Here is a 115,343-nt window from a genome sequence, read left to right as displayed (position 1 = left end):
CTTGCGTTCATGGGCGTGCTCTTCAATTTGCTTTTTGGCTCTTTAAGCGGCTATGCCTTCGCTAAGCTTCATTTCCGCGGAAGAGATGTGATGTTCAAAATTTTGCTCGCTGCCATGATGATACCTGGTGTTGTGACGATGATCCCGCAATTTTTCGTGCTGAAGCACATTCCTTTCATGGGAGGAAATGATTGGCTGGGCGGTGGCGGCAACGGCTTGCTCAATTCATTTTGGGCGATTATTCTGCCGGGTGCGTCGGGTTCCTTTGCAGTATTTTTTATGCGGCAATTTTTCGTATCTTTACCTAGTGACTTGCAGGAAGTGGCTCGCATTGAAGGCAGCGGGGAGCTTCGTATCTTCTGGAACATTTATATTCCGCTCGCGAAGCCGGCGCTGGCTACACTCGGCATATTTACCTTTCAAGCAGGCTGGAACAGCTTTCTTGGCCCGCTCATTATGCTTAATGACCCTGCCAAGAAAACGATTCAGCTAGGCCTAGCTGCTTTTACTTATAACAAACAGGTCGATTTCGGCCCGTTGATGGCAGGTGCTTTAATTGCGGTAGTGCCGATACTGATCTTGTTCTTGCTGCTGCAGAAGTATTTTGTGCAAGGAATCGCTTTTACAGGAACGAAAGGATAGTACGCAAGTCAGACAGATAGGTGAAGCGAATTGACAATTCGATTAAAAATGATCATAGCCCTGATGATTGTTGGGATAGGCATCATCGTGGCTGCTAGCTGGGGAGTGGAGACAATGGACAAAAACAATAAAATGACGGATGTGCAAGTGAGCACAAAGAGAGAAACCTGGGAGCAGCGTGCGGATCTGGCGCAAGCCGGGCTGCTTAAGCAATATTGGAACGGAAAGATGAACTTATTCGATAATTTGTCGCCTTGCAACGATCTATGCAATGAGAAATTCCATTATTGGTGGCAAGCGCATGGTGTAGATACGCTGGTGGACGCTTATGCAAGAACCGGCGATGCGGAGTATAAGGGCTACCTCGCGAACATGTATCAGGGTATATTGGATCGCAATGGCGGCGTATGGCCGAATGATTTTTACGATGATATGGAATGGTTGGCTTTAGCTTGGCTCCGCGCTTATAACGCTACAAGCGAAGAGAAATACAAGGAAGCCGCGCTTGAGCTTTGGGAAGATATTAAGACGGGCTGGAACGAAGAGCAAGGAGGAGGCATTGCATGGCGCAAGCCGCAGCTTGATTATAAGAATACGCCGGCGAATGCTCCAGCCGTTATTCTAGCTGCTAGATTGTATAAGCAGTTCGGCAAGTCCGATGATCTAGCTTGGGCGAAAAAGATTTATGATTGGCAGAAGGTAAGTCTCGTTGATCCAGATACGGGCTTTGTTTGGGATGGGAAAAACCGCGAGGGAGACGGCAAGATTGATAAGAGCTGGGAATTCTCCTATTGCCAAGGTGTGTATATCGGAGCAGGGGTTGCGTTGTATCAGGCGACTGGGGACAAGAGCTATCTGGCGGATGCGGCTCGGACTGCGCAAGCATCAAAGCTCAAACTGACAAGTCCGGCAACAGGCATGCTGCCAAGTGAAAGCAATGGAGACGGCGGCTTGTTCAAAGGGATTTATGTCCGTTATTTGGCGGAGCTCGTTCTTGCGGACCCTGGTCAGAAGGAGTCGCTTGAGCTTCTTATAACGAATGCGGACAGTCTCTGGAAGTACGGGAGAGATGAGCAGCGTGTCGTGTTCAGTAAATCATGGGCGGCAACACCTGAGCCTGCTGAGGATTTGAGCGTGAATCTGAGCGGCGTTATGCTGCTGGAGCGCATGGCCGTGCTGGAGAAGCAAGGTTTGCTGAAACAGAATTATTGAAGAGCAGGGGCAGCCGAGAATCTGCCCTTTTATTTAAAGAATTTATAAGGTTTTTGGGTTGGAGGCAAAGCCAAGTAGAAATGAGGAATCAAGAATGGCAAGTTGTATAGCGTACAACAATTTATCCTTTTTTTACGTGATTGAACGTCTTTTGGTCGAAAATGCTGTATTTTTTGCAACATTTGAGCGAAAAAAGTGGATTAGCATGCGTAATGTTGTTCAAAGTACAACAACACGGATGAGCAAGCGGATGTTTAATTTAGGCTTAACTTGCCTTGCTTCAACTGTTAAAAACACTTTTATTCAAGAACCGCTAAAGTTGTTTATTTTTTAACACAGAGGAGGCGAGGGATAAATGAATGCAGCAGCGGTGGCAGAACAACTGCAAACGACTTTGCACAAGCTGTATTGGAATCCGGATACACAGATTATGAATCAATGGGATGACAGTTTAACTGTCAAACGGCCTGACGAAAATTACTATTATTGGTGGCAAGCGCATGCTGCGGATGTCATCCTTGACGGCTATGCGCGAACTGGTAATGTCGCATATTTAAATCGTTTAGAGCAGCTGTACCACGGTATTCTGCGCTCCAATGGAGGAACGTTTCGCCATCAATATTATGATGACATGCAGTGGATGGCGCTGGCTTGGCTAAGGGCTTACGACATGACAGGTACTCAGATGTACCGGGAAAGCGTTGCCGACTTGTGGGAAGACATCCGAGGCGGATGGAATGAGCATATGGGTGGCGGGATTGCTTGGCGAAAAAATCAGCCGGATTACAAAAACACGCCAGCTAATGCTCCAGCCGTTATTTTAGCAGTGCGATTGTTTCAACGATTTGGCGATGAAGCGGATTTGGCTTGGGCGCAAAAAATCTATGATTGGAACAGAAGGACGTTAACCGATCCTGTGGATGGATTCGTATTCGATGGTATCAATCGACTCGCCGACGAGAAGATAGATAGGGACTGGCAGTTTACTTATTGTCAGGGCGTCTTCATCGGGGCTGGCATCGAATTATACATCTGCACAGGGGATTCAGTTTATCTGGAAGATGCCTGCCGCACGGCAGCTGCGGTGAAGAACCGCTTATGCGATAGTGCTACAGGGATGCTGCCCGATGAAGGAATCAACGATACAGGTTTATTCAAAGGGATACTGATCAGGTATTTGCTGAATTTGACGGAGATTTACCCCGAATTTGAGCTGCCGGCTAAGCTTATTGAGCATAATGCAATCACGCTTATGGAGAAAGGCATAGACAACATCGGACGTGTCGGCACAGATTGGACAATGCCTCCTGAAGGCTCCATTCAGTTAAGTGTGATGCTAAGCGGCATTATGTTACTGGAGGCGTATGCATCACTTCAAATGAAGTAGCGACTAATTGGCGCTGAAAGGAGGTGAATTCGACAGAAATGAAAGCGCATTCATATTAAGACTTTATACTGAAAAGGAGTTGTTTTATGTGATCATGCAAAGAAGATCAACTGTCAAATGGTTAGGTATGAGTTTAGTAATGGCGCTCTTCCTTTCCGTTTGGGGAGGTGCAAATCGTGCTTCTGCTTTCACAGCTTCGAATGCGGATGCAGCAATGAATTCATTAGTTAACGTGTTCTATGATGCTAACGCCAAATACTTCTACACGAATAGCGACCATCTCATACATGCCGCTCATGCTTTTGGACCCGACGGAGGACTGTACACCGATTTCTGGTGGGAGGCTCAGATGTGGGAAACGGTCATGGATGCTTATCAGCGGACGGGAAACAGCACTTACCGCACAATGATCGATGATATTTATACCGGATTCAATGCAAAATATACAAACATGATTGATAACCAATTCAATGATGACCTTGGCTGGTGGGCGCTTGCTTGTCTGCGTGCCTACGAAATTACCGGTACGCAAGAATATTTGAACCGAGGATCCTTTCTTTTCGATCAAGTCTATGCTTACTGGGATACGACTTATTACGGAGGAGGCATCTGGTGGAGAAAGGATGCAACGAACCCGGCGACCAGCAGCAATGCTCAGAAAAATATGGCTACCAATGCGCCCATGGTGATGACGGCTATTAAATTAAAAAATGCCTATAATAACAACGCTTACCTAACGAAAGCCCAGCAAATGTACACTTGGATCAAAACGAAACTGGTTAGTGGCAGCAAAGTTAATGATCATATGGAAGGCACTGGAGCGGGTATCGTCAAGGATTGGGATTTCACCTACAACTACGGAACTTTCCTTGGGGCGGCGACCGCTTTATATGGAGCTACTGGTACGAGCAGCTATTTAACGGATGCGAATAATGCAGCTGGATATGTGATAGACAAAATGACTTCGGCTACTACCTTGATGTACGAAGGGGAGAATGACGCTCCTGGATTTAAAATGATCTTTGCCCGCAATCTGAATCAGCTTCGCGTACAAGCCAGCCAATCGCAATATCTAACCTTTTTACAGCAAAATGCTACGCAAGCATGGAACCATAGAAGAACTTCGGACGGCATCATCGGAAGTGATTGGACGGCCCCTACCGGTTCTGCCTATGTCCAAAGCTTAACTGCAGCTGCGGGCGCATCTATTCTTCAGTTCGTTCCTTCGGATAATTATACGGGCAATATTGCGGGGAACGGTCTTTATGAAGCGGAAAATGCCCGGCGCACCTTAGTCGGCGGTGTTGGCATGATCAACGAAAGCACACAGACTGGTTTTAATGGCCGAGGCTATGTCGCAGGCTGGAATACCAACGGAACATCGCTTGATTTCTATGTGAATCAGAATAATGCGGGAACGAAGACGATTACATTCCGTTATGCAGCAGGCGTCGGCAATGCGAGCCGATACGTTAAAGTAAATGGTGTAGACGTCGCTGCCAATTTGAGCTTTTCTGGAACTTCCGGCTGGAGCAGCTGGAACACCGTTTCTATGACCATATCCCTTCAGGCAGGATCGAATACGATACAGCTTGGCTATGACACCTCGAAAGGAAACAATAACTGGCTGAATGTGGACCAATTATATGGCTTGTAAAAACCAAATTTATTTGATAATGGAGGTTTTTTATGGGGAAATTGGCTCGGAAAAATATTCGTTTTATCGTGCAATTCCTGCTCTCCTTCCTGCTTGCATTGCCTATTGTGCTGTCCGGCAGCCTCGCTCCTCAAACGGCTTCTGCCTTAAATAATGGCTTATCGCCGACTCCGCCAATGGGTTGGAATAGCTGGAACTTCTATGCTTGTAACGTGGATGAAGTGAAAATTAAACAGGCAGCCGATACAATGGTAAGCAGCGGCATGCAGGCAGCCGGATACAAGTATATTGTGATCGATGATTGCTGGCAAACAGGTCGAACCAGCGATGGTACTATTATGGCCGATCCGGTCAAATTCCCAAGCGGAATGGCATCACTTGCGAGCTATGTGCATAGCAAAGGCTTAAAATTCGGTCTCTATACGGATGCTGGATTCACCACTTGTGCCGGAAGACCAGGGATGTATTCGCATGAGGTGCAGGATGCGAATACATTTGCTTCCTGGGGGGTTGATTACGTCAAGATCGACTGGTGCGATAATGGGGGCATGGATCCACAAACCAGGTATACGATCATCCGGGATGCTCTCGCTAACTCGGGAAGGCCGATCCTATTCAGCATTTGCAATTGGGGCATCAACAAACCATGGGTGTGGGGTGCGGCCACGGGCAATATGTGGAGGACAACGGACGATATCTTCGACTACTGGGACCGAGTAACTTGGATCATTGATCAGAACGCTCCGCTTGCCAGTTTTGCGGGGCCTACCAAAGGCTGGAATGACGCAGACATGCTCATGGTCGGCAATTATGGAACTGGCGCCGTCTTCGGCGGAGGCATGACGGATACGGAATACCGTTCGCATTTCTCGATGTGGACGATTATGGCTTCGCCATTGATTGCGGGCAATAATTTGAGCACGATGAGTCAATTCACGAAAGATACCCTGATGAATTCTGAAGTCATTGCTATAAATCAGGATGCGCTTGGCAGCCAAGGTATATTAGTAAGCGATCTCGGAGGATTGCAGGTATACTCCAAAAAACTGCAGGCTGCTGGAACGCGTGCGGTTGTGTTGTTAAATCGTACAGGCGCTGCTGCGAACATGACAGTTAATTTCTCGAGTCTTGGCCTGAATGCTGCAGCTAATGTTAGGGATTTATGGTCCAAGACTGAGCAGGGCTCGTTCAACAATAGCTACACTGTGAATGTACCTTCACATGGGACCGTTATGGTGAAATTGACGGGATCAGAATCAACGAGTGGTTACTTTGTCTCGGGAAAAACGTATCGCATCATCCCCAAATCGACAGGCCTGTCCATTGCGGTTGAAGCAGCTTCCTTAAACAATGGAGCAAAAATATTCCAATGGGATTACGGCACAGCGCAAAATGACCAATGGGTGATTACATCGACAACTGCAGGCTTTAATAAAATTATCAACGTGAAGAGCGGTAAAACTATCGCTGTCAAAAACGCCTCCTTGGCGGACGGCGAAGACGTGATCCAATGGGATTTCGGCTCGACCTTCAATGATCAGTGGGAAATTCAAGCTGTAGGCGGCGGCTATTTCAAAATTATTAACAGGCTATCCGGCAAGTCACTAAATGTAGCGAATAACTCGCTCATCGCTGGCGGCAAAATGATTCAATGGCCGTATTCCGCCGCGGATAATATGACGTTCCAGTTGATTCCGTTGAACTAATCAAGTATTTTTCTGACATGCCTCAAACAAACGCCAAACAAACACCAAATAGGCCAAAGAACCTTCCCGCAATGGGAAGGTTCTTAGTAAAGTTGTACAACGTACAACTCTACACGAATAAACAACCGAATGCATAGCAATAGCAGTTACGACCTGGTGTAACTAAATCTAAAATAAGCTCCAATCAAATTCCTGCGACAGCGTTCCCAGAAGGTGAACACCAGCTGTGCTGTTGCCTTTGTGGTTCAACGCGGGGCCAACCAAGCCGATACCATATCGTCCCGGCACCATCGTCAAAATGCTGCCAGACACCCCACTTTTGGCGGGCAGCCCAACGTTCATGGCAAATTCACCGGAGGCATTATACATACCACAGGTAAACATGAACGTCTTAGCGATCTGCACGAATCGCCGCGGGATAAGGCGTTGATTACGAATTGGATCTACGCCATTATGCGCTAGTACGAGGGCCATTCTAGCCAAGTCGGTACAACTCACCTCGACGGAACAATGGCTGAAATAGACGTAGAGGACATCTTCAACCTCGCGATCCAAGACACCGTTGTCTTTGAGGAAGTAAGCTAACGAACGATTCCGGTGTGCAGTATCCGACTCAGATCGGAACACACTTTGATTGATTTCAAGTGAAGGATTATGAGCGATGTCGCGGAAAAAATGGAGAATCCGTTCGACTTGCTCTTTAGAATTACTACCCGCAATCAAGGATGATATCGCAATGGCCCCAGCATTGATAAGAGGGTTAAATGGAATGCCGGGCTCGACGAGCTCGAGCTTCAGCATTGAGTTGAAATCGTCTCCGGTAGGCTCCATGCCCACCTTGGAGAAAACAATTTCTTCACCGTTATCCATCAACGCCAAAATGAGCGTAAATACTTTCGAAATACTTTGTAAAGTAAAACGGAAATCAGATTCGCCGGCAACAGAGATATTTCCATCGGCATCCATAATACAGATACCTAAAACATCGGCTGGTGCGTTAGCTAGTTCAGGAATGTAGGAAGCAACATGTCCGTCTGATGTATGTGCCTTACTTTCCGTAACCCACTGGGGCAAGTTTTCCTTGAGATGCTTCCATGTTTCTGCGTGTTGTGTATGACTCATTCAGAAGTCATCCCTTCCTCATTCACTTAAGCTTTCCAAGCTTGCGGGTGGTTATCGCTGATAAGCTCCGTTGCGCTTGCATTCGCAATAACCTGTTGTGGGTTTTTGCAACCTGGAATGACCGTTGTAACGGCATCATGCTTCAAACACCAAGCTAATGCCCATTTCGCCATATCCATTCCTTCAGGAACTTCTTCTTTTTGGATGCGCTGCACGTCCTCAAGCTTCTGTTTCACACTCTCGGCATCATGACGATGGCGAACGTCTGTGTTGCTGAACACCGCACCAGGCTTATACTTACCGCTCAAATAACCGCTAGCCAAAGGGACACGTGCCAGAACGCCAAGATCTTGATTCACACAGGAAGGGAAAACAAGCTCTTCTGGAGCTCGATCCAAGCGATTGTACACGACTTGAATGGCTTTGGAATTGATCTTGCTGGACGCTTCTGTTTGATGAATATTCGCATTACTACCAATGGATGTTCCCAAATGGCGGATTTTCCCAGCTTGAATTTGTTTGTCCAAAGTCGTCCAAAGTTCATCATTATCAAATAAATCATCAGGCCCTGAATGGAATTGATATAAGTCAATATAGTCCGTTTGCAATGCTTTCAGAGAATCGTCCAGTTGTTTGACAACGCCTTCGGAACTGAAATCATCTGTTCGGGTGAACAGATCGTGGAAATGGTGGCCAAATTTCGTAGCCACGATCCAATTATCGCGATTGCGGCGAGATAAGTAATTACCGATAAGAGATTCGGATAGATGGTCACCATAGCATTCTGCTGTATCGATCAGATTTATACCAAGTTCAGCTGCTTGATCGAGAATAGCATCTGCTTCAGCTTGCGTGTAGGTAAGTCCCCACTCTCCGCCGAACTGCCAAGTCCCAACACCAACGATGGAAACTTTCAAATCCGTTTTACCAAGTCTGCGATATTTCATGGCGAGCACTCTCCTTTTTAAGGTATCCAAGTTTATTAAACGCTATAGCTTGCTCCGTGTCAAAAAGAAAAAGGCTCATTCCTCTCCATGAAGAGAAAAGAGCCTTTTTCTATTAAGCGAGTCCTGGTGAAAATTCATTTTCGTTTTCTTTTTTGTCATCTGATTTCTTAGATTTACGGTCAGATACTTTAATGTTACCGATAAACAATGTCAGAACAGCCCCAAGTAAAACGAATACTAAGCCTACAATAAACACTTGGTGAAGTGAGGTAACCAAGGCATTTTTTAGAATTGGCAGCATGTGGTCCACGAATTCTTTTGGCATTTTGGCCAAAGTCTCAGGACTTAGCAAGGAAGAATATAAGGCTTGTGGGTTGGTATGAATCATATCCGTCATTTGTGTAGCCAGCCCGCCTGCTTCTGCGGGAAGCTGATTGACAACAGGAGTTAAATCTTGCTCTAGCAGCACAGTTGACTTGTGATTCATAATAGCTCCGAGAATCGTCATTCCGAATGTACCGCCAATTTGACGGAAGAATTGACTGGAAGACGTAACGACACCAAGCTCGGATTTCGGGAAGCTCTCTTGTAAAGCAAGTGTTAGGATTGGCATAACGAGACCCATTCCCAGACCAAGAATCAACATATAACTTGAAGCAATCAACTTCGTCGTGTTGATGCCCATGGTCCCAAGGAAATAGAAGCCGATAGCCATAATGATCATACCGCCAAGCATTTGTTTACGAACGCCGATTTTTTGAATGAATTGACCGGAAACAACGCTGGCAGCAATCATCGTAATCATGAGCGGCGTCATCACTGTTCCTGATGCTGATGCACTGATACCGACGATGCCTTGCATGAAGAGAGGGACGAACATAATAGCTCCGAACATACCGACAGCCATAAGGAAACCTACACCATTAATTGTTGTAAATGTTCTATTTTTAAATAACCGTACAGGAAGGATCGGCTCTTCTGCTTTACTTTCAATAAATACGAAGGAAACCAAGGATACAATAGCCAATGCAAAAAGCCCAATGATTTGCCAAGAGAACCAAGCAAAATCTTTACCGCCAAACGTTAATGCAAGCAGTAAACTAACGACCCCGACAATCATGGTAACAATACCCGGAATATCAAATTTTACTTTGCCGTTTGCTTTATGTTTTGGTAAGGCAATTGCAATTAAGACAACAGCAAGAATACCGACAGGAAGGTTGATGTAGAATACCCAGCGCCAGTCCAATGCGTCAACGATCCATCCACCGATTTGGGGGCCAATAACAGATGATAAACCGAAGATCGCACCGAATACGCCCTGCCATTTGGCACGTTGTTTACCGGTAAATAAATCCCCGATAATAATCATCGCCATGGGCATCATAATACCGCCGCCAAGACCTTGCAAACCGCGGAACAGAATCAGTTCGGTCATGTTCTGAGACATCCCACATAAGGCGGAAGCCGCGATAAAGATGACTAAACCTGTTACGTAGATGACACGACGACCAATTAAATCGGCAAGTTTACCTGCAATAGGAACGACAACCGTTGATGTCAACATGTAGGCAGTAGTCAACCAAGCCATGAGGCCAAGACCGCCGAATTCACCAACGATACGCGGCATTGCAGTTCCGACAATTGTACCGTCCAATGCGCCAAATAGCATAGCAATGATAAGACCGGTAAGCAGGAGACCTCGATTTTTGAGTTCTGGTCCTTCTGCTTCTATGGATTTCTCTGAAGCTGTTTTTTGTATGTTTTCCACTTATACCACTCCTTGAATAAGATGAAATTAATAAAAGTTTGTAAGTTTTTCAAATGCACTCACAAGAATGCGCATTTCTTCCGGGGGGAGCTGTGACAGTCCACGTGCAATCACTTCTTTCTGAACTTCTTCCGCTTGTTTGAGAATTGCCTTTCCGGCTTCGGTTATTTCAACCAGCACAATTCGTCGATCTGTCTCATGGTGTTTACGAATAACATGCCCACTTTGGACAAGTCGATCAATCATAACGGTGATCGCACTCGGTTTAACACCAAGTTTCTCAGCGAGATGAGTTTGTTTTGGCGCGCCTTCTTTAGCAATCATGAATAACATGAATAATTGTGGCCTGGTTAACTCCGAATTTAACTGGGAAAGTACGGTGTGGCCAATTTTCCGATGTGCCGTTTCAAAAGTTGTGCGGAAACGATCCGTATAAGCAATCAGTTCATCCTCCATGACGAAATCCTCCTTACCACTTTATTAAAGTATTAAATCATTAAATAATAAAATGTTTATATGAATTAATGTTTAAATTGTTTAAGTGAAATATACGCCGATAAAGATTCGAAGTCAATAGGAAAATTCAGTACTCGAGGCTAGTTAACTTGCATATCAGGCATATCTTGCATATAATAACTGGTACATATATGCGAAAATGCTTTGACGGAGAAGAGTATGCAGTGCTTCTTGACAGGGAGGGAAAGCCGATGATTGAGAGCTATCCCCGAGAATCAGGCTGCTGAAGTTCGCTCCCGAGCAGTCCTTTGAACGGAAGCTTAACCAATGGCTTCTAAATAGAGGGAACCGGACACATCGTCCGTTATCTGAAATGAAGTGAGAATCGTTTATTTGGCTTATTTGCCACTGAACGAATCTAATTAGGGTGGTACCACGGCTTTTCGTCCCTTGTGAGGGAGCGGAAAGTCTTTTTTGTGTTTTTATTTAGGGTGATTCAGGGGCCTAATTCAGGAGGGATTTCGAATGAAAGAGCGGTTAGAAGCTTTGAAGCAGGAAGCGCTGCAGGAGCTAAGCGGCGTACAAAGTCAGCAGGAGTTGAACGATCTACGTATTAAGTATTTGGGTAAAAAAGGACCATTAACCGAGGTATTGCGCGGTATGGGTGCATTAAGTGCAGAAGAAAGACCCGTTATCGGTCAAGTAGCGAACGACGTTCGTGCAGCCATCGAAACTGTTATTGAAGAAAAGCAATCGGCGTACCAACAACAAGAAACCGAAAACCGTTTGCGTGCGGAAATGATTGATGTAACACTGCCAGGTCGTCCATCGCAGCAAGGTGCTGTACATCCTTTAAGCAAAGTTATTCAAGAAATTGAAGACATCTTTATAGGGATGGGCTACACAGTCGCTGAAGGTCCAGAGGTAGAGCAGGACTACTACAATTTTGAGGCACTTAATCTGCCGAAGGATCACCCAGCTCGCGATATGCAGGACTCGTTCTATATCACGGATGAAATTCTAATGCGTACACAAACCTCCCCAGTTCAAGTTAGAACGATGGAGAAACGCAAAGGGGAAGTTCCGATCAAAATCATTTGTCCGGGCAAAGTATACCGCCGTGATGATGATGATGCGACACATTCCCATATGTTTACTCAAATCGAAGGCCTGGTCATCGACCGTAACGTTCGTATGAGTGATTTAAAAGGAACTTTGCTTCAATTCGTGCAAGAAATGTACGGCAAAGAAACGAGAATTCGCTTGCGTCCAAGCTTCTTCCCTTTCACAGAGCCGAGCGTTGAAGTGGATGTGAGTTGTGCAATGTGTGGCGGCGTTGGCTGCCGTACTTGTAAGCAAACGGGCTGGTTAGAAATCCTCGGAGCGGGCATGGTACATCCGCGCGTTCTGGAGATGGGTGGATATGACCCGAAAGAATATACAGGTTTTGCATTTGGAATGGGCGTTGAGCGCATTGCGATGCTGAAATACGGGATTGAAGATATCCGTCATTTTTACACGAACGATTTGCGGTTCTTAAAGCAATTCTTACATTTGTAAGCACCAGGAAAAGGAGGGGTTAAGCATGAAAGTTTCTTATCAATGGTTATCGGAATATGTAGATGTATCAGGCTTCACAGCCGAGGAATTAGCAGAAAAACTGACCCGAAGCGGCATCGAAGTGGATATCGTGGAAGATCGCAATAAGGGTGTATCGAACGTAGTCGTTGGATTTGTAAAATCACGCGAAAAACACCCAGACGCAGATAAATTAAGTGTATGTATCATTGATGCCGGACAAGGCGAAGACTTGCAAATCGTTTGCGGGGCGAAAAATATAGATGCGGGACAAAAGGTGCCTGTCGCTATGATTGGAGCCGTGCTTCCCGGCGGATTGCAAATCAAGCGAGCTAAGCTGCGCGGTGTAGAGTCACAAGGAATGATTTGTTCAGCCAAAGAACTTGGTCTGAACGATAAGCTGCTGCCGAAGGAAATACAAGAAGGCATCCTAGTATTGCCTGAAGATACCGAGATCGGCAGCTCAATTCTTGATGTCCTTGCTATTAACGACAAGGTATTAGAGCTTGACCTGACACCAAACCGCTCCGATTGCTTGAGCATGCTCGGAGCTGCTTATGAGATCGCAGCGATCCTGGGACGCGGCGTCAAACTGCCTGATGCGGAAGCTGCGCGTGGGGCGGCTGGAACAGCCGCAGTGAAAGCTGCTGATCGCATCAGTGTGAAGATCACAGCGACGGAGCAGTGCACGCACTACGCGGCTCGCCTTATCGAAGGCGTGCGCGTCGGCACTTCTCCGCTGTGGATGCAGAACCGTTTGATGGCGGCTGGTATCCGCCCGATCAACAACATTGTAGACATCACCAATTTTGTGATGCTTGAATACGGCCAACCGCTTCACGCTTTCGATGCTGATCAGCTGAACAATGGTCACATCGACGTACGCCTCGCTGAGGCCGGCGAGAAGCTCGTCACGCTCGACGATGTGGAGCGTACGCTAGAGCCGCACATGCTGCTCATCACGGACGGCACGAAGCCGGTAGGGATTGCCGGTGTTATGGGCGGCGCTAACTCCGAAGTGACCGAAGGCACCACACGAATTCTGCTCGAATCCGCCAAGTTCGCTGGCAGCTCTGTGCGCCGCACATCGCGCCAGCTAGGCCTTCGCTCTGAAGCGAGTCTTCGCTTCGAGAAAGAGGTGAACCCGGAAGCGGTGCTTCCGGCATTGAACCGTGCTGCTGCGTTAATGGCTCAGTACGCTGCAGGTCAAGTCTCTGACGGTATCGTAGAAGCCGTAGCAGGCACACACAAGCCGGTCAGCATTGAGCTTGCTGCTGACCGTGTGAATAATTATCTCGGCACTGAACTTTCTTTGGCCGAGATGGGTCAAATCATAGAGCGCCTGCACTTCACATTCGAGCAGGCAGGCGAAGGCAAGCTGCTCGTGCATGTGCCAAGCCGCCGCGGAGACATCACACGGGATGTCGATTTGATCGAAGAAGTAGCTCGCCTTTTCGGCTACGATAACATCCCGACAACCTTAATGACCGGTGTGACGACGCCCGGCTCCTTGACCAAAGAGCAGTCGATCCGTCGTATCACTCGGAATCTTTTGACTCAAAGCGGACTGCATGAAGTCATCACTTACTCCTTCACGCAGCCGGATCAAACCGTTTCTCTGCCGGGTCTATACCCCGCGGCGAAGCCCATCTCGCTCGCTATGCCAATGAGCGAGGATCGCAGCCAACTACGTACTAGCTTGCTGCCGCATCTGCTAGACGTTGTTAGCTACAATCGTAACCGTACGATGGATGACGTAGCTATTTTCGAAATCGGCAAAGTATTCATCACAGATGAGTCTCTACTTACAGCCTTGCCGCAAGAGAAGCTTCTCCTTTCCATCGTATTGACAGGCAAACGCCGACAAGCACATTGGGCACAGAAGTCCGAAGCTGTCGACTTTTATGATATCAAAGGTATTTTTGACCGTCTTGTAAATTACCTAGGCGTTAAAGGGCTCACCTATAAATCTGCATCACCAGATGGTTTCCATCCGGGCCGAACAGCGGAGCTCCTCTTAAACACAGCTGAAGGTGAGCAAGTCATAGGTCGAATCGGCCAACTGCATCCTACCGTCCAACAGCAGCGTGACCTTGATGACACTTACGTGCTAGAGGTTGAACTTTCTCCAATCTTGGAAGCTGCTGGAGATGCAATCGTATATAAATTGCTGCCGCGTTATCCATCCATTGGGCGTGATCTTGCTGTAGTAGTGAACACTAGTGTACCAGTAGGTCATATGGAGCAAACCATCGCCGAAGTTGCCGGAGACTTGTTGGAATCTATTCAAGTATTCGATATCTATACAGGAGAACGTTTAGGCGCAAATCGCAAAAGCGTAGCCATTGCTCTAGTATACCGTCACGCAGAAAGAACACTGTTGGATGAAGAAGTAACAGAGCTCCATGCCAAAGTTGTGCAAACCCTTGAACAACAATATGAGGCAGAGTTAAGAAAATAGTGTAACTTTCATTTAAGTTGCAGGAAAACAGGCTGGTCTTATCGAAATTACACTCGATAGGGCCAGCCTTTCATCTAAGGGAGGATATAAAAAAGTGAACGCTGAAGATAAAACGAGGATTACCGTTGATATATATGGACACCAATACAAATTAAAAGCAAGCACCAGCACCAATTACATGAAGCGAGTAGCTGAATACGTGAACGAACAAATGTTTCGGATTGCAAAAGGCTATCCGCGGCTAGATTCACAGAAAATCGCCGTTCTAGCTGCCGTAAACATGGCTGATGAATGCTTCCGTATGAACGAAATCATGGAAGAACTAAGCAAAGCACAAAAGGACCAAGAAGCGACCAAAGCCTCCTATGACAAATTAATCGTTAAATTTAACGAATTGAAACAAGAATACGAGCAACAACAGACATCCATAAGTGAACAAAATGCTAAGCTAGTTCAAGGGAACCAAACGCAAGAGCAATTGAAACATGAAGTGCAGAAAGCAAAACAAGAACAAGAACAACTGAGGCAACAACTGCAACAAGCTAAACAGCAGCAAGAACAATCCAAACAACAACAACAAGAGCAAGCTAAACAACAGCAAGAACAAGCTAAACTGCAGCAAGAACAAATCAAGCAACAACTAGAACAAATCAAACAACAGCTAGAGCAGGAAAAACGTCAACAAATACAAGTAAGACAACAGCTGGATCAAGAAAAACAACAACACCAACAAACAAAGCATCAATTCGAACAAGAGAAACAACAAAAGGCACACCAGCTGCAAAAGCTGAACGAACAACACAAAGTCGAAAAACTGACCCTCTCAGAAATCCACCAACAAGACAAAGAAATGTTAAATCAGCAATATCAAAAAGACAAAGAAGCACTCATGCAGCAGCATCTGCAAGATAAAGAAATCATAAGCATACAACATCAAGAAGAGATCTCCAAGCTTTCTAATCAGTATCAGATGGAAAAGGAAACACTCGTTAATCAACATCATGAGGAACTAGAAAACACCACTACTCTACACCAAACAGAACTAGAAACTATTACAACCCAACATCAAATGGAACTTGAATCCATTACAACTCAACATCAAACGGAACTTGAAACTATCACCAACCAACTTCAAGGGCGAATAGATACAATTTCGAGCCAGCTTCAAGAAAGAATAAATACAATTTCAAACCAACATAAAGAGAAAATAAATATAATTACAAATCAACATCAAGAAGAAATAGAAACACTCACAACGGCGCACCAAGAGGAAATAGAAACACTCACCGCCCTTTATCAGGATGAGGCTGATGCTAAGGTTCTACGTTTTGAGCAAGATAAAGGTAATCTAGTTGGAGAATTCCAAGAGCGACAAACAAACATTATTCAACAGCTCGAGGACCAAAAATCAACCATTATAACACAATATCAAGCTCAAATTGACGCCTTACTAGAGCAGCAGCAATTAGAGCGAATCTCCCTTACTCAACATTTTGAAGAAGAAAAAGAACGAATTTTAGCCCAAGCCCGTAGAGAAAAAGAAGAGTTAATGCACCAAAGCTTGAACGATGAAGCGCAACAAAAAGAACTTCAAACCATCAAAGAAGAGTATAGAGAACTGCGCGAGGAATACGCTAAACTGCAGAATGAATACAATGAGTGGATCGAACTTGTAGAAACCGACAGTCCTGGCAGGTAATCCACAGTGACACTAAATACATTAGACTATGTCATGTTGTCGATAGTGGCTTTAGGTCTGCTGCTTGGTTACTTCAGAGGATTTATTGCCCAGATTGTTTCACTCTCAGGTTTTGTTCTCGCCTACCTCGTTGCATTTTATTTTTACAGGGATTTTGCCCCTCTGCTTCGAAACGCAGTTTCACTGCCTACCTATCAAAATTACCAAAAATACGAATTTATCGTAAAAGGCCTAAATCTGGATACCTACATCCTAAACGCTTTAGCCTTTGCTATATTGTTTTTTGGCGTAAAATTCGCACTAGTCATCGTAGGCAGAGCACTTAATATTTTAGCAAAAACCCCTGGCCTGAACTTCATCAACCGTTGGAGCGGCGCATTGTTGGGCTTAGCAGAAGCACTTTTGATCATCATTATAGCCGTCAATGTTATCACCATCATGCCCTCAGATGGACTTCAAAAGCTGCTCTCAAGCTCAACCATAGCTCCGTATTTAATTAACGAATTACCCAATATAGCAGGAAAACTCCAAGAACTCTGGAAACAAGGAATCCCCCTATAGAAGCTGCCTGCTTTTCTAAAATAGAAAGGGCAGCTTTTATAAGTTACACCACGCAGCCAAGTACCTGTATCAGTACGAGCAGCAGCACCAGCACTCCCCGACTTACATCCACTACACATATGTTTTCTGTAGTATCTACAACCACAACAACAGCCACAGCCACCACAGCCACACCCACAACAACAGCCACAGCCACCACAGCCACACCCACAGCCACAGCCACAGCCACACCCAAACCCAAACCCAAACCCAAACCCAAACCCAAACCCAAAGCCAAAGCCAAAGCCAAAGCCAAAGCCAAACCCAAACCCACTTCCTCAGCCACAGCCAAACCCAAACCCACTTCCTCAGCCACAGCCACAACCACAACCACAACCACACAGCCACAGCCACAGCCACAGCACACCCACACCCGTACCCACAACTCCAGCTCCAGCTCCAGCTCCAGTCCCACTATAGGCCGAAAGCCAAAGCTACTACTCCTAACGAGTCTCGCAATTTGCGAGATGGCAAGAACTTTAACCCTATATTTTCGAAAAATACCTTTACTTGAACCGATATCTCCAGATATTGTGTTTTCTGTGGTATATGCAATCATTAAGAACACGAAGACTTAAAACATTCTATATCCCTGAACAAGACGAGACCGGAAATACTGCAATCAAATTATTAATTAGTTGATGATTGATTGATTGATTGATTGATTGATTGATTGATATTTTCATTGTAGATACTACAGAAAATGAATTTTCAAGATAGTAATCTCGGAAAAATAAATTTCTTTACATGCAAACAAATGTTCTATATAATACAATTATAGGAAATTATTTTAGGAATGCATTATTATCGAGAGGGGTCAAATCATGGATACATATTTATTTGAATCGCTGGATGACACTCTCAAGACAGAGGAAGATTGTGTAAGATTTTTGACGAAAAGACGGTGGGCAGGTGGGTTTAGCTGCCCGAGTTGCGATAATCGTTTATTTTATTTAGTAAGGACTCGTAATTTATTGGAGTGTAAAGAATGCCGCACGCAAATTTCATTAACTGCTGGAACGGTTATGCATAAATCTAAGCTTCCCTTGATAGTTTGGTTCAAAGCTATACGAGCATTGATCCAGGATCGCCAAACTTATTCAATTCCAGCATTCGCAAACTTACTTGAAGTGAATTATCGAACTGCTAAGTTGATGCTGGAGAAGCTACAGCAAGCTTTATATAAGCAATACTCACGTATGGGTTCAGGTGCGGATAGGATGCATAAACAAAGAGTAGAATCCAGCCAAAATAAAAGAAAGCAAACAACTGTCACCTCTCGAAAGGTCAACACCAACTTCTGTACATATATGTTCACTAATTCCAAGAGCATTAAGTATGTTGAGGATGTTTTGTTTAGAAAGTGGATGGATGCATTCTTATCCGTTTATTTGTATCCTCTCTATTTAAGGTATTGTCAAGTGCTTTGACGTAACGTTATTGTCTCTTATGAAATGAGAAATCAGATGAAGGTAATACTATTATGCAAATACAAAAAAAGCCTTACCGCTGTCTTGCCGCGATAAGGACTTATAAACTGATGACTTAGACTATTCAACAACCAATGTTGTTTTCATATTAGCGTGACCACTGCCACACATGATGGAACAGTTAATTGGGAAAGAACCTGCTTTATCTGGCGTAAAGGTAACTGTTTTGTTGCTGTTATCGAGATTTATTTTGAATTCTTTAATGGATGCACCATGAACGCCTTGAGCATTATCAAGTGTAATAGTAACGGGCTCACCTTTTTTGACGCGATATTCGGTTTGGTCAAATTTGAAGTTAGAAGCTTTCAATACAACTTGCTGTCCGGCAGCTTGTGTTGTGGCGGCGGGAGATGTAGTTGATTGTGCTGATTTCGTATCGTTGTTTCCACAAGCGGCTATCGCAATGACTAGGACTATTCCCATTAAAAGAACGAGTAATTTCTTCATGTATACCCCTCCAAAATTGTATTGGTTTCCTTCATCATTGTACACGACCTCTTCCAAAAAAACAGTGACAAACTCGTGAAAGAAATGTGTAAAAGAAAAGATCGGTCCGGCGAGTGAATACGCGGCAGACCGATCTTTTTTGGGCTTTAGCATGGGTATCAGTTATCGAAACTGATAGATGTTATCGACGATCTTCTCTTCCTGAGATCCCTTGTTCGAAGGGAGTTTTCACAGGAATGAATAGGTCGATGATTCCGATGACTAAAGCAGCTAAAACGGCACCTATTATACTCGTAGATACGTTACTCACGACAAACTGGGCGGCCCAAATGACAAGCGCGCTCACCAGAAAGCCTACGATACCCCTGCCAAAGGGAGTGATTTGTTTGCCGAAGATCCCTTCAATGATCCAAGCAGCAACAGCAATGACCAAAGCTAGAAAAAACGCGCTCCAGAAACCGCCGACTTTAAACCCTGGAACTAACCAGCTGACAAACATTAAAACCAAAGCAGAAACAATAAACCTTACCAGATGTCCGAGAAGATGCATCTCGTGAACCTCCTTCTTTTTGTAATGAGAAAAAGTTCTCATGACAAGAAGTGATTTTTTGCAAACAATGCTTGGTGTGTCTAGTCTTGCAATTCCTTTTGGCAGGAAGATAGGTGCACAGCTTAGTGTATCCAATTTGAGTGAATATTATGGTAGGCAGCATCTTCCATATAACGATTGTCTCCGTAGCTAATCAAGCTTGTTTTGGTTTATAATATAGGGTAGAGAAAAGAGGTTGGGATAGTTGAATAAGAAAATAATTAAAACATTAGATTATCAGAAGATTTTACATAAACTTGCTCATCATGCATCTACTTCGCTTGGTAAGGATGCCGTGGAAAAGCTTGAACCTAAGGGTGATTTTGAACTCGTCAAGCTTCGGCTGCAAGCAACTGATGAGGCTGTTAATGTAGAGCGATTGAAGGGAAATGCCCCTTTTGGTGGGATTCGTGATATTAGATCTTCATTACATCGGGTTAGAATTGGCGGGATGTTAAACCCTTCAGAACTGCTCGATATTTCTACGACTATGTTCGGTACACGCAGGTTAAAGCGATTTGTTCTCGCGGTTCATGAAGAATACGCGATTCCGATGCTCAAAGGGCAGGTAGAGTTACTCACAGAAAATAAATCTTTAGAAGATAAAATTAACAGCTGTATCGATGAGAATGCTGTTGTTGTTGACGGTGCGAGCCCTGAACTGGCTCGTGTGAGAAGCGAATTACGCACAGGTGAAGGAAGAGTCCGCGAGAAATTAGAGCAGATGCTTCGCAACTCATCTGTTCAGAAAATGTTACAGGACGTATTGATCACTATTCGTAACGACCGTTTTGTAATCCCGGTTAAATCGGAGTACCGATCCAGCTTTGGCGGGATGATTCATGATCAGTCAGCATCGGGTGCGACGCTATACATTGAACCAGATGCTATTGTTCAATTAAATAATAAAATTCGTGAATTAAAGTTTAAGGAAGAAGTTGAGATTGAGAAGATTTTACGAGCACTCTCAGAGCTCGTTGCTGAACAAGTGGATTTGCTTGTGCTGGATGTAGATCAATTGGCTGAGCTTGATTTTACTTTTGCAAAAGCTGGTCTGGCTAGGGAACTGAAAGCTACAATGCCTAGATTAAATGATCGCGGCTTCATTAAAATAAAGCGTGGCCGGCATCCGCTTATCGCGGCTGATTCCGTTGTGCCGCTTGATTTGGAGTTGGGCAATGACTTCTCACAAATCATCGTGACTGGGCCTAATACAGGAGGTAAAACAGTCTCCCTCAAAACAGTGGGACTCCTTAGCTTAATGGCGATGTCAGGCTTGTTTGTTCCTGCTGAGGAAGGAAGCCAGTTATGTGTATTCGATGCGATTTATGCGGATATTGGTGATGAGCAGAGCATTGAGCAGAATTTAAGCACGTTTTCGAGTCATATGACGAATATCATAAGCATATTAAGGGATATGACACCAAAGAGCTTGGTTTTGCTGGATGAACTTGGCGCAGGTACAGATCCTGCTGAAGGTTCAGCTTTAGCGATCTCCATTTTGGATTATATTCATCAAATCGGCTGCCGAATTATTGCAACGACACACTATTCCGAGCTAAAGGCTTATGCCTATCAAAAGCAAGGCACCATTAACGCAAGCATGGAATTTGATATACAAACGCTTAGTCCAACTTATCGCTTGCTTGTTGGTGTTCCTGGTCGAAGTAATGCGTTTGCGATTGCAGAGCGTCTAGGCTTATCAAAACGTATTATTGAGCATGCACGTACGCAAGTGGGCGAGGAAGATAAGCGCGTCGAATCAATGATCGCGTCGCTTGAGGAGAACCGTCTGATTGCGGAAGCTGAGCGCCAAAGCGCTGAGAGGATGAGACGAGAGGCGGAAGAGATGCGCCTAACGTTAGAAGCTCAGCAGGCCAAGTTCGATGAGCAACGCGATAAGCTGCTCGAGAAGGCCGAACGCGATGCGCGTGAGGCTGTCGCCAAGGCGCGCCGCGAGGCCGATGAAATCATCGCCGATCTGCGGCGCATGGCTCAGGAGGAGGCCGGTGGCGTCAAGGATCACCGGCTGGTAGAAGCGAAGCGCCGCCTCGACCAGGCGGCGCCGGAACTGCGCGAGAAGCAGGTTCGCGCGGCGAAGAAGCGACCTGAGAGAATCGAGGCTGGGGATGAAGTGCGTGTCGTGACCCTAGGTCAGAAGGGTCACGTCGTAGAAATTGTTAGCGCCACAGAAGCAACGGTGCAGTTGGGCATTATGAAAATGAAGGTCGAGTTGTCGAATCTCGAAAAGGTCGGCAGCACAACTCAGAAAAAGCCAGCACATCAAGTGGCTACAACCGTCAAACGAACACGAGATGATAACATTCGGATGGAACTGGATATGCGCGGTCTCAACATGGAGGAAGCCTTGATCGAGGCAGATCGATTCCTAGATGAATCTTTCTTGGGCAATTTGGGTCAAGTGTACTTGATTCATGGCAAAGGAACGGGTGTGCTGCGTACTGGCATGCAGGAATATTTGCGTCGTCATAAACATGTGAAGAGCTACCGTATGGGGAATTACAACGAAGGCGGAGCAGGAGTTACGATCGTCGAATTGAAATAACTTTTAAATTTTTTCATCTTTTTGAAACTCATTCTTTGGGACTGCGTATGTAATATGTGTAAGCACCGGTGATTAAAAATAAGTATTCGCAATACCCAAATTTTAAAATACATGTTTATAAACCTTAGGAGGAATTCAAAAATGGGAATTTTTAAAAGACTTCGTGATATGACAATGGCTTCAATCAATGACTTGTTGGACAAAGCAGAAGATCCTGTAAAAATGTTAAATCAGTTTCTTCGTGACATGGAAGAAGACATCATGGAGGCTGAGGCTGCAGTAGCTAAGCAGATCGCAATTGAGAAGAAATTCAAGCTTCAGTTTGAAGAATCCGAAGAGATGGTCACTAAACGTACTGAGCAAGCTATGAAGGCCCTTGAATCAGGCAATGAAGACCTGGCTCGCCGTGCTCTAGAAGACAAGAAAGAGCACCAAGGACGTTACGATGAATTGAAACGCCAATATGATCTTGCGAAAACGAATGCTGATCAGCTTCGTAGTCAATTGACGGAAATGAAAGACGAGTTCAACAAAATGAAGAACAAGAAAGATTTGTTGATTGCTCGTGCTGAAACGGCAAAAGCTCAAAAACAAATCAATCAAGCGATGTCTGGTTTTGGTACGGACAATGCAGCTAAAGGTTTTGACCGTATGAGCGAGAAAGTGCTTCAAATGGAAGCTGAAGCGCAAGCTAGCGGTGAAATTCGTGCAAAAAACCGCAGCTTAGATGATGAGCTTGACGGGCTTGGCGGAAGCAGCAGCGGAATTGATGACGAATTGGCAGCTATGAAAGCAAAGCTTGCTGAAAAAAAACAATCCTAATGCTATACTAATAGTACCTGCGAGAGACTGAGTCAAACTCAGTCTCTTCTATCTTTCGTGAAGGAAGGCAGGAGACGATATGAACGAAGAGGTGGATGTATTGCTAAGTAACCCGTATTTATCGACGCTTGCCTTTTTTGCAGTTGCTGTAGTAGCGCTTGTTGTATTTTTAACGATTTTCGAAATGGTCACCAAATATGATGACTGGGCTGAGATCAAAAAAGGCAACTTATCTGTAGCGATGGCTACAGGTGGGAAGATTTTTGGGATTTGTAATCTGTTCCGTTTCGCTATCCTAAACAATGATACGATGATGCATTCCCTCATCTGGGCAGGGTACGGATTCTTGCTTCTAATGGTTGCCTACTTCATTTTTGAATTCTTAACGCCTTATTTCAAAATTGATGAAGAAATCAAAAAGGATAATCGCGCTGTAGGTTTCTTGTCCTTGACGCTGTCTGTCTCCCTTTCCTACGTGGTCGGAGCTTGTGTAACTTAGAATCATACATAATCTTGGAGGCATGAACAATGAAATACCTGTGGGGCACTTTGTTTGCCATTGCATTTGTATTTATGGCGGCAGGGGTTTATTATTTATTGAAATATGCATGAATGCATTAGGTTGGAGGATTATGTAATGAGTGCCAATGAAGAAATCGTTTGTCCATGGTGCCAAACGGAAATCGTTTGGGATCCAGAAATTGGACCAGAGGACGAATGTCCACACTGTTTTAACGAACTGAATGATTATAGAACCATTGATCTAAAGGTGAAGCAAACAGGTCAACCGCTTCGCTTTGATGAACAAGAATATGCCGATTCGGATGAAGATTTGTCATTGGCCTGGGATGATTCGGATGAACCTCTCGATAAATACGGAGAAAAAGTTCAGCATATTACGGATGAACAAGAAGAGGCACCCGAGTGTTCAAGCTGCCATGAACTGATGTTGTTTGCTGGTACCGAGGTTACGAGTGGTTCCTCATTCACGCCAGTTATTCCCAAAACGTTAGGAAGTGCTTTCTTAACAGGTCCCTTTACTTCGAATATCTTTGTGTGCCCGTCTTGCTTTAAGGTTGAGAAAATCTTATCTGATACAGATCGACTGCTCATGGTTGAACGTATTAAATCGGAGTAGTTATGGAACCGAGTCCTTTATGGATTCGGTTTTTTTATATGTCCAGCCTCATATTTTCACTCAATTGGGGAAGCTTAACAAGAGCTATTTCGATCTATGGGGAAAGGTGAGGAGGAATATGCAAAAGGATCAGAGTAAGCATTTTGTTGGGCCAAGTAAGGCAATAGATGGCACTAGAAGTAATTATTTTGAAGAACGTGGAAGTGGAGCCGCCCAAGTTAAGGGTACACAGAAGAAAGGCCGGTTAGATGCGCAAGCGATTCTTTTGCTCATTGTTCACACGCTATTTGGCAGTGCAAATGCTTTGTCGGGAACTTTCGTTGGTGTCTATTTGTGGAAGGCCAAAAATGACTACGCTTTAATCGGTTGGTTTACGTTGACAACGCATTTGACAATGGCGCTGACTTTCTGGTTAGCAGGGAAATGGGTAAAGGAACACAATAAAATGAACTGTTTACGGCTTGGCGTAGCGGTTTCCGCGGGCTTTTATATGCTGGTATTGTGGCTTGGAGCAAGCAGCTTTCACTATTTCGTTTGGTTAGGTATGGTCCAGGGGATTTCAGCTGGCTTATTCTGGGTTGCCTTTAATGTGGTCTATTTTGAAGTGACGGACCCCGATAATCGTGATCGGTTCAATGGCTGGGTGGGGCTATTGGGTTCTGGCTCAGGAATAATAGCACCATGGATCTCTGGTTTACTCATTGTGAGTTTGGGCGATGGTCCTGGGTATCGGTTAATTTTTTCCATCTCGTTAGGTATCTTTGTGCTAGGCGTGATCATTAGTTTCTTTTTGAAAAAGCGGAAGGTACAGGGTACCTACGAATGGTTGTTTCCCTTACGTTGTTTAAGGCAAGCTGAAACACCTTGGAAGCGCGTTTGCTTAGCGTTGGTATTTCAAGGAGTTAGAGAGGGTGTCTTTGGTTTCATGATTGCACTTCTCGTTTACATATCCACATCAAGTGAAGCGAGGTTAGGGAGTTTCGTATTGATTACATCTTCGGTATCCTTAGTGAGTTTCTGGGTGGCGGGACGGTTTGTTAAGCCGCATTTTCGTAAGATCAGTATGCTGATTGGCGCTGCTATGATCGTAGCCGTAATTATTCCTTTTTTCTGGAAAATGGGGTATAGCACATTACTTATTTTCGGCATAGGAGCTTCGCTCTTCTTTCCGATGTATTCGGTGCCTATGGTGTCGGCTGTATTCGATCTCATTGGTTCAAATGAAGCCAGCGCTAAGCAGCGGGAGGAGTATGTTGTACTTCGTGAGCTTTCACTCAATGTGGGGCGTATATGCGGTGTGTTAGTATTCATCTGTGTCATTTCATGGAGTACGGCGCCACTTGTTATAAACGTACTGTTATTAATCATTGGCAGTTCACCATTGGTTAGCTGGTACTTTATGAAGAAGCAGTTAACTGTAATTAGAACTTGACATCTTTCGTGCTTCCCGATAAAAATGTGGGTATAGATTGTTTTAATGGGAAGAGGTGGGGTACCCTTGACACATAAAAAAATGGTGAATAGCATTACAGAACTGATTGGTGATACACCAGCTGTGCGGATTAACCGTTTGGTAGGTCCGAATGATGCTGAGCTCTACGTAAAGCTTGAATACTTCAATCCAAGCGGCAGTGTGAAAGACCGCGCTGCATTTAATTTAATCGAGCAGGCGGAGAAAGATGGGCTGCTGCGTCCTGGTGCTACGATTATCGAGCCGACAAGCGGTAATACAGGCATTGGACTTGCCATGAATGCGGCAGCCAGAGGCTACAAAGCCATTCTGATCATGCCCGACAACATGACCAAAGAACGCATTAATCTGCTCAAGGCCTATGGCGCAGAGGTCGTACTCACTCCCGCCGCGCTGCGGATGCCGGGTGCGATTGAGAAAGCGAAGGAGCTGCGTGATCAGATACCTGGCAGCTATATCCCACAGCAGTTCGAGAATCCAGCGAATCCGAGTATTCATCGCACGACAACGGCTCCGGAAATTCTGGAGCAAATGGACGGACGTCTGGATGCATTCGTTGCAACATCAGGCACTGGCGGAACGATTACTGGAACAGGCGAGGTGCTCCGAGAGAAGCTGCCGGATATCCAGATCTATGTGGTGGAACCGAAGGGTTCACCGGTTCTGTCTGGAGGAAGTCCGGGTCCGCATAAACTCGTCGGTACGAGTCCAGGTTTCGTACCCGCTATTTTGAACACAAGCATATACGATCAGATCGTTCAGGTGACGGACGAAGATGCGATCCGAACCATGAAAGAGCTGGCCAGCATGGAAGGTATTCTTGTGGGACCCTCAGCCGGAGCCTCGGTGTGGACAGGTATGCAGGTTGCCCATAAGCTAGGCGCGGGCAAGAGAGTGCTTTGTATTGCTCCGGATACGGGCGAAAGATATTTGAGTATGGATATTTTTGATTAAATACATGAATAAGCTTTGCAAATATAAAGCGGCCCAACGGATCAAAATGATTCGGATGGGCCGTTCTACATTATTACTTAACAAAAAAGATGATGAAAGAACATTGAATAAAAATTCATAATTGAGTATAATTATGAGTATAAGTATAAGAAAGTTAGGGATGAAAGGTGGAAATACTGTGAAACTAGCCTATATTAACGCACTTCCTGAAAAAGATCAATTCCAGGAATTTATTCAGACATATACAGAAGAATGCATAACATTTGGTGCCCAAGCGATCGTGAATTGGAACGATTTCCAATCGGATCACGTTATCTCGGTTTATGATGAGAATAAACTAGTCGGAATCGGTTGTATGGCGGGAGAATGTCATGTTCATGTACGTCCTACGTATGAGCATCGTGAAATTGAATCCATGATGAACAAATTGCTGCAAGCAGAATCGAAGGTTAGTTTGGTTCAAGCTCAATCCTGATAATTACTGGTAATCAGAGGCTATTCGGAGTCCCGGGTGGCCTTTTTGCAATCTGTAGGGTGGAAATTTCGGTTATACAAAAATATTCCGCTCTAAAACAAGCTCAGTAATTGAATTAGGACAGTAATTCATTGTAAGATTAAAGGATGAACGAATCAGATTTCAGAAAGGTAGGTTTAACCATGGATGCTTTGAAGCTTAAAATTCTCGAACTACTGAAGGAAGATGCCCGCAGGAGTGCGGACTTGATCGCCACTATGCTAGGAACGGCGGAGGCCGAGGTGGCGCGAGCGATAAGCGAGATGGAAGCGGATAAGGTCATCGTCAAATACGCGACAGTAGTTAACTGGAGTAAAGTGGATGACGAAAAGGTTACCGCCCTAATTGAAGTGCAAATTACGCCGGAACGCGGGCACGGGTTTGATGCGATCGCGGAACGGATCTATTTATATCCAGAAGTCAAATCGGTTTATCTCATGTCTGGCGCTTATGATTTGCTTGTGGAAATTGAGGGCAGTTCTCTCAAACAAGTCGCTTCTTTCGTGTCTAACAAGCTCTCGCCGATAGATCGCGTACTTTCAACTAAGACGAATTTTATATTAAAAAAATACAAACAAGACGGCATTATATTCGAGGATCAGGAAGATGATCACCGAATGCTCGTTTCGCCGTAAAGAAGAGGGAACGCCATGATCAAAGATGAGATAACGATCCAGCAGAATAAGGTAAAATCGATGAGGGACTACCTCGCTCCTGCCGTACGTGAAATGAAACCTTCAGGTATACGGAAGTTTTTTGATTTGGTGAGTAACAGCAAGGAAGATATTATTTCTCTTGGTGTAGGGGAACCGGATTTCTCGACACCATGGCATGTTCGTGAAGCTGCTGTGCATTCCTTGGAACGCGGTAAAACGAAATACACCCCAAACTCTGGTATTCCTGAGCTTCGTGAAGCGATTGCCGATTACCTTCATACGTCTTTTAAAGTGAAATATGAGCCGTCGAATGAAGTCCTGGTTACGGTTGGAGGAAGTGAAGCGATCGATTTAGCTCTCCGAGCTTTGATAACGCCGGGCGACGAGATTCTTATACCTGAGCCTTGTTATATTTCGTATTCCCCTATCACAAGTATAAGCGGCGGTGTAGCTGTTGGGATTGAGACCTTCGCAAAGGACCAGTTCAAGTTGACTGAGAAAGCTCTTCGCGACGCGATTACGCCACGCTCCAAAATATTAATTCTCTGCTATCCTAGCAATCCGACAGGCGGTATTATGACCTATGAGGATTGGCTTCCGATTGCCAAAGTCATCGAAGAGAATGATCTTATTGTCATTTCCGATGAAATATATGCAGAGCTGACTTATGGTCAGAAGCACGTGAGCTTCGCGGCTATTCCTGGCATGAAAGACCGGACAATCTTGGTTAGCGGGTTCTCCAAAGCTTTTGCCATGACAGGCTGGCGGATGGGATATGCTTGCGGTCACCATGAACTTATTTCGGCGATGACCAAAATTCATCAATATACGGTGATGTGCGCACCGGTCATGGGCCAAGTTGCTGCTCACGAGGCTTTGACGAATGGTATGGAAGAGAAAGATCGGATGATCGAGTCCTATAACCAGCGCAGACGTTTGATCGTAAAAGGGTTCCGAGATATTGGTCTTGAATGTCATGAGCCGCAAGGCGCATTCTATGCATTTCCAAGTATTGTCGCTACAGGATTAACTTCAGAGGAGTTTGCGCAGCGGTTATTATTTGAGTCAAAAGTTGCTGCTGTGCCTGGTGATGTGTTTGGTTTAGGTGGAGAAGGCTTCTTACGCTGCTCGTATGCCTATAGTGTTTCGCAGCTAAATGAAGCATTGGAGAGAATTGGCAATTTTATGAGAAAATTGTAAGTGCTAACGTAAATAAATATGTTCATTATTGATGAAAACTGGTATTCTTGTAGTAAGGAGGGATGAGCATGGCTTTTATGGAATATCAACTATCAACCTATCAAAAACATTTTCAAATTCGTGAACAGGATTTCGGACAACGTTGGTTAACCAAGCGTGCGAAGAAGAAAAACTCCCTTACCTTATTAGAAGAAGAGATTCATTCTCTGCGACGAAGGTTAGAACAGATGGTTTTTGATGGGGAAGAAATGACATCTGATTCCGTCGTTGAATTGAGCACAATACTAGACCAAAAAATAAATGAATATATGCATAATGGGAAAAAAAGTCGGTGAAAACCGACTTTTCTCACGACTATCGATGGATTCAGATAACAAACGGAGGTACGCTCACAACATGAAAGTGAAATGGCTGTTGGTTATGATGGTGGGGCTTATGGTGATGCTTACGGGTTGCGGCGGGCCGAAGCCGGATGTATCTATTTTTATTATGGGCTCGAATGGTTTTCCAAGTGAAGCGGGGGACAAGCTGGAGAATTCTTTGAAATCCAAGGTGGGCGAGGTTCCTACAGTCAAAGTGAATACATCACCTATATTCTCGTTGGAAAAAATGATTGTGGAGCTAGCTGCCGGGGGCAATGGCATCTTCATTCTTGGCGAAGATCAATTCAAATCACTAAGTAATCAAGCGGGTTTCGTTTCTTTGGATGATACCATCAAACCTGAAGATTATCCGGATGGCGTTATTCAAATTGCTGAAGAGGGTAAGCCTGCTGAAAAGCATCTATATGGTATTCCTCTTGCAGGAAACAAATGGATGAAAGAGCAAGGTTTTGAAGGAAAAGGCTTGGTGGCTTTTATTCCTCAAAATGCTCCAAAGATGAATGAGTCGTTGCAAGTGCTCAAAATAATTGCACAAAAGTAACAAGAAGTCTATAATCGACAAATAGATTGATAGTAAAACATGCAGCCATAGGTGCTGGTAAGCTCACTTACGAAGAGATTGCCACTTAAAAGGGAAGCCGGTTAAAGTCCGGCGCGGTCCCGCCACTGTAATCCTGGCATGAACTGCCGGGAGAGTCAGGATACCTGCCCATGGTGCCGTTTACGACATCCTTCGAGGAAAAGGATCGCGTTAAATCAGGAAGCTACCCTAGATATTGCTGAGCGCCGCGATTTATCGTCCCTTTTGTTCCTTCGAGAACAAAGGGGCTTTTTTGTTAGGGTCAATCGACATAAATTGTTTAGAGAGAGGGTTTGCCAGATGAAAAAGAATTCAGTAAAAAAAGCACTTATTCTTACAGTAGCGTTAACAACAGCAATGAGTCTAGCAGCTTGCGGTAAAAAGGAAACGGAAATCACTAATCCGTCTAAGCTTGGCGGGGAAGGGACCAAAGCTCCTGCTGCAACGACGGCACCATCATCCGCAGCCAAAAAGACGGTCTATCCATTGAAAATAAAAGATGCTACGGGCAAAGAGTTTACATTTGATAAAGCGCCTGAGCGTATTGCATCGGTGTCCCCGGCAGAGACTGAAGCCCTTTTTGCAATAGGGCTGGAAGCTAATATTGTTGGTGTATCTGATTATGATGATTATCCAGAAGCGGCGAAAACGAAGCCGAAACTTGGCAGCATAACGAAGCCTAATCAAGAAGCCGTGATCGCTTCTAACGCAAATGTTGTGTTTACGGGGGTTTCGATGAAACCCGATACAGTAGAAAAGCTGCGTGCTTTGAATATCAACGTGTTTAAAGTGGAGCCGAAAACATTGGATGATGCCATTGCGAATATTCAAACGTACGGAATCATTACGGATCATCAGGAGCAAGCGGAAAAAGTGGTTGCCAAGATGAAAGCGGACCGTCAAAAGGTTGTTAATGCAGTGAAAGACGTGAAGCAAGAGAACAAGAAAAAGGTATACATTGAATTTGCCCCGGGATGGACAGTGGGCAGTGGCGAGTTTATGGATGAATTGATCAAGATTTCTGGCGGTGTTAACGTTGCAGGAGACAAAAATGGCTGGTATGAAATCAGTGAAGAAAAAATCATTCAACAAAATCCAGGTGTAATTCTGTTCGCCAATGGGGTTGTCGATAGTAAGAGCAAGAAACCACTTGATGAAATTATCCGATCTAGAAGTGGTTGGGATACCATTGATGCCGTGAAGAACAAGCAGGTGGTCGGCCTCGACCAGAACATGCTCAGCCGTCCGGGTCCAAGACTGACCGATGGATTACTTGAAATGGCGAAAGGCATTTATCCCGAACTGGTGAAATAAAATGAAAAGAAAATTAATGCTGTGGGGAGGAGTAGGGGTTATACTCCTTCTTCTTTCTATTGTGGCGAGCTTGTCGCTAGGTGCTGCTAATCTACCGGTTCTGCAAATTGCCAGTATTCTCGCCAAGCATATCCCTTGGCTGGGAGATCACATCGATGCCACCTGGCCGCAGTCGTCGGAACAAATCATCAATAAAGTACGATTTCCCCGTGTATTACTGGGGATTCTTGTAGGGGCCTCACTCTCAATCGCAGGGGCAGCTTTTCAAGGTGTGCTGCGCAATCCACTTGCGGATCCTTATGCACTCGGTGTATCCTCGGGGGCTTCTGTAGGAGCCGCATTTTTAATCTATTTTGGATTGCAAGTGGCGTGGTTTGGGCAATGGTCGATACCTATTGTTGCCTTCGTAACGGGACTTATTTCTTTATTTCTGGTTCTTAAGCTTGCTCAGATCGAAGGGAAGCTGAAGATGGAGACGCTTATTTTATCAGGCGTGGTCATGCAGGCTTTTCTAGGGGCAATCGTATCCTTCATGGTATCTATTTCCAACCAAGTTATTAATGAAATTATTTTCTGGCTAATGGGCAGCTTGGCCATGCGAGGTTGGTCGTATACGTATATCATTTCGCCTTATTTAATTATTGGTTTTGTCGTGCTGCTTAGCTATGCAAGGTCGTTAAATTTACTGGCTTTGGGTGAGCGGCAGGCGTCACATCTCGGTGTGAATGTAGAGCGTACGAAGTTGATCGTGCTTATTGTAGCTACATTTCTTACTGCTGCTGCGGTATCGGTTGCTGGTGTAATCGGCTTTGTTGGGCTCATCGTGCCACATTTAGTACGACTATTGGTTGGTCCGGATTATCGATTGATTATTCCATTGTCCGCAATTGGCGGCGGTATTTATGTCCTCTGGGCAGATACACTTGCCCGTACCCTGCTAAGTCCAACCGAAATTCCACTTGGGGTCATCACGGCATTTCTGGGCGCGCCATTTTTTGCTTATTTGCTCCACAAGGATAAGAAAACGTTAAGAGGTTGATCAAGATGATTAAAGTGGAGCACCTTTCCCAAAGCTTTAGGGAACAACAAGTGCTGGAGAACGTCAGCTTTGAGATCAAGCAGGGTGAGTTTTTTGGGATTATTGGGCCAAACGGCAGCGGTAAGTCGACGCTTCTCCGTCTCATATCAGGGATCGATCCTGTTAAAAACGGAAGTGTTGACTTGGATGGCCGGTTAGTATCCTCCTATTCACGGAAAGAGCTGGCTAGATGGCTTGCTGTCCTCCAGCAGGATGCTCTGCCTCCAGTTGGCTTTACGGTCCGTGAAGTGGTGGAAATGGGGCGGTATCCTTTTCAAAATTGGCTTGGCGAGGAGTCGGCTGATGCGGAAGGTTTAATTGAGGGGATTGTCCGGAAGCTGCATTTGGAACCGCTGATTGATCGAACAATCGAGCGTCTCAGCGGTGGTGAACGACAGCGTGTTGCGCTTGCTAAAGTGATGGCGCAGCAGCCGCGACTGCTTATGCTGGATGAACCAACAACGTTCTTGGATATCGGATATCAAGTACAGATGATGGATTACATCAAGGAATGGCAGCAGGAATCCGAGTTGACGGTTGTAGCTGTCCTACATGACTTGAACTTGGCTGCGCAGTACTGCACGCGATTAATGGTTGTACACAATGGTGAGCTTGCAGCGATAGGAACACCCGATGAAATCATTACTAGCGGATTAATCAGCGAAGTGTATGGAACAGAACCGATTGTCCTGCAGCACCCCGTTAACGATGCGCCGCAAATTTTATTACAGCCAGGAAAATAGATGAGCTATCGGAGGATACAATCATGAATAAGATGCAAGCGATTATAGATAGCATTAAGCCTATTCATCAAGATGTGGTGAACCAAGCGAATGAGCATTTGAATCAATTGACGAAACCGCAGGGAAGCCTCGGGAAACTGGAAGATATTGCGCGTCAGGTTGCCGGAATTACAGGCGATGTGATGCCGATTTTTGAGAAAAAAGCGGTTATCGTAATGGCCGGAGATCACGGTGTATGTGAAGAAGGGATTAGTGCATACCCGGCGGAAGTAACGCCTCAAATGGTACTTAATTTTCTTTACGGCGGGGCTGCTGTCAACGTACTTGCTAGGCATGCCGGCGCTGAAGTCGTCTGTGTCGATATGGGGGTCAATGCTGACCTAGAGCATCCTGATCTCGTTTCTCGCAAAGTAAGAAAAGGAACGCGAAATATGGCGCGTGAAGCGGCATTAACGTTGGATGAGACTGTGTTGGCGATACAAGCCGGAGTAGAAGTTGTGGACGAGTTGGTGGAAAAGGGCTTTCGTCTCTTTGCTATGGGAGAGATGGGGATTGGCAATACAACGGCCAGCGCCGCGATCCTGTGCGCTTTGACGGGCTTAGATGCCAGAGTGGCTGTTGGCCGAGGAACGGGCATTGATAATAGCAAATGGCTGCATAAAGTGTCTGTTGTGAATAAGGCGCTGGATGTGAATGGACTTCGTGTGAGTGAAGATGGAAGATCAAGCGCAGAGTATGCGCTCGATGTGTTGACGAAGGTCGGCGGATTGGAAATCGCCGGACTTGTTGGCGTGATTCTTGGCGCAGCGAAGAATCGCTGCCCAGTGGTCGTCGACGGCTTCATCTCGTCGGCAGCGGCTCTTGTGGCGAGCCGATTAGCCCCGCTAAGCGCGTCCTACATGCTCGCCTCGCACTTATCGCAGGAGCAGGGGCATGCGAAGCTGCTCGAAGCGGTTGGCCTCGCAGCGATGCTGCAGATGGATATGCGCCTGGGCGAAGGTACAGGCGCGGTGCTTGCCTTTAACTTGATCGATGCCGCAGGCAAGATCATGAAGGAAATGGCGACATTCGAAAGCGCAGGCGTGTCGCGGGGGTAGACGAATGGCGGCATGCCGGTTAATGGCAAGCTTACGCAGTAAGCATTGATAAGGAGGCGAAGGCGCCATGGCGGTTTTGGTTACGGGCGGCGCGCGCAGCGGCAAGAGCTCTTTCGCGGAGAAGCTCGCCATGCATGGCAGCGAGCGAGGGGTTTATATTGCGACTTCCCACATCTACGATGAGGAAATGAAGGAGCGGGTTGAGCTGCACCAGCAGATAAGGCTTGACTCGGGGTATCCATGGGATACCCGGGAGGAGCCTTTCCATCTGCGCGAGCTGCTGCTTCACCTGCAGGAGAGCGGGGAAGATGCCGTGGTCTTGGTCGACTGTTTGACACTTTGGCTCTCCAACTGGTTGCTCCATCATGAGGGAGAGGCAGATGCTTCTACTCAGGTAATGAAACGCATAGATGAGCTTGTAGAAGCAGTGTCCTCCTACAGTGGACATCTCATCTTGGTTACGAATGAAGTGGGTGACGGCATTGTGCCGGAATATCCGCTTGGCCGCCGTTTTCGTGACCTGGCAGGACGAATGAATCAACGCTTAGCTGAGGTATGTGAGCAGGTATTTCTTGTCACGGTTGGCATACCCATGGAGCTAAAAAGCAGAGCTTATCGATTGGAATAATCGACTGGAATAATAAGTCTTTAAGTATAGAACGGTGATCACTATGTGGATATATTCTTGGCAGGAAATCGTTAGTATGACGGCTGCTGCCATTGTGCTGGACTGGCTGATTGGTGATCCGAAGTGGCCGACACATCCGGTTATTCTCATCGGACGCTTCATTCGCTGGGTAGAAGGCAAGTTACATAAAGGAAATGAGACGTCAGTTAATTCGTCTGGATGGCTGCGAGCTAAGGGTGTACTGCTTACAGTTTCTACTGTAATGCTTAGCTTCAGCGTGATGCTGCTGCTCATCCTTGCTGCTCGGTCGGTACATGAGTGGCTCGGATACTTGGTCTCTACGTGGTTTATTTCCACAACGATTGCTATTAAAGGACTAAAAGATGCCGCTTATCTTGTCTACAATCCGCTGCGTACAGGGAATCTTGCAGATGCTCGCAAGTACACGGGCTACATCGTAGGCCGCGATACAGATGAGCTCGGCGAGGAAGAACTGACGCGCGCGGTCGTGGAAACCGTAGCGGAGAACATCGTCGACGCGGTCATCGCGCCCTTGTTCTATGCGCTGATCGGCGGAGCACCGCTCGCGATGCTGTACCGGGCATCGAATACACTGGATTCGATGGTCGGCTACCGAAATGACAGATACCGTCATTTCGGCTGGGCGTCGGCCCGCTGGGACGACGTTATGAACTGGATCCCGGCTCGGCTGACCGGCCTCCTGTTGATCCTCGTCGCCCTGCTGCAGCCGGGCCTCTCGGCGAAGCGCGCAGCGGCAGCGATTCGCCGCTTCGCGCACCTGCACCCCAGCCCGAATAGCGGAATTCCGGAGTCGGCGGTAGCCGGGGCACTCGGAATTGAGCTGGGCGGGCTGAACGTCTATGGCGGCGCTGCGAGTGAGCGCGCCCGCCTGGGCTGGCCGCTGCGTCTACGGACGCAGCAGGATATCGTCTACGCCGTGAGGATGCTTTACGGCGTCAGCTTTGTAGTGATGGGAGGATTGCTGTGCATACTACTCGTTCTGTTTTACTAGATTGGCTGCGTGCTTGCATAGCAGCCTTTCAGTTTTTAACCCGTTTGCCCATTCCTGTGCAAATTGACTATACAGACCGAGTATTCCAAAGAAGCGTGATATTCTATCCGCTAGCGGGTTTTGTCATCGGTCTTCTTTTACTCCTTGCAGGCAATGGGTTAAGTTTCGTCCTGCCTGCGATGCCAGCAGCTGTTCTGCTGCTTGGGTTCTGGGTCGTCTTAACAGGGGGCCTGCATCTAGATGGGCTAATGGATACCGCTGATGGTATTCTTAGCCACAGACCCCGTGAGCAAATGCTAGAAATCATGAAAGACAGCCGCGTAGGCGCCATGGGTGTCATCGTATGTCTTCTCCATCTGCTTCTCAAATTTTCGCTACTGTACACCCTGCTTGATACTGGCGGAATGGGCGGTGTTTGCATCTTACTTGCCATCGTTCCCATCTGGAGTCGTTGGTTTATGGTTGCAGCTATACATGGCTGGCCCTATGCCCGGCGAGACTCAGGATTAGGGAGTTTTTTTCGCGGAGTTACCAAATGGCATGTGACTATGTCTAGCTTAGTAGCCCTCTTTGCAACTACGCTTTTAGTCGTAATACTTTCCACATGGCTAGCTGATTCTAGCGTTACATCTTTCTCCTTCACCAAAGGTTTAACTATTATTTTTAGCTTTGCTATAGGCACAATCTTAACAGGATGGATTTTGGCCACGTATATAAGCCGTAAATTAGGCGGTTTAACCGGAGATACATACGGTGCCTTGAACGAACTTCTCGAAACACTACTTTTGTTGGGCACTACCATTTTCGCAACTTCCCACATGTAGGTTTACAACGTTGAAGAAGCGATATGCAATTGGGATAATGTCTATTCGAACTGTGTTCATGAAAACGGTTAGTTCAAGGTGCATCAATGATTTTACTTCAAATGTTTATATTTCAGAGAAAGGAGTGAATATCATGCTAGAACGCTATGGGCATGGAGGCGACCTCTGGACGGCAGAAGAAGCCTTTGGCCGTCCGAAGGAGCAATTCTTGGATTTCAGCTCGAATATGAATCCGTTAGGTCCTCCTTCGGTCGTGAAGCATATTCTCAGAGACGGGTGGCGCGATATGGTCAAATATCCCGACCCCGCCGTGCGTGAGCTGAGAAATAAGCTATCCTTGAAATATGATATCGGAGTGGAAAGCATTCTGGTTGGCAACGGGGCAGCGGAGCTGATTGATCTGACAGCGCGAGTGTTAAAGCCCTCTGTGACCGGATTAGCGAGGCCTTCTTTTAGTGAATATGAGGAGGCGGTTCATAAATCAGGTGGCGGTATTTACAACATCCCTCTATCGCCATCGTACGATTTTGAAATGCAGAAGCATGATATTGAAGCCGCTTATTCGGAGGTGGACTTGTTCTTTCTAGGTCATCCGAATAATCCGACAGGGAAGCGGGTTCCTCGTCAGGTGATGGACATTCTTATCCAGGATAACAGAAGATTAGTGCTCGATGAGGCATTCATGGATTTTGTACCGAATGAGCAGGAACACTCTTTGCTCAAACTTGCTTCCACCAGTCAGCAGCTTGTCGTCATCCGCTCGATGACGAAATTTTATTCTATCCCGGGTATACGCTTAGGCTTTATGGTGGCTCACCCCGATAGGATTCGGCAAATTCAACATCTTCAGGTGCAGTGGAGCGTAAACTATTTAGCTCAGTGCATCGGATCAGCCGTGCTTGATGATGAGCACTTTGAGCAGTCCAGCCGGCAGTGGCTGGAGGAAGAGAAGCCATGGCTCACCCAACAGCTCGAGCAATTAGGTCTTGAGGTCGTACCTAGTGATGTGAATTTTTTGCTTTTTTCATTTCCTGAGCGGATGGGTATCGATGTGAAGATGGCCCAGAAGCATTTGGGGCATCAAGGGATTTTGATCCGAGATGCTTCCCTTTTTGAAGGCCTCAATAAACGCTATTGCCGGGTTGCAATTCGTCTTCGCGAAGACAATGAACGGTTAATAGCTGGGTTAAGTCACATGATGGCCGATTTCATGCAGAACCGGGGGCAAGCTGATGACGAATAAGACGATGCAAGCTGCAACACTGATGGTCCAGGGCACTGCTTCCGACGTGGGGAAAAGCATTCTAACGGCTGCACTATGCCGCATTCTCGTTCAAGACGGCTGGCAAACGGCGCCATTTAAGTCGCAAAATATGTCCCTTAATTCTTATGTTACTTTTGATGGTAAAGAGATTGGTCGAGCACAAGGTGTGCAGGCGGATGCCTGCCGTATTTTAGCCACAACAGATATGAATCCGATTCTGCTAAAGCCGAAGCAAGACATGGTTGCTCAGGTTGTTGTACATGGGAAGCCATACTCGGATTTAGATGCAAGGACGTATAGAGAGACCTATTTGCCGCAGGCTGAAGTGATTGTGAAGGAAGCATTAAGTCGGCTGCGCAGTCAATATGATGTCGTGGTGCTAGAGGGGGCGGGAAGTCCGGCTGAGGTTAATTTGAAGGACCGCGATATTGTAAATATGCGGCTTGCAGGTTGGGCAGAGGCTCCTGTGCTTCTCGTTGCTGATATTGATCGTGGAGGCGTCTTTGCTTCAATCGTAGGCACTTTGGAAATCTTGACACCTGTGGAAAGGGATCGGGTTAAAGGTTTTATTATTAATAAGTTTCGTGGAGATGTTAGTCTTCTGAAACCGGGCTTGGATTGGCTGGAAGAGAGGACGGGGAAACCTGTTCTTGGGGTCATTCCTTATCTGCCGCAGTTAGGCATTGAGGATGAGGACTCAGCTTCACTAGATTCCAAACGCATGCAGAGTAAACGGAATGAGAGCTCTCAAGAGAAACAGGCTGATCAGCTGGATATCGCGGTCATTCGCTTGCCACGCCTCTCTAATTTTACGGATTTCGATCCTCTGCAAGAGGAGAAAGATGTCCATTTCCGCTATATTACACACCTTTCCGAGTGGGGGGAACCGGATGTCGTATTGTTACCAGGCAGCAAGAATACGATGGACGATTTACGGCATTTGAACGAATCTGGTCTGGCAGAACGAGTGAAGGTTTTCGCGCAAAACGAGAATGGTTGGGTCGCAGGTATTTGTGCAGGCTATCAGATGCTGGGCGCCAAGCTGCTTGATCCAAACGGCTACGAATCCGATCATCCTGAGCTAGAGGGACTAGGGCTTTTACCAACGGAGACGGTATTTACTTCCGAAAAACGAACCGTTCAAGTTCAGGGAAGCAGTACTCTTTTTGCTGAAAATGGCACTGAGATTGTTATTGATGGCTATGAAATCCACATGGGGCGTACGCGTTATTTGCAAGAAATGGTAACCCCATTCCAGATTAAGTCTCTCAGCTCTGACAACGATCTGCACGGAGACGGAGCAGCTGCGGATCATGGGCGTGTTTGGGGGACGTATTTACACGGGATATTGCATAATGATGACTTCCGCAGAGCCTGGTTAAATCGTATTCGCAATCATAAAGGATTATCCCGAATTGAGGGTGGCCTTCGGTTCAAAGAACGCAGAGAAGCTGCTTTTGATAGGCTGGCTGACCATGTAAGAAGTCACTTGGATATGCAGCGTGTTTATGAGATGATGGAATTATCAAAGCCTTGGAATAGGGAGGATGTTTGAAAATGAAAATTTATACTCGAACTGGTGATGCGGGGCAGACAGGCGTAATCGGTGGCCGTGTGGATAAAGACGATGATCGTGTTGAGGCTTACGGCACAACAGATGAACTGAATTGTTATGTGGGTCAAGCGATGAGTTTTATGGATCCTAAGAAGTATCCTGATTTACTCCCGGATTTGCTGCAGGTGCAACATGAATTGTTTGATTGCGGTTCAGACCTTGCTCTCTTGAAGCAAGAGCTGCGTCCATATAAAGTAACAGCCGAAATGGTCGATATGCTGGAGACTTGGATTGATAAATACGATGCGGAAACTCCGGATATTACACGATTCATTTTGCCGGGCGGCGGTACCGTTTCATCCACACTTCATGTTTGCCGTACCGTATGCCGTAGAGCTGAACGCCGGGTGGTAACGCTAGCTAGAACACAGGAAATCAATCCGGAAGTCCGCAGATACTTGAACCGGCTTTCCGATTTATTCTTCACCATTGCCCGCACTGCGAATCACCGTGAAGGGATTACGGATGTGGAATATGTGCGAAGCGCTGAGGTGTTTAGACGTAAATCATGAGTTATTATGAACCGTTAGTATATATCGTACCGCCGGAGGAAGAGGGCTTCATTCTAAAGACGGTGCTGCAAAAAAGATTGATGGTCTCTCGCAAATTGCTATCCCGCATTAAGTTGACCGAGCAGGGCATAACGGTGAATGGGGTTAGACAATACATCAATATTAAAGTAAAGGCTGGCGATCGTGTAGAGATTCGTATGGAAGAAGAGCAATCCGAGGATATCTTGCCTCAGGATCTTCCTCTGCACATTCTGCATGAAGATGAGCATCTGTTGATACTAGCCAAAGATGCCGGTATCATCGTACATCCGACGCATGGACATTATTTGAACACGATCGCCAATGGCGTTGTGTATCACTGGCAGCAAGCGGGCATTACGTGCCGTTTCCGCCCTGTGCATAGGCTTGACCAAGAAACGTCAGGTGTATTGGCTATAGCAAAGACGCCCTATGTGCACCAGCAAATATCGGAGCAGATGATTCAACATCAGGTGAAAAAAGAGTACCTAGCCTTTGTGTGGGGCGTCGTCACAGCGAAAAGCGGAACGATCAATGAACCCATTGATCGGGATCCTGAACAGCCGCATGTTCGTATCGTTACCGCTGACGGCTATTCGGCCGTAACTCATTATGAGGTCGTGGAACAATTTGCGCATGCCGCTTTAGTTCGGATCTGGCTTGAAACCGGACGAACACATCAAATTCGCGTGCACATGCGCCATTTGGGACATCCGCTGCTCGGAGATAAGATGTATACACTTCCAGAGTTTGAGCAGAGTTTATCAGCAGTTGAAGCAAGTAGAAGACTGGGTCGTCAGGCTCTTCATGCTTATAAACTGGGATTTGTCCATCCGGGAACAAGGGAATGGACGGAGTTTCATGCTCCTCTGCCTGCGGATTTAACTATTTTGCAATCATGGCTGCACGAAAGTAACTAAATAAACAGAAACCATCCTTTTGCAGGATGGTTTTTCTTTGTTATAACTTGACTTTCCGTATCAATTACCTCAGAATTTTAAGTAGTTCGTTTCATTTCAACTTAGACTTAAAGGAGCTTTAAACATCATGGGAGTAAAAGTATTTTGTTACGATAAATGCGGGACATGCCGTAGTGCCTTAAAGTGGCTGAAAGAGCATCATGTAGATATTACAGAAAATGTCCCTTTATTCGAAACGCCGCCCTCTGCCAAGGAATTGGCTAAGCTGCTTCGTGATAGCGGTCTGGAAATCAAAAAGTTTTTTAATACTTCCGGAGAAGTATATAAAGAGATGAGTCTGAAAGACAAACTGCCCAGCATGTCGCAAGAACAAATGCTCGAATTGCTCGCTTCGAACGGCAGGTTGATTAAGCGTCCGATCGTAACCGATGGTCATAAAGTAACAGTCGGCTTCAAGGAAGCAGAGTATGACGAAGTATGGGCGAAGGGGTGATTTTAAGTTGGAAGAGAAGAAGAATCCAGCAGGTAAAAAGTCACCACTAGCCATTGGTGGTTTCATAGCTGTTCTATTATCCCAAGGGAAGCTGCTCTTAGGCTTACTAAAGTTTGGTAAAGTTGGCGGAGCCATCATCTCGATGTTCATTACCATTTGGGCCTATGCCTATCTCGCTCCGCTGCCCTTTGCAATAGGCATTGTTCTGATGATTCTCATACATGAACTCGGTCATGTTTTCGCTGCCAAGCTAAAGGGGCTTCCCGTTTCAGCGCCCGTATTTATTCCTTTTCTTGGAGCACTGATTACAATGAAAAAGAATCCTACCGATGCTGCAACAGAAGCGTTTATTGGCATAGGGGGACCTATTCTTGGGACCATTGGTGGTGTTGCCGCTTTTGGTTTGGGTGTATACATCGATTCTCCTGTCATTGTTTCGGTTGCCTACGCCGCATTCTATTTAAATTTAATTAATTTACTCCCAATTCATCCTTTAGATGGTGGGCGTATTTCTACAGCAGTAACTCGTTGGTTATGGATTCTTGGTTTAATCGGCGGTTTGGTATTTATTTACTATATCAATAGTCGTGTAAGTCAATTTATTTTCTTTATCATATGGGCCATGTTTGCTTGGGATTTGTACAAAAAATACGTGAAATACAGAAATCGAGAAGAGCTTCTTTCGGTGTCCACTCGTTTCGATTTTAGAGCTGATCATCTGCTCCAGCAGGGATATATCATTCCAGGTGAAAATCACACACGAGATCTAGAATTTACGACTTACTCGGATTTACAAGGCCCTGGAGAGAGTAGACAAACCATTGTGTTGTACTGGCAAGGGATCGGGTTCGAGGGTCATGCTTTATTGCCTCAGCAATCCATCATCAAAAGAGTTCAGTTAACCAAAGTGGAACGAATGCAGAAAGAGAATGGTTTTTATTTAGGGCTGCAAGTAAAAGTGGACTATACACCTCTAGGGATACAGGAGCTTTACTATGAAGTCCCTGCGAAAACACGATGGAAATTCGGAATCGCTTATCTGGCGCTCGTTTTGTTTTTGCTTTATATGATAAGACTTGTTCATCAAGTTGGCATTATCGGCTAATGTTTTTCAGTTCTCGCCCTATTAATTAATGATATGAAGTGAATTCATCATAAAGAGGATATCAACCATGAAAATTACAGGCTCAAAGAGACTTAGTCAACTAGGATCGGCTATCTTTTCAGAAGTAGCAGATTGGAAGAGAGAGGTTATGAACCAAGGGGTAGACGTCATAGATTTAGGAATAGGAAGTCCTGATCTACCTCCTTCTGATCGAATTATTGAAGCGATTACAGAAGCCGTTCGTAACCCAGTGCATTACGGTTATCCAACCTCTGAAGGAAGTTTGGCGTTTCGAGAAGCAGTAGCCAGATGGTACAGCTATCGATTCGGTGTGGAGCTGAGTCCGGAAAGTGAAATATTGACTCTGATGGGCTCACAAGATGGTCTTGCTCACTTAGCGCTTTCACTCTGTGATCCTGGGGATATTGCCATTGTCCCTGATCCAGGTTACCCCATATATTCGGCAAGTCTCGTGCTAGCGGGAGTCGCACCTTACTTGCTGCCGCTGCGCGCAGAACACAACTTTTTACCCCAATTAGAGGACATTCCAGTAGACGTGGCTGCTAAGGCGAAATTCATCCTGCTTAACTATCCAAGCAATCCATTGTCTGCTGTTGCAGATCGCGCTTTCTTTGAGCATTTGATTACCTATGCCAAGAAGCATGACTTGCTTGTCGTACACGATCTTGCCTACTCCGAAATGGCTTTTGACGGCTATCGGCCTATCAGCATTTTGGAGATAGAAGGCGCTAAGGAGGTTGCTGTCGAGTTTCATTCACTGTCAAAAAGTTTTAATATGGCAGGTTGTCGAATTGCTTTCCTAACTGGAAACACAGGCGCCGTGAATGCTCTTAAAACGCTGAAATCCAATATCGATTACGGTGTGTTCAGTGCCATTCAAGCGGCTGGAATTGCAGCATTAGAGGAAGACATGGCGCATAATCACTCCGTTGCCCATGTGTATGAAAGAAGACGAAATGTTTTTATCTCGGCGCTAGCGGAAGCGGGTTGGATCATACCACCACCCAAGGCAACAATGTTTATATGGGCTCCAATTCCAAAAGGATGGACATCTCGACAAATTTCCCGGGAAATGTTATATCATGCCGGTGTTGTCGTTATTCCTGGAGACGCTTTCGGGGCCGAGGGAGAAGGCTTTGTACGAATTGCATTGGTACAAGAAGAGGGTCGATTACTTGAGGCGGCAAAGCGCATAGGAGATTGGCTTCGTACATTAGAATGAAAATTAGAGATTTTGGTAAAAATAGGAGAATGAGAGACATATAGATGTTTAAGTATTGAAATAAAACTTATTAGTTGAAAGGGGTAAGCATATGGATGCCATTTCCTCATTATCTGAGCTTTTAGCTGAGCAGAAGCCTTCATCGTTCGTAGAAATTCCCGGAATTTTGGGGCAAACTTTTGGGCAAGCAACAATTGCTGCTACACTGCCCATGAGCAAACTATTTTCAATCTATGAAGTTGATTTAGAAGTTCAACGTGCGATTATTCCGCGTAATCTTTCTAAGCTCATTGATTACGTTAATTTGTATTTAGAAGATCGCCAGCCTATTTATTTCCCGGGAATCATTTTCTCGGCAAGAGGTGCAGGTCATTATGACGAAGAGGGGCAAGCACTTCGCTTGCAGCCGATTGAGAAATTGTATGTCGTGGATGGTCAGCATCGTTTGGCCGCTTTCCAACGCATTATGGAGACGTTGCAAAGTCAAATGGCACGTGCCAAGGATCGTCGTGAGTACGACAAGATGGAAGAGATCACGGAGAAGCTGCGCCGTTTGTACGCGTTCCCTATCTCAACGATGACCTATTTGGACATTAATGCTCGTCAAGAGCGTCAGTTATTCTCCGACATTAACAAGCTTCCGCGCAAGCTTGGCGGCAACCTGGCGGTACTTCGCGATCAGCGCAGATTCTATCACGTTGCTGCATCGGAGCTTGCAGCCAAAGCACCAGCCATGCAGAAGCTGACTGTAGATATGTTCTCTGAACGCGGGAAGTCACCTGAGTATTTGTTCTCCTATCACTTGCTAATCGAAATATTGATTGCTTTGTTCGAAGGCAGAATGAAATCAGCAGCGCGTAATAATGGTTATCAATATGAGGATAAAGAACTGCAAGATCTTGTTTCCTTGGCGGGTACCTATTTCAATGGCTTGCTGAATTACTTGCCAGAACCAGCTAAGGGTGAAATCGTATGGTCTGAGAACATCCAAATTGCATTAGCCATGTTTATGCATGAAGAAGCTACGAAACCAGGTAAATTTAATCGCTATGCACTTGAGCACGTATTGAAAATACTTCCTCATGTGAATTGGAACAACATTTATGCGGGAGAAGAGAAGGATCGGTTGCCGAGACGGACTCGCATTATGAAAGCCTACAACTATATCAAAAACTTTTATCAAGATCAGAATGCATTTCTTATCAGCGATGCCGATTCTTACAATTCCAAGGAGGACGTGAGCTAATGGAAGGATTACGCCTTAAGATGACCATTCATCCTTTTTGCGATAAGTTCGGACTTTCAACTGTAGCTTTACGCGTTCAGGATTTGCTGAATTATACGATGATTGACCCTATGGTGCAGCGTAAGCTGAGCAACATGCAAAGACGTAAAATCTCCACCTATTTGCAGGAGCGTGAGCTCGATCATGTGTTCTTCGGACCTGTTACGCTGTCCTTGCGTGAAGTGAATCAACTGTCCAAAGGCGAGAAGGAATTCCTTCTCAAGCATGGTTCCAAGCTGTCTATTTTGGACGGTCAGCATCGTATTCTAGCGCTAGGCTATGTGAATGATCAAATGCAAAAAGAAGTTAGACGTTACGAGAAGAAATTAGTGGTGTTAAAGATCAAGCAACGGAAGTTTCCAGAAGATGCTGAAATTAGGCAAGAGGTTGAGGAGACTGAAGGTACGATTAATCAGCTTGAGGGAAGACGACTGGATTTGATGGAAACACAGCTTGCTGTGCAAATTTATATTGGCTTAACAGAGGAAGAAGAGCAGCAGTTGTTCGGCGATATTAACTCTAAAGTCCAGCTGGTGAGCAAAGAACTTGGTCATTCCTTCGATTCCATCGATCCGTTAAATCTGGTTATTCAACAGGTTGTCGATCATAATGTGTATCTCAAAGCAGCCGGTGTTGAGCGTCGCAACAACTTGACTTCGTTCAATCGTAACTTTACGTGTTTCAGCTGGTTATATGCGACGGCGACGATGCTTTTTTCTGGCAGAATGCAGCCATCCTATGAGCTTCAGCGCAAAATTCGCCACGATCCATCGACGTATGTAGAAATATTGCACCAATTTTTTAATACGATCCTGCCGATGATGCCAGAGCAACCAGGCTTGGCGCAGTATACATCGGCCAATCGTGTGATTCAAGAAAGTATTGCGCTGTATGCCAATCGCTTCTTATTCCCGAACGGAGAATACAACGAAGAATGGACGAATTCTTTACAGCTTCTGGAAGGCTTCGATTGGTCGCACGACAATGAGGAATTAATCTACGTATTTGGCGCGTTGGATAACGGTAAGATCAATCTTATCCACGAGAAATCGCTGAAAAAGCATATGAAGCTTGTTCAATTCTTCCTTGAAGGCACGGATAGCGGAAGTGCGGATGAGGATGATGTAGCTTCGTCTGCTTCATAAAAACAAGGAAAAGACAAATGAGAGATTTTGCTCATTTGTCTTTTTTTTGTAATATGTTTTGGGTTGGAGCGAACTTTAACGAGAAGAAGTGACTGCGATTATGGTAAATCTGCAATTATACATGCTTTTTTTCTTTGAATAGCTCCTATTCGTAAAAGCCTGCAAACGTGCAGGCTTTTACAGTCTTTTTTTAATTTTCAGGATAGAAAAGCTAAAAATTCCTGCATAATAGCAGGCGTTTCCTCTATTCAAACGATTTTAACAAAATACCTGCACTTTCGCAGTTATTGTGGACTTTGAGCGAATAATCGTTCTCCACGTACGTTAGTGAAGCCCTAAGGGGATGCAGCTGCAAAACGCTAAAGTCTTCTTGTACACCGGAGAGCAGCGAGTAGTCCCTTGCAAAGAAACTCGCCAAGTAACAGTTGTGTCGTGTAATTACTGCCTAATTCATTTAAATAACACGACTTCAACAGCGCTTGGAACCCACATCCATCTCTCACTATGCACAAAAGAATGGGTTACACCAAGGACCTGAGGCAGAGGCAGAGTTTTTTTTGTACAGGAATTAAACCTTTTTTGATGTAAACTACCCATTTTTTGCCAAATTATTGTATTTTTTCGACATTAGTGGTGATAGTAGCTTGCAGTTGATCTACTTCAGAAAGCATAGAAACGGCTAGGATAAACATCGCATGCGACCAAGTTAAAGGAACGACCCATGCGGTTTCACCGGACACTTTGTCGATCTGTTCAGGTAATAAGCCCATTTCCGTACGGTGGTCTACGGCCCATTGCAGCAGCGTTCTAGCTTCGTCGTACTGTCCACGAGCTATGCGGTAATGGCTCAGCCAAAGTGTGGTCAGAATCCAAGGATTCCCACCGATGTAGTGATCATTCTCGTAGCGTTTGATACCACCCACGCCTGGCACCGTCAGCGCAAGTTCAATTGCTTCGGCTGTTTGTACCATTTTTGGGTCGTTGATAGAGACAGCACCAAACGGAACGGAAATACCAAGCAAAGAGATATCGAGGATGGAGTCGTGTTCGAGCATAAAGGATGGGTATCCCTTCGCATTCACAGCGATGGAAGTTGATACACCGCTCGCGTTGGCTTCGCGGTAATCTTGCTCGCTAACCGCGAGCTTCAGTCCGCGATGGAAGGAGCCGCGGTCTTCGTTCCAGCAGCGTTCGCTGATCGCGTGCTGAATCCCTTCAGCGGCCTTCGTCCACGCGGCCGCTTCGGTTTCAAAGCCACGCAGCTGCGCGAACGCGGCTGCTGCGGTTAACCCGCCGTACACGGCCGCTGCCGAGTACGTGTGCTCCGCCAAGCGCTCCTCCCAGAGGTCGCGGCTTGGCGCAGGCAAACCGGTTTCCTCGTCGAGGAAGCTGACGAGGAAACCGGCTCCCTTCGCCACGGCGGGCCATACCCGCTCGGCGAAGGCCGGATCTTGGATGTGGCTGTAATGCTGCCACATCCCCCACAGGATCGACGCGCCCTCGTCGATCTGGAGTCCCCATGACGGCGCAAGGCGCCCGTCATGGTAGTGCCTTTGCTGCCAGGACCCGTCGGCGTCCTGGGCAGTTAGCGTCCACTCGTAGAAGCGAGTGGACAGGTCCGTCAGCCCGACACGGTCGAAGGCTGTCGTAATGAAGGCGGCGTCGCGGCCCCAGCAGTACGCATAGCCGCCGCAGCGGGTGAAGCCTTCGTCGAACTCAGGCGCGGCCACAACACTGCCGCTGCTTTCGTCGGACATCAGCTTCATTGTGAGCAGCGAGCGCTCATAGAGCTCGCGAATGGCATCTGATGCCTTAGGAGCTGGCACGGTATTCGCCAAAAATTGCTGCCAGTAGGAAACCGTCAGCTCATACCAATGCGAAGCAGGCATACTTTTGGCTTTAATCAGCACGTCTGCTGCTTCTTGACGCGTTGAGCCTGCAGCTATATACACAGGGAGTTCGGCGGTTTCACCAGGCTGAACATCATTGAATCGCCAGCTTAAGGCCCCATCTGGCGTCATGTCAATTTGGTTTCCGTTGAGTATTCCCATTTGCGCGGAAGACCAAGCATGACCTGCTTGATAACCTGTGCAAACGTTTGAACTGGAAAGCGAAAAAATATAAGCATGCCGCATATGGGTCAATGCATCTATGGATTCATCGAATTGGGTTGTATGGTAGTACGAAGTTTCCATCGAGCGGAATGACGAGTAGTACAAGAATTGGAAGGAGACTGGCTCTGTTCCATGGTTTGTCAGGCGATAGTGACGAACATAAATATCCTCTTGGGGTACGGCGTAGTCTAAGGATTCAACAGCAATAGGAAGCTGTGTGGACTTTGATTTCACACGGAAAATATTGGTTCTATCCACATACCCAGCGGCATGCTGCCAGCCGTCTTCGCTGCTGTCAAACCAGCTCGTTTCGTTACTCATCCCGTCTATGAACAAGCCGGTACGAATTTCATCAACATGTTGAGGGTAATCAATGTGGGGCCACCATAAGCGAAACAAGCGACCAGTTCGGCCAAGAGAAGCTAGAAATCTTGAGTTTCCAGCGATGGCGTCGATTAAATAAGGTTTTTTGTCTTGATTCATGTCGAGCAACTCCTTAATTGTGTATGGAAAGAAGTGAGGATTCCCGAGCCATTAATCGATGTGGAATGATAATGTGGTTATGGTGAATCGTCTCTCCTTTTACTGCTTTAATTAACGTTTGCGAAGCCGTATATCCGAGTTGATAGATACCGATATCAATGGAGCTAATCGGTGGTGAAGACAGCTCTGACATGGAAATGTTGTTGAAACCAACCAAGCTAAGATCGTTTGGGACTTTAAAACCAAGCTCGGTTAACCCGCGAAGTACACCGAAAGCAACGATATCATCGATGACGACAAGAGCTGTTGGACGTTCCGGCAGACTCATAAAAAAAGACATCGCTCGATATCCGCTCTCTTGAAGAAACTCGCCTTCGACAATCCATTCGGATTGTATCTCTAGGCCTGCTTCTCTCATAGCTTGTACATATCCTTCCATACGATCCTTCGAAACAATAAGATTCGGAGGACCGCTTACGAAGCCAACGCGTTTATGACCTTGGGCAATGAGGTGACGTGTAGCATCATAGGCAGCAAGCACATTATTATTATCGACAGAAAGCACATCTGGATAGTCTTCGCTTCGACCAACAAGAACGAACGGAAATTTCATTTCTTGTAAGAAGGAGATAACGGGATCTGATTTACGGGAATACAGCAAAATGATGCCGTCAACTCTACGTCCTTTAACAAGTCTAGTGACAGCTTCGACTTCCTCACTCTCCGTTGTGCCTGTGGTCATCATTAAATCATAGCCGCTGCGAGTGGATTGTGTAACGACGCCGCGAATGATTTCTGAAAAGAATAGATTCAAGAAGAGTTCTTCCGCGGATCGAGGCAGGAGAATTCCAATGGTCTGTGTCGTTTTGGACACAAGGCTCTTCGCCATCACATTGGGATGATAGCCCATTTCGGACATAATATCCTTTACTTTACGAATGGTCGCTGGACTGATACGCGGATGTCCTGATATAACGCGGGATACAGTGGACGGTGAGACTCCCGCTTTTTTGGCTACGTCAATAATCGTAACGGACATCTTACGGCAACCTCCTAGGTAGATATATGGCTTATGTTAACTGATACGAACTTTGAAGTAAATATACTTTGCACAAGTTGCACAAGAATAAATCAATCGTACCGTCCAATTTACGAAATAAGTTTGCAAATGCGCATTGATTTATAATAGAAGTAAGGATGTAATCCTGTGAAAAAGTAAGGATTAGTGTGAAATTACGTGCTTTTATTGATAATATAGCCTATATTCCTTGAATTTGAATAGTGCAAACGTTTTCTTGAATAAAAATTTTCAGATATAATAACTCCATGAATGAAGCGCTTACACATGCTTTAGGCTTGTGATTAACGTGAAAGTGACATCGAAAATCCAACGATGATTGAGTTGTCACGATTTCTATTGAAAGTTGTACAAACGTTTGCACAAGTGGTGTAAAGCGGGAATTACGTGGAATCAACATATTGAAGGGGGCATTTTTATTATGAAGAAAGTTTCATCTTTACTTGTGGCATCATCCTTAGTAGCAGCACTGACGGGGTGTGGGTCCAACTCTAACACCGATAATACTGCTGCATCAGCGGCACCTGAGGCAACGAAAGCAGCGACAGCAACAGCAGCAGCTGCAACACCGGCGGCATCAGAAGACATCAAGCCGGAAGCTGGCGCAACATTACTCGTCTGGGAAGCCAAAGAATGGCGTCCATTCATGGATGAAATCATTAAGCAATTCACAGCTAAATACAACATTCAAGTCAAAATGGATGAGGTAGGCGCAGGTGATCAAGTTAACAAGTTAACGAATGACGGTCCTGCTGGAATCGGGGCGGACGTTGTTGTATTCCCGCACGATAACCTTGGTAAAGCAGTAGCTGCTGGTCTTGTTCTTCCGAACGACTTCTATGGCGATGTAACAACGAAAGAAAACTCGGATGTTGCCATTCAAGGTACCACATTCGGAGGGAAGCTTTATGGCTACCCACGTTCCGTTGAAACCTACGCAATGTTCTATAACAAAGACCTGATTCCACAAGCTCCTAAGACCATGGATGAAGTAAAAACATTTGCAAAAACATTTAATGATCCGGCTAAAAATAAGTATGCCTACATGTGGGATATCGGAAACTTCTACTTCAGTTATCCGTTTCTGTCTGCTCAAGGCGGTTATGTATTCGGGAAAAACGGTACTGACAAAAACGACATCGGCTTAGCAAACGAAGGCGCGGTTAAAGGAGCGGCTTACTTCGCTTCGGTGAAGAAAGATGTTCTACCATTGAAATCCGGTGACGTGAACTACGACATCAAAAAAGGATTATTCACTGGCGGTACGCTTGCCATGAACGTTGACGGTCCATGGGCGATTGGTGATATCAAGAAATCCGGTATTAAGTTTGGCGTAGCACCACTCCCTGCTATTGATGGTAAACCAGCTGTATCCTTCGCGGGAATTAAAGCATGGTATGTGAACTCTTACTCCAAATATCCTAACGCTGCTCGTTTATTCGCAAGATTCGCTTCAGATCAGAAAGCACAGTTATTAGAGTATAAAACAGTCGGATCCTTGCCGGCTAATAAAGCAGTAGCAGAAGATCCAAGCGTTAAGGGTGATGAGATCGTGTCCGCTTTCTTGCAGCAGTTCAAAACATCTCAAGCTATGCCTTCCATCGCTGAAATGGGGAACGTATGGACACCGATCGGCGGCGCACTCGGGGAAATTTGGAATGACAGTAAAGATCCAAAAGCAACGTTGGAAAATGCAGTGAAACAAATTAAAGACGCATCTGGCGCTAAGTAAGCGTAAGTGTAAGTTTCGATAAAGGAAACTCTAATTTCACCCGTCGAACCGTTCGGCGGGTGATTTCTAACATTGTAGGAGAAAGGGGAGGATTCAATTATGCGCAAACACAGTCGTATAGCTGCCGTTTTATCCCTCCTAATCATGGGGACAGGACAGCTTTACAACCGACAGTACATCAAGGGAATACTATTCCTTGTGATAGAAGCAATAGGGATGTCCTATTTTTTAAAGAATCTCGCTCATGCGCTTTGGGGGATTTTCACATTAGGGGACGCAGCAACACGCCAAGTGGTCGTTGATAAAATAACGAAAAACGTAGCAGGAGATCACTCGATTTTCTTGTTAATTGAGGGCTTGATTACGATCATGTTCTTACTCATCTTTCTATTTATTTATGTCATCGTATGGAAAGATGCTTATCGCACAGGGAAGCTTAGAGATCAAGGAAAGCCTGCAGCGACCTTTGGTGAGAGCGTTAGACATGCCCTAAACTTCAAATTTGCACAGATCTTATTAACGATTCCTGGCATTGGTATTTTGTTTTTGACGATTATGCCGATTATTTTTATGATTATGATTGCGTTTACGAACTTTTCCGCTCCCGAACACATTCCTCCTGCAAAGCTGGTAGACTGGGTTGGGTTTAAAACCTTTACCGACTTGCTAACGCTCAAAACATGGAGTCACACCTTTTTCGGCGTACTGACTTGGACAGTGATATGGGCGATATTGGCGACAGTCACCACTTATTTTGGCGGGCTGCTCGTGGCTTTGCTCATCCAACAAACAGGCATTAAATTTAAAACCTTTTGGCGTACCATCTTCATCCTTCCTTATGCCATTCCTCAAATCATTTCACTCTTGGTGATGAGAAATTTATTTAACGGGCAATTCGGTCCCATTAATCAGTATTTAGCGGTATTCGGCTTAGGCAAGGTACCTTGGCTGACAGACCCCTTTTGGGCAAAAGTAACGGTTATCATTGTTAATATGTGGGTAGGTATTCCCGTTTCGATGGTACTTATCATGGGGATTTTGACAACGATTCCAAGGGATATGTATGAAGCCGCAGAGGTGGATGGCGCGTCGACATTTCAAAAGTTTCGCATCATTACCATACCGATGGTTTTATTCTCGACAGCACCTATTCTCATTACGCAATTCGCGGGGAATATCAATAATTTCAACGTTATTTTCCTATTAACCAACGGCGACCCTGTTAAAGGTGATTATCAATATGCGGGAGCAACGGATTTGCTAGTAACATGGTTGTATAAGTTGACGCTTAACAATAATAAGTACAACATGGCATCGGCCATTGGGATTATTATTTTTGTTATTATCGCGACCTTCTCGATATGGAATTACCGCAGAACCCGAGCTTTCAAAGAGGAGGATATGATCCAATGAGTATCAATAAAATAAGAGGCTCTTTTGTACGCTTGTTAATCAGTTATGTGCTTCTAGTGATTATTGCAGTTTGCTGTCTTTATCCAGCTCTCTGGGTCATTCTTTCTTCATTAAAGCCGGGCAGCTCTTTATATAGCCCTTCCATCATTCCTGATAAAATTACATTTGTACATTATACGGAACTATTCAAATCGAAAAGTGTTCTGTTTGGTCAATGGTATTGGAATACATTCAAAATTGCGATTTTCAGCATGATTTTCGGTACACTGCTTACGACGCTTAGTGGGTATGCCCTATCGCGTTTCCGTTTTCGCAGCAGAAAAAATATTTTGACCACTCTCCTGATTCTTGGGATGTTCCCTGGTTTTATGAGTATGATTGCGATCTTTATTTTGTTATTCCAGTTAGGTTTGTTAGATACGCATGCCGCTATGATTTTGGTATATACCGCAGGGGCGCCTGTAGCAGGAACTTTTGTGGTTAAAGGATTTTTCGATACGATTCCAAGAAGCTTGGAAGAAGCTGCACGGATCGACGGGGCAAGTAACCTTACGATTTTTAGTCGGATCATTATTCCATTGTCTCGTCCGATGCTAACTTATATCTCGTTGACAACATTCTATGGGGCATGGGTTGACTTCATTTTCGCCCGATTAGTGCTTCGCTCGAAAGAAAAGTGGACGGTGGCTGTTGGCTTGTGGGATATGGTTGCGAATTTCCAAAATAGTAACTTTACCATGTTCGCAGCTGCCTCGGTGCTTATCGCAGTTCCGATTACCTGTTTGTTTATTTACCTACAGCGATTCCTCGTTGAAGGTCTTACTGCTGGGGCTAGCAAGGGTTAGTTCTATGGAGAATATAGTAGTTTCAAAATAGTACTGGGGCCTCCGTTAGGGGGCCAACTTTATATTTAAAAGGAATGATAGTATGAGTCATTTAATAAAGATAGCTTGGCTGCTGATGGCCATGCTTCTATTCGCGGTTGGGTGCAGCAAGGATGTGGCTCCTGCAGTTAATGGAACGTCTCCGGAGAGCCCAATAAGTACAGCGCGTAACAGTTCCGGCGTAAAAACGGCCAAATCCATTGACGAACAACCAGGCAACATTTATTACGAAATCTTTGTGCGTTCATATGCAGACTCTAATGGCGACGGTATCGGTGACTTAAATGGGGTGACTTCTAAGCTTGATTACTTGAAGGACCTAGGGATTGGCGGTATCTGGCTAATGCCGATTAATCCCTCACCTAGCTACCACGGTTATGATGTGACCGATTATTATGGCATTAATTCGCAATATGGCACGTTGGAAGATATGAAGAAGCTGCTGGACGAAGCGCATAAGCGCAAAATAAAGGTCATCATGGATCTTGTTGTGAATCATACCAGCTCTAAGCACCCGTGGTTTATTTCCTCAGCAGAGGGAGTTGGCAGTCCTTATCGTAACTGGTATACGTGGGCGGGAGCGGATGATAAGATGCCAGGTGATGGAGCCGCCGGAGCTAAACCATGGCATTCCTTGAATGGGTCGAATTATCTCGGTATATTTTGGGATGGGATGCCGGATTTGAATTTCGACAATCTTGATGTCCGGAAGGAAATGGTGAAAGTAGGCCAGTTTTGGTTGAAGCAGGGGATGGATGGTTTCCGATTAGATGCGGCTAAGCACATTTACGGTGATTTCAATTCAACGCAATCCACTCCAGAGACCGTTAAGAAGAACCAAGCGTGGTGGCAGGAATTCCGTGCTGGGATGAATGAAGTCAATAAAGATGCTTATATCATCGGAGAAGTATGGGATAGTCCTGTCGTAATTGCTCCTTATTTGGATAAGTTCAATTCTTCTTTTAATTTCGATCTGGCGAAAAAGCTCATTACAGCTGCCGATTCAGAGAAAGCGGAGGATGTCGCGTTTTTCCTAAGTCGCATTTATGAGTTATATGCAAAAAGCTCCAATGGTACGTTTATTGATGCGCCTTTCTTATCTAATCACGATCAAAATCGAGTAATGTCAGAGCTAAAGGGTAACATGGACCATGCCAAGATGGCTGCTGCGATTCTTTTGACCCTCCCGGGTAATCCGTTTATTTACTATGGGGAAGAAATCGGTATGAAGGGGGTCAAGCCAGACGAATATCTACGAGAGCCTATGATCTGGAATGAGGACGGTAAGTCAGGTAGCGGGCAGACGACTTGGGAAGCTTCACGTTACAACAAGGATGATGCACCAAGTGTGGAGATTCAACTGAAGGACACCAATTCTCTGTTGAACCATTACAAAAAGATGATCCAGTGGCGAAACGAGGAAGATGCCTTAAGAAATGGGGGCATTGGTAAATATATGACCGGTAATGGCAGTGTTACCACCTTCATTCGAGCAACGGATAAGCAGAAGCTGCTTGTCGTTCACAACTTCTCTGGGAAGGAACAAACGATCGACCTAGGAGAAGATAAAGAGAATGGTGCGTTTAAGGAGGTTAAGTTGTTCACTCAAAAAGGTTGGAAGATGGATGGAAATAAGCTCACTGTGCCTGCTTATACGACTGTGATTTTAAATTAGAACCGAAAGATAAGCGTGAAGCTAGGACTAAAATCCCCTTTCGTTAAACTCTGACTAGAGTGATGACGGAGGGGGATTTTGATAAGAAAGGCTATTCCTGATTAGCCTATAATTGTCATAAAATTTATAAAGAGGTGCATGCTATATGTATTCTTGAAAATGTAAAGGAGACAACATGCAAACTCAACAGGAACAACAACAAAACACCATTATGCAGGTCCCGCCTCAGGTGATTACAACCAAGGACTCTCAGTATTTAAAGGACCAACTATCGTGGGAGCTCTTAGCCATGAAAAAATGTCGCCATTTTGCACAAGAATGCTCGGATTCAGAAATTAGACAATTGATTGATAAAGCCGGTCAAATGCATCAACGACATTACATGCTCTTATTAAAACATTTGCAAAACAATAATACAGAGGAAATGAAAAAAGTTCCTCAATCACAACAATAATGGAGGATCGAATATGAATCAGAATCAAGATCCACAAGTCATCAAAAATCCTAAACCTTCCTATGAGCCGCAAGTAAAAGGTCCTGAATTGAATGACCGTGACCGAGTAAATGACATTCTGGCCACGGAAAAATATTTAACCGACAGCTTTAATGTATCTGCCAGGGAAGCAAGTCACACGTCACTGCACCAAGATATTATGACGATTTTGAACGAGACACATCAATGTCAATATGAACTATTTGAAATGATGTTCAGAAAAGGGCACTACAAATTAGAGGCCGAGGAACAAACGAAGCTGGATCAAGCCTTTCAACAGTTTTCTAATTATTCAACGCAATTCCCATACCAAGGCATGACCATTCAGTAGAGGTTGCTTACAGCTTCCCAGAAGTAAACATTGAATAAGGGGCATAGAAAAATGAGAAGGCAAGGTTATTCTTGCCTTCTCATTTTTCTATTTTCCATTAGAACTGTGCTACTCCGCGCGCAGTACGGCGTAGCCGAAAGGCGGAAGCTTCACCTGAAGCTTCCCGCCGACCGGCGCCGCCAGCCCTGAGCCGCCGAGCGCATCGCGCCAGCTGCGCTCGCTGCCCAGCTTGACGCTCAGCTGCGCCGAGCGTCTGCTTGCGTTAACGAAAATGAGCAGATGCTCATTCTCGTTAACGCGCTCTAGCACAAGCCGCGCATCGCCCGGCTTAGCGTGCAAGAAGCGCAAGGCGCCGGTGCGCAGCGCTTCACTGCTTTTCCGCAAGGCGATGAGCTTGCGGTAGAACTCGAACAGGTCGCGGTCCTGCAAGGACGCGTCCCATTCCATGCAGCGGCGGCAATCGGGATCCCCGCCACCGCTCATGCCTACCTCGTCGCCGTAGTAAATACACGGCGTCCCGGGGAAAGCAAACTGAAGCAGCGCAGCCAGCTTCATACGGCGTTTATCCTCGCCGCACTGCGTCAGCAGGCGAGGGGTGTCGTGGCTGCCGAGCAGGTTAAACGCAGCCTCGTTCGCTTGCTGCGGATAGCTGGCCAGCTGTGATCCCACGGCATGAGCGAAGCCTTCTCCGTCGAGCTTGCCCGTGGTTACGAAGTCAAGCACGGCGGTCGTGAAGGGGTAGTTCATAACCGCATCGAATTGATCGCCTTGCAGCCACATCATCGAATCATGCCAGATTTCACCGAGTATATAAGCCTCGGGGTTCACATTCTTAACCTTATCGTGGAACATACGCCAGAAGCGGTGATCAACCTCGTTAGCAACGTCCAGACGCCAACCATCGATACCAATATCTTTGATCCAGAACTCAGCGACCTCAAGCAAGTAGGCCTTGACCTCGGCATTCTCTGTGTTCAGCTTCGGCATAATAGGCTCAAATGCGAAGGTCTCATAAGTCGGAATCCCATCCTCAACACGGAGCGGCCATTCCCTGACATGGAACCAATCCGCGTAAGGGGAAGCTGCTCCCTTTTCCATGACATCGACGAAAGGAGGGAATGTTTTCCCGCAGTGATTGAACACGGCATCAAGCAGGACGCGGATTCCGCGTTTGTGGCATTCATCAACTAACTGCTTTAATGTTTCGTTTGTGCCAAACTGAGGATCAACCTTCAAATAATCCCGAGTATCATACTTATGATTCGTCGTCGCTTCAAAAAGAGGTGTAAAATAAATCGCAGTAATCCCTAGCTGGGTTAGATGATCCAAATGCTGAATCACCCCTAGTAAATCTCCGCCAAAAAAATTGGTTGGCGTTGGTTTGCCTCCCCATGGTTCCACATTCTCAGGATCAATGGACGGATCGCCATTGGCAAATCGTTCGGGAAAAATTTGATAAAAAACAGCATCCTTTACCCAAGCTGGAGGCGTGAGAATATCGGCCGGATTCAAAAATGGATACTCAAACATACCAGAAGAGTCGATAGGCTCCTTGCTGTGAAAACCTTGCTCGGTCAGCCACAGCTGCTCCTTGCCGGATTGCAGCTTAAAGCCGTACCGCAAGCGTCGGAAGGGAGGCTGAATCGCTACTTCCCAATAGTCAAATAATGCATCACTGGTTAGAATAGTCATTTCTATATATTCGGAGGTGCGTTCCCAGGCATATTTATCCCCCGCCAAGGCGAGGACCTTCTTCACATCCCCCCGTTTGGTACGTATTCTTAAATGAACGGTTTTGCCATCGTAGGCATAGGCCCAATTCAATTTTGGACGGTGATACACGGCTTCAATAGTCATCGACATGTTCGTAATCCCCTTTCACTACATTGAAAAACAACGACAAAAAACAGGTACATGCCTTTCATTCGATCGTTTCGAATGCGAGGTTGTACCTGTCAGGTAGCATTGCCTTTAATTTATCATCATTATAAGAAAAGATACCAGTGGAGTAAAGAGATTTTTTTAAACAATTCGAAAAATTTCTTTGAACTTCTGTCCTGTCAATTTGAAGGATTTCGTTCATTTATTTTACCAGTTTTCAACAAGTACTCTTGTTTCATTCCTTCCATCTTTGACCATACTGCATAATGTAGCTACTTCACTAGCAGGAGGGTATCCCAGACCATGTTAGCCGTTCATCAACGTATGGCGGAGTTATGGACATTACGCAGAGCGCGTGAGTTAACACGAGCAGAGCAGGATGAATTACTGCTGTGTATGGAAGCTAACGCGACATATGTATGGAACCGTTTGAAACTGGAAAATTTATCGCTCTGTGCTTCGCTCACTGGAGACTATGATTGGCTGCATGAAATTTGCGAGCGCATCGAAAAGCTTGAACCCAAGCACTGACCTATCCGGTCGGTGCTTTTTTCCTTTTCTGCAAGAGAGTGGACAGGTATAATGGTAATAGTCTAAATCTAAGGAGCTGTGACATGGTAAGCTGGTTCAAGCCATTGTGGGGGGTTCCCCATAAATTCTTTCTTCTGGGTTTACTGCTATTAACCGCGTTATTGCTAAGATTATATCTAGCTCCCCTCTGGGTGGGCTATGATACTGATGTAAGAACATTCCTAGCGTGGGCGGATCGCGCATATACGGTAGGTTTATCCGGGTTGTACACGAACGCCAAAGATTACTTTCTCGATTATCCTCCTGGGTATATGTATGTCCTATATCTCGTTGGCTTACTGCACCACAAGCTGTCGATTCCCTGGGAAAGTGCAGGGTCACTGGTCATTCTGAAGCTTCCTGCCATTTTGGCTGACATAGTCACGGCTTACCTCTTGTATCAGCTTGCGATTAGTCGTCGTGGCGGGGCAAGGACATGGGTACAAGCTATTCAAATTGCTGCTTTGTTTGCCTTCAATCCAGCGATTTGGTCGAACTCCGCAATATGGGGACAGGTTGACTCCTTTTTTATGCTATTTATTCTTGCAACTTTGTTGCTGCAGCAGCGGGGGAAACTCCCACAAGCCGCAGTTTTTATAGCTTTAGCGCTTCTTCTTAAGCCACAGGCGCTTCTTTTCGGTATTTTTCTACTTATCGACGTTATACGAAAGCGCAACTTGATGGTATTGTTGTTGAGTGTTCTAAGCGGAGCTGCAACGATGGCCGTGATTTCATTCCCTTTTGCCGTTGGCAGAGGGTATGGCTGGTTGATTGCTCTATACTCTGGCACCTTAGCTTCCTATCCGTATGCCTCCTTGAACGCGTTCAATCTTATGGCCCTCTTGGGTGGCAATTTTATCGATATGAATAGCAGTATCCTTCACATCTCTTATCAGTGGATGGGGTGGGTGCTTATGCCGTTATCCATCGTCTTTGTTTGCTATTTATATATTCGCAGCAAAGGACGGCGTGGCGCCTTACTGTATGTGGCTTTCTTATTTATCACGGCTGTTTTCATATGTATGACCAAAATGCACGAGCGCTATTTGCACTATGGGTTATTGCTGGCGCTGACCAGCTTCATTTACATCAAGGATCGCCGGATTCTGTGGCTCTTTATTGGTTTTAGTATCACCCATTTTATTAATATAGCCGATGTGCTGTTACGCAGTTTTCATCAGGATTATCACATTCCGAGATATGATCCTTTGATGTTGGTCGTTTCGGCCACCAATGTTATGATGTTTGCCTATGCATGTTTATTGGGATGGAGGCTTTTCGTGGAATCACAACAAGAACAGAAGGCGGAGGAGCCAGTTCAGCCAGTTCCGCTGCCAATCGAGCAAGAAGTTCACAATGAATCCGAATGGTGGAACGCGATTTTCAAACCAAGTAGGGATGAGGTGGAGAGAAGCACAAAGGGACGTTTTTTCACCAAAAAGGATGCGTTGTATCTTGGCGCTTTAGTGTTGGTTTACACAATAATTGCTTTGTTCCATCTAGGTGGGCATAAAGCGCCTACAACATTTTGGAAGCCAACAAGCGTAAGCGAAACCGTCATTGCGGACCTTGGAAGCTCGCACAACATTACGAGAATAAACACCTTTGCAGGTGTAGGTGAAGGGGCTTATTCGTTCTGGTTTTCACAGGACGGTACGCAGTGGCAGGATCAAATATCAGTGAAATCCGACCACACCAAGGTATTCACTTGGAACACGGTCGAGCCTAAGAAAGATGCGCGTTATGTCAAAATGGTCATTGACGCGCAGGAAGGGGCGGCGCTGCATCTTCATGAAATTGGTATTTTCGGAGATGGCAGCACAGCTATCTTGCCGATTGCTAAGGTTTCGGAACAAGATGTAAACGCGGCTGATGAGGGTACAACGGCTAATTTATTTGATGAACCTACCACGGTACCGTACACACCTACTTATATGAATGGGTCTTACTTTGATGAGATCTATCACGCAAGAACCGCCTATGAGCATCTTCATCAAATAGAGCCGTATGAAAGCACGCATCCACCGCTTGGTAAAGTACTAATGTCGATTGGCATTTATGTGTTTGGATTGAATCCATTTGGTTGGAGAATCATCGGAACGCTGTTCGGTGTCGGCATGATTCCAATCATGTACGTGTTCGCAAAGCGAATGTTCGGCCGTTCGGAATATGCGTTCATTGCTGCTTTCCTGCTTACCTTTGATTTCATGCACTTTGCTCAGACGCGAATCGCAACGATAGATGTTTACGGCGTATTCTTCATCATGCTGATGTTCTATTTCATGTATCGTTACACAACGCTTAGCTTCTATAGGGAAAAGCTTTGGACTACGTTAATCCCCTTAGGGCTGTCAGGCCTTTTCTTCGGCATTGGAGCTGCATCCAAGTGGATTGTTATCTATGGCGGTGCAGGACTTGCCGTGCTGCTGCTATTATCCTTATTAGAGCGGTTCAGCGAATATCGATTCGCACGAAGTTTGCTGCGCGAAGCGGAAATTGAGCCTCCACTGACAGAACCGGAGCGCAGCCGACTACAGGTTGTAGAGAAGCTTTTCATACGAAACACGCTGCTTACTTTACTGTGGTGCGTACTCACGTTTATCATCATACCGCTAGGTATTTATACGTTATCCTATATTCCGTTCATGATGGTTCCCGGACCGGGGCATAATCTGAAGGATGTAGTCACTTATCAGGTGCACATGTACAAATATCATAAAGATTTGGTCGCAACGCATCCTTTCTCTTCCCCTTGGTGGGAGTGGCCGATGATGCTCCGCCCAATATGGTATTACCAAGCGAAGCTCATGCCGCAAGGCATGCTTTCGAGCATCGTCTCGTTCGGGAATCCGTTAGTCTGGTGGCCGGGCTTCATTGCCGTTATCCTTTCTTTTTATGTGGCAATTACACGTAAAGATAAGCTGCTGCGGGTGCTGCTAATCGCTTACTGCTCGCAGTATTTACCGTGGATCTTGGTGCCAAGGCTCACATTTATTTATCACTATTTTGCGATGGTGCCATTCCTTGTGCTGATCTTAACTTATTACATCAAAGAGTATCTAGAAGAAGGACGTCAGCAGTATAAGAAAAGATGGGTTTACGGATATTTAATTGCCGTATTCGTTCTGTTTGTTCTCTTCTATCCCATTCTTTCAGGGATGATCATTCCATCCAAGTATTCCTTCTTCCTCCGGTGGCTGCCGGGTTGGAATTTCTTTTAAACAAAAAGTATTGACGCTCCTAAAAGGTAATGGTAATATAAACCCAAGTAAATTACTATGAATTAAAATAAGTCGACCCAACAACAGGAGACTCCCACTTTGTACAGAGCAAAGGCAGCGGAGTCTTTTTTTTCATCCCAAACCCTAATGGAGAGTGAATCATATGGCTAAAGTGGTTATTATTTCAGGAAGTCCAACACCTACGTCCCGTTTGCATGGCGTTATCGAGGTGGCAAAAAGCGAACTACTGAAAGCGGGCTTGGAAGTGGAATGGATTAAGGTGCGCGACATTCCGGCAGAGGATTTGTTATATGCCAAATTTGACAGTGAAGCCATTGTGAAAGCGAACGCGCATGTTGCTGAGGCAGATGCCGTATTCGTTGCTACGCCGGTTTATAAAGCCTCTTACACAGGCGTGTTAAAAGCTTTCCTCGACCTGCTTCCGCAAAAAGGACTTGAGCGTAAAGTCGTGCTACCACTAGCCGTTGGAGGGACGATATCTCACCTGCTCGCGATAGATTATGCTCTAAAACCGGTGCTGTCAGCATTAGGCGCGCAGAACATTCTGCAAGGTGTGTATGTACTTGATAAGCAAGTGACCTGGGGCGATCAAGGACAAGCCATATTGGACGATGAAATTGCAGATCGACTGCAAGAATCCGTGACTGAATTTATTCAAGAAATTAAATGGCATACGAGCCGTTAAGTCGGCATAGAAGATGAAAACCGCTGTTGGTACCTTTTACTAGTAAAAACGGAATTGTCTCTTCAAGTAGGTTTTACTTGAGGAGACAATTCCGTTAGTAAATTGATTTTAAGCATTCAGTTGCTGTTTATTCACAGCTAAAACGTTATTTTCAACCGAAGTATAGGGAAGACTGCCATCGAGGGCGCTTTTCGCGCGATTAAGATCAAGCAAACCCTCCCAACGCGCAATGACGAAGGTGGCAACAGCGTAGCCGATAATATTCACTGTCGTACGATAATTTCCCATAAATCGGTCCGGTGCAAGCATTAGAGCAACGGCGGCCATGGAGATCGAACCTGACGCCGCCGCTGTCGCTGACAGTGCCACGAATGCAGAACCTGGTATACCAGCCATCCCCTTGGACGTTAACAAAAGCACACCCAGAATCATAAGCTGCTCGATAAGACTCAGTTCGACGCCGGTGGCTTGGGCAAGAAATATAAGAGCGAGTGATAAATAGATTGATGCCCCGTCGAGGTTGAATGAATATCCGGTCGGAACAACCAGTCCGACAACAGCTCGGTTGCAGCCGGCATGCTCAAATTTATTCATGAGCTGCGGCATGACCGCTTCCGTCGAACCTGTTGCAAAAGCGAGAATGATCTCCTCTCGAATGTAGAGGATCAACTTCCAAAGGCTGATGCCTACGAATAACCGTGTGATAATAGCTAACACAATGATGAAAGCAAGACAAGCGATCGTCATGGCCACAAAGAGTTTACCGAACGACACGAGTGTGGTAATCCCATACTGACTAACAGCGAACGCCATCGCGCCGAATGTTGCAATAGCCGTAAGCTTCATGATATAGCCCATAATTTGAAACACGACTTTATTGAAATGCTCTAGAAGATCGACAACAACCTCTGAAGTTCGTCCGCCTACATGGATAAGCGCAAAACCGAAGAAGCAGGAAACGAGCAGTACCTGCAGCATTGTATTATTCGCAAACGCTGAGACGGCACTATCTGGGATGATATTCAGGAAAAATTGCGCTCCGCTTGGAAGTGTAGAACTCTTAGTAACTTTATTGACAGCATCCGTTGTCAAGGTTCCAGGATCGATATGCATTCCAGCGCCGGGATTGAATAAGTTCGCCACTACCATGCCTATGATTAGGGCAAAGGTTGTAACGACTTCAAAGTAAAGGAGGGTTTTCCCACCTATCCTACCAACAGATTTGATGTCGCCGACCTTCGCGATACCAACGACGACAACACCAAAAACAAGCGGCGAAATGATCATTTTGATAAGCTTGATGAAACCGTCGCCGATTGGCTTTAGCGCGACACCAATTGTCGGCCAAAGATAACCGACTAAAATCCCTCCGATGATTGATACCATAATCTGAAAAAAAAGGCCTTGATAAAAAGGTTTCTTTTCGGGTGCCGTTTTTGGATTCACTATGCATCCTCTTTTCTTTATTTTTTTGATATCAATATCGTCTTTAATGTGAGTATTTCATTTCTGCTCTGTTCATCATTCTAGGTTAACTTATGTTACATGGATAGTTTATTTTTATAACATTGTTTGAGAATACAAAATAATAATCCCCCGTTGTTAACACTGCATAACTACAATAACGGCTATGGGAAGAACCGCTGTTGGTACCTTTTACTAGCAGCGGTTTTTTGTGTGCTGAACAACCGTTCCCATGCTATACTACAAGTAGAACTTATACGTTATGATTTATAGAATAGGAGCGATTATTTTGTCCGAAACATCATCTGAATCTGTGCTGCTAGTCGATGGCATGGCTTTATTATTTCGTGGTTATTACGCTACTTCTTCCGGTGGTTACATAATGAGAACAAGTGCTGGCACGCCGGTTAACGGGGTTTATGGTTTTCTCAAATATTTGCTAGATGCGATTCAGACGTTCAAGCCCACGCATGTTGTTTGCTGCTGGGATATGGGAAGCAAGACGTTTCGTACGGAGAAATTTGATAGTTACAAAGCGAATCGCGGACCTGCTCCGGAAGAGCTGATCCCGCAGTTTGATTTAGTGAAGGAAGTTACGGCTAGCTTCAACATTCCTAATGTGGGTGTTATCGGATACGAAGCGGATGATTGCATAGGCACTTTGGCAAGTACATATAGTCCATCTACGAAGGTGCAGATTCTCACAGGCGATCACGATATGCTTCAGCTTGTAAATGAGAATACGGAAGTTATTATTATGAAAAAAGGTCAATCCAACTATATGGTGTATACGCTGGAGACCTTGATGGAAGAGAAAAGTTTAACACCTGCTCAAATTATTGATCTGAAGGGTTTAACCGGAGATACGGCGGATAACTATCCAGGGGTAAAAGGAATTGGTGAGAAAACAGCGACCAAACTGCTCATAGAATATCAGGACATCGCCGGGATTTTGGAAAATTTAGCGGCGCTGCCAAAAGGTGTTCGCGCCAAAATTGAGGCGGAGATCGATATGCTGCATTTATCACGTGATTTGGCTACGATTCGCTTGGATGCGCCTGTCGCTTGTGCGCTTGAGGAATGCGGATGGTCAATGGAACGGGAAAAAGTCATTAGCAAGTTCGAGGAATTGGAATTCAAAGGCTTTATAAGACTAATTGGATAAAATCATAAGGAAGGGACAGGGCTGCTAATAGCCCTGTCCCTTTTCATTTTTATCGTGCAGGTGAGAAATTAGCTACTTGTTTAAGGATGACTTCGATTTGTTCCAGAGTCTCGGTTCCAAGCTCAATGTCAACGGCTTTCACATTCTCTTCGATCTGTTCAGGCCTGGTCGCACCGATAAGCGCAGAGCTTACTCCGGGTTGGCGGAGTACCCATGCTAGAGCGAGCTGTGCGAGAGAGATATGGAGCTGCTGAGCGACCTGTTCCAGCTCATGAACAACTTGAAGCACCTGATCATTCAAATAGCTGTTAATGACACCGTTCACAGAATCGTTAGCTGCACGACTCGCAGTCGGAAGCGGCTGTCCCAGCTTGTATTTACCGGTTAAAATGCCTTGAGCAAGCGGCGAGAACACAACTTGACCCAATCCTTTTTGCGCTGACACAGGCAATACTTCTCGCTCGATATAGCGCTCAAACATATTATAAATCGGCTGATTAGAGATCAGCGGTCTCAGGCGCAAACGTTCGGCAATACCGGCTGCTTCGGTAATTTGGGCACCGTTCCACTCACTGACAGCGGCATACATAATTTTGCCTTGGGCAGCTAAGTCGTCCAAAGCGCGAAGCGTCTCTTCCAGCGGTGTATGGATGTCATAGCGATGACAGAAGTACAAATCGATGTACTCGACACCTAATCGTTTTAAGCTTGCTTCACACTGTTCGAAGATGTGTTTACGGGATAAACCTCGATCATTCGGACCATCCCCCATCGGGAAGTAGACCTTGGACGAGAGCACATAGCTTGATCTCTCATAAGACTTAAGCGCTGCCCCCATCGCTTTCTCGCCTTCACCACGATTGTAAGCGTTAGCCGTATCGAAGAAATTAATGCCACTTTCGAAAGCTTTTGCGATGCAAGCATCTGCTGCCTTTTGTTCGGCGGCTGTTCCGTAGGTAAGCCAGCTCCCCAAGCTAATCTCACTCACTTTTAACCCACTGCGACCCATGTTTCTATACTTCATGACTTGTTTATCATCCTCTCATTATGCTGCTTTGAAGTCATTATAAGAGAGGGGAGGATAGCTTGACAATGACGCACTATTTGTTCACTTAGTTACTTTAACTTAAGTAATCGCCGATTGCCGATAACGAAGAGGTGACTTTTTGGTCATTTGACGGAAGACATGTCCGAACTGCACAAGTGATCCGAAGCCTACCTGCTCAGCGTTCAAAATAACTTTAAGTTTCGTAGTTGTCAGCAGTCGCAGCGCTTCTTGCACACGGACGAGATTCACATATTCAACAAGTGAAAATCCGCACGTGTTCGGGAGATGTAGACGGATGCAACAGGATGAAGCGTTCTGTGAACAGAAGCAGCTCAGTCAAATATTGACGCACGGCAAAAGCTTGCCCAAGCTGGTATGCATCATCGTAAACATAAGTAGGTAATATTTCCCTTCTAATGGTGCGAACAGCAGCAGGAAAGTAGCTAATCGCTGTAGGCGAGGGCGAACTATATGCTTGCGGAGCTGTGTATGGAAGAAATCGGTTAAGCGTTAGGCGATTTTCATGAGATAACGAAGCCACTTTACCGCCGTTCGACTTGGGATTACAATGGAAGAAAATAATGCTCGCCAACTGCTGCACATCATGTACGGCTTGCTGCTTCAATCCAAGAACGCCGATGGCAGCAAACAATTTGCTGTCGAATTCTTCCAGACGTTGGCGGAACAAGAAGATGCCTTTGCTGAAGGTCTTCGCAATCATATTGGCAGGCATTTAGAGATGTTGGGTAAATAAAGGAAAAAGCAGATCTCCGGATACATGGAGGTCTGCTTTTTTGCTGGGTTCTATTCACATGTCCCGCGCTTTAGAGATGATTAAGCGCGAAAAACGCGCTTAATCGTTCGCCCCCGAACAAATAGGCGCAGAAAACGCGCTTTCAGCGAGAGCTTGACGCGCCGAAGCTCATGGGTAGAGTCTGAGAAGCCGAAAAACAGCTTCTCAAACGGATTGTCCCGCGCATCCGTGCAGATTAAGCGCGGAAAACGCGCTTAATCGTTCGCCCCCAAACAAATAGGCGCAATAAAAGCGCTTTCAGCGAGAGCTTGGCGAGCCGAAGCTCGTGGTAGAGTCTGAGAAGCTGAAAAGCAGCTTCTCAAGCACATTGTCCCGCGCATCCGAGCAGATTAAGCGCGGAAAACGCACTTATTCGTCCAAAAAATGAGCCAAACGTTTGTAGTATCAAACGTTTGGCTCGCTCAATTTTATACGGCTTATTCTTGATTCATCGGTTCGTTCCGATAGTCGTCTTCCCCTGGATAGTCCCGCTTAATACCTTCATGCAGCTCGTGATTCTCGTAAGAGAATTGGTTAGGCGGACGTTGATCCTTACGCCAAGGTGTACTTTTTCCCAGCGATTCTGTATTTAGGCTAGTGCCATAAGGACCTTCTGGAAATTCCTCTGGAATTAAGTCATTGCGCTGCGACTCAACCGTCTCCAGATCCGTGAAGTCATCGCGGTATTCAGGGATGAAGCCTTTTGCTTCTGATTTTTTAGCTAGTTGGGGGGATTCGTCAATCATGGATAAAGCCTCCTTATCAGGTTGCTATGCTTTTTCCAGTGTCCCCCGCAGTCAGCTTAAATATCCGTGAAATGAATGGAACCAATAATTTGCGACAAGAATTCATTGAGTTCTTGCGCTTGTTCCTCATTCAGTTTATAAACATGTTCTAAGTATCCTTCTTCATCCAGATCATCTGGACCAATAACAGCGCTGCGTCCGGATTGCAAATCAATAACAAGCTTTTTGCCGAAATAACGGGATGTAGTCATGATTGCCAGATCAAATCTGTGCAATGCTTTGCCAACGAAACATACGAAACGCGTTGTTGTTTCTTCCTGATGATCATATAAAAAGTCATAATCAGACATGAGGGCCCTCCATTCTCTTTCTAGTATGCAACTCATTATAACCGAAAAATGCTCGTCCACAAAACATATCTTGCGCCCATCTGACAAACATGGTATGATTTGGATATTAGAAAAAGGGAAGCACCTTTTCAGCTACTGCTGAAGGGGTGCTTTTTCGTTTTTCTGAACCTATTTTTAGCTACCGTTTGGAGGAGAAAGCATGAACATTGTATTTCTGAACACATTGGAGAAAGAAGCGGGGGATCATCGCGTTACATCGGCCCAAGTGTCGATTGGGGAAGAACAGGGCATTTGGAATGTCTATTGGAATGAGCCTGACAGCGCAGGCAAAATTCAGCAGGATCAGTGGTATCAAGGGGTGAGCTGGGATGAGATGCTGAGTGCTTTCCGCCAGGGGCTGCGGGATAAAGTTCGTTCCGGTTACCGTCCGCTTGTTAGTACGGATTTGGAATCAGCGCAAGGACTGTCAGGCAAAGCTAGAATGACACAGATGCTGACCTACTACTGCGAAGAAAATCCAAGTGAAGAAGTGTACGAAACACTCCGTGCTTGGAGACGCGAACAAGCTGCCCGTGAGGGGAAAGCACCGTATATTCTCGCTACGAACCGTGTACTACGTATGATCTCCGTCTTCCTGCCTCAGAGCAAGGAAGAGCTGCAGCAAATTCCTGGCTTCGGCGAGCAGAAGACGACCATGTACGCGGCAGATGTGCTGGGTCTCACTGCTGAGTATACACGTTCGAATGGCTTTCCATTAGATTGGGTGGCTAAAAGCGTAGATACCGTAAAGTTTGAGGCTTGGCTCCACGCTCAAAAGGAGCAAAAGCTGCGTACAGAGCTTGACCGTGAGGTTAGCAAACGCAAACTTCTTGAGGTGGTTGCTGGCGGCGGAAGCTTGGCGGATTTGCAAGCTGTGCTAACGATGCCGCGAAGGGAATTGCTGCTTTGGGTGGAGGATTTGGAGCGAGAAGGATACGATATGGATCCGCTTGTAGAAGCGGAGCTGGCTTCGATCCCGGAAGAGGAACAAATCAAAGCCTGGAACGCCTTCGAGTCGGAAGGTGATCGCTACCTGAAGCCGGTGCTGCTGCGCATCATCGGCACGGAGGAGCTCAAAGGCAAAGAACTTGACCGCGCCTATGAGTGGCTGCGTTTGCTTCGTTTGCGCTTCCGCAGGGAGAAGGAAAGGTTTGCTTCTCAAGCTGCGAGCTAACTGGTGTTGACATCGCAAAGGATTATATGATTAAATGGTCAATAATCTAAATAACAATTAAAGCGATGACGAACATGGGCTATGCCCGAAGTAGGAGTAATGCCGCTGCTGCAGAGAGTCGGTGTAGGGTGCAAACCGATGCAAGTATGGCTCCGAATTACAGTTCTGAGTTGGTTGAGGGAACATGCTCATTAAGAGCATCAGTAGCTTTTACCCGGCATTCATTTGTCGTTATGAATCTAAGTGAAAGAGAAATTTGCGAATGAGAGCGCGAATCCTTCTCTTTAATTAGGGTGGTACCGCGAGACAACCTTCTCGTCCCTTTGTGGACGCGATGGTTGTCTTTTTTGTTTTATCACGATAAGGAGGGATTAAACAATGTTGACATGGGATCAGCTTACTGAAATACAACAGCAGGAAGTGGAGCGTCAATTACTTGTCATTGGACGGGGTGCTGCCGAAATCGTGCCTGAGGAAGCACTCAAGCAAAAGATCATTCACGCTGTAGTTACAGGAACGCCGTTAAAAGTGAAGCTCGGCTTAGATCCATCTGCACCGGATATACACATTGGTCACACCGTTGTTTTGCAGAAGCTGCGTCAATTTCAAGATTTGGGACATGAGGTTCAACTGATTATTGGAGATTTCACAGGGCGCATTGGGGATCCAACCGGAAAGTCGGAGACACGTAAACAGCTGTCAGAGGATGATGTTAAGCACAATGCGCAAACGTATCGGATGCAATTATCCAAAATATTAGATTTGACCAAGACCACTTTCTACTACAATTCATCCTGGCTTGGAGCGCTTAAATTCGATGATGTACTGAAACTGGCAGGTAAAGTAACGGTTGCGCGCATGCTGGAGCGGGACGATTTTGCCAAAAGATACGCAGCTAATCAGCCGATCCACGTTCATGAGTTTTTCTATCCCTTAATGCAGGGATATGACTCCGTTTCTCTTGAAAGTGACATTGAGCTGGGAGGAACTGATCAAACTTTCAACATTTTGATGGGCCGAACGCTCCAAAGTGCTTATGAGATGAAAGATGGACAGGTAGCGATTCTAATGCCGCTGCTCGAAGGCTTGGACGGTGTTCAGAAGATGAGCAAAAGCTTGCGAAATTACATTGGCATCGATGAACTTCCTAACGAAATTTTCGGCAAAACGATGTCGATTCCGGATTCGCTCATGACCAAATACTACGAATTAACAACGGCCATCTCGAATGATTCTTTGGATGATCTCAAACGAGGGCTGGAAGCAGGTGACATCCATCCGAGGGATGCCAAGATGAAGCTGGCTAAGGAATATGTGCAGATGTATCATGGTGCGCAGGCGGCAGAAGAGGCAGAGCAGCATTTCATCACCGTTTTCCAAAAGAGAGCTTTGCCCGAAGACATCGAAGAAATGACGCTAAACATCAGCCAGCTGGAAGAAGGCAAAATCACCATCATCAAGCTTCTCGTTTTACTAGAACTGCAAGCTTCCAACGGGGAAGCAAGACGCAGTGTGGAACAAGGGGCAGTGAAAATCAATGAAAAGAAGATCACGCATATACATGAACAAATAACCCCACAGGATGGGGATATTATTCAGGTGGGGAAACGGAAATTCGTTAAAATTAAGCTCATTTAAACAACACAAAAAGGGCTCCTTGATAGCATTACTGCTTCAAGAAGCCCTTGAAATTTCCACTTTCATAAGGTATCTATAGCCATTCTTTTTTCCGAAATAATACATACATGCCTATGCCCAATGCACCCATGAACGCCAATACAATTTCATCGCCATGAGCCACATGAAGACCGAGAATGTTATCAAAATTCATCCCGAACACGCCGGTAATGAATGTCAAAGGCATGAAGATCGTCGAAGTTGCTGTGAAAACACGCATGATCTCATTCGCTCGGTTAGCGACGCTAGACTGATAGGCTTCTCGTAAGTTGCCCATGAGATCGCGCAGCGTATCAAACGTATCCACGATCTTTACGGCATTTTCATAAATGTCTCCGAAATATTTTTGCAGCTGATGGTCGATCAGTCTAAGCTCTTTCTTGCCAAGTGTTCCAATCACATCGCGCTGAGGAACTAGCACTTTTTTGAGCCATAGAATCTCTGAACGAAGACCGATAATTTCATTCAAATGCGACTTCTTCGTTGCTACCAAGATATCTTCTTCCAGCTTTTCAATCTTGGCCTCGATACGGTCACCGACCGCCACATAATTATCGACGACAAGATCGACCAGATGGTATAGAAAACGATCAGCGCTGTTTACTTCCTCTTCCCAGAGAAAAGGTTTCAAAGCTCGAAGTTCATTAATTTTTTGTCTAGTAACGGTAATAATGACATGTTTGCTTAGAAATAGATTAAGTGCGCGAAGGAAAATTTCTTCATCATCAAATCGAATACTATTAATAACGATAAAATAATGCGAATCGTAGAACTCAATTTTGGGACGTTGTTCCTCTTCGCTTAAGCAATCCTCCACGGCCAAATCATGAAGATGGAACAAAGGTTGAAGGATCTCTAAGTCCTCTACCCCTGCATCAATCCAATAAAAGCCTCTTTCTGGAGGTGTTAGGGCGACAGTCACGTCATCAACCAACGTAAAAATGCCATTCTGAACCCACCGTGTTTTCATCTGATCCACCCCTTTGAATGGAATCAGTCGGTTAGTTCATCAGTTAGAGCAAGGCTCCGGATGAAGGAATAACCGACTGCATTCCTACACTATTAAATTGTTCAAGATCCTTGCAGGTTCTACTCCTCGGTTCTCCGTCCAAACGTATGCCCTCCTTTTTCGTCCGTGTCGAATACTTGTCTAGTATAACCCTTCATATATTACGTTTCAAGCCATAAAAGTTTGCAGAAATTGGGTAAAGTGTCGTTTAGATAATGTATGGAAATAACACGGAGGCGGTGTCAAAAAAATAGCCACCATGACTACATGGCGGCTTTCAAAATTTTGTTTTTAATTTCTTTGTAAATCTCAATTAATTCAGGATCACCACGCTGCAGCAGTTCTTCTTCACTGTTAGCACCGTAGATACGGCATAACAGGGCTGCGGCATCCTCAGCTTGTTGTATGGTTGGTTTTGTGGTTTCAATGAGGGCGAAAAAGCGATTCAATGAAGCAAAAGCGGAGAAGCTGTCGATCGTTTGGGTTGACATAGGTGACCTCTTTTCATGGTTTATCAATAGAATGTTGTTATGTATATGATTGTTTTAATGGTTTAATATCATATAACCCGTTTTTATGATTGCTTAAACATATTAGTTTGATACATTTTGTATCGATTTTATTGTAAGTGGACAGACCGATGCAATTTCTTTGCTCTAACTTCTCTAGACAATCATTTCATGCCTTGACTTTGGTTGAATTTATAGTATGATAATTTTAATCGCATACGTTACATTTTCTTATCAAGAGTAGGTGGAGGGACTAGCCCTATGACACCCGGCAACCGACAAACCTTTGCAAGCAAAGGGATGCACGGTGCTAATTCTTGCGGAAACGCTGATTAAAGCGAATCTGGGAGATAAGAGAAGGACATTGACTTTGATTTTCCATGGCCTTTCTCTGATTCCAGAGAAGGTCATTTTTGCGTTTAATACCCATTTAAAACTTATGAAGAGGAGTGAACAGGATGCCGATCAAGATTCCTGACAACCTGCCTGCCAAAGAAATTTTAAACCAAGAGAACATCTTCACCATGGACGAATCTGTCGCGTATCACCAGGATATACGTCCACTTCGAATTGCATTATTGAATTTGATGCCAACGAAAGAAACGACGGAGACGCAGCTGTTGCGCTTAATCGGGAATACGCCATTGCAGGTGGAATTCGTGCTTCTGCATCCTAAAACTCATACTTCTAAGAACACTTCCGTTGAGCATTTGGAAATGTTTTATAAAACATTTGACGATATTAAAGATGAAAAGCTGGATGGTATGATTATCACGGGGGCTCCTGTTGAACAGATGGAGTTTGAAGATGTGAATTACTGGGAGGAATTGACGCAAATCCTGAATTGGAGTAAGCATAACGTCACTTCTACTCTGCATATTTGCTGGGCAGCTCAAGCGGGCTTATATCATCATTTCGGTGTGCGAAAGTTTGCGCTCGATACTAAGATGTTCGGTGTATTTCCTCATACCGTTCAGGTACCGAATACAAAGCTGCTGCGCGGCTTTGATGAAGTCTTTTATGTACCGCAGTCGCGTCATACGGATATTCGTCGTGAAGACATTGAGCAATGTCCGGATTTGGAGATTTTATCGGAATCTGAAGAATCCGGTGTTTATATCGCCGCAACGCGAGATGGAAAGCATATTTTCGTAACCGGACATTCGGAATATGATGCTTGTTCATTGAAATGGGAATACGATCGGGATGTCAGTAAAGGGCTTTCCATCGATATTCCTAAAAATTATTACCCGAATAATGATCCGAGCAGACAGCCTTATAATACTTGGAGAGCTCATGCGAACCTGCTTTTCTCCAATTGGTTGAATTACTATGTCTATCAAGAAACGCCTTTTGAACTGAACACGAACATCAACGAAAGCTTGGCAAGCTCGCAATTGTAATTCGAACCCATATACCCTTAAGGAGGAACTCCCTTTGTTGAAAATCGAAAGTCGTCTCGCCCAAATTGGCTCTATTCAAGAACCCGTTACTGGAGCTATCAGCTTCCCAGTCTACCAAGCTACTGCTTTCCGTCATCCGAAGCTTGGGCAAAGTACAGGATTCGACTATGCACGTACCAAAAGCCCGACTCGCAAGGTGCTCGAGGATGCTATTGCTCAACTAGAGTCAGGAGATGCAGGCTTTGCTTGTTCCTCAGGAATGGCTGCGCTGCAAACCATATTCGCTTATTTCAGCCAAGGAGATCATCTGATTGTTTCCTTGGATTTATATGGCGGTACGTATCGTCTGCTTGAGAAAATCATGTCGCGCTTCGGTGTGACCGCTACGTATGTTGATACGAATGATTTAGATGGGCTGGAAGCGGCGTACCAGCCGAATACCAAAGGGCTTGTCATTGAGACACCGACGAATCCGCTGATGATGATTACAGACCTTGAACTTGTGTGTACATGGGCTCGTAAGAAGGGTATCGTATCAATTGTCGATAACACGTTGTTAACACCATATCTTCAACGCCCTATTGAGCTTGGTGCTGATATCGTCATTCATAGCGCAACCAAGTACCTCGGCGGTCATAATGACGTACTCGCTGGTCTCATCGTGACCAAGGGCAAAGAACTCTCAGAGCAGATGGCTTTCCTGCACAATTCCATTGGTGCTGTGCTTGGACCGCAAGATAGCTGGCTCCTTATGAGGGGAATGAAGACGCTTGCGCTTCGTATGGAGCGTCATGAGCAGAATGCAACGGCCATCGCGAAGTTCTTATTGGAACACCCGCTGATCGGTGAAGTTTACTACCCAGCACTTGAAACACACCCTGGTTATGAAATTCAAAATAAGCAGTCGAGTGGAAACACGGGCATTTTCTCTTTTAAAGTAACGGATGCGAGACTGATTGAACCGATTCTTCGTCACATCCAGCTCATTGCTTTCGCGGAAAGCTTAGGCGGTGTCGAATCACTTATGACCTATCCGGCTGTGCAAACACATGCAGATATTCCACTCGAAATTCGTCAACAAATCGGTGTAGATGACCGTCTTTTACGCTTCTCTGTTGGCATCGAGCATATTGATGATCTGATCGCGGATCTTTCGAATGCCCTCAGCAAGGCGCAAGCCGAATTGGAAGGAGATTCGCTGTAATGAGCCATCCACAAGATGATAAACGTAAGCCGCATGGCAAATTCGCAACGAAGCTCATTCATTTCGGTGGAGAGATCGATGAAGCGACAGGGGCATCCAGTGTGCCTCTGTATCAAGCCTCGACCTTTCATCAAGCCGACTTAGAAGTCTCGCCAGAGTATGACTATACGCGTTCTGGTAATCCAACCCGACAAGCTTTGGAAGACTACATTGCATTACTCGAAGGCGGTACACGCGGCTTCGCTTTCGCCTCAGGTATGGCGGCTATTTCATCAGCTTTCATGCTGTTGTCGCAGGGTGATCATGTTATTTGTACCGAAGATGTTTATGGTGGTACTTATCGCCTGCTGACAACGATTATGAATCGTATGGGTGTTGAGTCAACATTCGTTGATATGACCGATATAAGCCAAGTACGTGCAGCGCTGCGATCTAACACAAGAGCCGTATTTATCGAGACACCTTCGAATCCGACACTCCGAATTACAGACATCGCCGAAGTTGCTACTTTTGCTAAAGAGCACGATTTGCTTACGATGCTGGATAATACGTTCATGACCCCTTACCATCAGCGGCCAATCGAGCTGGGTATCGATATTGTGCTGCATAGCGCAACAAAGTTCCTCGGCGGACACAGTGACGTTCTTGCTGGGCTAGCTGTAGTTGCTAATGACAATTTAGGTCGCAGAATGAAACAAATCCAGAATGGCATGGGGAATGTGCTCGGCATTCAAGATTCTTGGCTGTTGATCCGTGGGATGAAGACCTTGCGAGCTCGTATGGAAATGTCCGAAACTAGTGCCCGTAGATTGGCAAATTGGCTTTCAGAGCAGCCTGATATTGATGTTGTTTACTACCCTGGACTTCCAAACCACCCTCGTAGAGAAGCTCATGAAAAGCAGTCTTTAGGCTATGGAGCGGTTGTTTCGTTCGATGTTGGATCCGGCGAGAAAGCGAAAAAGCTATTAAGCAAAGTACGTATTCCACTTGTTGCGGTAAGCTTGGGCGCAGTGGAGAGTATCTTATCCTATCCGGCTATGATGTCACATGCCTCGATGCCGAAGGAAGTTCGCTTACTGCGCGGCATTACGGACGGTCTTGTGCGCTATTCGGTAGGGCTTGAAGATATCGAAGACATTATTGAAGATTTGGAACAAGCCCTTCGCGGTTAGACCTCCATGAATTCGAAAATTAGTCATATTTCAAATGGCATACACCTTGGTAAAAGCAGCATATTGCTGCTTTTTTGGCATGAATATGGTACGATGAGTGGATACAAGCTTTCAGAAAGTAAAGGAGTGAGTAGCTATGAAACCGATTGATCGCATCTTAAATAAAGCACAGTCAGGCGGACGAATTGATGTAGAGGAATGTATTACGCTGTTCGAATCCGATCAAATAGAGAAGATTGGCGACACCGCCAATCAGATAATGAAGAAATGGCATCCCGATCCCATAACGACATTCGTCATTGGGCGGAATATTAACTATACGAATATTTGTGACGTTTATTGCAGATTTTGTGCGTTTTACCGTCCACCGGGTTCATCAGAAGGTTATGTATTGCCGGATGAAACCATCTTCCAGAAGATCCAAGAGACGCTGGATGTAGATGGGACCGAAATCCTTATGCAGGGCGGCACGAATCCGAATCTTCCATTCAGCTATTACACGAATATCCTTAGAGAAATTAAGAAACGTTTTGACATTACAATGCATTCTTTCTCACCGGCTGAAATTATGAAAATGAAGGATGTTTCGGACGGTTTATCTCTCGAGGAAGTCGTTCGTCAATTGCACGAAGCTGGACTCGATTCTTTGCCAGGTGGCGGTGCAGAAATTCTAGATGATCGCACTAGACGCAAAATTAGTAAGCTAAAAGGTTCATGGCGCGATTGGATGGACGTTATGCAAACCGCTCATAAAATTGGAATGCATACGACAGGTACTATGGTTATCGGTTTTGGCGAATCCATGGAAGAACGTGCGCTTCATATGCTGCGTATCCGTGATGCGCAAGATGATGTCCTGTTCCAGAAGCTCAATACACCAGGCTTCCTCGCTTTTATTCCGTGGACATTCCAACCGGATAATACGAACATGAAGGCTGAGAAAGTCACGCCTGAAGAGTATTTGAAGACGTTGGCTATTAGCCGAATTATGCTGGATAACATTCCTAACTTCCAATCGTCGTGGGTGACGATGGGACCTGAAGTGGGCAAGCAAACGCTAAGCTATGGCTGTAACGACTTTGGAAGTACGATGATTGAGGAGAACGTGGTCTCCGCGGCGGGTACGACACACAAGGTCAACGTTAACTCCACGCTGCAAATCATTCGCGAAGCAGGGAAAATTCCAGCACAGCGCAATACGAAGTATCAAACATTGCGAGTGTTTGACGATGAGTCGCTCGTTATTGATAAAGATTTCGTGATGCAAAACTAAACGAATGTCATTTGGAGAGCAGCTACGGCTGCTCTCTTTTGTTTTAAATGCACATGCATTTACTTGGACAAGTTGTGAAAAAATTAATGTAATTTTCATGTTTGTTTTTGAAAAAAGAGTATAATTGAATTAGTTCACAATTTAGACAAAAAAGATGGGAAGTGATTCTTGTGAAATTATTCAAAAATTTTCTTCAAGGATTTTTTTATGCTTTTGTCTCAATTGGTGCACTTCCATTCTTGCTTGTCAAAAGTATTTTTGAATCATACTTAGGATAATAACTACAAAAAAGCCTCCAATTTGGAGGCTTTTTCTTTACAGATAGAAGCTTTTACAAATAAAAAGAATGGATAAACCAATAGATTTGACAAAAAAATGAAGAATGGAAATGGCAAATTGTTCGTTGTATATCTGATTCCTATCGACCATATACTCTTAGGAGGAGGATGTATTGATGAAAGGAGTTAGCCTATGGAACTGTTTGCCATTGTTGTCATGAATGCCGATGAGGCCTATGTACGTTCGCTAAGCGCTCAGATAGAACGTGAGCTGAAGCTTTTACATATCGCTGAAAGTGGAGTAACTGTCCCATTTGATTTACATGAAACACATGCTTACATTCGAATAGAAGTGAGGATGAAGGAAAGTGAAATATCTTCCATTCATAAGGAAGTAAGGGATGGACTAGCTGGCGTATTGGCTGATCATATCATCGCAGAGAAAGAGCTGCTTATTTTGCGTGCTTTGATTGTTAAAGAATTTAAATATGAAGCCATAGACGATTTGGAAGCCATAGAAGGGTACTGTAAGCAATCCATGTGTGTGGAAACTGTAATTGAGGAATTGCCTATTTTGAATGGCAGCTCAGCAAAACTTCGCCGCAAACAAATGTTAACGGAGCAGCTCACACAGTCTCTGGAGGAATCCCCTCGGCTAAGCTTGGATGGCTTCCTCAAATTTCGCTTACAGGATTATACCGAAGAGCTTCGAGAGATAGCTGAGTATGCCATTGATGAATTTATGATGGATCGCCAGTATCAGGAATTTATATCACTATTGCAGTACTTTGTATATATTCAGGAAGCTAAGATCCCTGTTGCTCATCTTATACATAAAGGCGGGCATGAGTTTGTCATCCTGAATGATCAGCTTGAACTCATAGACGCGAATGAATTCGATACAACCTTTAAGTTAGAAGTGCTTGAAAAAGATATTAATTTCGAGGACATGATTGTCAGCACACTCATTACGGTATCTCCGGCAAATATCTACATCCATACGCGAGATCCCGAATTAACGATCATCAAGACGATTAGACAAATATTTGAAGATCGAACAACGGTCTGTTCTTATTGCCGGACTTGTGACATCTTCTTGGGTGAAGCCAAGAAACAAGATCAACTGTCCCCTTGACCTTGAGCATGGAGGCAATTATAATAGGGATCGAAGGCGTTACTATCAAAGACATGAACTTTCTGCAAGAACTGCTCAGAGAGAGGAGACTAGGCTGCAATCTCCTTCAGCTATTCAGATCGTTTACCCCTTTGTAGCCGTATTGTGGAATTCGACCTGACTAGCAGGATCGTTAGTATACAATACCGGAATCATTCCCGTTACCGAATGCTGATGAGGATTCGCCTTACCCCTATGGGCATGCAGCGAATCGAACTAGGGTGGAACCACGAGCTGAGCGCACTCGTCCCTTATGGGATGCAGTGTGCTTTTTTGCGTTCAAAAATGTACTAAAATCGGACTTTGAGCTACGCTCAAAGATCCCAAAGCGGAGAGACTTTGAGTTGTGCTCAAAGATCCCAAAGCGGAGAGACTTTGAGCTACGCTCAAAGATCCCTATATTAGGAGGAACAAACATGGTTGTACAAGTGAAATTACCAGATGGCGCGGTTAGAGAGTACGCGGTTGGGACGACCATTGAACAAGTGGCGGAATCCATTTCATCCGGACTGAAGAAAAATGCGATTGGCGGCAAAGTTAACGGGAAATCCGTGGATCTGTCGTTCTCTCTGGAAAATGATGCAGACGTAGAAATTCTAACACTCGATAGTGAAGCGGGATTAGAGATGTATCGTCACAGCACAGCGCATTTGATGGCTCAGGCGATTAAACGTATTTATGGTGAGAAAGCTGTTAAATTAGGGATTGGACCTGTCATTGAAGACGGATTTTACTATGATATCGATTTGGAAACACCGCTTAATCCTGAAGATTTGGTGAAAATCGAGAAGGAAATGGAGCGTATTTCAGGTGAGAATTTGGCGATTACTCGCCGTGTTGTTTCCCGTGAGGAAGCGATTCGCATTTTCACTGAAATGGAAGATCCGTTTAAGCTGGAATTGATTCGTGACCTGCCGGAAGACTCGGTACTAACGATCTATGACCAAGGTGAATTCTTTGATTTATGCCGCGGGCCGCATCTTCCATCAACAGGCCGAATCAAAGCATTCAAATTATTGAGCGTTGCCGGTGCTTACTGGCGCGGAGATGCGAAGAACAAAATGCTGCAGCGTATTTACGGCACTGCTTTCCCTAAGAAAGCGCAGTTGGATGAGCATTTGCATCTATTGGAAGAGGCGAAGAAACGTGATCACCGTAAGTTGGGCAAAGAGCTTAAAATGTTTGCTTTTTCACGCGAGGTTGGGCAAGGATTGCCGCTTTGGCTGCCAAACGGTGCTAAATTAAGACGTACAATGGAACGTTATATTGTCGACCTGGAAGAGCGTTTGGGTTACCAACACGTTTACACGCCAGTTCTCGCTAATGTTGAGTTGTACAAAACATCTGGTCACTGGGATCATTACAGCGAGGATATGTTCCCGAAAATGGTGATGGACAACGAAGAGCTTGTTCTACGTCCAATGAACTGTCCGCATCACATGATGGTTTATAAAAGCGATATGCGCAGCTACCGTGATCTGCCGATTCGAATTGCTGAGCTTGGCACTATGCACCGTTATGAAATGTCAGGAGCTTTAACAGGTCTACACCGTGTTCGTGCCATGACACTGAATGACGCTCATATTTTCTGTCGTTTGGATCAAATTAAAGAAGAGTTCTCCCGCGTTGTGAACTTGATTCGTCAGGTTTATGCGGATTTCGGAATTACAGACTACCGTTTCCGTCTCTCCTATCGGGATCCTAAGGATACTGAAAAGTATTTCCAAGATGATCAAATGTGGGAAACTTCCCAACGCATGCTGCGTGAAGTTGTAGAAGAGTTAGGGCTTCCTTTCTACGAGGCTGAGGGTGAAGCTGCCTTCTATGGTCCTAAACTTGACGTTCAAATCAAAACAGCACTCAAGAAAGAAGAAACACTTTCAACAGCGCAAATTGATTTCTTGCTCCCAGAACGCTTCCAGCTTGAATACACAGGCGAAGATGGTCAAAAACATCGTCCAGTCGTTATTCACAGAGGGATTATCAGTACTATGGAGCGTATGACAGCCTTCTTGCTTGAGAATTTCGCTGGTGCGCTGCCAACTTGGTTAATGCCTATCCAAGCCAAGGTCATTCCGGTGTCTCCGGCATTCGAAGAATTCTCGAATCTCGTGACTGAGCGTCTACGCGAAGCTGGTATTCGTGTTGAAGCAGATAATCGCAATGAGAAGTTGGGTTATAAGATTAGAGAAGCGCAGTTGGAGAAAATTCCTTATATGCTAGTTGTCGGTGAAAACGAAGTGAAGAGCGAAAGCTTATCTATTCGAAAACGTGGTCAAGGGGATCTAGGTACCCATCCGATTGAACAAGTCATTGGCATGATTAACGAGGAAATAAGCAAGAAGCTTTAAGACTCATAACCTATAAATGAAGCAGAGAAGATATTCTTCTCTGCTTTTTTGTTTTCAAATTCAGTTAATTGGGTATGTATAGGGGAGCGTGATTAGGGCACCTTAAACAGTGAGTCTGCATCCGAAGGTTTAAAGGTGGTAGGTATTGGACAACCTGCAATAGTAGGGGAGGTATTAAATAATAGTAATGTTAACCAATTTTTTGACTCAGTCTAAATGGTTTAGTGCGTCGATCATCGTTGTTCTGATGGCACTTTTCGGACAAGAGACGACGGGCAAAAGCAACCAAAGCTACACGACGGCAAATACCGTCACCCATATACAAGATCAACAGCAAAAGGTTATTCTGGCCAAAACGGCACCTGTTTCACAGCCGGTCGGGCAAGAAAACCTGCAGCAAATCAACTATCGTTATGTTCCGAAGTTAGACTCAGATTTGTCCAAGCTCAAAGCAGTCGAAGTGACAGCCACCGGTTATTTTGCAGGTAAGGAATCAACAGGGAAAAATCCGGACCATCCTGAGTATGGGATCACGTATTCAGGTATTAAAGTAAAGCGGGATGATAAATCCTTATCAACGATCGCTGCAGACACGAGCGTTTTCCCGCTTGGAACTGTCTTGTTTATTCCCGGTTATGGCTATGGCGTTGTTGCAGATACAGGAAGTGCAATTAAAGGTAAGAAAATTGATCTGTATTTCGACACAAAGGATCAGGTTTACAAAGAATGGGGCAAGAGGACGGTTAAAGTATTTATCGTCAAAGAGGGACAAGGGAAAGTGACCGAGCTCATCTGGAATCAACTAAAAGATGAGATAATCGCACCTACCAAAGCCCTTTAACGAAAAGCAGCTTTTCAATATGCGAACATTTCCAACATAAAATCTCCTGTTTGGGAAAACCTAATCTTACAGGAGGTGATTGAACATGGCTAAGAACAAGAATAACAAGAATAAAAATTTGAGCTCGAATGTAGCTCAAGACGTAGAATTTGCTGCGGAAACATCGGTAGCGAACAAGCAGCAACAAACGAATACTCAAAACCAAAATAAATAATGAACTATCAATAAGCTTAAAAGCAATAAAAGAACAGAGATCTGAAAAGGTCTCTGTTTTTTATTGCTTTTCAACATCTTCTATTTTCGATATAATGTAACAAAAACTAACATTTAGGTTCCTATTGGGAGGAGTTCCAATTGCTTATGCATGCTGAGATGAAACACAAAGCTTGGTTGTATGCCCTTATTCTCATTGGTATTACGGTAAGTGTTCTCGCGTTATTTACTTCCTCTCGATGGTTTACGGCTGCAAGTTTGGCTGTTTTTTTGTTTATGGGTATTATTGCGTGGCTAAGTTCCAGATCATCAAGGTCTTCAATTAGCCAAGTTAATAAAGGCCAACAAGAGCAGTTCCGAACGTTTATACAAGAATCTCAGGTAGTCGCGGACAGATTAGCAGCTGCTGTTGAGGAAGTCAATCGATCGATCGGACAACTGCTTCGCATAGCCGATGCTTCGATCCAAGGAGAAGAGGATCTGAAGATTCGAAGTAACCAAGCGGTTGGACAGCTGCAGGAAGCATTCGCTGCGATCCAGCAAGTAGCGGCTGCAGCAGACCAAATTCTAGATTCATCCTTACATATGCATCAAGAGAGTGAGCAAACCAAAGATACAGTAGTCGATGTATGCCGGTCATTGAATGCCACGGATGAAGTCATGAATGATCTGCATATGAATAATGATACTATGCAGAAGAAGATTCAGGATTTGACAGGACATACTTCTAAGATTGAAGAAATCAATACATTTATTACGGAAGTGGTTTCTCAAACCTCGCTGCTCGCGCTTAATGCTTCTATTGAAGCGGCCAGAGCGGGTGAGCATGGACGAGGCTTTTCTGTGGTCGCTCAGGAAATTAAGAAGCTGGCTACACAAAGTCATGAAGCGGTTACGAAATCTTCGGAACTATTGGCATCCATCGAGAGCGGTGTTTCCCAAGTTGTAACAGCGGTTGCTGAAGAGAAAGCATCTGTCGCTCATGGGATCTCAGAAATGAAAATAATCAAAGACAAGATCGATACGATCTTCGGGTTGATTCTGAATGTCAATAATCTTGTATCGAGTACAACCAGCTCTTCCCAACATCAGTCCACGCTTGTCTCAGGTACGAGAACATCACTTGGTCAAGTTGTTGATTTAATGAATGAGACGATGTCTAGCGTGGAGATTACCTTGGATCAAATGAAGAAGCAGCGCCATGAAGTATCGATGCTGCAGCATATCAACCAAAATCTGGATCGTTCCTCTAAGGAACTGATACAAGCGATACAAGCAGTGGGTATGCAAAATAAAGAAGGCACGATTCATGGAAATATCCATGAAATGAAGCAAGTTCTTAGTTCACTTGTCCTAATACCTGACATAACCTCATTACTTGATGTTAAGCATGCTTCCCATTTAAGCACTGTTTTGCAGAAAACGGCCGGAATTGAAGCCATCTGGTCTAACCGAGCGGACGGAACCTTCATCTATTCGATGCCTGAGGCAGGTCTTGTCAATGCAAAGGGCAGAGAGTGGTGGAAGCGTGCGATGGGGGGAGAACTCTTCGTTTCTCCGGAATACGTGTCAGCTATTACAAAAAAACCATGTATCACCATGTCAAAAGCGATAATAGATGACACAGGAACCTCTGTTGGTGTTGTAGGAATCGATTTAATATTGAAATAAAGGTTCTCAAATCGCATATTTTGGTGTAAAATAAGATTACTGTTATAAATCTTGACACGGGGAGATAGGTGAGTGATCATGCTGAATGCTTTGCGATTGGATGGAAAACCTCAAAGAACGCCAAGGAAAGCTGCAGAGGTATTTCCTTTCTTGGAAGCTTACATTGTCCGCAAGGAACAGCAGGTCCTGGATATTGAGCAGGTAGTGGAGCGCTATGAAATCAAAAGAATGAAAGAAGAGCGCGCTTATCAGACGATGTCATCATTTCGCCGCATGTTTTCTGGTAAGAAACCTGACCATCATCTTGCTGTCGAATATATTCATTATGTGAAGAAACCTATGGAGCAAGTTAGGAAGCTTCGAGCTGAAATTGCCCATGCGAGACAAATTATGAATGAATCCAAACCAGGCGATGTAATCTCAGTGCCGGATGAGATTGAAGAGCTACTTTCTTAATACAAACAAAAAACCTTCCATATGGAAGGTTTTTTGTTTGTATTAAGAAAGTATTCGAAAGGTCTAGTTAGGGCTTATCGGCCCTCAACCCAGACCTCACGTAGTCGGCAGCTGAGAGGTCTTTTTTTTTCTTTTGGGCAGGAGTGAACTTTAACGAGAAGGCGTGACTGTGGGTTTGGTAAACCTGCAAATGTACATGCTTTTTTTCTTTTGTTAGCTCATATTCGTAAATTCCTGGAGATCGCGGCTAGGCCCCCTAAAACCGGAGTCTTGCCCACCAAAAATGATTCATGCGTAGAATATCGCGTTTTTTCAAGCTATTACATCGCTTTATGAAAGGCAGAAGTGTCATCCAGCGTCTTGACCCATGCTGAAAACATCTTCGGAGGTTTTCGGTTTAAACTACCATGCATCCTGCGGTTATTGTAGAAGTCCATGTAACGATCGAGTGCATCATAAGCCTCTTCAAAGGTCATGAAGTCTCTTATGCCGAACAAGTGACGTTCAAGTAGACTGTGAAACGACTCAATGTAAGCATTCATATTCGGCGTCCTTGGCGGAATGCGTTCATGGACGACGTCTAGGCACTCGCACATATCTCCAAACAGTTTGCTTACGAATTGCGGGCCGTTATCTGTACGGATTACAGGCATCTCTTCTCCAGGGTTTAGCCGGCTCTGTATCGCATAACAAAGCGTCTGGACCGCATGCTTGGCCTCACATACCGGACCTCTGTACTGTTTAACGACGACACGGTCAAACACATCAATGATGCTGAGCATATAAAAGAATCGCTCCTGTCCAATGACGTATCCGTACTTGATATCCATTTGCCATAATTGGTTGGAGCCTGTTACTACTCGGTTCTTCGGCAGCCTGCGCGGATGTGTCTGTATGCGCTGGCGTGGCTTTTGAAGAATGCCTAACTCTTTGCATAAGCGATACGATTTCTTTTTGTCCAGCCTCACGTTATATTGGTCACGAATACATTGTGCAAGAAGCTTGTAGCCATAGACATGTTCTTCGCCCTCTATGAGCTCAAGCAGCCACGCGTTGATTTGTTCGTCACACACTTGTTCACCCGTAAACGTATGTGAGTATCCAGGCACAGGGCGCCCTCTCCGGCTTTCTTTGGAACATTCAGATAGCGGGGTGGTAGCTCTCTTCTTACGATCGTAATAGGTGGACTCTGAAAGGCCAAGGATACGCAGAACCAACGCTACTGGTTCACCCCGCTTAATAAATGGTTCTGCTACTTCGAATTTCTCGGATAAGCGGGGTCTTTCTTTTTTAGCAATTCGCGCAGGATCTCAAGCTCTAGCTCTTTCTCGCCAAGTACTTTAACGGCTTTTTCATAGCGTTGTTCTACATCTTGTAGACGCTGCAATTCTTGCAGATGCTCGTCAGCCACTGGGATTTCTTCCGGAGGAATAGAGTCACGGTGATCTCTGATCCACAAACGGATGGTTTCAGGATGGATGTCATACATGCGGGCTAATACCCCCACCTTAATACCAGCCAATGCTTCCTTAACAATTTTAAGCCGTGCTTCTTCTTTCAGCCTTTTCCCCATACTGAATCATCTCCTTGTCCCTAGTTTAAATTATTGGGTGGGAGGACTCCAGTTTAATTAGGGGGCCTAGGAGGTTTCGCAGTTATTTTAGGCATTGAGTAATAGTTTTCCTCGAACATTGGGGTCTATACGAAAAACCAAAGGCACAGCCTGAGGTTTCTCACTGACCTTTCTTTAGTTGTTCTAAGTCCAGGAATCCATCCTCTTGGCTGTAAGCCGGCACTCCGTGGATACCGACGTCTAATCCGACTAATTCCTCATCTCTGCTAACTCGCAGTGGAACGATCAGTTGAATGAGCTTCATACAACCCCATGTAATAACGAATCCCCATATACAAATGGTAACAAGACCTAATGCTTGAACACCTAGAAGGCTGAAGCCCCCGCCATAAAATAAACCAGCAGTGCCTTCCCGAATAGCGTCAGGCTGTGCGAATAATCCTACAGCTAGAGTCCCGATGCTGCCGCTGATACCATGAACAGGGAAAGCACCGACTGGATCATCAATCTTTCTAGCTTCTAGCATTTCCGTTGCATAAACCATGGCGATCCCGCATATGGCACCGATCAAGATGGCTGCTGCATCACTAACGAAAGCACAGCCTGCGGTAATGCCAACGAGTCCTGCAAGAGCGCCGTTGATAACCATGGGAGGATCGGCTTTGCGGTAACGCATCATGGTGAATAGGATACACGTTGCGCTGCCCGCTGCTGCCGCCAGCATGGTGGTTACTGCAATGTGGCCAATCGAAGTATTGGTGGCGCTTAGTGTGCTTCCCGAGTTAAAGCCAAACCATCCGAACCAAAGGATAAATGCGCCTACTGAGGCAAGTGGCAAATTAGAAGGTGGTACAATGTTAGCCGTGCCGCCAGCAGAAAATTTGCCAATCCGTGGACCAATGATCATTGCTGCGGCAAGAGCGGAGAAGCCGCCAAGTGCGTGAATGACAGCTGAACCTGCGAAATCAACCATGCCTAATTTGCCGAGCCATCCATTGACGGCCCATACCCAATGGCCAGCAATGGGATAAATTAAACCAGTCATTGCAATGGTATACAGAATGTACGCACGGAAATTGATGCGCTCAGCTACAGCCCCAGATACGATTGAGATAACTGCGATAACAAAGGCGCACTGGAATAACCAATAAGTCTCATGTGAGATATTTAAAACGATATGTGTTAAATCTCCTCCCATGAAGAAGCCGGTAGTTCCGATTAGTCCTGAAACATCTTTCCCGTACATAAGGGCGAAACCGAATAAGTAAAAAATAAGTGCTCCGAAAGAGATATCAACAAACACTTTCATAATGATACTTACTGCATTTTTTTGTCTAACGAAGCCTGCCTCCAATAATGCGAAGCCGCCTTCCATCAATAGAATCATGGCAGCTGTCAGAACCACCCATATGGTATCTAGGCCGCTAGATAGCTGTTGGATTGCATCCATAATCTGATCTCTCCTTATGTTTGAGGAATTGTTTGCACCAATTATACGGTTCTGATGATAAACATGTCAACGGAATGCGTAAGAATACATAACATATGATGGTTATTGTTCGTTTTTTGAAATAATGATGTGAGTTATTCATGTGATTCTGCAAAGTCTCAGTCTCTAGACCGAGGAAACCTTCAATCTCTCGTCTCTTTTCATTCATGGCTGTATCTTATAAACTAGAGGTATCTTAACAACGTTGTACACAAATGGAGGAAGAAAGTATGAATCCGCATATGTTTCAAAGAATAATTTGGGGACTTGTCCTCGTAACGGCAGGCGTCCTTTTTTTACTAAACCAATTAGGGATTATTGAAATTGATCTTGCTTATATGTTTTCCACTTATTGGCCTGTCATTCTTATTTTCTACGGTCTCGCTGGATTTGTTTGGCAGCGTAAGTATCATTGGGGAGGCTCAATTTGGAGTTTACTCGTATGCTGTGTGGGAACAATCTTTCTTCTGAAGAATTTAAAGCTGACCGATCGATCGCTGGGCGAGATGTTTCAGATTTTGGGGCCTGTTGCTTTAATTCTATTCGGATTGAGTGTGATTTTTAAACCTAGTAAGAAAGAGTCACCGGATTGGCCTTCTATTAAAGAAGCGAAAGATCAGGTTAAAAAGGCAAGGCGTGAAGCTAGAAGATTGCAGCATGAGAAATATAGAAATCCATGGGATCAACCCAAGTGGAGTGATGGAGCACCATCGCCTACAACTGATAAGGAGCATAATCGTAAATCTGCTTTTAATGAAGTGAAGCATGAACTCAGTGACGAGGAAAAAGCCGTACTCAAGGATATTCATGGCGAATTTCATGATCAACATATGTGGGAAGTGCCTGAAGCACCGGGGGTACCAGATCTAAGTAAGCCGCCTCAGCCGCCGGGGCAACCGCAAACGCATGCTTATAAACATCATGGGCACAAGTACGATGATTTCGTACGTAACTTCGACTCTGGTGATGTCCTTCATCGGCATGGTTTTATCGGAGATGTGCATCTGGGACAAGAAGCTTGGGAACTGAAGCCGATTCAAATCTCACATTTTATTGGTGATTCCGTCATAGATCTTACTCGCGCAGCCATTCCCTTAGGAGAAACAACGATTCATGTTTCAGCATTTATTGGTGATGTGAAAATATTCATTCCTAATGATATTGATGTTGAAGTTCGCGTTATGGCAAGTTCTTTTATCGGAGATATGAAAGTGCTTGATCGGCGTGAAAGCGGGTTTCTGCGCAGTGTGAGAACGCAGACCTCGCAATATGAAGAGGCTGATCGGAAAATAATTGTAACCACGAGCATGTTTATAGGTGACATTACAATCAAAAAGATAGGTTAAGGATGGAGCATGTACAAATTGCGAATGTTCAATATGAAGTGGCAGCTGCTGAATTACTTTCTCGTCTCGAGTTTACTCACGGTATCTAGCATCTATATTGTGCTTGAATATTATAAAGATGAACTTGTTTCATGGCAGTTCCGAATGTGGTTTGTCATAGCCATTCTCTTGGTCTGTCTAACGGTGGGTTATGTTGCAACCAAAAGATGGCAGCGCAAAGTTGATGAGCTCCATGTCGCCATGCTCGAATTGTCCAAGGGGAATTTCTCCAGTCGGATTGAGATGGAACCCGTAGAACCATTCTTGTATTTGTATGATGCTTTTAATAACATGGCCTCTGCCGTTGAAGAGCGTATTCAACTGCTGCAGAAATTGGGCGAGGCAGAGGCGATTCGGGATCAAGAGCTCACGGAAAATGCTGTTCTTGAAGAAAGACGCCGACTGGCGCGGGATTTACACGATACGGTTAGTCAAGAGCTGTTCGCTATTCATATGTCAGCATCCTCTTTACCCAAAATTCTAGAGAGAAACCCGGATGCGGCACCGGGCGTAATGAATCAGCTTATTCAAATGTCTCACCATGCCCAGAAGCAGATGCGTGGACTCATTTCGCAATTGAGACCGATCGAACTGGGGGATATGAGCTTACAAGATGCCCTGGAGAAATGGTTTCCGGAATATTGCCGAAACCATGAGCTGCAGGGCAAGCTTGATGTTTCTCTCCATGAATCGATATCTGAAGCGATTGAACATCAATTTTTCCTCATTATACAAGAAGGTCTTGCAAACGTAGTTAAGCATGCTTCTGCCAAACAAGTTCGCCTAGCTATATATGAAAGAGAGCATCAATATGTGCTTCAGCTGCAGGATGACGGTCAAGGCTTTGAACGCAGAGACATCCCATCGGCTTCACATGGTTTATCGACAATGAGAGAGCGAGCGCAAAAGCTTGGTGGCGAAGTGGAGATAGACAGCAAGTTAGGATCAGGGACAAGAGTTAGAGTACGCATTCCGCGGTTTACGGGACAGTCGATCTTGCTAATAAAGGATAGAGAGGGAGAAACAAATGAGCAGTAACATTAAAGTGATGATCGTAGATGATCACGATATGGTTCGGGTTGGGCTTCGAACCTACATCTCGTTGGAACCCGGATTGGAAGTTATAGGGGAAGCAAGCAATGGCCAGGACGCGTTCGATAAGTTAAATCAGGAACTCTCTCATCTTTTGCCGGATGTCATTTTGATGGATCTAACCATGCCTGTTCTGGATGGTATAGGCGCCACCAAGTTGATTTGCGGTAAATATCCACAGATTAAGGTCATTATGCTGACCAGCTTCTTGGAGGAAGCGAAGGTTCTCGAAGCTGTCGAATCAGGTGCCATCAGTTATATGTTGAAGACGGTTTCATCCGACCAATTGATTCATGCGATTCTGAGCGCTTACCGCGGTATGCCAGTTATGAATTCAGAGGTGTCCTTGGCGCTTACAAGAGGAATTAGGCAGCGTAATAGTATACCCGAGGAAGAAGGGTTGACTTCGCGAGAGAGAGAAGTATTGCTTTTGATTGCAGAGGGGAAGAGTAATAAAGACATTTCAGAAGAGCTTTTTATTAGTATCAAAACGGTTAAAACACACGTCAGCAATCTTCTAATGAAGTGTGAATTAGAGGATCGGACGCAGCTTGCGATTTACGCGCACCGCAAAGGCTTGGTTTGACAATAAGGAACGTACCACACATAAAAACTAGATTTTGACACATTCTATGCGTAAGTAAAATAATATGAGCGCTTAAGGAGTGTCTGAATGAAAACATTATCATCATCATTGGAGCAGGTTCAAGAATCCTTCGATAGTGTCCGTGAGCACCTGCATGAATTTGATTTCGCTCTGGGCGGCAATTGGGAATACGATCATGGCTATTTCGATCACTATTTAGATGAAGAGCATCTAGTTTGGCTGCGTATTCCTTTTCAAGTTGTGACTGGAAGGATTGATGGCGACGCCGAATCAACGGATGCGATCGTCAAAGTCGGAACTCCTTTCGTGCTGAAGCATGTTTATAATAAAGGACTTGATCAGGGTGCCGAAGCTGAAACCTATGGCGCATTGATCGATCAATTCCAAACTCCGCTTGATCCTGATGCCAAAATCGAAGATAAATGGGTGAAAGAAGCAACTGGTCTGCTCCATAAAGTGGAACAAGCTTGGATACAGTAAATTAGACCTTTTTTTACCTCCATTTTATTGTTTTTTAATATTCGTTTAAGGTTGTGGGTGCATGATAGAGCTACAGAGAACAAGACATAACCCTTCAGGAACATGCACTTATAACTTATTAATCAAATGGAGGTAAGAACTATGGAAGACAATAAGAAAGATTATAGCGACTTCTTTAAGTCGCAGAACAACAATAGCAATAACAACGATAGCGTTAATCGAAATGATTCAAATCATCAAGACGCACAAGATCCTAACAAAGCAAGACCGTCCTACTATTATTCGTATGGCCCTTACAAATCAGCTTTTAACGAAGAAAACGAAGGACATTCGCTTACAACTTCTGCGTCTGGTACGGAAGGAACATCCAGCGTTGAAGTTACTCCCCCTAAGAACTTACGGCCTTTCAGTTTTGGACCGGAAGCAAGCGCTCCGCAAGGCTCGGGTCCTTGGGATCCGAACGCAAGAAAGCGTTCATCTGTGAAAAGTATTTTCGCGGCTTTCATGGCAGGCGCCTTGGTCGTTGGTGCACTTATGTTCAGCGCTGATAAAATGAATTTGTTTACTGGCAATCAGCCTTTAGCTTCGGGCAGCTCTACAGCAGCTGCTACGAAGAACGGAAGCAGTAATGGCGGCGAAGTGAAAAATGTTGGGCTAGATGTCGTTCGCCCAGGTAACATTTCGGCTATTGCACAGAACGCTGGGCCTGCCATCGTTAAGGTTGAATCTCTCGTGAAACCGAAGCAAACAAGCCGTGGCGGCAATTCCCTCTTCGATGATCCGTTCTTCCGTCAATTCTTTGGAGATAATGGCGGTGGAAATACAACGCCTAAGAGCAATCAGAATAACTCTGGCAGCGGTGAACTTCAGCCCGCAGGTATGGGAACAGGGTTTATTTTCGAAAAAACCGGATATATTTTAACCAATGAGCACGTTGTTGACGGCGCTGATGAAATTCAAGTTACGGTAGAAGGTTATGATAAGCCATTTAAAGCTAAATTATTAGGCAACAGCTACGATTTGGATTTGGCAGTACTCAAAATCGAGGGAGATAAAGAGTTTCCGATCCTCCCGCTTGGTAAAGCTGAAGATGTGAATGTGGGAGATTGGGTTGTTGCTATCGGTAATCCATACGGTTTCGACCACACGGTTACGGTAGGTGTGCTTAGTGCGAAGGAGCGTCCTATCAGCATTCCAGATTCCAAAGGGACTCGCGAGTATAAGCACTTACTGCAAACGGACGCTTCCATTAACCCTGGTAACTCCGGCGGACCTTTACTGAACTTGAATGGTGAAGTTATTGGTATTAATACGGCCGTTAGTTCACAAGCGCAAGGAATTGGCTTCGCCATTCCTACTAGCACAATTTCTTCCGTTCTTGAAAATCTTAAAAATAATGTTCAAATTCCTAAAGAGCCGGTTCCTTACTTAGGTGTAGGTCTGCAAGATATTGGTAAAGACTGGGTAAGTGAATTGAAGCTTTCGAACACCGATGGGGCATTAGTCGGCAGCGTTCAACGTAAAAGCCCTGCTTTCCAAGCGGGTCTGCGTCAATACGATGTCATTGTGGATATCAACGGAGCCAAAGTGAAAAATTCGCAGGAATTGATTACTAAAGTTCAGGCAGCGAAAGTTGGCGACAAGGTCACTTTGGGACTTATTCGAGACGGCAAGCGTATGGAAGTGCCGATTACTGTTGGGGATAAAAACGCGCTAGCCGAGACCCCTGCCCAATAATAAAAGATAAATTAGAGATAAATAAAGGTTAGTTCGGAATAAAAGGAAGTGGAGTCCCGCGGCCGCAAGCTTGCAGGCTCTGCTTCTTTTTGCTTGGATAGCTGAATTTGTTACAATGGTTGAAAGAAGGGGGGCCAAAGCCGATGAGAGAGAACATAATGGTTATTGATGATGATGAGAAAATTACGTCTATGCTGAGACGGGGTTTAGCTTTTGAAGGATATTCGGTCGTTACAGCGACCAACGGTGCAGATGGTCTTAAGCAAATGCTGACATCGGAACCACATCTGCTGATCTTAGACGTTATGATGCCGCAAATTGATGGCTGGGAGGTCGTACGTCGAGTGCGTGAAAGCGGCAGCGAGGTACCGATTCTTATGCTTACAGCGAAAGATGAAATCAGTGATCGCGTGAAAGGCTTGGATCTCGGGGCAGACGATTATTTGGTCAAGCCGTTTGCGCTTGAAGAGCTGCTGGCTAGAGTGCGTGTACTTCTTAGGAGGAGAACGGAGCGTCCTGAGCAGCAGACGAATAGATTGAGTTATGAGGATACCATTTTGGATTTGGATACACGTGAGGTTTTTCGCGGGGAGAAACTGATTGAGTTAACAACCAAGGAATTTGATTTACTCCACTTGTTCATGCAGAATCCGAAGCGTGTCCTGTCACGGGATATTATTATGGAAAAAATATGGGGCTACGATTATAGCGGTGAATCCAATGTTCTGGAGGTTTATATCGCGCTGCTGCGCCAAAAAACCGAAGAATTTGGCCATAAACGATTGATTCAAACGGTTCGGGGGGCAGGTTACGTATTGAGAGGGGATTCTTAATATGTCTCTTCGCTTGCGGCTAACGCTTTGGTATTCTGGGATATTAGCACTCACCATGCTGCTCTTCGGCATTGTTCTTTATTTTTTCTTGAATTATTTTCTATACGATCAAATTCGCCAAGATCTGAAAAGGGAGGCTGGCAATAGCTCCTTGCGTATTCAGAAGAGCATTGCCCTTTCACAAAAAGGACTCGTCGTTGATTTGGAACTGGAAAGCAGAGATTTCTACTCTACGAATACGTTTCTGCAATTATATAATGTGTCACTCAAGAGCTTTAATCGCTCGGCTAACTTACAATTCTATGATGTTTCTTTGCCTTTAGCGAAAAATACGATTGATAAATTAAACTCCGAGGATGGTTTTTTCGAAAAGACCAAGGTGCTTGGGCAGGACTTCCTCATTTATAATCAGGCGATCCGATCAGATAACCAAAACCAACTTATCGGAATACTTCAAGCCGCTGTACCGATTGGCAGCTATGAAAAAACGTCCGTTACCCTACGGTATACCCTGATGATTTGGGCCTTACTCACGATTATTGTGGCAGCTTCACTTGGCTGGTTCTTGGCGCGTAAAGCGCTCAAGCCGATCGAACGCGTCATTGACGCCGCGAATCAAATTGGAAGCAGCGATGATCTGGAGAAGCGTATTCAATATGACGGTCCACTTGATGAGATTGGGCGTTTGACAGAGACGATCAATGGGATGCTCTCTCGGATTGAGATTAGCTATCTGGAGTTAGATGAAGCATACCGTGCCCAGCGAAGGTTCGTATCGGACGCTTCTCATGAGCTGAGAACACCGCTTACAACAATTCGAGGAAATGTTGACTTGTTGGAAAAGATGTGGAAGCAAACATCAGGGAGTACAGAACTTGCTACTCCTGATCAAATGCAGATGTCACTCGAGGCTATGCATGATATTGCAGGCGAAGCGCAGCGCATGAGCAGACTAGTCAATGATCTTCTGGCTCTGGCGAGAGCAGATGCCGGCGTTCTTATGGAAAAGAAGCCTGTTGAGATGATGCCGCTCGTTCAAGAAGTGGTAAGACGTGCTCAATTGCTCGAGCATACCGCTGATTGGCAAGTGGGTGATCTAGATGCATTAGAACATGTGGTTGTGCAAGGGAACAGGGATTACTTGCAGCAATTGTTGTTTATTTTCATCGAGAATGCATTCAAATATACACCCATTGGAACTGTAAGGTTCGAGGCGTCGCGTACGGAAAGCTTTATTGGTATTCGGATTACTGATACGGGAATAGGCATGGATAAAGAGGATATTCCTCATATTTTCGACAGATTTTATCGCGCAGATTTATCGAGGGGACTTACCTCTGGAACTGGACTTGGATTATCGATCGCCAAATGGATTATTGATGAACACGGTGGGTCTATTGAAGTGACAACGCGCAAAGACGAGGGAAGTACCTTTATGATTTGGCTTCCAGCAAACTTTCCTCTCTCTGTATAATCAGCTATAATGAAAGTAAATATGTTTTCTTAGGCAGGTGGAAGAAATGGAAGTAGTCCGAATATCACCCAGAGGCTATTGTTATGGCGTTGTAGATGCTATGGCACTTGCTATGCAAACTGCTAAAAACTTAAATCTTCCCAGACCCATTTATATATTAGGCATGATTGTTCATAATGCGCATGTCACTGATTTCTTCAAAGAAGAAGGTGTCATCACATTAGATGGTGAGAACCGGCTTGAAATATTAGAACAAATCGAAACAGGGACGGTTATTTTCACTGCTCACGGGGTTTCTCCTGAGGTAAGACGCAGAGCCCGAGACAAGGGCTTAACCGTTGTGGATGCAACCTGCCCGGATGTAACGAAGACACACGATTTAATTCGAGAAAAAGTAGCCGATGGCTATGAAGTTATCTATATCGGGAAGAAAGCTCATCCTGAGCCGGAAGGCGCAGTAGGTGTAGCTCCTGATAAGGTACACCTCATCGAGAGGCTTGAAGAAGCAGACCAGCTAGACATTAAAGCAGAGCGTATTATTATTACGAACCAAACAACAATGAGCCAATGGGACATTAAGCATATTATGAATCGTTTACTGGAACTATTCCCAAAAGCTGAGATCCATAATGAGATCTGTCTAGCGACGCAGGTTAGACAAGAAGCGGTAGCTGAACAAGCGAAGGAAGTCGATCTGGTTATCGTAGTTGGAGATCCGAAAAGTAATAATTCGAACCGCTTAGCGCAAGTTTCAGAGGAAATTGCAGGCGTAAGAGCGTATAGAATATCTGATATCACTGAGCTGAATCGCACGTGGTTAGCCAATGTGCGCAAGGTAGGTGTTACATCGGGTGCTTCCACTCCGACACCTATAACCAAAGAGGTCATTTCCTATTTGGAAGGCTTTGATGCGAAAGATGAAACCAGTTGGGGAATTACACGTACTATTAATATGAAGAAGCTCATTCCGGCTGTTAAATCCAAAGTGGCTAGTAGTGAGTGATCCTTATTTATTCCACAGGGCGGGATTGAGACCAGCATGCAAAGCACTCAGAAGGTGAAAATGATGAAAGTGAAAGCTCGCTACGATTGGAAAAGCACGAAGCGCTGGTTTAGATACAAATATTTACTTCTCTTACGTGCCAAAGGCGGTCCTTCCAAGGTAGCACGCGGCTTTTCAATTGGATTGTTTGTAGAGATGTTTACTTTACCTACAGCCGGTTTTGCATTCGCTCTTATCTTTCCGTTGGTTTATTTATTAAGAGCTAATTTACCTGCGGCCTTAATTGGTTTTGTGTTTGGAAAAGTGATATATATTCCATTCTCGATTCTCAATAAGCAAGTGGGGGATTGGTTGGTACCGAAGCACTTTAAGATTTATCTGATCCATCATTTACCACACATGCTTTCTAACATTATTAGAAGTGGTTTGGATTTGATAGTAGGCGGTATGGTGGTTGGGTTGGTACTCGGAATCATTGCTTACTTCCCAGTGATGCTCTTACTTAAATACCATACGAATCGTCGCAAAGAAAAACGTAGAATCCGTAAAGATCAACTTGCGCCTTCAAATACAAATGAATAGTAAATAAATTAGCGCTTGACGAAAACTCGTCAGGCGTTGTATATTTACTTTAGCGGTTAAAAGCGTAGAAGCGAACAAGCGTTGAAGTAATCAAGTGATTTAACCCATATAAATAAGGAGCGTGTTTAAGATGATCGCCATTACATCCAACAAAACATCAGATGAGCGTATTCAGGAAATTGTACAATTCATAGAAAAGCAAGGTGTTCAAGCTCACGTCTCCAAAGGTGAGGATCGCACAGTAATCGGAATTATCGGTCAAGCCGATCCTAAATTAGCAGAACAGTTGCGTCAAATGTCAGGAGTAGAGCAAGTTGTGAAAATTTCGAAATCCTATAAATTAGCAAGCCGTGACTTTCATCCGGCTGATACAGTTATCAAAATTAAAGGTGTTGAAATCGGTGGCGAGCAGCTTGTTGTTATGGGCGGCCCTTGCGCTGTAGAAACGCCAGAACAGATTGATGAGATCGCACGTTTAGTGAAAGCGGCGGGAGGTCAAGTTCTGCGCGGTGGCGCATTCAAGCCAAGAACAGGTCCATATAGCTTCCAAGGTGTTGGAGTAGAGGGCTTGATCATGATGGCTGAAGCGGGTAAGAAGCATGGACTTCTTACTATTACAGAAGTAATGACACCTGAGTATGTTGATGTATGCGCCCAATACGCGGATATCCTGCAAGTTGGTACACGTAATATGCAAAACTTTGATTTACTTCGCAAGCTCGGAACCATTCAAACGCCTGTACTGCTCAAACGTGGCTTCAGCTCCACTTACGATGAATTCTTGAATGCTGCTGAATACATTCTTGCTGGCGGTAACCCGAATGTTATGCTCTGTGAGCGCGGAATCCGAACATTCGAAACGTACACACGGAATACACTGGATTTATCTGCCATTCCGGTTCTTAAACAGTTGAGTCATCTTCCAGTGATCTCTGATCCGAGTCACGGTACTGGCCGTAGAGAGCTTGTTGTTCCTATGACAAAGGCATCCGTAGCCGCAGGAGCAGATGGTTTGATCATCGAAATGCACACAGATCCAGACAATTCAATGACTGGCGATGGCGTTCAATCCTTGTTCCCTGATCAATTCGCTAATTTGCTCGTTGATCTTGAGAAGCTTGCTCCGCTGCTAGGTAAAAAGTTTGATACCCATAAAGAAGCTATCTTGGCGTAACGGAAATAGTTCCAAATTGACTGGTTTCCTCGAAAGAGGAAGCCAGTTTTCCTGTTTTTGGATAGAAGAAGGACAAATATATGAATTAGTGTGAGCATAGCTTACACATCTTTAAAAAATACCTGACATAAGTATTGACTGTGTAAGCTTAATCGCTATATAATATGTGCAAGATAACAACCAAAAGTTGAACATTAATCATGTAAAGTACGTTGAATGTACGGAAATGGGAGGGTTTTTAAAATGTCAGTTCAAAATGTGTTGAACCTTATCAAGGAAAAAAATATTGAGTGGGTAGATTTTCGTTTCGTAGGTCTTTCTGGTAAAGCACAACATATCTCTTTGCCTGCTACTGAAGTAGACGAAGATACTTTCGTGAATGGGGTAGCTTTTGACGGTTCATCCATCCCAGGATTCCGTGGTATTGAACAATCTGACATGGTCATGATGCCAGATACGGAAACGGCTTATGTTGATCCTTTCACAGCTCACCCGACTTTGATTATCATGAGCAACATCCACACACCTGAAGGCGAGCGTTATGATCGCGATCCACGCAGCATCGCTCAAAAAGCAGAAGAATATCTGCAAACAACGGGTGTAGGTACAACTGCATTCTTCGCACCAGAATCCGAGTTCTTCATTTTTGATGACGTTCGTTACGAAAATGGTATGAACAAATCCTACTTCGAAGTTGATTCCGAAGAAGCTGGTTGGAACACTGGACGCAAAGAAGAAGGCGGAAACCTTGCTTATAAAGTTCCAGTAAAAGGCGGTTACGTTCCAGTAGCTCCAATTGATTCCCAACAAGACATTCGTTCCGAAATGTGTAACAAACTTGCTGACGCAGGTCTTCGCATCGAACGTCACCATCACGAAGTGGCTACAGCTGGTCAAGCTGAAATTAACTTCCGTTTTGACACATTGACTAAAACAGCAGATAACCTGCTCAAATACAAATATATCGTTGCAAACACAGCTAGAGAATACGGTAAAGTAGCAACTTTCATGCCTAAACCACTGTTTGGTGATAATGGTAGCGGTATGCACGTTCACATGTCCATTTTCGATGGCAGCGAGCCTTTGTTCTATGAAAAAGGAGCATATGCTAACCTGAGTGAAATGGCAATCAACTATATCGGTGGTATTCTTTACCACGCACCAGCTTTGATCGCTTTGACAAACCCAAGTACAAACTCCTTTAAACGTCTGGTTCCTGGTTACGAAGCGCCGGTTAACCTTGTATTCTCCAAAGGTAACCGTTCCGCAGCAGTTCGTATTCCAATCGCAGCTGTGACACCTAAAGGTTGTCGTATCGAATTCCGTACACCGGATAGCACAGCTAACCCATACCTTGCTTTCGCAGCTATGTTGATGGCAGGTCTTGACGGTATCAAAAAGAAAATCGATCCGCGCGCTCTTGGATACGGTCCTTTCGATACGAACATCTATGAAATGTCCGATGCAGAGAAAGCTGAGATCCGCAGCGTTCCTGGTACGCTAGATGAAGCTTTGGATGCTCTTGCAGCTGATTCCGACTTCTTAACTGAAGGCGGCGTGTTCACACAAGATTTCATCGATAACTATATCGAATTGAAACGTGGCGAAGCGAAAGCTGTAGCAATCCGCATTCACCCGCACGAATACAACCTTTACTTCGATTGCTAATCTTTAGCACTTATACATGAATATCATACGAGCTGCTTCTTTCATAGTTTTCTATGGAGGAGGCAGCTTTTTCATTTATTGATAATAAAGATCTTTTAATAATTATTGTAATTAGCGATGTAATTTGATGGAAATTGAAGTATAATGAATGCATGAATCAGATATGGAAGGACGATTAGTATGAAAATTACTATAATAGCAGGAAGTAATCAGAGATCAGCGACAAGTACAAGACTTGCTGAATATATCAAGCATCTTGCGACCCTAGAGGGCCATCAGGTGACATTGATTGACTTGTATCAAACACCGCTACCTTTCTATTCCCCAGATGATGCTAACGCAGGGCACGAAGCTCTAGAGAAATTAAAGGAAGCCATGTTTGAAGCAGAGGGGATCGTACTAGCAACACCGGAATATCATAGTGGAATTTCCGGTGTTTTGAAAAATGCGCTTGATCATTTGGGACAAGACCACTTCAGTAATAAGGTTGTCTTATCTATCAGTTCAGCAGGCGGGGCAATTGCTGTAAGCTCTCTGACGCAGCTGCAAACCATTGTACGCAATCTGCATGGCATTAACTGTCCAGATTGGCTATCTATTGGAGGCGACCAGCGGAAGAGCTTCCAAACAGGTGTAACATTTCAAGATATCCATCCAGATGTCGATAAACGTGTTCGTCGTGTAGTTGGTTCATTCCTCGATTTAACCAAACAGTTAGCTGTGAAAGCATAGTTGCTCGAATAAAACAAACCAAGGATGTTATCTTGGTTTGTTTTTTATTTCCACACACTTTTGACACATTTATGTGGTACAGTTTGGAAAATAGGGCGAGGGGGGAGATCATGGGAGTACCATGGACTAACAAGGAAGTCGTTCATTTATTACATCGAGCCGGATTTGGTTCCACTGGGGAAGAAGTTACTGCTTGTATGGCTCTTGGTCGTGAGGAAACGGTGCGACGTCTTATTGCCGGAGAAGCTTTGATCGATCAGGCACCATCGCTAACTCCATTTGATCAATTAACCGCTGATGGCAAGAAAGCATTAGATCCGCTGCAATTAGCCGATCAACAAATGTATTGGTTATATCGAATGGTATATTCAAATGCTCCGCTCATCGAGAAGATGACGTTGTTTTGGCATGGACATTTTGCGACGGCGAATTACAAGGTTAAAGATGTCACGTTAATGGTTCAACAAAATGCACTTTTTCGCAAATATGCGCTGGGAAATTTCAAAGAACTCGTACTTGCCATTGGCAAAGACCCAGCTATGATGATTTGGCTAGATGTGAATCGAAATAAAAAAGGCAAGCCGAATGAGAATTATGCCCGCGAAGCCATGGAGCTATTCACGTTAGGTATCGGTCACTATACAGAGACTGATGTGAAGGAAGCGGCGCGCGCTTTCACGGGATGGACATATGATAAGAAGGAAAATATAGTAGATTATAATCCCAAACAACACGACAATGACACGAAAACGCTGCTGGAAGAAACGGGGAAGCTGAATGCGGATGATGTGATTGAAATTATTTTCCATCAAAAAACGCTGCCGATCTTTCTTGCTACGAAGCTGCTCAAATATTTTGCTACGGATAGCCCCTCTGAAAGTTGGATTCAAAAAGTTGCCGAACATATCTCAGATAAGGCTACTGTGGGGGAAGTGCTCCGAGAACTATTCCTATCCGACGAATTCTATGAGGAGAAATTGCGGTTATCTCTCATCAAAACACCGGCAGACTATGTTGCGGGAATTCTTAAATGCTGTAAATTAACCGTTTCGAAGGGGCATGCACAAGCGATGAGGAGGATGGGACAGGAGCTGTATTCACCTCCGGATGTTGCAGGCTGGAGAGGAGGCGCCTCATGGCTGAATACAAACGCCTTATTATCAAGGTACCAGTTTGCCGAGTCCATCGCCAAGCAGCTAAACGGCAAGGTGCTCTCATCGGCAGACTATACACCTGAACAACAGGAACGTCTGGAAGAATGGGTGAAATTGTGGAGTCAGCGTATGGGAATTACTGATTTATCGGAAAAGACTTTACAGGGTTTAAGTGCTTACGCAGAAGACACGATTATACATACTAAGCAAAAGAATGCGGGCCTCAGAGGCTTGCTTCAATTAGTGCTGATTAGCCCGGAAGCTCAAATGAAATAGCGAGGGGGGAGAAAAGTGAAATTATCGAGAAGGGATTTTCTGCTTAAAGGTACGGCTATGTTTGCGACTTTAGGGCTAGGCGGAGCTTTATTTACGCAAACGGGAAAATCGATCTTGGCTGGCGGTTTTGACGATGATGTTGATGAACCTGTGCTTGTTGTTGTTCAGTTAAGTGGCGGGAATGATGGCATTAATACGCTAATCCCTTATGGACAAGGGATTTACTATGATGCGCGGCCGACGCTTGCTTACCAGCAGAAGGATGTGCTTGCGTTAGATAATCAAGTAGGCTTGCATCCGAGTTTAGTTGGCCTTGCTGCACTTTATAAGCTTGGGAAAATGGCTGTCATACAGGGAGTTGGATATCCAGGACCCGATCACTCTCATTTCCGCTCGATGGAAATTTGGCAGACAGCCGAACCAGCGAAGATGAGTCGCAGCGGTTGGCTTGCACGCTATGCAGAGTCTTCTTTGCGGGATAGCAGCAATCCGCTTAAAGCGATACAGGTTGGCGCAGGGAGTAAGGCTTTTGCTTCGGAGAAGATGAGCTTTCCTGTTATCCAATCATTAGAATCCTATCATCTGATTGATCCGAAAACGGCGATGATGGACAAAAATCGGATCACTAAAGCATTCTTGGAGATGTATGGTGTACAGAATCAGATGGAACAGCTGCGTGTCGTATCAGGGCGCGGATATGAGGCTTTCAAAAGTGTTGAAGCAATTCAAGCTTTAACGGCTACCTATGCAAATAAAGTGGAGTATCCGAAATCTAATTTTGCAAGGGATCTCCAACTAGTATCCAAGCTGCTGGCCGGTAAATCGGGCACTCGAATATTCAATGTGCAGATCGGCGGTTTCGATGATCATGCCGATGAGAAGGTACAGCATGCCAAAGTGCTGACTCAAGTCGACGAGGGTCTGACAGCGTTCTACAAAGACCTGGAGGCGCAAGGACTGCAGGACCGTGTTGTGGTGATGATGTTTTCGGAGTTTGGGCGCAGGGTGAAGGAGAACGGAAGCGGCGGAACAGACCATGGAACAGCAGCTCCGATGTTTGTAATTGGAGGGAAGGTGAACGGTGGTCTTTATGGCGCGTACCCGAGCCTGAGCAATTTGGACAATGGAGATTTGAAGTATGAGGTTGATTTCCGCTCCGTTTACAGCACGGTGATTGATAAATGGTTAAAAGGCGATACCACCGCTGTGCTAGGCAAGTCCTATGAGTCTTTAAAGTTTATATAAGGAAAGCCGGGGCCTTGTGTCTCGGCTTTTGGTTTTTAGTCGTTCATGGTAACCTATTAAAAAAGGAAAAATTTCGTCGTGCTGGTGGAGGTGCTTTAAGGATGAGCATAGAGCCTATTTCGGATCATCTGCAAGAGGGTTTAAGGATACTTTTCGTGGGGTATAACCCCAGTATACGATCCGGAGAAACGGGTCATCATTATGCGAATCCGAACAATCGCTTTTATCGGATCCTATTTCAAGCAGGATTAACACCTCGGCAGTATAAACCCCAAGAAGATGGGGATCTGCTGAAGCTCGGGTATGGCTTTACAAATGTCGTGGCTCGTCCTTCGTTAACGGCTGCAGAAATTACGCCTGAGGAATACCGGGAAGGTCGACTTATTTTAAAACAAAAGATTCAGGCCTTTCGACCAAGTGTTGCCTGTTTTGTAGGAAAAGGGGTATACGAGCAGTATAGCGGCCGTAGGGGGATGAGTTGGGGGAGTCAACTAGATCCGATGGTTGAAGGTGTGATCGACTATGTATGTCCCTCTTCTAGTGGGCTTGTTCGGATGAAGCTTGAGGAGATGGTTGCTATTTATAGCGGCATCAAAGCATATATCGAAACGGAGTTGGGGAACGGATGAACATCCCATGGTTAGATTGGGCCAAAGAGATTCAGGCAATTAGTCAAGCCGGGCTTACCTACGGTGAGAATGGTTATGACTTGGAGCGATACGAGGCGCTGCGCAAGATCAGCGTGGAGATGATGAGTTATTTCTCGGAGACACCGATCGATAAGGTGACAGCTTTATTCGCCAGCGACACGGGGTATCAGACGCCGAAAGTGGATATTCGGGCCGTCGTATTGAGAGAGAACAAGCTGCTGCTTGTGAAGGAAAGAGCCGACGGTGCTTGGGCTTTGCCCGGGGGCTGGGCGGACATCGGCCTCACACCGTCGGAGGTCGCCGTCAAGGAGACCCGCGAGGAGGCCGGCTACGACGTCAAGCCGGTACGTTTGCTGGCGGTCTTCGACAAGAAGCGCCACGCGCACCCACCCTCGGCCAACCACGTATACAAGATGTTCATCTTGTGCGAGTTGGTGGGCGGGGAAGCACTTGAAGCCGGTCTGGAAACGACCGGCGCTCAGTTCTTCGGCGAAGGCGAGCTGCCGCCGCTTTCGGTAGAGCGAAACACCGTAGAGCAGCTGCTGCGGATGTTCGAGCTTGCCCGTAACCATACAGCGCAGACGCTGCTCGATTAGTCAAGCACTGAAAGTTTTAACGCTTAAGTACTGGTTTCAATTGTGTGATGATTTCCTCCATTTGCTTCGAACATTGTTCATACATCTCTTTGGCAGCTTTATTATTCGTAGTAAGCCCAAACAGCATTAGATCGCTTTCGCACTTTTTTAAAGTTGCAAATAGGCTTGCTTTCTCCTGTGGCACAGGTACCATAATCTTGTCGTCAAATAAATCCACATACAATTGGCCGTAAGAATCGACTTGACCTAGAAATACATTTTCAATCGTCACACCCAATTTATCTAGTTCGGTCTTAAGCCATCCCCGGTTAAAACCGATGGTAGCTAACGCTTCATCCATGATCTCACCGTCCATGATAACTGCTTGGGGTTCCTCTTCAGGTGCAACTTGGATGCCCAAATGTTTGGCAGTCAACGGTTGGTTTTTTCGAGCTAATAGGACATTAATATCCCCATCTGGTTCCATGATCGCAAATTCAACTTCAGCTACTTTAAATGCCGATTTCTTTCTTAACTGCTCCATAAGTTCATCGGTGGTGAGTCGTTCTTTTTTTAAATTATCTTCCAAAATTTTTCCGTCTCGAATGAGCACGGTTCCTTTACCATCAATAAAATCCCGCATTTTTTTGCTTTTTAGCTGCAAAAATTCAATTCCTAATGAACACGCAACCCAAGCGGCTAAGGACACTAACCCTAAATACCAATCTGTCTCCAATGATATGTAAGCCGCGAGATTACCAATTGTAATACCGGTTATGTATTCGAACAAGGAAAGTTGAGAAACTTGTCTTTTACCCAACAGCTTTGTCATAACAAAAAGCACGACAACCGCTAATAATGTTTTTAAAAAAATTTCAATCCATTCGGGCACATCGGTTCCTCCTCTTTAATTAAATCCAATCGGTTCAATTGTTTGTAGAATTCTTGAAAGTTATACAAAAACAAGATATTAATTCCAAGTAGCAGGAATCATTCCTCAAATGGGAATACGCCTAGCGGCTCGTACGACGGCTGACGGCCCAAGTGGCTGCGGTAGAGGACGATGTCCTCTACCTGCCACACGGGCCAGCCGCCGGCAGGCGCCTCAGCCGACGCTAGGGCGGAGCGCTTGAAAGGCCCCGCCGCTGCGCGGTAGCGGCGGGCTAGTGTAAGGTGCGGCCGGTAGGCGCGAGCCTCGGCCGGGAAGCCGTGGCGGGCGCAGACGCCCGCGACTTCGCGCTGCAGCGCAGCCAGCGCATCGAGGTCGCCGGCGATGCCCGCCCAGAGGATCGACGGCGCAGCCGGAGGTCCGAACACGCCGAGGCCCTCGGCGTGCAGGGTCAGCGGCTGCGCAGCTGCTGCAAGCTGGCGGAGGTCGGCCGCCAGCGCTTCGGCCGTCTCGGCGGATGCGTCGCCGAGGAAGCTTAACGTGACGTGGACATCCTGCGGATGTGTCCACTTTTGGAAAGGCAGCACCTTCTGGATGCTGCCTTTCCATATGTCGAGCACCCGCTGGACGTCTTGCGGGAGGCGAATGCCTACGAACAGCCGATACATCTCGGAGGCGTTCGTTGAACTTGAGGCTTTCGTTGAACTTGAGGTGTTCGTTGAACTTAAAGTGTTGGAGTTTGTAATCGTTGAGGCATTCGTGGATTTTGAGGTGTTAGAGTTTTCAGAATTTACAGCGTTTGTAGAACTTTCTCCGATTGTATCAAGCCATGTCATAAGTAAATTAAGCTCCTTTTGTATCCAAATCTGTTCACTTCTTCGTACTTCTCCTAGCATTGCCAACTGAGGTTTTACTTGATGCATGAAGAGAATATTGCTATCATAGCCATAATACAAAAAGCAAAGGTGTGGTCATTCATGGGAAATAGGGCCTATAACTTTAACGCAGGGCCTGCAGCATTACCGCTCGAAGTACTGCAGAAAGCACAAGAGGAGCTTGTCGAATTTAAAGGCATCGGCATGTCCATTATGGAAATCTCTCACCGCAGCGCGGAGTTCGAGCAAGTACATAATGAAACACAACAATTGTTGAAACAAATTTTTAGCATCCCTGATGGGTACCAAGTGCAATTTCTGCAAGGTGGTGCGAGTACACAATTCGCCATGATTCCGCTTAATTTTCTAAAGCCAGGTAAAGTAGGCAGCTATGTGCTTACAGGTGCATGGGCGGAGAAAGCTATTCAGGAAGCAAGCATTTTCGGAGAAGTTGCCATCGCTGCAAGTTCGAAAGAACAGAAATTTATGAAAATTCCGGACTTGCATGAAATCAACATTCATCCGGATTCCGCTTATCTGCATCTGACTTCGAATGAAACAATTGAAGGCGCTCAGTTCCAAAGCTTTCCGGATACAGGGAATGTGCCGTTAATTGGGGACATGTCCAGCGATATCTTGAGCCGTCCAGTTGATGTTTCTAAATTCGGTATGATCTATGCAGGTGCGCAAAAGAATCTAGGTCCTTCTGGTGTAACTGTGGTTATTGTTAAGGAAGATTTATTACAGGATCTGCCTAAAACGATTCCAACCATGCTTCGCTACGAAATCCATAGCAAAAACAATTCCCTGTACAATACACCACCCGTTTATTCCATCTACATGATGAACCTAGTATTGAAATGGATTCAGGAACAAGGTGGACTAGCTGTCATTCAGAAAAATAACCTTGAGAAATCAGGTCTCATTTATAGCGCAATCGATCAAAGCGGTGGTTTCTACCGTGGACCTGTTGATGCGGGCAGTCGTTCCGCGATGAATATCACGTTCCGCTTGCAGGATGAAGAGCTCGAGAAGAAGTTCATCAAGGAAACCGAGCAGAACGGATTTGTTGGGTTGAAGGGTCATCGCAGTGTAGGTGGTTTGAGAGCATCTACGTATAATGCTGTTCCTTATGCCTCATGCAAAGCGCTCGCTGAATTCATGAACGATTTCCAAAAACGCAACGGTTAAGAAATAAGATGAAGCTATTCACGGCACCCTCGTGTGCGTGTGAATAGCTTTTTTTGTTTCTGGATAGGAATGTGGCATCTTCACTATCAAAGACCTTAGACGGACTCTGAGACGGCTTAATGAGCCTATATTTTGGAATGGAATGGATCAATATCTAGTGAGCTCAAAGCCCTAATCTTGTATTCGACAAATTCAAAAAATCAAGTCGAAATCGAAAAAATATTTTCAAAGCCTTCCGAGCCACGTCCTGTCTAGGTTTACGTATTTTAGTAGTCAAAATGAGGCTTTTTACTCGTTGACAAACACAATATATTGATATAAATTTGAATCTATCAACTAGATATCGTAAAAAAAGCGATACACACAACCGCTAGAATTTGTGAAAAAATAGAATCAAAATCCGTGATAAACCGCATGATTGACGCCTTTTTCCTAGGTTATGCGGTCCTAAAATTCGCATATTTTGTCGAAATGACAATGGCGTATTCCATCTTGGAGTGCACGGAATGATTCATTTGTTTACTACATATAGGGTTACTTACATACGCGGTACTAGATAGAGAATAAGAGAGTGTTAGGAGAGACGAAAACCTATGCTGATTGCTTACGATTCGAAGACGGGAAATGTTCGCCGATTTATTGCTAAGCTCAAAATGCCAGCGATTCAAATTGAGGAAGCGATGAAGATGGACGAGCCTTTCGTGCTTGTTACCTATACAACCGGATTTGGTCAAGTGCCTCAGAAGGTAGCTTCTTTCTTAGAAAGCAATGCCTCTCGTCTTCTCGGAGTAGCAGCAAGTGGTAACCGCAACTGGGGAGACGGATTTGCCAAAAGCGCAGATACGATCTCACAGCAGTACGATGTGCCTGTGTTAACGAAGTTTGAGTTATCCGGCACCAAAAATGACGTAGAACGATTTGTTCAGGGGGTACATGCAATTGCGGCACATTGAGCTGAATAATTTATTGATGCAACGCGGAGCGGATGGCTTTTTCCAACTAGAGAAGGATAAAGAAGCTGTTGAAGTTTTTATGAAGGAAGTCCACAGTAAAAGCCTCACTTTCCCCGATACTTCTTCTAAAGTTCGTTATATGATCGATCATAACTATTACGAGAACGTATATGAGCGCTATACGCAAGACGAAGTTAATAGTGTTTATCAAGTGGCCCACGATAATCAATTCGAGTTCGCCTCCTACATGGCAGCTTCGAAATTTTATACAGATTACGCTTTACGCAGTGATGACAAGTCTTTATATCTGGAACATTTCCCGGATCGCGTTGCGATTGTTGCTTTGTACTTGGGACGTGGGAACGTAGAAACAGCGCGTGTTCTGGCTGTCTCAATGATGGAACAACGCTTGCAACCAGCAACACCGACGTTCCTGAATGCAGGTAAGAGCCGCCGAGGCGAAATGGTATCCTGCTTCCTGCTAGAGATGGACGACTCTCTTAATTCTATTAACTACGTACTAGCTACCTGCATGCAGCTTTCCAAAATTGGCGGTGGCGTAGCCGTAAACTTGTCCAAGCTTCGTGGACGCGGTGAATCCATTAAAGGTGTGGAACGTGCCGCAAAAGGGATAATGCCGGTACTTAAGCTCATGGAAGATGCCTTCTCCTATGCAGATCAAATGGGTCAGCGCAAGGGTTCAGGAGCTGCTTACTATAACATTTTCGGCTGGGACGTTATGGAGTTCCTGGATAGTAAGAAAATTAACGCGGATGAGAAATCTCGTCTGAAAACATTATCCATCGGTCTTATTGTACCGAACAAGTTCTACAAGTTGGCTGAAGAGAACAAGCCGCTGCATGTATTTGCTCCTTACACGGTGCTGCAAGCCTATGGTAAGCATTTGGACGATCTCGATCTCGATGACATGTACGATGAGCTTTTGGCCAATCCGAAAGTGAAGAAGAAGGTTGTCATGAGTGCGCGTGACATGCTAGTTAAAATTGCGACTACCCAACTGGAATCCGGTTATCCATATATGATGAACCGTACGAATGCCAACAAGGATCATGCCCTGAAAGGTATCGGTACGATTAAAATGTCTAATCTCTGTACAGAGATTTTCCAACTGCAAGAAACTTCGGAAATCAACGATTACGGTCAAGATGACCTTATTCTTAGAGATATCAGCTGTAACCTGGCTTCCATGAACATTGCCAACGTAATGGATCGTAAGAAGCTGCGCGAAACCGTTCACGAGGGCATGATTGCTTTGACTTCTGTTAGTGACATGACGACGATCAGCAATGCGCCTGGTGTTGCCAAAGCGAACCGTGAGCTGCACTCTGTTGGTCTCGGTGTTATGAATCTTCATGGCTACTTGTCTAAGAACAAAATTAGCTATGAGAGTAATGAAGCCAAAGATTTCGTCCGTACGTTCTTCATGGCTATGAACTATTATTCGATTGAGAAAAGTATGGAAATTGCCAAATCGTCGGGACAAACCTTTGAAGGCTTTGAGCAATCCGAATATGCGAATGGTGCTTATTTCAACCGGTACACAGAAACGGATTACCGTCCCCTTACGGATAAAGTGAAGTCTTTGTTTGAGGGAATGCCGATTCCATCACCAAGCGACTGGGCCAAGTTAAAAGAAGATGTAAAAGTGAATGGTCTTTATCATGCTTACCGATTGGCTGTAGCTCCAACACAAAGTATTTCTTATATTCAAAATGCAACTTCGAGTGTCATGCCGATTGTAGAACCTATCGAGACTCGAACATACGCGAACTCAACAACGTACTATCCGATGCCTTTCATGGCACGTGATAATTTCTTTTACTATAAATCAGCTTATCAAATGGACCAATTCAAGATTCTTGATCTTATTGCTGAAATTCAAACGCACGTGGATCAAGGGATTTCAACCATTTTGCACGTAAATAGTGATGTTTCAACAAGACAACTTGCTAAACTATACCTCTATGCGGCACACAAAGGACTTAAATCGCTCTACTACACGCGAACAAATCAGCTATCCGTTGAGGAATGCGTCAGCTGCTCGGTGTAATTTGGAAGGGGATTGAAAATATATGAGTACGGCCACTACCCTAAATAATGCCAAGAAAGCTGTGAACTGGAATCGTCCCGATGATGATTTTACGATCACTTTCTGGAATCAAAATATTATGCAGTTCTGGACAGATGAGGAAATCCCATTATCTGATGATAAAATGTCATGGATCACATTAAGCGGTGCGGAGCGTGAGCTTTACATGAAAGTACTCGGGGGCCTTACGCTGCTCGATACCATGCAAGGCGGCGTTGGCATGCCGAAGATTCTTGAACATGTCGATGGGCTCCAGCGCAAAGCTGTGCTAAGCTTCATGGGTATGATGGAACAAATACATGCGAAGTCATACAGCAGTATTTTCACCACGTTGTCTACAACGGAAGAAATCAATGAGCTGTTCCTTTGGGTGGAACGCAATCCTTACTTGCAGTTCAAGGCAAATAAGATTTCCCATTTCTACGAAAACATTGGAACTCCTAAAGAGCTGTATTTGGCTATGGCAGCATCTGTCCTGCTCGAAAGCTACTTGTTCTATAGCGGCTTCTATTATCCGCTTTACTTAGCCGGACAGGGTAAAATGACGAGCAGTGGTGAAATCATCGATTTGATTTTACGCGATGAGAGTATTCACGGTCTGTATATCGGTGTATTGGCACAAGAGGTTTATGCAGAGTTAAGCCCTGCTGAGCAGGATGAGGCGTATGCGACATTGTGCGCCCTGCTGAAGGAGCTTCATGCCAATGAGGAAAGCTATACTGAAAGTCTCTACGGATCTTTGGGCTTGGCAGAAGAAGTGAAAGCTTTCTTACGCTACAATGCGAATAAAGCGTTCATGAACTTGGGTGTAGATCCCATGTTCGAAGAAGAGGATATTAATCCGATTGTTCTTAACGGTCTGAGCACGAAGACGAAGCAGCATGACTTTTTCTCGAAAAAAGGGAACGGCTATGTCCGCACGATTCACGTTGAAGCGTTGACGGATGATGATTTCCTTTTTGGGGATTGAATATACAGAAGGACCTGACGGTTTTCGTCAGGTCCTTTGTTGTTCAGAAGATGTTGTAAAAAACCTCTCTCCTCTGATTGTTTCATAATGTAATGTACAACAAATTGGGCTTCATAGAGGCCATTTCGCCATAAATGGGTTCGAAATGTTGTACAAACTGCAACATCAAAGAGTAAAATTGCCTTTGGGCGTGTGAAATGTTGTAGAAATTACAACATGGGTAACCACTATAGCCCTTACGAAGCCTCTGAAGAAGAGGTGAATTCCATTCAAATGTTCGGAAAAAATGAAATAACTTCAATCCTTCGATATTTTCTGTATAATGGTGGTGAAAGCAGTTACATCATGGCGATGAGGGGTAATCCAATGAGTCTTGCTCGAATCCGGTTCAACAAACGCAGTGTTATTGTCACGTGGCTCATCTCATATATCTCTGTACTTTTGATCCCGATTATTATAAGTGGGATTCTATACGCAGCAGCCTGGCACGTCGTGGAATCGGAAGTCAACCGTGCGAACAATTCAGCTCTGGAGCAGATGGAACAGGCGATAGATAACAGCCTTCGCGGTATAGAACGATTAAGCTTGGAAATTGCTTTGAGTAAATTGGTAACCGGTTTCATGAACACGGTGAAGCCTTTGACGGATAACGACTATTACGATCTGGTCAGCATCGCTAACGATCTGCGGGTATACCAGACAGCGAATGATTTCATTGAACAAATCTACATCTACTACAGGAACAGCGACACGGTGATATCCACACGTGATCACACAAACAGCCGCATGCTGTACGAAAAGATACGCGAGAAAGACGGGATGAGTTATGAGGAGTGGGCTAAGTTCTTTGAGAAGCCTTACATCCAGGAATATGCACCCATCACGTTTAGGGAAGACGGCCATGCAGTCAAAGCAGTGATGTATGCGAAATCCGTCATACTCGCCAACCCGGATCATCCAGGCGCGGTCATCATGTTTGTGATTAAGGATTCGAAGCTTCTGGATAATATCCCATCCACGTCGGATAAAACCTCGATAGCTGTTTTAGATAAGGAAAACCGTCTAGTTGCTTCAACTGGCTTTGAATCTAGGATGGACTTTCTGGATTACGATAAGCTTTCTGGTAAAAATGGGATGTTTCTCAGTGCGGATTCCGGCAAAAGGTCAGCCGTTTCCTATATCACCTCTAGCAGCACAGGGTGGAAATACATATCAACGATTCCCGCCGAATTATTTGACGATAAGATGAAATACATGAAGAAGCTGATTTACGCCAGTGTGATCTTGAGCCTTATCATGGGGGGACTTGTCACCTATCTCTTTTTGAGAAAAAATTATGGCCCAATCAACTTGCTTATTCGGAGCTTTTCTGTGAAATCAGGGATATCCTTTCATGAAGGCTCGAATGAGTACGGATTTTTACAGGATGCGTTGAACAATACGTTCGCAGAAAAAGAACAGATTGACCGCCGGCTGCATCAGCATCGTGATGCTATTCGTTCGCATTTTCTTCAGGGGCTGCTGAAAGGCCGTTTGGAACAAAATGTCCCCATACACGAATCGCTTGCAGCTCACGATATTCAGCTGGCATCGCCGTATTTTGCTGTTCTGTTATTCCACATCGAGCATTTCGGCAAGTTTGAGATCGACGAATATGCGGCTCCCGAGAAGGTGAGGATGCTGCATTTCATTATTATGAACGTCGCTGAAGAAGTGATCGGTCATCACAATCGGGCCTTCATTACGGAAGTAGACAATATGCAAGCGTGCATCGTAAATTTCGGGACAGATCCGGATTCGCAAGAGTTGAAGCACATTGCCGAGCAGGTGAAATCATTCTTGCTGGACCATTTCCATGTCCATTTGACTGTGGCGATCAGCGGCATCCATCAGGAGATGTATGGGATCCCTACAGCTTACCAGCAAACCTTGGCAGCCTTGGAGTACAGGCTCGTTATGGGGAGCGGAGAAATTATTGGGTACGAGGATTTACCGAGTTCAGAAACGATTAGGCAATCCAGAAGCTATTATTATCCATTGCCTGTAGAGCATCAGCTGATTAATTTTGTGAAATCAGGCGATTTTGAGAAATCGAATGCGATCATTAACGAAATCATCGAGATTAATGTGTCGGACGCGTCCTTGTCCGTTCCGCTCGCTAAGTGTCTCATGTTCGATTTGACCAGCACCTTGCTGAAAACGATGGATGAAATCGGTACGAACAGCAGTAATCGGGCGTTTATCGAAACAGATCAAATTGACCGATTGATGAGCAGTTCAACGATCAAAGAAATGAAGGTTCAGATTCGAGAAGTACTGAGCCAGGTGTGCCAATTCGTTCAAGATGACCGTGGGCAGGATCACAACCAACTTAGCCAGCAGGTCACCCTGTATGTCAAAAGCAATTACGCTGAGGAGAATCTGAACATCTCAATGGTAGGCGATAAATTTGGGCTAACGCCTTCCTATTTATCCAAACAGTTCAAAGCACAGACGGGCGAAGCGCTGCTTGATTTTATCAGCAGAACCCGATTAGAAGAAGCAAAGCGGCTGCTTGCTCTTCAAGTCTTATCTGTCACGGACATTGCGAAAAAAGTCGGATACTCGGACATGAATACGTTTAATCGGATTTTTAAGAAATTCGAGGGCATTACACCGGGTAAATATAAAGATATTCAATGACATGAAAGGAGCCGTACAAGCATGCTTGCGCGGCTTTTCCGTTTTTACATAGCGATTGCGTAAATTGAAGGTTGATTATTAGCGATTTTAATGATGCAGTTTCGGTTTTAACGATATCCGCTGCATGGTTTTCGTTACATAATGAAACCACGGTGCACCGAAGTGCATAGAAACAATTCATCTGAGGGGGATTTACATGGGGACATATGTGAACAAGAAGTCTTTGAGTATGGCATTAAGCGTTGTTGTAGCATCTAGTATGTTCGTTGGTTGTTCTAAACAAGAGGCTGGTGTGAGCACATCTTCACCTAAAGCATCTGCTGCTCCAACAGCAGCTGGAGTTAAGTATCCAATCAGTACACAAGAAACGCTAACGTCTTGGGAGCAGATCGACACCAACTTGGCATCTTTTGTTCCAAATCTGGCGGAATCACCTTTTGGCATGCAGCTTGAAAAAGAAACCGGTGTGAAAGTGAAGTATACACATCCGGCAGATGGGCAATCGAAGGAGCAGTTCAATCTGATGATTGCATCTAATAAATTACCGGATGTTATTGAATATAACTGGGGTGGAGGCGGAACTGCGGCTTATCCGGGCGGACCCGAGAAAGCAATTGCAGATAAAGTCATTCTTCCGCTTAATGATTTGATCGACAAGAATGCGCCGAACTTAAAGAAATTGCTTCAGCAAGACAAGGAATTAGACAAGATGATCAAAACGGACAGCGGCAAATATTACGTATTCCCGATGATTCGTCCCGACAATGGGTTAGTGTTCCGAGGTCCGATGATTCGCAAGGACTGGCTGGATGAATTAAACCTGCAGGTTCCGACGACGATCGACGAATGGTATACGGTATTAAAAGCATTTAAAGAAAAGAAAGGCGCATCCGCACCGTTTACTGCCCAGTATAGTAACGAGCTGAACATTCAGGACGCCTTCATTGGCGCCTTTAAAACGGCTAATCTGTTTTATATCGATGATCAA

The 115,343-nt window shown here is 45.1% G+C and carries 104 protein-coding genes, 2 riboswitches and 1 other annotated feature (2 of these 107 cut by a window edge); of the genes, 82 read left to right on the top strand and 22 right to left on the bottom strand.

What is annotated here, in order from left to right; all coding sequences use genetic code 11:
- The 5 genes from NYR53_RS28065 to NYR53_RS28045 form a co-directional block, all read left to right on the top strand.
- Positions 1–642: the 3' portion of a carbohydrate ABC transporter permease gene (locus NYR53_RS28065; RefSeq protein WP_261306548.1), read on the top strand. It extends 195 nt beyond the left edge of the window; only the last 642 of its 837 coding nucleotides appear in the window; the start codon falls outside the window, past its left edge; it ends in the stop codon at positions 640–642.
- Positions 643–672: 30 nt separating this feature from the next.
- On the top strand, positions 673–1,854 hold the full coding sequence (locus NYR53_RS28060) for a glycoside hydrolase family 76 protein (RefSeq protein WP_261302367.1): 1,182 nt from the start codon (positions 673–675) through the stop codon (positions 1,852–1,854).
- A 355-nt stretch (positions 1,855–2,209) separates the two neighbouring features.
- Positions 2,210–3,241: a glycoside hydrolase family 76 protein gene (locus tag NYR53_RS28055; RefSeq protein WP_261302366.1), complete on the top strand. Its 1,032-nt coding sequence runs from the start codon at positions 2,210–2,212 to the stop codon at positions 3,239–3,241.
- A 94-nt stretch (positions 3,242–3,335) separates the two neighbouring features.
- A complete protein-coding gene (locus tag NYR53_RS28050; protein ID WP_261306547.1) occupies positions 3,336–4,898 on the top strand; it encodes a glycoside hydrolase family 76 protein in 1,563 nt (520 codons plus the stop codon).
- A 32-nt stretch (positions 4,899–4,930) separates the two neighbouring features.
- Positions 4,931–6,604: an alpha-galactosidase gene (locus NYR53_RS28045; RefSeq protein WP_261302365.1), complete on the top strand. Its 1,674-nt coding sequence runs from the start codon at positions 4,931–4,933 to the stop codon at positions 6,602–6,604.
- 168 nt (positions 6,605–6,772) lie between these two features.
- Here NYR53_RS28045 and glsA read toward each other — a convergent pair whose 3' ends face one another.
- The 4 genes from glsA to NYR53_RS28025 form a co-directional block, all read right to left on the bottom strand.
- On the bottom strand, positions 6,773–7,726 hold the full coding sequence (glsA, locus tag NYR53_RS28040; protein ID WP_261302364.1) for a glutaminase A: 954 nt from the start codon (positions 7,724–7,726) through the stop codon (positions 6,773–6,775).
- Between the two features lie 26 nt (positions 7,727–7,752).
- Positions 7,753–8,673, bottom strand: coding sequence for an aldo/keto reductase (locus tag NYR53_RS28035; RefSeq protein WP_261302363.1), 921 nt, complete (start codon positions 8,671–8,673; stop codon positions 7,753–7,755).
- Positions 8,674–8,785: 112 nt separating this feature from the next.
- A complete protein-coding gene (locus NYR53_RS28030) occupies positions 8,786–10,408 on the bottom strand; it encodes an MDR family MFS transporter (protein WP_261306546.1) in 1,623 nt (540 codons plus the stop codon).
- 63 nt (positions 10,409–10,471) lie between these two features.
- Positions 10,472–10,900 (bottom strand): MarR family winged helix-turn-helix transcriptional regulator, encoded by a 429-nt coding sequence (locus NYR53_RS28025; RefSeq protein ID WP_261302362.1) that lies wholly within the window; start codon positions 10,898–10,900, stop codon positions 10,472–10,474.
- 525 nt (positions 10,901–11,425) lie between these two features.
- Between NYR53_RS28025 and pheS the strand changes: the two genes are divergently transcribed.
- From pheS to NYR53_RS28005, 4 genes are all read left to right on the top strand, one after another.
- Positions 11,426–12,460, top strand: a complete 1,035-nt coding sequence (pheS, locus tag NYR53_RS28020) for a phenylalanine--tRNA ligase subunit alpha (RefSeq protein ID WP_261302361.1) — start codon at positions 11,426–11,428, stop codon at positions 12,458–12,460.
- Between the two features lie 25 nt (positions 12,461–12,485).
- Positions 12,486–14,939, top strand: coding sequence for a phenylalanine--tRNA ligase subunit beta (gene pheT / locus NYR53_RS28015; RefSeq protein WP_261302360.1), 2,454 nt, complete (start codon positions 12,486–12,488; stop codon positions 14,937–14,939).
- A 94-nt stretch (positions 14,940–15,033) separates the two neighbouring features.
- The gene (locus NYR53_RS28010; protein ID WP_261302359.1) at positions 15,034–16,638 is read left to right on the top strand and encodes a cell division protein ZapA; all 1,605 of its coding nucleotides are present in this window, start codon (positions 15,034–15,036) and stop codon (positions 16,636–16,638) included.
- 6 nt (positions 16,639–16,644) lie between these two features.
- Positions 16,645–17,199 carry a CvpA family protein gene (locus NYR53_RS28005; protein WP_261302358.1) on the top strand — a complete coding sequence of 185 codons (555 nt, stop codon included), beginning with the start codon at positions 16,645–16,647 and terminating at the stop codon, positions 17,197–17,199.
- A 43-nt stretch (positions 17,200–17,242) separates the two neighbouring features.
- Here NYR53_RS28005 and NYR53_RS28000 read toward each other — a convergent pair whose 3' ends face one another.
- On the bottom strand, positions 17,243–17,578 hold the full coding sequence (locus tag NYR53_RS28000) for a hypothetical protein (RefSeq protein WP_261302357.1): 336 nt from the start codon (positions 17,576–17,578) through the stop codon (positions 17,243–17,245).
- 484 nt (positions 17,579–18,062) lie between these two features.
- On the opposite strand from NYR53_RS28000, the gene NYR53_RS27995 reads away from it, so the two are divergent.
- Positions 18,063–18,668 (top strand): transposase, encoded by a 606-nt coding sequence (locus tag NYR53_RS27995; protein ID WP_261302356.1) that lies wholly within the window; start codon positions 18,063–18,065, stop codon positions 18,666–18,668.
- A 120-nt stretch (positions 18,669–18,788) separates the two neighbouring features.
- Here the strand turns inward: NYR53_RS27995 and NYR53_RS27990 are convergent, their stop codons facing one another.
- A complete protein-coding gene (locus NYR53_RS27990; protein ID WP_261302355.1) occupies positions 18,789–19,175 on the bottom strand; it encodes a cupredoxin domain-containing protein in 387 nt (128 codons plus the stop codon).
- 181 nt (positions 19,176–19,356) lie between these two features.
- Positions 19,357–19,725, bottom strand: a complete 369-nt coding sequence (locus NYR53_RS27985) for a phage holin family protein (protein ID WP_261302354.1) — start codon at positions 19,723–19,725, stop codon at positions 19,357–19,359.
- 244 nt (positions 19,726–19,969) lie between these two features.
- On the opposite strand from NYR53_RS27985, the gene NYR53_RS27980 reads away from it, so the two are divergent.
- The 27 genes from NYR53_RS27980 (at position 19,970) to NYR53_RS27850 (ending at position 46,365) form a co-directional block, all read left to right on the top strand.
- A complete protein-coding gene (locus NYR53_RS27980; RefSeq protein ID WP_261302353.1) occupies positions 19,970–22,330 on the top strand; it encodes an endonuclease MutS2 in 2,361 nt (786 codons plus the stop codon).
- Between the two features lie 141 nt (positions 22,331–22,471).
- A complete protein-coding gene (locus NYR53_RS27975; protein ID WP_261302352.1) occupies positions 22,472–23,152 on the top strand; it encodes a PspA/IM30 family protein in 681 nt (226 codons plus the stop codon).
- 79 nt (positions 23,153–23,231) lie between these two features.
- Positions 23,232–23,651: a DUF350 domain-containing protein gene (locus NYR53_RS27970; protein WP_261302351.1), complete on the top strand. Its 420-nt coding sequence runs from the start codon at positions 23,232–23,234 to the stop codon at positions 23,649–23,651.
- 138 nt (positions 23,652–23,789) lie between these two features.
- Positions 23,790–24,290 (top strand): hypothetical protein, encoded by a 501-nt coding sequence (locus NYR53_RS27965; protein WP_261302350.1) that lies wholly within the window; start codon positions 23,790–23,792, stop codon positions 24,288–24,290.
- A gap of 118 nt (positions 24,291–24,408) precedes the next feature.
- Positions 24,409–25,722, top strand: coding sequence for an MFS transporter (locus NYR53_RS27960; protein ID WP_261302349.1), 1,314 nt, complete (start codon positions 24,409–24,411; stop codon positions 25,720–25,722).
- Positions 25,723–25,803: 81 nt separating this feature from the next.
- A complete protein-coding gene (gene cysK, locus NYR53_RS27955) occupies positions 25,804–26,715 on the top strand; it encodes a cysteine synthase A (RefSeq protein WP_261306545.1) in 912 nt (303 codons plus the stop codon).
- Between the two features lie 178 nt (positions 26,716–26,893).
- The gene (locus NYR53_RS27950) at positions 26,894–27,190 is read left to right on the top strand and encodes a hypothetical protein (protein ID WP_261302348.1); all 297 of its coding nucleotides are present in this window, start codon (positions 26,894–26,896) and stop codon (positions 27,188–27,190) included.
- A gap of 182 nt (positions 27,191–27,372) precedes the next feature.
- Complete coding sequence (locus NYR53_RS27945) at positions 27,373–27,864, top strand: Lrp/AsnC family transcriptional regulator (RefSeq protein WP_047677420.1); 492 nt, start codon at positions 27,373–27,375, stop codon at positions 27,862–27,864.
- 15 nt (positions 27,865–27,879) lie between these two features.
- Positions 27,880–29,085 carry an aminotransferase class I/II-fold pyridoxal phosphate-dependent enzyme gene (locus NYR53_RS27940; RefSeq protein ID WP_290428965.1) on the top strand — a complete coding sequence of 402 codons (1,206 nt, stop codon included), beginning with the start codon at positions 27,880–27,882 and terminating at the stop codon, positions 29,083–29,085.
- Positions 29,086–29,153: 68 nt separating this feature from the next.
- Positions 29,154–29,420 (top strand): aspartyl-phosphate phosphatase Spo0E family protein, encoded by a 267-nt coding sequence (locus tag NYR53_RS27935; protein WP_047677416.1) that lies wholly within the window; start codon positions 29,154–29,156, stop codon positions 29,418–29,420.
- A 61-nt stretch (positions 29,421–29,481) separates the two neighbouring features.
- A complete protein-coding gene (locus tag NYR53_RS27930; protein WP_261302347.1) occupies positions 29,482–30,009 on the top strand; it encodes a type 2 periplasmic-binding domain-containing protein in 528 nt (175 codons plus the stop codon).
- Positions 30,010–30,041: 32 nt separating this feature from the next.
- A riboswitch (cobalamin riboswitch) is annotated at positions 30,042–30,195 on the top strand.
- Positions 30,196–30,348: 153 nt separating this feature from the next.
- Positions 30,349–31,362, top strand: coding sequence for an ABC transporter substrate-binding protein (locus tag NYR53_RS27925; RefSeq protein WP_261302346.1), 1,014 nt, complete (start codon positions 30,349–30,351; stop codon positions 31,360–31,362).
- A 1-nt stretch (position 31,363) separates the two neighbouring features.
- Entirely contained in the window at positions 31,364–32,401 is a 1,038-nt protein-coding gene (locus NYR53_RS27920) for a FecCD family ABC transporter permease (protein WP_261302345.1), read from the top strand.
- Between the two features lie 5 nt (positions 32,402–32,406).
- On the top strand, positions 32,407–33,183 hold the full coding sequence (locus NYR53_RS27915) for an ABC transporter ATP-binding protein (RefSeq protein ID WP_261302344.1): 777 nt from the start codon (positions 32,407–32,409) through the stop codon (positions 33,181–33,183).
- Between the two features lie 23 nt (positions 33,184–33,206).
- A complete protein-coding gene (cobT, locus tag NYR53_RS27910; protein WP_261302343.1) occupies positions 33,207–34,280 on the top strand; it encodes a nicotinate-nucleotide--dimethylbenzimidazole phosphoribosyltransferase in 1,074 nt (357 codons plus the stop codon).
- 67 nt (positions 34,281–34,347) lie between these two features.
- Entirely contained in the window at positions 34,348–34,908 is a 561-nt protein-coding gene (gene cobU, locus NYR53_RS27905; RefSeq protein ID WP_261302342.1) for a bifunctional adenosylcobinamide kinase/adenosylcobinamide-phosphate guanylyltransferase, read from the top strand.
- Positions 34,909–34,951: 43 nt separating this feature from the next.
- Positions 34,952–35,941, top strand: a complete 990-nt coding sequence (gene cbiB, locus NYR53_RS27900) for an adenosylcobinamide-phosphate synthase CbiB (protein WP_261306543.1) — start codon at positions 34,952–34,954, stop codon at positions 35,939–35,941.
- Positions 35,914–36,765 carry an adenosylcobinamide-GDP ribazoletransferase gene (cobS, locus tag NYR53_RS27895; RefSeq protein WP_261302341.1) on the top strand — a complete coding sequence of 284 codons (852 nt, stop codon included), beginning with the start codon at positions 35,914–35,916 and terminating at the stop codon, positions 36,763–36,765. Before cbiB ends, cobS begins: the two co-directional genes overlap by 28 nt.
- Before the next feature lie 133 nt (positions 36,766–36,898).
- On the top strand, positions 36,899–38,008 hold the full coding sequence (gene cobD, locus NYR53_RS27890; RefSeq protein ID WP_261302340.1) for a threonine-phosphate decarboxylase CobD: 1,110 nt from the start codon (positions 36,899–36,901) through the stop codon (positions 38,006–38,008).
- Positions 37,998–39,584 (top strand): cobyric acid synthase, encoded by a 1,587-nt coding sequence (locus NYR53_RS27885; RefSeq protein ID WP_261302339.1) that lies wholly within the window; start codon positions 37,998–38,000, stop codon positions 39,582–39,584. The genes cobD and NYR53_RS27885 overlap by 11 nt, the downstream gene beginning before the upstream one ends.
- 2 nt (positions 39,585–39,586) lie before the next feature.
- Entirely contained in the window at positions 39,587–40,156 is a 570-nt protein-coding gene (locus tag NYR53_RS27880; RefSeq protein WP_261302338.1) for a cob(I)yrinic acid a,c-diamide adenosyltransferase, read from the top strand.
- The gene (locus NYR53_RS27875; protein WP_261302337.1) at positions 40,153–41,094 is read left to right on the top strand and encodes an RluA family pseudouridine synthase; all 942 of its coding nucleotides are present in this window, start codon (positions 40,153–40,155) and stop codon (positions 41,092–41,094) included. The genes NYR53_RS27880 and NYR53_RS27875 overlap by 4 nt, the downstream gene beginning before the upstream one ends.
- 127 nt (positions 41,095–41,221) lie before the next feature.
- Positions 41,222–41,587 (top strand): arsenate reductase family protein, encoded by a 366-nt coding sequence (locus NYR53_RS27870; protein ID WP_437180098.1) that lies wholly within the window; start codon positions 41,222–41,224, stop codon positions 41,585–41,587.
- A gap of 7 nt (positions 41,588–41,594) precedes the next feature.
- A complete protein-coding gene (locus NYR53_RS27865; RefSeq protein WP_261302336.1) occupies positions 41,595–42,692 on the top strand; it encodes a site-2 protease family protein in 1,098 nt (365 codons plus the stop codon).
- 67 nt (positions 42,693–42,759) lie between these two features.
- On the top strand, positions 42,760–43,935 hold the full coding sequence (locus NYR53_RS27860; protein ID WP_261302335.1) for an aminotransferase class I/II-fold pyridoxal phosphate-dependent enzyme: 1,176 nt from the start codon (positions 42,760–42,762) through the stop codon (positions 43,933–43,935).
- A gap of 91 nt (positions 43,936–44,026) precedes the next feature.
- A complete protein-coding gene (locus tag NYR53_RS27855) occupies positions 44,027–45,181 on the top strand; it encodes a DNA sulfur modification protein DndB (RefSeq protein WP_261302334.1) in 1,155 nt (384 codons plus the stop codon).
- Positions 45,181–46,365 (top strand): DNA sulfur modification protein DndB, encoded by a 1,185-nt coding sequence (locus NYR53_RS27850; RefSeq protein WP_261302333.1) that lies wholly within the window; start codon positions 45,181–45,183, stop codon positions 46,363–46,365. The genes NYR53_RS27855 and NYR53_RS27850 overlap by 1 nt, the downstream gene beginning before the upstream one ends.
- 608 nt (positions 46,366–46,973) lie before the next feature.
- Here NYR53_RS27850 and NYR53_RS27845 read toward each other — a convergent pair.
- Positions 46,974–48,962, bottom strand: coding sequence for a glycoside hydrolase family 15 protein (locus NYR53_RS27845; protein WP_261302332.1), 1,989 nt, complete (start codon positions 48,960–48,962; stop codon positions 46,974–46,976).
- Between the two features lie 13 nt (positions 48,963–48,975).
- On the bottom strand, positions 48,976–50,001 hold the full coding sequence (locus NYR53_RS27840; protein WP_261302331.1) for a LacI family DNA-binding transcriptional regulator: 1,026 nt from the start codon (positions 49,999–50,001) through the stop codon (positions 48,976–48,978).
- Positions 50,002–50,461: 460 nt separating this feature from the next.
- Between NYR53_RS27840 and NYR53_RS27835 the strand changes: the two genes are divergently transcribed.
- From NYR53_RS27835 to NYR53_RS27810, 6 genes are all read left to right on the top strand, one after another.
- Entirely contained in the window at positions 50,462–51,772 is a 1,311-nt protein-coding gene (locus tag NYR53_RS27835; RefSeq protein WP_261302330.1) for a sugar ABC transporter substrate-binding protein, read from the top strand.
- 99 nt (positions 51,773–51,871) lie between these two features.
- On the top strand, positions 51,872–53,185 hold the full coding sequence (locus NYR53_RS27830; protein WP_261302329.1) for an ABC transporter permease subunit: 1,314 nt from the start codon (positions 51,872–51,874) through the stop codon (positions 53,183–53,185).
- Positions 53,182–54,030: a sugar ABC transporter permease gene (locus tag NYR53_RS27825; RefSeq protein WP_261302328.1), complete on the top strand. Its 849-nt coding sequence runs from the start codon at positions 53,182–53,184 to the stop codon at positions 54,028–54,030. The genes NYR53_RS27830 and NYR53_RS27825 overlap by 4 nt, the downstream gene beginning before the upstream one ends.
- 82 nt (positions 54,031–54,112) lie before the next feature.
- Complete coding sequence (locus NYR53_RS27820) at positions 54,113–55,744, top strand: alpha-amylase family glycosyl hydrolase (RefSeq protein ID WP_261302327.1); 1,632 nt, start codon at positions 54,113–54,115, stop codon at positions 55,742–55,744.
- 175 nt (positions 55,745–55,919) lie between these two features.
- Positions 55,920–56,198, top strand: coding sequence for a hypothetical protein (locus tag NYR53_RS27815; protein WP_261302326.1), 279 nt, complete (start codon positions 55,920–55,922; stop codon positions 56,196–56,198).
- Positions 56,199–56,211: 13 nt separating this feature from the next.
- Positions 56,212–56,568: a spore coat protein gene (locus tag NYR53_RS27810; protein ID WP_261302325.1), complete on the top strand. Its 357-nt coding sequence runs from the start codon at positions 56,212–56,214 to the stop codon at positions 56,566–56,568.
- A gap of 108 nt (positions 56,569–56,676) precedes the next feature.
- Here the strand turns inward: NYR53_RS27810 and NYR53_RS27805 are convergent, their stop codons facing one another.
- Positions 56,677–58,425, bottom strand: coding sequence for an alpha-glycosidase (locus tag NYR53_RS27805; RefSeq protein WP_261306541.1), 1,749 nt, complete (start codon positions 58,423–58,425; stop codon positions 56,677–56,679).
- Positions 58,426–58,752: 327 nt separating this feature from the next.
- Between NYR53_RS27805 and NYR53_RS27800 the strand changes: the two genes are divergently transcribed.
- The 3 genes from NYR53_RS27800 (at position 58,753) to ssuE (ending at position 62,946) form a co-directional block, all read left to right on the top strand.
- Positions 58,753–58,980, top strand: a complete 228-nt coding sequence (locus NYR53_RS27800; RefSeq protein ID WP_029194101.1) for a DUF7667 family protein — start codon at positions 58,753–58,755, stop codon at positions 58,978–58,980.
- Positions 58,981–59,063: 83 nt separating this feature from the next.
- Positions 59,064–62,240, top strand: coding sequence for a glycosyltransferase family 39 protein (locus NYR53_RS27795; protein ID WP_261302324.1), 3,177 nt, complete (start codon positions 59,064–59,066; stop codon positions 62,238–62,240).
- 163 nt (positions 62,241–62,403) lie between these two features.
- A complete protein-coding gene (gene ssuE, locus NYR53_RS27790; protein WP_057304820.1) occupies positions 62,404–62,946 on the top strand; it encodes an NADPH-dependent FMN reductase in 543 nt (180 codons plus the stop codon).
- Between the two features lie 108 nt (positions 62,947–63,054).
- Here the strand turns inward: ssuE and NYR53_RS27785 are convergent, their stop codons facing one another.
- The gene (locus NYR53_RS27785; RefSeq protein ID WP_261302323.1) at positions 63,055–64,392 is read right to left on the bottom strand and encodes a cation:dicarboxylate symporter family transporter; all 1,338 of its coding nucleotides are present in this window, start codon (positions 64,390–64,392) and stop codon (positions 63,055–63,057) included.
- Between the two features lie 280 nt (positions 64,393–64,672).
- Between NYR53_RS27785 and NYR53_RS27780 the strand changes: the two genes are divergently transcribed.
- A complete protein-coding gene (locus NYR53_RS27780) occupies positions 64,673–65,575 on the top strand; it encodes a 5'-3' exonuclease (RefSeq protein WP_261302322.1) in 903 nt (300 codons plus the stop codon).
- 49 nt (positions 65,576–65,624) lie between these two features.
- Here NYR53_RS27780 and NYR53_RS27775 read toward each other — a convergent pair whose 3' ends face one another.
- Positions 65,625–66,599, bottom strand: coding sequence for an aldo/keto reductase family protein (locus NYR53_RS27775; RefSeq protein WP_261302321.1), 975 nt, complete (start codon positions 66,597–66,599; stop codon positions 65,625–65,627).
- 102 nt (positions 66,600–66,701) lie between these two features.
- On the bottom strand, positions 66,702–66,872 hold the full coding sequence (locus NYR53_RS27770) for a helix-turn-helix domain-containing protein (RefSeq protein ID WP_261302320.1): 171 nt from the start codon (positions 66,870–66,872) through the stop codon (positions 66,702–66,704).
- Between the two features lie 319 nt (positions 66,873–67,191).
- On the opposite strand from NYR53_RS27770, the gene NYR53_RS27760 reads away from it, so the two are divergent.
- Positions 67,192–67,377: a tagaturonate epimerase family protein gene (locus NYR53_RS27760; protein ID WP_367618585.1), complete on the top strand. Its 186-nt coding sequence runs from the start codon at positions 67,192–67,194 to the stop codon at positions 67,375–67,377.
- Positions 67,378–67,853: 476 nt separating this feature from the next.
- Here the strand turns inward: NYR53_RS27760 and NYR53_RS27755 are convergent, their stop codons facing one another.
- A complete protein-coding gene (locus NYR53_RS27755) occupies positions 67,854–68,162 on the bottom strand; it encodes a hypothetical protein (protein WP_261302317.1) in 309 nt (102 codons plus the stop codon).
- A gap of 56 nt (positions 68,163–68,218) precedes the next feature.
- The gene (locus NYR53_RS27750; RefSeq protein ID WP_261302316.1) at positions 68,219–68,512 is read right to left on the bottom strand and encodes a DUF3055 domain-containing protein; all 294 of its coding nucleotides are present in this window, start codon (positions 68,510–68,512) and stop codon (positions 68,219–68,221) included.
- A 199-nt stretch (positions 68,513–68,711) separates the two neighbouring features.
- Here NYR53_RS27750 and NYR53_RS27745 point away from each other — a divergent pair, with 199 nt between their 5' ends.
- On the top strand, positions 68,712–69,725 hold the full coding sequence (locus tag NYR53_RS27745; RefSeq protein WP_261302315.1) for an HRDC domain-containing protein: 1,014 nt from the start codon (positions 68,712–68,714) through the stop codon (positions 69,723–69,725).
- Positions 69,726–69,781: 56 nt separating this feature from the next.
- Positions 69,782–70,051 (top strand) — a binding site (T-box leader).
- 52 nt (positions 70,052–70,103) lie between these two features.
- Entirely contained in the window at positions 70,104–71,363 is a 1,260-nt protein-coding gene (gene tyrS / locus NYR53_RS27740) for a tyrosine--tRNA ligase (RefSeq protein ID WP_437180095.1), read from the top strand.
- A gap of 73 nt (positions 71,364–71,436) precedes the next feature.
- Here tyrS and corA read toward each other — a convergent pair whose 3' ends face one another.
- Together corA and NYR53_RS27730 are read right to left on the bottom strand one after the other, a co-directional pair.
- Complete coding sequence (gene corA / locus NYR53_RS27735; protein WP_057304829.1) at positions 71,437–72,372, bottom strand: magnesium/cobalt transporter CorA; 936 nt, start codon at positions 72,370–72,372, stop codon at positions 71,437–71,439.
- A gap of 302 nt (positions 72,373–72,674) precedes the next feature.
- A complete protein-coding gene (locus NYR53_RS27730; RefSeq protein ID WP_261302314.1) occupies positions 72,675–72,902 on the bottom strand; it encodes a hypothetical protein in 228 nt (75 codons plus the stop codon).
- 246 nt (positions 72,903–73,148) lie between these two features.
- A riboswitch (SAM riboswitch) is annotated at positions 73,149–73,277 on the top strand.
- A gap of 101 nt (positions 73,278–73,378) precedes the next feature.
- On the opposite strand from NYR53_RS27730, the gene metA reads away from it, so the two are divergent.
- The 10 genes from metA (at position 73,379) to NYR53_RS27680 (ending at position 84,956) form a co-directional block, all read left to right on the top strand.
- Entirely contained in the window at positions 73,379–74,323 is a 945-nt protein-coding gene (gene metA, locus NYR53_RS27725) for a homoserine O-acetyltransferase MetA (protein ID WP_261302313.1), read from the top strand.
- A gap of 37 nt (positions 74,324–74,360) precedes the next feature.
- Complete coding sequence (locus NYR53_RS27720; protein ID WP_290429014.1) at positions 74,361–75,527, top strand: aminotransferase class I/II-fold pyridoxal phosphate-dependent enzyme; 1,167 nt, start codon at positions 74,361–74,363, stop codon at positions 75,525–75,527.
- Positions 75,527–76,699, top strand: coding sequence for a trans-sulfuration enzyme family protein (locus tag NYR53_RS27715; protein WP_261302311.1), 1,173 nt, complete (start codon positions 75,527–75,529; stop codon positions 76,697–76,699). The genes NYR53_RS27720 and NYR53_RS27715 overlap by 1 nt, the downstream gene beginning before the upstream one ends.
- A 136-nt stretch (positions 76,700–76,835) precedes the next feature.
- On the top strand, positions 76,836–77,972 hold the full coding sequence (gene mqnC, locus NYR53_RS27710) for a cyclic dehypoxanthinyl futalosine synthase (RefSeq protein WP_261302310.1): 1,137 nt from the start codon (positions 76,836–76,838) through the stop codon (positions 77,970–77,972).
- Positions 77,973–78,443: 471 nt separating this feature from the next.
- Positions 78,444–79,385: a putative sporulation protein YtxC gene (gene ytxC / locus NYR53_RS27705; protein ID WP_261302309.1), complete on the top strand. Its 942-nt coding sequence runs from the start codon at positions 78,444–78,446 to the stop codon at positions 79,383–79,385.
- Positions 79,386–79,840: 455 nt separating this feature from the next.
- Positions 79,841–81,775 carry a threonine--tRNA ligase gene (thrS, locus tag NYR53_RS27700; RefSeq protein ID WP_261302308.1) on the top strand — a complete coding sequence of 645 codons (1,935 nt, stop codon included), beginning with the start codon at positions 79,841–79,843 and terminating at the stop codon, positions 81,773–81,775.
- Between the two features lie 187 nt (positions 81,776–81,962).
- Positions 81,963–82,616: a 3D domain-containing protein gene (locus NYR53_RS34365; RefSeq protein ID WP_290428964.1), complete on the top strand. Its 654-nt coding sequence runs from the start codon at positions 81,963–81,965 to the stop codon at positions 82,614–82,616.
- Positions 82,617–82,701: 85 nt separating this feature from the next.
- On the top strand, positions 82,702–82,830 hold the full coding sequence (locus tag NYR53_RS27690; RefSeq protein WP_261302307.1) for a hypothetical protein: 129 nt from the start codon (positions 82,702–82,704) through the stop codon (positions 82,828–82,830).
- 158 nt (positions 82,831–82,988) lie between these two features.
- Positions 82,989–84,500 carry a methyl-accepting chemotaxis protein gene (locus NYR53_RS27685; protein ID WP_261302306.1) on the top strand — a complete coding sequence of 504 codons (1,512 nt, stop codon included), beginning with the start codon at positions 82,989–82,991 and terminating at the stop codon, positions 84,498–84,500.
- A 78-nt stretch (positions 84,501–84,578) separates the two neighbouring features.
- On the top strand, positions 84,579–84,956 hold the full coding sequence (locus NYR53_RS27680; protein WP_056835144.1) for a hypothetical protein: 378 nt from the start codon (positions 84,579–84,581) through the stop codon (positions 84,954–84,956).
- Positions 84,957–85,276: 320 nt separating this feature from the next.
- Here NYR53_RS27680 and NYR53_RS27675 read toward each other — a convergent pair whose 3' ends face one another.
- From NYR53_RS27675 to NYR53_RS27665, 3 genes are all read right to left on the bottom strand, one after another.
- Entirely contained in the window at positions 85,277–86,197 is a 921-nt protein-coding gene (locus NYR53_RS27675) for an IS3 family transposase (protein ID WP_261306233.1), read from the bottom strand.
- A gap of 11 nt (positions 86,198–86,208) precedes the next feature.
- Positions 86,209–86,529 (bottom strand): helix-turn-helix domain-containing protein, encoded by a 321-nt coding sequence (locus tag NYR53_RS27670; RefSeq protein WP_261300830.1) that lies wholly within the window; start codon positions 86,527–86,529, stop codon positions 86,209–86,211.
- 160 nt (positions 86,530–86,689) lie between these two features.
- Complete coding sequence (locus NYR53_RS27665) at positions 86,690–87,979, bottom strand: ammonium transporter (RefSeq protein ID WP_261302305.1); 1,290 nt, start codon at positions 87,977–87,979, stop codon at positions 86,690–86,692.
- A 269-nt stretch (positions 87,980–88,248) separates the two neighbouring features.
- On the opposite strand from NYR53_RS27665, the gene liaF reads away from it, so the two are divergent.
- The 16 genes from liaF (at position 88,249) to NYR53_RS27585 (ending at position 104,706) form a co-directional block, all read left to right on the top strand.
- Positions 88,249–89,364, top strand: coding sequence for a cell wall-active antibiotics response protein LiaF (liaF, locus tag NYR53_RS27660; protein ID WP_261302304.1), 1,116 nt, complete (start codon positions 88,249–88,251; stop codon positions 89,362–89,364).
- A gap of 9 nt (positions 89,365–89,373) precedes the next feature.
- Positions 89,374–90,441, top strand: coding sequence for a HAMP domain-containing sensor histidine kinase (locus NYR53_RS27655; protein ID WP_261302303.1), 1,068 nt, complete (start codon positions 89,374–89,376; stop codon positions 90,439–90,441).
- On the top strand, positions 90,431–91,081 hold the full coding sequence (locus NYR53_RS27650; RefSeq protein ID WP_261302302.1) for a response regulator transcription factor: 651 nt from the start codon (positions 90,431–90,433) through the stop codon (positions 91,079–91,081). The genes NYR53_RS27655 and NYR53_RS27650 overlap by 11 nt, the downstream gene beginning before the upstream one ends.
- Positions 91,082–91,168: 87 nt before the next feature.
- Positions 91,169–91,582 (top strand): YugN family protein, encoded by a 414-nt coding sequence (locus NYR53_RS27645; RefSeq protein WP_261302301.1) that lies wholly within the window; start codon positions 91,169–91,171, stop codon positions 91,580–91,582.
- A gap of 141 nt (positions 91,583–91,723) precedes the next feature.
- Positions 91,724–93,319, top strand: coding sequence for a S1C family serine protease (locus tag NYR53_RS27640; RefSeq protein WP_261302300.1), 1,596 nt, complete (start codon positions 91,724–91,726; stop codon positions 93,317–93,319).
- Positions 93,320–93,462: 143 nt separating this feature from the next.
- Positions 93,463–94,152: a response regulator transcription factor gene (locus tag NYR53_RS27635; RefSeq protein WP_261302299.1), complete on the top strand. Its 690-nt coding sequence runs from the start codon at positions 93,463–93,465 to the stop codon at positions 94,150–94,152.
- Position 94,153: 1 nt separating this feature from the next.
- Entirely contained in the window at positions 94,154–95,626 is a 1,473-nt protein-coding gene (locus NYR53_RS27630) for a sensor histidine kinase (RefSeq protein ID WP_261302298.1), read from the top strand.
- A gap of 46 nt (positions 95,627–95,672) precedes the next feature.
- Entirely contained in the window at positions 95,673–96,629 is a 957-nt protein-coding gene (locus NYR53_RS27625; protein ID WP_261302297.1) for a 4-hydroxy-3-methylbut-2-enyl diphosphate reductase, read from the top strand.
- 60 nt (positions 96,630–96,689) lie between these two features.
- Positions 96,690–97,211 carry a DUF2062 domain-containing protein gene (locus NYR53_RS27620; RefSeq protein ID WP_367618584.1) on the top strand — a complete coding sequence of 174 codons (522 nt, stop codon included), beginning with the start codon at positions 96,690–96,692 and terminating at the stop codon, positions 97,209–97,211.
- A gap of 130 nt (positions 97,212–97,341) precedes the next feature.
- Positions 97,342–98,385, top strand: a complete 1,044-nt coding sequence (gene aroF / locus NYR53_RS27615; protein ID WP_261302296.1) for a 3-deoxy-7-phosphoheptulonate synthase — start codon at positions 97,342–97,344, stop codon at positions 98,383–98,385.
- Positions 98,386–98,628: 243 nt separating this feature from the next.
- On the top strand, positions 98,629–100,053 hold the full coding sequence (gene glnA / locus NYR53_RS27610; protein ID WP_261302295.1) for a type I glutamate--ammonia ligase: 1,425 nt from the start codon (positions 98,629–98,631) through the stop codon (positions 100,051–100,053).
- A gap of 180 nt (positions 100,054–100,233) precedes the next feature.
- On the top strand, positions 100,234–100,785 hold the full coding sequence (locus NYR53_RS27605; RefSeq protein WP_261302294.1) for an NADPH-dependent FMN reductase: 552 nt from the start codon (positions 100,234–100,236) through the stop codon (positions 100,783–100,785).
- A gap of 110 nt (positions 100,786–100,895) precedes the next feature.
- Positions 100,896–102,215 (top strand): DUF1800 domain-containing protein, encoded by a 1,320-nt coding sequence (locus NYR53_RS27600; RefSeq protein ID WP_261302293.1) that lies wholly within the window; start codon positions 100,896–100,898, stop codon positions 102,213–102,215.
- Between the two features lie 15 nt (positions 102,216–102,230).
- A complete protein-coding gene (locus tag NYR53_RS27595) occupies positions 102,231–103,460 on the top strand; it encodes a DUF1501 domain-containing protein (protein ID WP_261302292.1) in 1,230 nt (409 codons plus the stop codon).
- 107 nt (positions 103,461–103,567) lie between these two features.
- The gene (locus tag NYR53_RS27590; RefSeq protein WP_261306538.1) at positions 103,568–104,089 is read left to right on the top strand and encodes a mismatch-specific DNA-glycosylase; all 522 of its coding nucleotides are present in this window, start codon (positions 103,568–103,570) and stop codon (positions 104,087–104,089) included.
- Positions 104,086–104,706, top strand: coding sequence for an NUDIX hydrolase (locus NYR53_RS27585; RefSeq protein ID WP_261302291.1), 621 nt, complete (start codon positions 104,086–104,088; stop codon positions 104,704–104,706). The genes NYR53_RS27590 and NYR53_RS27585 overlap by 4 nt, the downstream gene beginning before the upstream one ends.
- Positions 104,707–104,722: 16 nt before the next feature.
- Here NYR53_RS27585 and NYR53_RS27580 read toward each other — a convergent pair whose 3' ends face one another.
- On the bottom strand, positions 104,723–105,577 hold the full coding sequence (locus NYR53_RS27580) for a DUF421 domain-containing protein (protein ID WP_261302290.1): 855 nt from the start codon (positions 105,575–105,577) through the stop codon (positions 104,723–104,725).
- 98 nt (positions 105,578–105,675) lie between these two features.
- Positions 105,676–106,497 carry an RNA 2',3'-cyclic phosphodiesterase gene (gene thpR, locus NYR53_RS27575; RefSeq protein WP_261302289.1) on the bottom strand — a complete coding sequence of 274 codons (822 nt, stop codon included), beginning with the start codon at positions 106,495–106,497 and terminating at the stop codon, positions 105,676–105,678.
- A 54-nt stretch (positions 106,498–106,551) separates the two neighbouring features.
- Here thpR and serC point away from each other — a divergent pair, with 54 nt between their 5' ends.
- The 6 genes from serC to NYR53_RS27545 all read left to right on the top strand — a co-directional run.
- Positions 106,552–107,640, top strand: a complete 1,089-nt coding sequence (gene serC / locus NYR53_RS27570) for a 3-phosphoserine/phosphohydroxythreonine transaminase (RefSeq protein ID WP_261302288.1) — start codon at positions 106,552–106,554, stop codon at positions 107,638–107,640.
- Positions 107,641–108,233: 593 nt separating this feature from the next.
- Positions 108,234–108,593, top strand: coding sequence for a class Ib ribonucleoside-diphosphate reductase assembly flavoprotein NrdI (gene nrdI, locus NYR53_RS27565; protein ID WP_261302287.1), 360 nt, complete (start codon positions 108,234–108,236; stop codon positions 108,591–108,593).
- Complete coding sequence (gene nrdE / locus NYR53_RS27560; RefSeq protein WP_261302286.1) at positions 108,580–110,664, top strand: class 1b ribonucleoside-diphosphate reductase subunit alpha; 2,085 nt, start codon at positions 108,580–108,582, stop codon at positions 110,662–110,664. The genes nrdI and nrdE overlap by 14 nt, the downstream gene beginning before the upstream one ends.
- Positions 110,665–110,686: 22 nt before the next feature.
- Entirely contained in the window at positions 110,687–111,673 is a 987-nt protein-coding gene (nrdF, locus tag NYR53_RS27555; RefSeq protein WP_261302285.1) for a class 1b ribonucleoside-diphosphate reductase subunit beta, read from the top strand.
- Positions 111,674–112,039: 366 nt separating this feature from the next.
- Positions 112,040–114,355 carry a helix-turn-helix domain-containing protein gene (locus NYR53_RS27550; RefSeq protein ID WP_261302284.1) on the top strand — a complete coding sequence of 772 codons (2,316 nt, stop codon included), beginning with the start codon at positions 112,040–112,042 and terminating at the stop codon, positions 114,353–114,355.
- A gap of 196 nt (positions 114,356–114,551) precedes the next feature.
- Positions 114,552–115,343: the 5' end (the start) of an extracellular solute-binding protein gene (locus NYR53_RS27545; RefSeq protein ID WP_261302283.1), read on the top strand. Its footprint extends 843 nt past the window's final position; 792 of the gene's 1,635 nt are visible here — the first part of the coding sequence; its start codon is at positions 114,552–114,554; the stop codon falls past the right edge of the window.

The organism is Paenibacillus andongensis (assembly GCF_025369935.1).
Classification (GTDB): Bacteria; Bacillota; Bacilli; order Paenibacillales; family NBRC-103111; genus Paenibacillus_E; species Paenibacillus_E andongensis.
This window is presented reverse-complemented; position numbering and strand designations above follow the sequence as displayed.

Bases quoted from the DNA above. Each gene is read 5' to 3' on its own strand.
- NYR53_RS27875 (WP_261302337.1), top strand. From the start codon at position 40,153: ATGAGTTATTATGAACCGTTAGTATATATCGTACCGCCGGAGGAAGAG.
- cobU (WP_261302342.1), top strand. From the start codon at position 34,348: ATGGCGGTTTTGGTTACGGGCGGCGCGCGCAGCGGCAAGAGCTCTTTC.
- thpR (WP_261302289.1), bottom strand. From the start codon at position 106,497: ATGCATCAAGTAAAACCTCAGTTGGCAATGCTAGGAGAAGTACGAAGA.
- glsA (WP_261302364.1), bottom strand. From the start codon at position 7,726: ATGAGTCATACACAACACGCAGAAACATGGAAGCATCTCAAGGAAAAC.
- NYR53_RS27970 (WP_261302351.1), top strand. From the start codon at position 23,232: ATGAACGAAGAGGTGGATGTATTGCTAAGTAACCCGTATTTATCGACG.
- NYR53_RS28025 (WP_261302362.1), bottom strand. From the start codon at position 10,900: ATGGAGGATGAACTGATTGCTTATACGGATCGTTTCCGCACAACTTTT.
- pheT (WP_261302360.1), top strand. From the start codon at position 12,486: ATGAAAGTTTCTTATCAATGGTTATCGGAATATGTAGATGTATCAGGC.
- cbiB (WP_261306543.1), top strand. From the start codon at position 34,952: ATGTGGATATATTCTTGGCAGGAAATCGTTAGTATGACGGCTGCTGCC.
- NYR53_RS27670 (WP_261300830.1), bottom strand. From the start codon at position 86,529: ATGGGGAAAAGGCTGAAAGAAGAAGCACGGCTTAAAATTGTTAAGGAA.
- NYR53_RS27840 (WP_261302331.1), bottom strand. From the start codon at position 50,001: ATGTCCGTTACGATTATTGACGTAGCCAAAAAAGCGGGAGTCTCACCG.
- tyrS (WP_437180095.1), top strand. From the start codon at position 70,104: ATGTTGACATGGGATCAGCTTACTGAAATACAACAGCAGGAAGTGGAG.
- NYR53_RS27665 (WP_261302305.1), bottom strand. From the start codon at position 87,979: ATGGATGCAATCCAACAGCTATCTAGCGGCCTAGATACCATATGGGTG.
- NYR53_RS27860 (WP_261302335.1), top strand. From the start codon at position 42,760: ATGAAAATTACAGGCTCAAAGAGACTTAGTCAACTAGGATCGGCTATC.
- NYR53_RS27845 (WP_261302332.1), bottom strand. From the start codon at position 48,962: ATGAATCAAGACAAAAAACCTTATTTAATCGACGCCATCGCTGGAAAC.
- mqnC (WP_261302310.1), top strand. From the start codon at position 76,836: ATGAAACCGATTGATCGCATCTTAAATAAAGCACAGTCAGGCGGACGA.
- NYR53_RS27815 (WP_261302326.1), top strand. From the start codon at position 55,920: ATGCAAACTCAACAGGAACAACAACAAAACACCATTATGCAGGTCCCG.
- NYR53_RS27685 (WP_261302306.1), top strand. From the start codon at position 82,989: ATGAAACACAAAGCTTGGTTGTATGCCCTTATTCTCATTGGTATTACG.
- corA (WP_057304829.1), bottom strand. From the start codon at position 72,372: ATGAAAACACGGTGGGTTCAGAATGGCATTTTTACGTTGGTTGATGAC.
- NYR53_RS27640 (WP_261302300.1), top strand. From the start codon at position 91,724: ATGGAAGACAATAAGAAAGATTATAGCGACTTCTTTAAGTCGCAGAAC.
- NYR53_RS27620 (WP_367618584.1), top strand. From the start codon at position 96,690: ATGATGAAAGTGAAAGCTCGCTACGATTGGAAAAGCACGAAGCGCTGG.
- NYR53_RS27830 (WP_261302329.1), top strand. From the start codon at position 51,872: ATGCGCAAACACAGTCGTATAGCTGCCGTTTTATCCCTCCTAATCATG.
- glnA (WP_261302295.1), top strand. From the start codon at position 98,629: ATGTCAGTTCAAAATGTGTTGAACCTTATCAAGGAAAAAAATATTGAG.
- ssuE (WP_057304820.1), top strand. From the start codon at position 62,404: ATGGCTAAAGTGGTTATTATTTCAGGAAGTCCAACACCTACGTCCCGT.
- NYR53_RS27645 (WP_261302301.1), top strand. From the start codon at position 91,169: ATGAAAACATTATCATCATCATTGGAGCAGGTTCAAGAATCCTTCGAT.
- pheS (WP_261302361.1), top strand. From the start codon at position 11,426: ATGAAAGAGCGGTTAGAAGCTTTGAAGCAGGAAGCGCTGCAGGAGCTA.
- NYR53_RS27800 (WP_029194101.1), top strand. From the start codon at position 58,753: ATGTTAGCCGTTCATCAACGTATGGCGGAGTTATGGACATTACGCAGA.
- NYR53_RS27775 (WP_261302321.1), bottom strand. From the start codon at position 66,599: ATGAAGTATAGAAACATGGGTCGCAGTGGGTTAAAAGTGAGTGAGATT.
- NYR53_RS27745 (WP_261302315.1), top strand. From the start codon at position 68,712: ATGAACATTGTATTTCTGAACACATTGGAGAAAGAAGCGGGGGATCAT.
- NYR53_RS28045 (WP_261302365.1), top strand. From the start codon at position 4,931: ATGGGGAAATTGGCTCGGAAAAATATTCGTTTTATCGTGCAATTCCTG.
- NYR53_RS34365 (WP_290428964.1), top strand. From the start codon at position 81,963: ATGTTAACCAATTTTTTGACTCAGTCTAAATGGTTTAGTGCGTCGATC.
- NYR53_RS27960 (WP_261302349.1), top strand. From the start codon at position 24,409: ATGCAAAAGGATCAGAGTAAGCATTTTGTTGGGCCAAGTAAGGCAATA.
- NYR53_RS27680 (WP_056835144.1), top strand. From the start codon at position 84,579: ATGCTGAATGCTTTGCGATTGGATGGAAAACCTCAAAGAACGCCAAGG.
- NYR53_RS27820 (WP_261302327.1), top strand. From the start codon at position 54,113: ATGAGTCATTTAATAAAGATAGCTTGGCTGCTGATGGCCATGCTTCTA.
- NYR53_RS27760 (WP_367618585.1), top strand. From the start codon at position 67,192: ATGGAAGAAAATAATGCTCGCCAACTGCTGCACATCATGTACGGCTTG.
- NYR53_RS27635 (WP_261302299.1), top strand. From the start codon at position 93,463: ATGAGAGAGAACATAATGGTTATTGATGATGATGAGAAAATTACGTCT.
- cobD (WP_261302340.1), top strand. From the start codon at position 36,899: ATGCTAGAACGCTATGGGCATGGAGGCGACCTCTGGACGGCAGAAGAA.
- NYR53_RS28050 (WP_261306547.1), top strand. From the start codon at position 3,336: ATGCAAAGAAGATCAACTGTCAAATGGTTAGGTATGAGTTTAGTAATG.
- nrdI (WP_261302287.1), top strand. From the start codon at position 108,234: ATGCTGATTGCTTACGATTCGAAGACGGGAAATGTTCGCCGATTTATT.
- liaF (WP_261302304.1), top strand. From the start codon at position 88,249: ATGAATCCGCATATGTTTCAAAGAATAATTTGGGGACTTGTCCTCGTA.
- cysK (WP_261306545.1), top strand. From the start codon at position 25,804: ATGGTGAATAGCATTACAGAACTGATTGGTGATACACCAGCTGTGCGG.
- NYR53_RS27925 (WP_261302346.1), top strand. From the start codon at position 30,349: ATGAAAAAGAATTCAGTAAAAAAAGCACTTATTCTTACAGTAGCGTTA.
- nrdF (WP_261302285.1), top strand. From the start codon at position 110,687: ATGAGTACGGCCACTACCCTAAATAATGCCAAGAAAGCTGTGAACTGG.
- NYR53_RS27870 (WP_437180098.1), top strand. From the start codon at position 41,222: ATGGGAGTAAAAGTATTTTGTTACGATAAATGCGGGACATGCCGTAGT.
- NYR53_RS27750 (WP_261302316.1), bottom strand. From the start codon at position 68,512: ATGTCTGATTATGACTTTTTATATGATCATCAGGAAGAAACAACAACG.
- NYR53_RS27755 (WP_261302317.1), bottom strand. From the start codon at position 68,162: ATGATTGACGAATCCCCCCAACTAGCTAAAAAATCAGAAGCAAAAGGC.
- serC (WP_261302288.1), top strand. From the start codon at position 106,552: ATGGGAAATAGGGCCTATAACTTTAACGCAGGGCCTGCAGCATTACCG.
- NYR53_RS27880 (WP_261302338.1), top strand. From the start codon at position 39,587: ATGAAAATTTATACTCGAACTGGTGATGCGGGGCAGACAGGCGTAATC.
- NYR53_RS28055 (WP_261302366.1), top strand. From the start codon at position 2,210: ATGAATGCAGCAGCGGTGGCAGAACAACTGCAAACGACTTTGCACAAG.
- metA (WP_261302313.1), top strand. From the start codon at position 73,379: ATGCCGATCAAGATTCCTGACAACCTGCCTGCCAAAGAAATTTTAAAC.
- NYR53_RS27965 (WP_261302350.1), top strand. From the start codon at position 23,790: ATGAGTGCCAATGAAGAAATCGTTTGTCCATGGTGCCAAACGGAAATC.
- NYR53_RS27995 (WP_261302356.1), top strand. From the start codon at position 18,063: ATGGATACATATTTATTTGAATCGCTGGATGACACTCTCAAGACAGAG.
- NYR53_RS27780 (WP_261302322.1), top strand. From the start codon at position 64,673: ATGATTTATAGAATAGGAGCGATTATTTTGTCCGAAACATCATCTGAA.
- NYR53_RS27805 (WP_261306541.1), bottom strand. From the start codon at position 58,425: ATGACTATTGAAGCCGTGTATCACCGTCCAAAATTGAATTGGGCCTAT.
- NYR53_RS27850 (WP_261302333.1), top strand. From the start codon at position 45,181: ATGGAAGGATTACGCCTTAAGATGACCATTCATCCTTTTTGCGATAAG.
- NYR53_RS27940 (WP_290428965.1), top strand. From the start codon at position 27,880: ATGATCAAAGATGAGATAACGATCCAGCAGAATAAGGTAAAATCGATG.
- NYR53_RS27855 (WP_261302334.1), top strand. From the start codon at position 44,027: ATGGATGCCATTTCCTCATTATCTGAGCTTTTAGCTGAGCAGAAGCCT.
- NYR53_RS27885 (WP_261302339.1), top strand. From the start codon at position 37,998: ATGACGAATAAGACGATGCAAGCTGCAACACTGATGGTCCAGGGCACT.
- ytxC (WP_261302309.1), top strand. From the start codon at position 78,444: ATGGAACTGTTTGCCATTGTTGTCATGAATGCCGATGAGGCCTATGTA.
- NYR53_RS27945 (WP_047677420.1), top strand. From the start codon at position 27,373: ATGGATGCTTTGAAGCTTAAAATTCTCGAACTACTGAAGGAAGATGCC.
- NYR53_RS28035 (WP_261302363.1), bottom strand. From the start codon at position 8,673: ATGAAATATCGCAGACTTGGTAAAACGGATTTGAAAGTTTCCATCGTT.
- NYR53_RS27585 (WP_261302291.1), top strand. From the start codon at position 104,086: ATGAACATCCCATGGTTAGATTGGGCCAAAGAGATTCAGGCAATTAGT.
- NYR53_RS27655 (WP_261302303.1), top strand. From the start codon at position 89,374: ATGTACAAATTGCGAATGTTCAATATGAAGTGGCAGCTGCTGAATTAC.
- NYR53_RS27795 (WP_261302324.1), top strand. From the start codon at position 59,064: ATGGTAAGCTGGTTCAAGCCATTGTGGGGGGTTCCCCATAAATTCTTT.
- NYR53_RS27715 (WP_261302311.1), top strand. From the start codon at position 75,527: ATGAGCCATCCACAAGATGATAAACGTAAGCCGCATGGCAAATTCGCA.
- NYR53_RS27985 (WP_261302354.1), bottom strand. From the start codon at position 19,725: ATGCATCTTCTCGGACATCTGGTAAGGTTTATTGTTTCTGCTTTGGTT.
- NYR53_RS27600 (WP_261302293.1), top strand. From the start codon at position 100,896: ATGGGAGTACCATGGACTAACAAGGAAGTCGTTCATTTATTACATCGA.
- NYR53_RS27975 (WP_261302352.1), top strand. From the start codon at position 22,472: ATGGGAATTTTTAAAAGACTTCGTGATATGACAATGGCTTCAATCAAT.
- NYR53_RS27930 (WP_261302347.1), top strand. From the start codon at position 29,482: ATGAAAGTGAAATGGCTGTTGGTTATGATGGTGGGGCTTATGGTGATG.
- cobT (WP_261302343.1), top strand. From the start codon at position 33,207: ATGAATAAGATGCAAGCGATTATAGATAGCATTAAGCCTATTCATCAA.
- NYR53_RS27650 (WP_261302302.1), top strand. From the start codon at position 90,431: ATGAGCAGTAACATTAAAGTGATGATCGTAGATGATCACGATATGGTT.
- NYR53_RS27935 (WP_047677416.1), top strand. From the start codon at position 29,154: ATGGCTTTTATGGAATATCAACTATCAACCTATCAAAAACATTTTCAA.
- NYR53_RS27835 (WP_261302330.1), top strand. From the start codon at position 50,462: ATGAAGAAAGTTTCATCTTTACTTGTGGCATCATCCTTAGTAGCAGCA.
- NYR53_RS27550 (WP_261302284.1), top strand. From the start codon at position 112,040: ATGAGTCTTGCTCGAATCCGGTTCAACAAACGCAGTGTTATTGTCACG.
- NYR53_RS27990 (WP_261302355.1), bottom strand. From the start codon at position 19,175: ATGAAGAAATTACTCGTTCTTTTAATGGGAATAGTCCTAGTCATTGCG.
- thrS (WP_261302308.1), top strand. From the start codon at position 79,841: ATGGTTGTACAAGTGAAATTACCAGATGGCGCGGTTAGAGAGTACGCG.
- NYR53_RS27825 (WP_261302328.1), top strand. From the start codon at position 53,182: ATGAGTATCAATAAAATAAGAGGCTCTTTTGTACGCTTGTTAATCAGT.
- NYR53_RS27690 (WP_261302307.1), top strand. From the start codon at position 82,702: ATGGCTAAGAACAAGAATAACAAGAATAAAAATTTGAGCTCGAATGTA.
- NYR53_RS27630 (WP_261302298.1), top strand. From the start codon at position 94,154: ATGTCTCTTCGCTTGCGGCTAACGCTTTGGTATTCTGGGATATTAGCA.
- NYR53_RS27730 (WP_261302314.1), bottom strand. From the start codon at position 72,902: ATGTCAACCCAAACGATCGACAGCTTCTCCGCTTTTGCTTCATTGAAT.
- NYR53_RS27810 (WP_261302325.1), top strand. From the start codon at position 56,212: ATGAATCAGAATCAAGATCCACAAGTCATCAAAAATCCTAAACCTTCC.
- aroF (WP_261302296.1), top strand. From the start codon at position 97,342: ATGATCGCCATTACATCCAACAAAACATCAGATGAGCGTATTCAGGAA.
- NYR53_RS27915 (WP_261302344.1), top strand. From the start codon at position 32,407: ATGATTAAAGTGGAGCACCTTTCCCAAAGCTTTAGGGAACAACAAGTG.
- NYR53_RS27605 (WP_261302294.1), top strand. From the start codon at position 100,234: ATGAAAATTACTATAATAGCAGGAAGTAATCAGAGATCAGCGACAAGT.
- NYR53_RS27625 (WP_261302297.1), top strand. From the start codon at position 95,673: ATGGAAGTAGTCCGAATATCACCCAGAGGCTATTGTTATGGCGTTGTA.
- NYR53_RS27920 (WP_261302345.1), top strand. From the start codon at position 31,364: ATGAAAAGAAAATTAATGCTGTGGGGAGGAGTAGGGGTTATACTCCTT.